The 110,341-nt window shown below is 66.7% G+C and carries 113 protein-coding genes (2 of these 113 running past the window's edge); 56 read left to right on the top strand and 57 right to left on the bottom strand.

What is annotated here, in order from left to right; translation table 11 throughout:
- Window positions 1–6 carry the end of a serine hydrolase domain-containing protein gene (locus ACP7AG_RS03685; protein WP_426029821.1) on the top strand. The gene continues 2,145 nt to the left of window position 1, outside the view, so only the last 6 of its 2,151 coding nucleotides appear in the window; the start codon falls outside the window, past its left edge; its stop codon occupies window positions 4–6.
- A 71-nt stretch (window positions 7–77) separates the two neighbouring features.
- Window positions 78–467: a hypothetical protein gene (locus tag ACP7AG_RS03680; protein ID WP_426013447.1), complete on the top strand. Its 390-nt coding sequence runs from the start codon at window positions 78–80 to the stop codon at window positions 465–467.
- Here ACP7AG_RS03680 and ACP7AG_RS03675 read toward each other — a convergent pair.
- The 4 genes from ACP7AG_RS03675 to ACP7AG_RS03660 all read right to left on the bottom strand — a co-directional run bounded on the left by ACP7AG_RS03675 (window position 429) and on the right by ACP7AG_RS03660 (window position 3,025).
- A complete protein-coding gene (locus tag ACP7AG_RS03675) occupies window positions 429–815 on the bottom strand; it encodes a RusA family crossover junction endodeoxyribonuclease (RefSeq protein WP_426029820.1) in 387 nt (128 codons plus the stop codon). The two genes, ACP7AG_RS03680 and ACP7AG_RS03675, sit on opposite strands and share 39 nt — an antisense overlap.
- Window positions 816–817: 2 nt before the next feature.
- Window positions 818–1,141, bottom strand: a complete 324-nt coding sequence (locus ACP7AG_RS03670; protein ID WP_426029819.1) for a YbjQ family protein — start codon at window positions 1,139–1,141, stop codon at window positions 818–820.
- Window positions 1,142–1,191: 50 nt separating this feature from the next.
- Window positions 1,192–2,379, bottom strand: a complete 1,188-nt coding sequence (locus ACP7AG_RS03665; protein WP_426029818.1) for an acyltransferase family protein — start codon at window positions 2,377–2,379, stop codon at window positions 1,192–1,194.
- 109 nt (window positions 2,380–2,488) lie between these two features.
- Window positions 2,489–3,025, bottom strand: a complete 537-nt coding sequence (locus ACP7AG_RS03660) for a DUF1697 domain-containing protein (protein ID WP_426013454.1) — start codon at window positions 3,023–3,025, stop codon at window positions 2,489–2,491.
- A 125-nt stretch (window positions 3,026–3,150) separates the two neighbouring features.
- On the opposite strand from ACP7AG_RS03660, the gene fumC reads away from it, so the two are divergent.
- The 5 genes from fumC to ACP7AG_RS03635 are packed head-to-tail and all read left to right on the top strand — an operon-like array spanning window position 3,151 to window position 6,317.
- Window positions 3,151–4,542 carry a class II fumarate hydratase gene (gene fumC, locus ACP7AG_RS03655; RefSeq protein WP_426029817.1) on the top strand — a complete coding sequence of 464 codons (1,392 nt, stop codon included), beginning with the start codon at window positions 3,151–3,153 and terminating at the stop codon, window positions 4,540–4,542.
- Window positions 4,542–4,955 (top strand): DoxX family protein, encoded by a 414-nt coding sequence (locus tag ACP7AG_RS03650; RefSeq protein WP_426029816.1) that lies wholly within the window; start codon window positions 4,542–4,544, stop codon window positions 4,953–4,955. The genes fumC and ACP7AG_RS03650 overlap by 1 nt, the downstream gene beginning before the upstream one ends.
- Window positions 4,952–5,734, top strand: coding sequence for an AAA family ATPase (locus ACP7AG_RS03645; RefSeq protein ID WP_426029815.1), 783 nt, complete (start codon window positions 4,952–4,954; stop codon window positions 5,732–5,734). Before ACP7AG_RS03650 ends, ACP7AG_RS03645 begins: the two co-directional genes overlap by 4 nt.
- Before the next feature lie 31 nt (window positions 5,735–5,765).
- A complete protein-coding gene (locus ACP7AG_RS03640; protein ID WP_426029814.1) occupies window positions 5,766–6,008 on the top strand; it encodes a type II toxin-antitoxin system CcdA family antitoxin in 243 nt (80 codons plus the stop codon).
- Window positions 6,009–6,317, top strand: coding sequence for a CcdB family protein (locus ACP7AG_RS03635; protein WP_426029813.1), 309 nt, complete (start codon window positions 6,009–6,011; stop codon window positions 6,315–6,317).
- On the opposite strand, the gene ACP7AG_RS03630 is transcribed toward ACP7AG_RS03635, so the two are convergent.
- Window positions 6,314–6,715, bottom strand: a complete 402-nt coding sequence (locus tag ACP7AG_RS03630) for a YccF domain-containing protein (protein WP_426013469.1) — start codon at window positions 6,713–6,715, stop codon at window positions 6,314–6,316. The genes ACP7AG_RS03635 and ACP7AG_RS03630 overlap by 4 nt on opposite strands.
- 168 nt (window positions 6,716–6,883) lie before the next feature.
- Between ACP7AG_RS03630 and ACP7AG_RS03625 the strand changes: the two genes are divergently transcribed.
- Window positions 6,884–7,738, top strand: a complete 855-nt coding sequence (locus ACP7AG_RS03625) for an FkbM family methyltransferase (RefSeq protein WP_426013470.1) — start codon at window positions 6,884–6,886, stop codon at window positions 7,736–7,738.
- A gap of 10 nt (window positions 7,739–7,748) precedes the next feature.
- Here the strand turns inward: ACP7AG_RS03625 and ACP7AG_RS03620 are convergent, their stop codons facing one another.
- On the bottom strand, window positions 7,749–8,318 hold the full coding sequence (locus ACP7AG_RS03620) for a hypothetical protein (protein WP_426029812.1): 570 nt from the start codon (window positions 8,316–8,318) through the stop codon (window positions 7,749–7,751).
- Window positions 8,319–8,350: 32 nt separating this feature from the next.
- Complete coding sequence (locus tag ACP7AG_RS03615; protein WP_426013473.1) at window positions 8,351–9,361, bottom strand: polyprenyl synthetase family protein; 1,011 nt, start codon at window positions 9,359–9,361, stop codon at window positions 8,351–8,353.
- A 240-nt stretch (window positions 9,362–9,601) separates the two neighbouring features.
- Here ACP7AG_RS03615 and ACP7AG_RS03610 point away from each other — a divergent pair, with 240 nt between their 5' ends.
- A complete protein-coding gene (locus ACP7AG_RS03610; protein ID WP_426029842.1) occupies window positions 9,602–10,264 on the top strand; it encodes a tRNA1(Val) (adenine(37)-N6)-methyltransferase in 663 nt (220 codons plus the stop codon).
- 139 nt (window positions 10,265–10,403) lie between these two features.
- Here the strand turns inward: ACP7AG_RS03610 and ACP7AG_RS03605 are convergent, their stop codons facing one another.
- Window positions 10,404–10,967, bottom strand: coding sequence for a nucleoside 2-deoxyribosyltransferase (locus ACP7AG_RS03605; RefSeq protein ID WP_426029811.1), 564 nt, complete (start codon window positions 10,965–10,967; stop codon window positions 10,404–10,406).
- Between the two features lie 26 nt (window positions 10,968–10,993).
- Between ACP7AG_RS03605 and ACP7AG_RS03600 the strand changes: the two genes are divergently transcribed.
- Complete coding sequence (locus tag ACP7AG_RS03600) at window positions 10,994–11,827, top strand: CAP domain-containing protein (protein WP_426029810.1); 834 nt, start codon at window positions 10,994–10,996, stop codon at window positions 11,825–11,827.
- A gap of 120 nt (window positions 11,828–11,947) precedes the next feature.
- Here the strand turns inward: ACP7AG_RS03600 and ilvC are convergent, their stop codons facing one another.
- Window positions 11,948–12,967, bottom strand: coding sequence for a ketol-acid reductoisomerase (gene ilvC, locus ACP7AG_RS03595; RefSeq protein ID WP_426029809.1), 1,020 nt, complete (start codon window positions 12,965–12,967; stop codon window positions 11,948–11,950).
- A gap of 304 nt (window positions 12,968–13,271) precedes the next feature.
- Complete coding sequence (locus ACP7AG_RS03590; protein WP_426029808.1) at window positions 13,272–14,147, bottom strand: RcnB family protein; 876 nt, start codon at window positions 14,145–14,147, stop codon at window positions 13,272–13,274.
- 107 nt (window positions 14,148–14,254) lie between these two features.
- Between ACP7AG_RS03590 and ACP7AG_RS03585 the strand changes: the two genes are divergently transcribed.
- The 6 genes from ACP7AG_RS03585 (at window position 14,255) to ACP7AG_RS03560 (ending at window position 18,914) form a co-directional block, all read left to right on the top strand.
- Window positions 14,255–14,809, top strand: a complete 555-nt coding sequence (locus tag ACP7AG_RS03585) for a DUF924 family protein (RefSeq protein WP_426013482.1) — start codon at window positions 14,255–14,257, stop codon at window positions 14,807–14,809.
- A 93-nt stretch (window positions 14,810–14,902) separates the two neighbouring features.
- Complete coding sequence (locus ACP7AG_RS03580) at window positions 14,903–15,760, top strand: thymidylate synthase (RefSeq protein WP_426029807.1); 858 nt, start codon at window positions 14,903–14,905, stop codon at window positions 15,758–15,760.
- Between the two features lie 101 nt (window positions 15,761–15,861).
- Complete coding sequence (locus tag ACP7AG_RS03575) at window positions 15,862–16,959, top strand: hypothetical protein (RefSeq protein ID WP_426029806.1); 1,098 nt, start codon at window positions 15,862–15,864, stop codon at window positions 16,957–16,959.
- A 52-nt stretch (window positions 16,960–17,011) separates the two neighbouring features.
- A complete protein-coding gene (locus ACP7AG_RS03570; protein ID WP_426029805.1) occupies window positions 17,012–17,527 on the top strand; it encodes a dihydrofolate reductase in 516 nt (171 codons plus the stop codon).
- On the top strand, window positions 17,524–17,925 hold the full coding sequence (locus ACP7AG_RS03565) for a hypothetical protein (RefSeq protein ID WP_426029804.1): 402 nt from the start codon (window positions 17,524–17,526) through the stop codon (window positions 17,923–17,925). The genes ACP7AG_RS03570 and ACP7AG_RS03565 overlap by 4 nt, the downstream gene beginning before the upstream one ends.
- A gap of 77 nt (window positions 17,926–18,002) precedes the next feature.
- On the top strand, window positions 18,003–18,914 hold the full coding sequence (locus ACP7AG_RS03560) for an SMP-30/gluconolactonase/LRE family protein (RefSeq protein ID WP_426029803.1): 912 nt from the start codon (window positions 18,003–18,005) through the stop codon (window positions 18,912–18,914).
- A 125-nt stretch (window positions 18,915–19,039) separates the two neighbouring features.
- On the opposite strand, the gene ACP7AG_RS03555 is transcribed toward ACP7AG_RS03560, so the two are convergent.
- The 3 genes from ACP7AG_RS03555 to ACP7AG_RS03545 all read right to left on the bottom strand — a co-directional run bounded on the left by ACP7AG_RS03555 (window position 19,040) and on the right by ACP7AG_RS03545 (window position 21,768).
- A complete protein-coding gene (locus ACP7AG_RS03555; protein WP_426013491.1) occupies window positions 19,040–20,131 on the bottom strand; it encodes an NADH:flavin oxidoreductase in 1,092 nt (363 codons plus the stop codon).
- Between the two features lie 129 nt (window positions 20,132–20,260).
- A complete protein-coding gene (locus ACP7AG_RS03550; RefSeq protein WP_426029802.1) occupies window positions 20,261–21,472 on the bottom strand; it encodes an acyl-CoA dehydrogenase family protein in 1,212 nt (403 codons plus the stop codon).
- Window positions 21,473–21,477: 5 nt separating this feature from the next.
- Window positions 21,478–21,768, bottom strand: a complete 291-nt coding sequence (locus tag ACP7AG_RS03545) for a putative quinol monooxygenase (protein ID WP_426013495.1) — start codon at window positions 21,766–21,768, stop codon at window positions 21,478–21,480.
- A 252-nt stretch (window positions 21,769–22,020) separates the two neighbouring features.
- On the opposite strand from ACP7AG_RS03545, the gene ACP7AG_RS03540 reads away from it, so the two are divergent.
- Complete coding sequence (locus tag ACP7AG_RS03540) at window positions 22,021–22,356, top strand: hypothetical protein (RefSeq protein WP_426029801.1); 336 nt, start codon at window positions 22,021–22,023, stop codon at window positions 22,354–22,356.
- A gap of 11 nt (window positions 22,357–22,367) precedes the next feature.
- Here the strand turns inward: ACP7AG_RS03540 and ACP7AG_RS03535 are convergent, their stop codons facing one another.
- Together ACP7AG_RS03535 and ACP7AG_RS03530 are read right to left on the bottom strand one after the other, a co-directional pair.
- Complete coding sequence (locus tag ACP7AG_RS03535) at window positions 22,368–22,655, bottom strand: hypothetical protein (RefSeq protein WP_426013498.1); 288 nt, start codon at window positions 22,653–22,655, stop codon at window positions 22,368–22,370.
- Between the two features lie 104 nt (window positions 22,656–22,759).
- Complete coding sequence (locus ACP7AG_RS03530) at window positions 22,760–23,455, bottom strand: TerB family tellurite resistance protein (protein WP_426013500.1); 696 nt, start codon at window positions 23,453–23,455, stop codon at window positions 22,760–22,762.
- A 349-nt stretch (window positions 23,456–23,804) separates the two neighbouring features.
- Here ACP7AG_RS03530 and ACP7AG_RS03525 point away from each other — a divergent pair, with 349 nt between their 5' ends.
- The gene (locus ACP7AG_RS03525) at window positions 23,805–24,695 is read left to right on the top strand and encodes a hypothetical protein (protein ID WP_426029800.1); all 891 of its coding nucleotides are present in this window, start codon (window positions 23,805–23,807) and stop codon (window positions 24,693–24,695) included.
- Between the two features lie 33 nt (window positions 24,696–24,728).
- Here the strand turns inward: ACP7AG_RS03525 and ACP7AG_RS03520 are convergent, their stop codons facing one another.
- Window positions 24,729–26,174: a GH1 family beta-glucosidase gene (locus ACP7AG_RS03520; protein WP_426029799.1), complete on the bottom strand. Its 1,446-nt coding sequence runs from the start codon at window positions 26,172–26,174 to the stop codon at window positions 24,729–24,731.
- Between the two features lie 48 nt (window positions 26,175–26,222).
- On the opposite strand from ACP7AG_RS03520, the gene ACP7AG_RS03515 reads away from it, so the two are divergent.
- Both ACP7AG_RS03515 and ACP7AG_RS03510 read left to right on the top strand, forming a co-directional pair.
- The gene (locus ACP7AG_RS03515) at window positions 26,223–26,522 is read left to right on the top strand and encodes a Uma2 family endonuclease (RefSeq protein ID WP_426013504.1); all 300 of its coding nucleotides are present in this window, start codon (window positions 26,223–26,225) and stop codon (window positions 26,520–26,522) included.
- A 42-nt stretch (window positions 26,523–26,564) separates the two neighbouring features.
- Window positions 26,565–26,912: a type II toxin-antitoxin system HicB family antitoxin gene (locus tag ACP7AG_RS03510; protein WP_426029798.1), complete on the top strand. Its 348-nt coding sequence runs from the start codon at window positions 26,565–26,567 to the stop codon at window positions 26,910–26,912.
- A 31-nt stretch (window positions 26,913–26,943) separates the two neighbouring features.
- Here ACP7AG_RS03510 and ACP7AG_RS03505 read toward each other — a convergent pair whose 3' ends face one another.
- From ACP7AG_RS03505 to ACP7AG_RS03450, 12 genes are all read right to left on the bottom strand, one after another.
- Window positions 26,944–27,270 (bottom strand): hypothetical protein, encoded by a 327-nt coding sequence (locus ACP7AG_RS03505; protein WP_426029797.1) that lies wholly within the window; start codon window positions 27,268–27,270, stop codon window positions 26,944–26,946.
- A 67-nt stretch (window positions 27,271–27,337) separates the two neighbouring features.
- The gene (locus ACP7AG_RS03500) at window positions 27,338–27,907 is read right to left on the bottom strand and encodes an SEL1-like repeat protein (protein WP_426029796.1); all 570 of its coding nucleotides are present in this window, start codon (window positions 27,905–27,907) and stop codon (window positions 27,338–27,340) included.
- Between the two features lie 74 nt (window positions 27,908–27,981).
- Entirely contained in the window at window positions 27,982–28,581 is a 600-nt protein-coding gene (locus ACP7AG_RS03495) for an HlyD family efflux transporter periplasmic adaptor subunit (protein WP_426029795.1), read from the bottom strand.
- Window positions 28,521–31,190, bottom strand: a complete 2,670-nt coding sequence (gene metH / locus ACP7AG_RS03490) for a methionine synthase (RefSeq protein WP_426029794.1) — start codon at window positions 31,188–31,190, stop codon at window positions 28,521–28,523. Before metH ends, ACP7AG_RS03495 begins: the two co-directional genes overlap by 61 nt.
- Complete coding sequence (locus ACP7AG_RS03485; RefSeq protein WP_426013515.1) at window positions 31,187–31,585, bottom strand: DUF4259 domain-containing protein; 399 nt, start codon at window positions 31,583–31,585, stop codon at window positions 31,187–31,189. Before ACP7AG_RS03485 ends, metH begins: the two co-directional genes overlap by 4 nt.
- Window positions 31,586–31,587: 2 nt before the next feature.
- On the bottom strand, window positions 31,588–32,586 hold the full coding sequence (locus tag ACP7AG_RS03480) for a D-alanine--D-alanine ligase family protein (protein WP_426029793.1): 999 nt from the start codon (window positions 32,584–32,586) through the stop codon (window positions 31,588–31,590).
- 108 nt (window positions 32,587–32,694) lie between these two features.
- Window positions 32,695–33,780, bottom strand: coding sequence for a homocysteine S-methyltransferase family protein (locus ACP7AG_RS03475; RefSeq protein ID WP_426029841.1), 1,086 nt, complete (start codon window positions 33,778–33,780; stop codon window positions 32,695–32,697).
- Between the two features lie 5 nt (window positions 33,781–33,785).
- Window positions 33,786–34,745: a methylenetetrahydrofolate reductase [NAD(P)H] gene (gene metF / locus ACP7AG_RS03470; protein WP_426013520.1), complete on the bottom strand. Its 960-nt coding sequence runs from the start codon at window positions 34,743–34,745 to the stop codon at window positions 33,786–33,788.
- Complete coding sequence (locus ACP7AG_RS03465; RefSeq protein WP_426029792.1) at window positions 34,742–35,719, bottom strand: ArsR/SmtB family transcription factor; 978 nt, start codon at window positions 35,717–35,719, stop codon at window positions 34,742–34,744. The genes metF and ACP7AG_RS03465 overlap by 4 nt, the downstream gene beginning before the upstream one ends.
- Window positions 35,720–35,781: 62 nt before the next feature.
- Window positions 35,782–36,147 carry a VOC family protein gene (locus tag ACP7AG_RS03460; RefSeq protein ID WP_426029791.1) on the bottom strand — a complete coding sequence of 122 codons (366 nt, stop codon included), beginning with the start codon at window positions 36,145–36,147 and terminating at the stop codon, window positions 35,782–35,784.
- A gap of 133 nt (window positions 36,148–36,280) precedes the next feature.
- The gene (locus ACP7AG_RS03455) at window positions 36,281–37,240 is read right to left on the bottom strand and encodes a 2-hydroxyacid dehydrogenase (RefSeq protein WP_426029790.1); all 960 of its coding nucleotides are present in this window, start codon (window positions 37,238–37,240) and stop codon (window positions 36,281–36,283) included.
- Window positions 37,241–37,347: 107 nt separating this feature from the next.
- Complete coding sequence (locus tag ACP7AG_RS03450) at window positions 37,348–37,923, bottom strand: type 1 glutamine amidotransferase domain-containing protein (RefSeq protein ID WP_426029789.1); 576 nt, start codon at window positions 37,921–37,923, stop codon at window positions 37,348–37,350.
- 161 nt (window positions 37,924–38,084) lie between these two features.
- Between ACP7AG_RS03450 and ACP7AG_RS03445 the strand changes: the two genes are divergently transcribed.
- Entirely contained in the window at window positions 38,085–38,510 is a 426-nt protein-coding gene (locus ACP7AG_RS03445; RefSeq protein ID WP_426029788.1) for a hypothetical protein, read from the top strand.
- A gap of 172 nt (window positions 38,511–38,682) precedes the next feature.
- On the opposite strand, the gene ettA is transcribed toward ACP7AG_RS03445, so the two are convergent.
- Window positions 38,683–40,350, bottom strand: a complete 1,668-nt coding sequence (ettA, locus tag ACP7AG_RS03440) for an energy-dependent translational throttle protein EttA (protein WP_426029787.1) — start codon at window positions 40,348–40,350, stop codon at window positions 38,683–38,685.
- 223 nt (window positions 40,351–40,573) lie between these two features.
- On the opposite strand from ettA, the gene ACP7AG_RS03435 reads away from it, so the two are divergent.
- The 4 genes from ACP7AG_RS03435 (at window position 40,574) to ACP7AG_RS03420 (ending at window position 47,976) form a co-directional block, all read left to right on the top strand.
- The gene (locus ACP7AG_RS03435; protein ID WP_426029786.1) at window positions 40,574–42,946 is read left to right on the top strand and encodes a TonB-dependent receptor; all 2,373 of its coding nucleotides are present in this window, start codon (window positions 40,574–40,576) and stop codon (window positions 42,944–42,946) included.
- A 143-nt stretch (window positions 42,947–43,089) separates the two neighbouring features.
- Window positions 43,090–45,318 (top strand): DPP IV N-terminal domain-containing protein, encoded by a 2,229-nt coding sequence (locus tag ACP7AG_RS03430; protein ID WP_426029785.1) that lies wholly within the window; start codon window positions 43,090–43,092, stop codon window positions 45,316–45,318.
- Between the two features lie 214 nt (window positions 45,319–45,532).
- Window positions 45,533–46,315 carry an acyl-CoA thioesterase gene (locus tag ACP7AG_RS03425; protein WP_426029784.1) on the top strand — a complete coding sequence of 261 codons (783 nt, stop codon included), beginning with the start codon at window positions 45,533–45,535 and terminating at the stop codon, window positions 46,313–46,315.
- Between the two features lie 113 nt (window positions 46,316–46,428).
- Complete coding sequence (locus ACP7AG_RS03420) at window positions 46,429–47,976, top strand: amidase (RefSeq protein WP_426029783.1); 1,548 nt, start codon at window positions 46,429–46,431, stop codon at window positions 47,974–47,976.
- A 126-nt stretch (window positions 47,977–48,102) separates the two neighbouring features.
- Here ACP7AG_RS03420 and ACP7AG_RS03415 read toward each other — a convergent pair whose 3' ends face one another.
- Genes ACP7AG_RS03415 through ACP7AG_RS03400 form a run of 4 tightly spaced genes read right to left on the bottom strand, consistent with a single transcriptional unit; the run spans window position 48,103 to window position 51,864 of the window.
- On the bottom strand, window positions 48,103–48,270 hold the full coding sequence (locus tag ACP7AG_RS03415; RefSeq protein ID WP_426013535.1) for a hypothetical protein: 168 nt from the start codon (window positions 48,268–48,270) through the stop codon (window positions 48,103–48,105).
- Window positions 48,264–48,836, bottom strand: a complete 573-nt coding sequence (locus tag ACP7AG_RS03410; RefSeq protein WP_426029782.1) for a hypothetical protein — start codon at window positions 48,834–48,836, stop codon at window positions 48,264–48,266. The genes ACP7AG_RS03415 and ACP7AG_RS03410 overlap by 7 nt, the downstream gene beginning before the upstream one ends.
- The gene (locus ACP7AG_RS03405; RefSeq protein ID WP_426029781.1) at window positions 48,833–50,344 is read right to left on the bottom strand and encodes a hypothetical protein; all 1,512 of its coding nucleotides are present in this window, start codon (window positions 50,342–50,344) and stop codon (window positions 48,833–48,835) included. The genes ACP7AG_RS03410 and ACP7AG_RS03405 overlap by 4 nt, the downstream gene beginning before the upstream one ends.
- Window positions 50,341–51,864 (bottom strand): tetratricopeptide repeat protein, encoded by a 1,524-nt coding sequence (locus ACP7AG_RS03400; protein ID WP_426029780.1) that lies wholly within the window; start codon window positions 51,862–51,864, stop codon window positions 50,341–50,343. The genes ACP7AG_RS03405 and ACP7AG_RS03400 overlap by 4 nt, the downstream gene beginning before the upstream one ends.
- Before the next feature lie 220 nt (window positions 51,865–52,084).
- Here ACP7AG_RS03400 and ACP7AG_RS03395 point away from each other — a divergent pair, with 220 nt between their 5' ends.
- Window positions 52,085–53,851 carry a vWA domain-containing protein gene (locus tag ACP7AG_RS03395; RefSeq protein WP_426029779.1) on the top strand — a complete coding sequence of 589 codons (1,767 nt, stop codon included), beginning with the start codon at window positions 52,085–52,087 and terminating at the stop codon, window positions 53,849–53,851.
- A gap of 114 nt (window positions 53,852–53,965) precedes the next feature.
- On the opposite strand, the gene ACP7AG_RS03390 is transcribed toward ACP7AG_RS03395, so the two are convergent.
- Together ACP7AG_RS03390 and ACP7AG_RS03385 are read right to left on the bottom strand one after the other, a co-directional pair.
- Window positions 53,966–55,201 (bottom strand): acyl-CoA dehydrogenase family protein, encoded by a 1,236-nt coding sequence (locus ACP7AG_RS03390; RefSeq protein ID WP_426013544.1) that lies wholly within the window; start codon window positions 55,199–55,201, stop codon window positions 53,966–53,968.
- 149 nt (window positions 55,202–55,350) lie between these two features.
- Window positions 55,351–56,466, bottom strand: coding sequence for an acyl-CoA dehydrogenase family protein (locus tag ACP7AG_RS03385; RefSeq protein ID WP_426029778.1), 1,116 nt, complete (start codon window positions 56,464–56,466; stop codon window positions 55,351–55,353).
- Window positions 56,467–56,601: 135 nt separating this feature from the next.
- Between ACP7AG_RS03385 and ACP7AG_RS03380 the strand changes: the two genes are divergently transcribed.
- Entirely contained in the window at window positions 56,602–57,168 is a 567-nt protein-coding gene (locus ACP7AG_RS03380) for a hypothetical protein (protein WP_426013547.1), read from the top strand.
- Here ACP7AG_RS03380 and ACP7AG_RS03375 read toward each other — a convergent pair.
- Together ACP7AG_RS03375 and ACP7AG_RS03370 are read right to left on the bottom strand one after the other, a co-directional pair.
- Window positions 57,165–58,091 (bottom strand): CPBP family intramembrane glutamic endopeptidase, encoded by a 927-nt coding sequence (locus ACP7AG_RS03375; protein ID WP_426013549.1) that lies wholly within the window; start codon window positions 58,089–58,091, stop codon window positions 57,165–57,167. The genes ACP7AG_RS03380 and ACP7AG_RS03375 overlap by 4 nt on opposite strands.
- Window positions 58,092–58,142: 51 nt before the next feature.
- Entirely contained in the window at window positions 58,143–58,673 is a 531-nt protein-coding gene (locus ACP7AG_RS03370) for a YkgJ family cysteine cluster protein (protein ID WP_426029777.1), read from the bottom strand.
- Window positions 58,674–58,782: 109 nt separating this feature from the next.
- On the opposite strand from ACP7AG_RS03370, the gene pepN reads away from it, so the two are divergent.
- The 5 genes from pepN to ACP7AG_RS03345 all read left to right on the top strand — a co-directional run bounded on the left by pepN (window position 58,783) and on the right by ACP7AG_RS03345 (window position 67,913).
- Window positions 58,783–61,386, top strand: a complete 2,604-nt coding sequence (gene pepN, locus ACP7AG_RS03365) for an aminopeptidase N (RefSeq protein ID WP_426029840.1) — start codon at window positions 58,783–58,785, stop codon at window positions 61,384–61,386.
- A gap of 174 nt (window positions 61,387–61,560) precedes the next feature.
- Window positions 61,561–64,095 carry an ATP-binding protein gene (locus ACP7AG_RS03360; RefSeq protein ID WP_426013554.1) on the top strand — a complete coding sequence of 845 codons (2,535 nt, stop codon included), beginning with the start codon at window positions 61,561–61,563 and terminating at the stop codon, window positions 64,093–64,095.
- 16 nt (window positions 64,096–64,111) lie between these two features.
- Entirely contained in the window at window positions 64,112–64,423 is a 312-nt protein-coding gene (locus ACP7AG_RS03355; RefSeq protein ID WP_426029839.1) for a low molecular weight protein tyrosine phosphatase family protein, read from the top strand.
- A gap of 242 nt (window positions 64,424–64,665) precedes the next feature.
- The gene (locus tag ACP7AG_RS03350) at window positions 64,666–67,083 is read left to right on the top strand and encodes a TonB-dependent receptor (RefSeq protein ID WP_426029776.1); all 2,418 of its coding nucleotides are present in this window, start codon (window positions 64,666–64,668) and stop codon (window positions 67,081–67,083) included.
- 182 nt (window positions 67,084–67,265) lie between these two features.
- Window positions 67,266–67,913 carry a glutathione S-transferase family protein gene (locus ACP7AG_RS03345; RefSeq protein ID WP_426029775.1) on the top strand — a complete coding sequence of 216 codons (648 nt, stop codon included), beginning with the start codon at window positions 67,266–67,268 and terminating at the stop codon, window positions 67,911–67,913.
- Here ACP7AG_RS03345 and ACP7AG_RS03340 read toward each other — a convergent pair.
- Window positions 67,910–69,313 (bottom strand): methyl-accepting chemotaxis protein, encoded by a 1,404-nt coding sequence (locus ACP7AG_RS03340; protein ID WP_426029774.1) that lies wholly within the window; start codon window positions 69,311–69,313, stop codon window positions 67,910–67,912. The two genes, ACP7AG_RS03345 and ACP7AG_RS03340, sit on opposite strands and share 4 nt — an antisense overlap.
- A gap of 244 nt (window positions 69,314–69,557) precedes the next feature.
- On the opposite strand from ACP7AG_RS03340, the gene ACP7AG_RS03335 reads away from it, so the two are divergent.
- Complete coding sequence (locus ACP7AG_RS03335) at window positions 69,558–69,968, top strand: PAS domain-containing protein (protein ID WP_426029838.1); 411 nt, start codon at window positions 69,558–69,560, stop codon at window positions 69,966–69,968.
- On the opposite strand, the gene ACP7AG_RS03330 is transcribed toward ACP7AG_RS03335, so the two are convergent.
- Window positions 69,965–70,588 (bottom strand): glutathione S-transferase family protein, encoded by a 624-nt coding sequence (locus ACP7AG_RS03330; protein ID WP_426029773.1) that lies wholly within the window; start codon window positions 70,586–70,588, stop codon window positions 69,965–69,967. The genes ACP7AG_RS03335 and ACP7AG_RS03330 overlap by 4 nt on opposite strands.
- Before the next feature lie 479 nt (window positions 70,589–71,067).
- On the opposite strand from ACP7AG_RS03330, the gene ACP7AG_RS03325 reads away from it, so the two are divergent.
- The gene (locus ACP7AG_RS03325; RefSeq protein ID WP_426029772.1) at window positions 71,068–72,576 is read left to right on the top strand and encodes an MFS transporter; all 1,509 of its coding nucleotides are present in this window, start codon (window positions 71,068–71,070) and stop codon (window positions 72,574–72,576) included.
- A 127-nt stretch (window positions 72,577–72,703) separates the two neighbouring features.
- Here ACP7AG_RS03325 and ACP7AG_RS03320 read toward each other — a convergent pair whose 3' ends face one another.
- The 3 genes from ACP7AG_RS03320 to ACP7AG_RS03310 form a co-directional block, all read right to left on the bottom strand.
- Window positions 72,704–73,444, bottom strand: a complete 741-nt coding sequence (locus ACP7AG_RS03320) for a GNAT family N-acetyltransferase (RefSeq protein WP_426029771.1) — start codon at window positions 73,442–73,444, stop codon at window positions 72,704–72,706.
- Between the two features lie 190 nt (window positions 73,445–73,634).
- Window positions 73,635–73,838, bottom strand: a complete 204-nt coding sequence (locus tag ACP7AG_RS03315; protein WP_426013564.1) for a cold-shock protein — start codon at window positions 73,836–73,838, stop codon at window positions 73,635–73,637.
- A 174-nt stretch (window positions 73,839–74,012) separates the two neighbouring features.
- Window positions 74,013–74,642 (bottom strand): TlpA family protein disulfide reductase, encoded by a 630-nt coding sequence (locus ACP7AG_RS03310; RefSeq protein WP_426029770.1) that lies wholly within the window; start codon window positions 74,640–74,642, stop codon window positions 74,013–74,015.
- Here ACP7AG_RS03310 and argH point away from each other — a divergent pair, their 5' ends adjacent.
- The 5 genes from argH (at window position 74,643) to ACP7AG_RS03285 (ending at window position 78,487) form a co-directional block, all read left to right on the top strand.
- Window positions 74,643–76,067, top strand: coding sequence for an argininosuccinate lyase (argH, locus tag ACP7AG_RS03305; protein WP_426029769.1), 1,425 nt, complete (start codon window positions 74,643–74,645; stop codon window positions 76,065–76,067).
- Window positions 76,064–76,369 carry a hypothetical protein gene (locus ACP7AG_RS03300; RefSeq protein WP_426013568.1) on the top strand — a complete coding sequence of 102 codons (306 nt, stop codon included), beginning with the start codon at window positions 76,064–76,066 and terminating at the stop codon, window positions 76,367–76,369. Before argH ends, ACP7AG_RS03300 begins: the two co-directional genes overlap by 4 nt.
- A 155-nt stretch (window positions 76,370–76,524) precedes the next feature.
- A complete protein-coding gene (gene lysA / locus ACP7AG_RS03295; RefSeq protein WP_426029768.1) occupies window positions 76,525–77,790 on the top strand; it encodes a diaminopimelate decarboxylase in 1,266 nt (421 codons plus the stop codon).
- 62 nt (window positions 77,791–77,852) lie between these two features.
- Complete coding sequence (locus ACP7AG_RS03290; RefSeq protein ID WP_426013571.1) at window positions 77,853–78,086, top strand: antitoxin; 234 nt, start codon at window positions 77,853–77,855, stop codon at window positions 78,084–78,086.
- A complete protein-coding gene (locus tag ACP7AG_RS03285) occupies window positions 78,083–78,487 on the top strand; it encodes a type II toxin-antitoxin system VapC family toxin (RefSeq protein WP_426013573.1) in 405 nt (134 codons plus the stop codon). Before ACP7AG_RS03290 ends, ACP7AG_RS03285 begins: the two co-directional genes overlap by 4 nt.
- Here the strand turns inward: ACP7AG_RS03285 and ACP7AG_RS03280 are convergent.
- Window positions 78,484–79,011, bottom strand: coding sequence for a phosphoribosyltransferase (locus ACP7AG_RS03280; RefSeq protein WP_426013575.1), 528 nt, complete (start codon window positions 79,009–79,011; stop codon window positions 78,484–78,486). The two genes, ACP7AG_RS03285 and ACP7AG_RS03280, sit on opposite strands and share 4 nt — an antisense overlap.
- A gap of 11 nt (window positions 79,012–79,022) precedes the next feature.
- Window positions 79,023–79,952 carry an MJ0042-type zinc finger domain-containing protein gene (locus ACP7AG_RS03275; RefSeq protein WP_426013577.1) on the bottom strand — a complete coding sequence of 310 codons (930 nt, stop codon included), beginning with the start codon at window positions 79,950–79,952 and terminating at the stop codon, window positions 79,023–79,025.
- A 57-nt stretch (window positions 79,953–80,009) separates the two neighbouring features.
- On the opposite strand from ACP7AG_RS03275, the gene ftsE reads away from it, so the two are divergent.
- The 5 genes from ftsE (at window position 80,010) to ACP7AG_RS03250 (ending at window position 83,642) form a co-directional block, all read left to right on the top strand.
- Window positions 80,010–80,798 carry a cell division ATP-binding protein FtsE gene (gene ftsE / locus ACP7AG_RS03270; protein WP_426013579.1) on the top strand — a complete coding sequence of 263 codons (789 nt, stop codon included), beginning with the start codon at window positions 80,010–80,012 and terminating at the stop codon, window positions 80,796–80,798.
- Entirely contained in the window at window positions 80,795–81,688 is an 894-nt protein-coding gene (locus ACP7AG_RS03265) for a cell division protein FtsX (protein WP_426013580.1), read from the top strand. The genes ftsE and ACP7AG_RS03265 overlap by 4 nt, the downstream gene beginning before the upstream one ends.
- Window positions 81,685–82,317: a YdcF family protein gene (locus ACP7AG_RS03260; protein WP_426029767.1), complete on the top strand. Its 633-nt coding sequence runs from the start codon at window positions 81,685–81,687 to the stop codon at window positions 82,315–82,317. The genes ACP7AG_RS03265 and ACP7AG_RS03260 overlap by 4 nt, the downstream gene beginning before the upstream one ends.
- The gene (locus ACP7AG_RS03255) at window positions 82,314–83,024 is read left to right on the top strand and encodes a lysophospholipid acyltransferase family protein (RefSeq protein WP_426013584.1); all 711 of its coding nucleotides are present in this window, start codon (window positions 82,314–82,316) and stop codon (window positions 83,022–83,024) included. The genes ACP7AG_RS03260 and ACP7AG_RS03255 overlap by 4 nt, the downstream gene beginning before the upstream one ends.
- 129 nt (window positions 83,025–83,153) lie before the next feature.
- The gene (locus ACP7AG_RS03250) at window positions 83,154–83,642 is read left to right on the top strand and encodes a hypothetical protein (RefSeq protein ID WP_426029766.1); all 489 of its coding nucleotides are present in this window, start codon (window positions 83,154–83,156) and stop codon (window positions 83,640–83,642) included.
- Window positions 83,643–83,648: 6 nt separating this feature from the next.
- Here the strand turns inward: ACP7AG_RS03250 and ACP7AG_RS03245 are convergent, their stop codons facing one another.
- A complete protein-coding gene (locus ACP7AG_RS03245; protein WP_426029765.1) occupies window positions 83,649–84,191 on the bottom strand; it encodes a gamma-glutamylcyclotransferase in 543 nt (180 codons plus the stop codon).
- Between the two features lie 29 nt (window positions 84,192–84,220).
- Here ACP7AG_RS03245 and ACP7AG_RS03240 point away from each other — a divergent pair, with 29 nt between their 5' ends.
- Window positions 84,221–85,231: a DUF2125 domain-containing protein gene (locus ACP7AG_RS03240; RefSeq protein ID WP_426013589.1), complete on the top strand. Its 1,011-nt coding sequence runs from the start codon at window positions 84,221–84,223 to the stop codon at window positions 85,229–85,231.
- 2 nt (window positions 85,232–85,233) lie between these two features.
- On the opposite strand, the gene ACP7AG_RS03235 is transcribed toward ACP7AG_RS03240, so the two are convergent.
- Together ACP7AG_RS03235 and ACP7AG_RS03230 are read right to left on the bottom strand one after the other, a co-directional pair.
- A complete protein-coding gene (locus ACP7AG_RS03235) occupies window positions 85,234–85,554 on the bottom strand; it encodes a HigA family addiction module antitoxin (protein ID WP_426013590.1) in 321 nt (106 codons plus the stop codon).
- Between the two features lie 32 nt (window positions 85,555–85,586).
- Window positions 85,587–85,868 (bottom strand): type II toxin-antitoxin system RelE/ParE family toxin, encoded by a 282-nt coding sequence (locus ACP7AG_RS03230; protein ID WP_426013801.1) that lies wholly within the window; start codon window positions 85,866–85,868, stop codon window positions 85,587–85,589.
- A gap of 204 nt (window positions 85,869–86,072) precedes the next feature.
- On the opposite strand from ACP7AG_RS03230, the gene ACP7AG_RS03225 reads away from it, so the two are divergent.
- From ACP7AG_RS03225 to ACP7AG_RS03205, 5 genes are all read left to right on the top strand, one after another.
- On the top strand, window positions 86,073–86,873 hold the full coding sequence (locus ACP7AG_RS03225) for a chorismate mutase (RefSeq protein WP_426029764.1): 801 nt from the start codon (window positions 86,073–86,075) through the stop codon (window positions 86,871–86,873).
- A 29-nt stretch (window positions 86,874–86,902) separates the two neighbouring features.
- Window positions 86,903–88,024, top strand: coding sequence for a histidinol-phosphate transaminase (hisC, locus tag ACP7AG_RS03220; RefSeq protein WP_426029763.1), 1,122 nt, complete (start codon window positions 86,903–86,905; stop codon window positions 88,022–88,024).
- Between the two features lie 13 nt (window positions 88,025–88,037).
- Window positions 88,038–88,976, top strand: a complete 939-nt coding sequence (locus ACP7AG_RS03215) for a prephenate/arogenate dehydrogenase family protein (RefSeq protein WP_426013595.1) — start codon at window positions 88,038–88,040, stop codon at window positions 88,974–88,976.
- 3 nt (window positions 88,977–88,979) lie between these two features.
- Entirely contained in the window at window positions 88,980–89,360 is a 381-nt protein-coding gene (locus ACP7AG_RS03210; RefSeq protein ID WP_426013596.1) for an ExbD/TolR family protein, read from the top strand.
- Between the two features lie 117 nt (window positions 89,361–89,477).
- Window positions 89,478–89,771, top strand: a complete 294-nt coding sequence (locus ACP7AG_RS03205) for an EF-hand domain-containing protein (protein WP_426029762.1) — start codon at window positions 89,478–89,480, stop codon at window positions 89,769–89,771.
- Window positions 89,772–89,947: 176 nt separating this feature from the next.
- On the opposite strand, the gene ACP7AG_RS03200 is transcribed toward ACP7AG_RS03205, so the two are convergent.
- From ACP7AG_RS03200 to ACP7AG_RS03185, 4 genes are all read right to left on the bottom strand, one after another.
- On the bottom strand, window positions 89,948–90,256 hold the full coding sequence (locus ACP7AG_RS03200; RefSeq protein ID WP_426013600.1) for a hypothetical protein: 309 nt from the start codon (window positions 90,254–90,256) through the stop codon (window positions 89,948–89,950).
- A gap of 97 nt (window positions 90,257–90,353) precedes the next feature.
- Window positions 90,354–90,944 (bottom strand): SRPBCC family protein, encoded by a 591-nt coding sequence (locus tag ACP7AG_RS03195; RefSeq protein WP_426029761.1) that lies wholly within the window; start codon window positions 90,942–90,944, stop codon window positions 90,354–90,356.
- Window positions 90,945–91,022: 78 nt separating this feature from the next.
- Window positions 91,023–91,385, bottom strand: coding sequence for a hypothetical protein (locus ACP7AG_RS03190; protein WP_426013604.1), 363 nt, complete (start codon window positions 91,383–91,385; stop codon window positions 91,023–91,025).
- Between the two features lie 166 nt (window positions 91,386–91,551).
- The gene (locus ACP7AG_RS03185) at window positions 91,552–94,389 is read right to left on the bottom strand and encodes an ATP-dependent DNA helicase (RefSeq protein ID WP_426029760.1); all 2,838 of its coding nucleotides are present in this window, start codon (window positions 94,387–94,389) and stop codon (window positions 91,552–91,554) included.
- A gap of 60 nt (window positions 94,390–94,449) precedes the next feature.
- On the opposite strand from ACP7AG_RS03185, the gene ACP7AG_RS03180 reads away from it, so the two are divergent.
- A complete protein-coding gene (locus ACP7AG_RS03180; protein WP_426029759.1) occupies window positions 94,450–97,020 on the top strand; it encodes a ligase-associated DNA damage response DEXH box helicase in 2,571 nt (856 codons plus the stop codon).
- 28 nt (window positions 97,021–97,048) lie between these two features.
- A complete protein-coding gene (gene pdeM, locus ACP7AG_RS03175) occupies window positions 97,049–97,762 on the top strand; it encodes a ligase-associated DNA damage response endonuclease PdeM (RefSeq protein ID WP_426013609.1) in 714 nt (237 codons plus the stop codon).
- Window positions 97,763–97,791: 29 nt separating this feature from the next.
- Here the strand turns inward: pdeM and ACP7AG_RS03170 are convergent, their stop codons facing one another.
- Together ACP7AG_RS03170 and ACP7AG_RS03165 are read right to left on the bottom strand one after the other, a co-directional pair.
- A complete protein-coding gene (locus ACP7AG_RS03170; RefSeq protein ID WP_426029758.1) occupies window positions 97,792–98,271 on the bottom strand; it encodes a DUF3429 domain-containing protein in 480 nt (159 codons plus the stop codon).
- 162 nt (window positions 98,272–98,433) lie between these two features.
- Window positions 98,434–101,304, bottom strand: coding sequence for a peptidoglycan-binding protein (locus ACP7AG_RS03165; protein WP_426029757.1), 2,871 nt, complete (start codon window positions 101,302–101,304; stop codon window positions 98,434–98,436).
- A gap of 326 nt (window positions 101,305–101,630) precedes the next feature.
- Here ACP7AG_RS03165 and ACP7AG_RS03160 point away from each other — a divergent pair, with 326 nt between their 5' ends.
- Window positions 101,631–101,843, top strand: a complete 213-nt coding sequence (locus ACP7AG_RS03160) for a hypothetical protein (protein ID WP_426029756.1) — start codon at window positions 101,631–101,633, stop codon at window positions 101,841–101,843.
- On the opposite strand, the gene ACP7AG_RS03155 is transcribed toward ACP7AG_RS03160, so the two are convergent.
- A complete protein-coding gene (locus ACP7AG_RS03155) occupies window positions 101,803–103,479 on the bottom strand; it encodes a phosphatidylglycerol lysyltransferase domain-containing protein (protein ID WP_426013616.1) in 1,677 nt (558 codons plus the stop codon). The two genes, ACP7AG_RS03160 and ACP7AG_RS03155, sit on opposite strands and share 41 nt — an antisense overlap.
- A gap of 198 nt (window positions 103,480–103,677) precedes the next feature.
- On the opposite strand from ACP7AG_RS03155, the gene ACP7AG_RS03150 reads away from it, so the two are divergent.
- The 3 genes from ACP7AG_RS03150 to ACP7AG_RS03140 are packed head-to-tail and all read left to right on the top strand — an operon-like array spanning window position 103,678 to window position 106,675.
- Window positions 103,678–104,898 (top strand): acyl-CoA dehydrogenase family protein, encoded by a 1,221-nt coding sequence (locus ACP7AG_RS03150; protein ID WP_426013618.1) that lies wholly within the window; start codon window positions 103,678–103,680, stop codon window positions 104,896–104,898.
- A 15-nt stretch (window positions 104,899–104,913) separates the two neighbouring features.
- Window positions 104,914–105,525, top strand: coding sequence for a 2-hydroxychromene-2-carboxylate isomerase (locus ACP7AG_RS03145; protein WP_426013620.1), 612 nt, complete (start codon window positions 104,914–104,916; stop codon window positions 105,523–105,525).
- Window position 105,526: 1 nt separating this feature from the next.
- A complete protein-coding gene (locus ACP7AG_RS03140; RefSeq protein WP_426013622.1) occupies window positions 105,527–106,675 on the top strand; it encodes an acyl-CoA dehydrogenase family protein in 1,149 nt (382 codons plus the stop codon).
- A 310-nt stretch (window positions 106,676–106,985) separates the two neighbouring features.
- Here ACP7AG_RS03140 and pyk read toward each other — a convergent pair whose 3' ends face one another.
- From pyk to glk, 3 genes are all read right to left on the bottom strand, one after another.
- Window positions 106,986–108,416 carry a pyruvate kinase gene (gene pyk / locus ACP7AG_RS03135; RefSeq protein ID WP_426029755.1) on the bottom strand — a complete coding sequence of 477 codons (1,431 nt, stop codon included), beginning with the start codon at window positions 108,414–108,416 and terminating at the stop codon, window positions 106,986–106,988.
- Window positions 108,417–108,621: 205 nt separating this feature from the next.
- The gene (locus tag ACP7AG_RS03130) at window positions 108,622–109,638 is read right to left on the bottom strand and encodes a LacI family DNA-binding transcriptional regulator (protein ID WP_426013626.1); all 1,017 of its coding nucleotides are present in this window, start codon (window positions 109,636–109,638) and stop codon (window positions 108,622–108,624) included.
- 125 nt (window positions 109,639–109,763) lie between these two features.
- On the bottom strand, window positions 109,764–110,341 hold the 3' portion of the coding sequence (glk, locus tag ACP7AG_RS03125; RefSeq protein ID WP_426013628.1) for a glucokinase. The gene runs 412 nt beyond the window's last position; the window shows 578 of its 990 coding nt (coding positions 413–990); its start codon lies off the right edge, out of view — the gene reads right to left on this strand; it ends in the stop codon at window positions 109,764–109,766.

Raw genomic sequence — 110,341 nt, 5'->3', positions numbered from 1 at the left:
ACGTAGGCTTCTTACCCAAAAAGACAGGCACGCGAACTGCAACCAGACCCCCGAAGAAACATCCGGGGGAGCGGATCGTGTCAAAGCAGGACGTCATCGTTTTCACAGGCGCCGGGTTCCTGGCCTGGCTGGCCGCGACGTTGTTCTACGCGGCCTATGGCGACGGCTTGCTGGAGAAGGCCTTCTGGTTCTACGCCCTGAACGCCTTCGGCGCGGCCGCCCTGGCGACGTTCGTGTTCCAGGTCACGGCCCGGCTGCGGCGAATTCCCTGCGGCCAGCGGCTGTTCCCGGCCCTGGCCTTCGGCCTGCCCATCCTGGTCGGGGGCGACCTGGTGGTCGTCAATTTCCAGCAGCTGATGTCGGACGATCCGGTCAGCCTGGGCCGCTACGGCGCCTTCGTGGTGGTGCTGCTCATCGGGATCGGCGCTTCAATCTTCGAGCGTGGCGCGCAGAAAGCGCGAGTCTAGCTTTCGCACCACGATGACGATCCGCTCGCGCTCGGCCGGGCGGCGTTCGACCAGCAGCCGGGCGACCTGGGCGTCGTCATGGAAGGCGTAGCCCTTGATGGCGTCCAGCAGGGCCTTGGCCAGATTGTCGAGATCCATCCACGGCGGCTCGCCGACGAACTCCATGCCGATCTCGACCGAGAACTCACCCCAGGCCGGCCGCGACCCGCGCCAGACCTTGCGGAAGAACTCGTAGATCAGGGGCTTGTAGTACTTGGCCTGGGTGGTCAGGCCATCGACCACCAAGGTCAGCTCGCCGCCGTCCTCGCGAGCCCGGACCTTGCCGTGATGGATCCAGCCATCATCCATGCTCAGGCGATCGGCTCGACCTTGACGGCGGTGCCATAGGCCAACACCTCGGTGATGCCTTCCATGATCTCGTTGGCGTCGTAGCGCATGGCCAGGATGGCGTTGGCCCCCGTTTCGGCGGCATGGGCCACCAACAGGTCATAGGCTTCCTTGCGGGCCGCCTCGGCCAGGTTGACATAGATCGACAGCTTGCCGCCGAAGATCGACTGAATCGAGCCGCCGATATTGCCGATCACGCTGCGCGAACGAACGGTGACGCCCCGCACCAGGCCCAGATGGGCGACGATGCGATAACCGGGCAGATCATTGGTGGTGGCGACGAGCATGGGTGTCTCCTGTGCGTTCGGCTGGTATAGCCGACCCTCCGTCGGCCTGCCTAGAGACGCAGGTGAATGCCCCGCCGGTGCAACGGCGCGACCAGGCAGATTATCAGCGTCAGCACGCCCAAGGCGCAGAGCAGGGACGCCAGCTTGAGATCGTGGGTTAGTCGCTGGGCCAAGGCGTAACCAAAGGCCTGGGGCGTGATGACCGCGCCGTCCGGGCCTTGACCCAGGGCGAGACTGGAATAGGCGCCCATGACCTGCGAAATGACGAAGACCAGGATGGCGTTGCCGCCCAGAACTTTCAGCGGCCAGGCGGCGATCCGCGCGACGCGAAAGGCCAGCAGCGCGTGCAGGACCGCAAGAGCCGTCAGCGCCACGCCGCTGCTGAACAGGGCGAAGCTGGGTGTCCAGATCCGCTTGTTGATAGGCAGCAGAGGGTCCAGCGCCAAGCCGGCCACGATCAGGGCCACGCCCAGCACCAGCGCCAGGCCCGCCGCCCGACCGGGACGTAGAGAATCCGTCGGCTGACGGAGGAGGAGCGCGGCGACGGCGCCGATCAGCACATTGACCGTCGCCGGCAGGGTGGAAAGCAGGCCCTCGGGGTCGTAGGTGACGCCGACGCCCTCGGTCAGGCCGAGCACCCACAGATGCGGCACGGTGAACACGGCGCGATCGACGAAGGCCGGCAGGGAGCCCTGGGTGTCCAGCCGCCCGACGCCAAAGCCAGGCACGGGCGTGAAGGCCAGCAGGGCCCAGTAGCCGATCAGCAGCGCCACGGCCGCCGAGAGCGTGACGCCGGCGTCGAGCCGCAGCATCCCGTCCGGACCCGTCCTCGCCGCCGGCAGACAGATCAGGCAGCCCAAGGCGTAGCAAAGCCCGATCCGCTGCAGGATCCCGGGAAAGCGCAGGTGAGCCAGGTCGAAGGTCGGCAGGGCGTTCAGGATCAGGCCCAGCAGAACCAGCAGCGCCGTGCGGCGCGCGAACTTGATCCAAACGGCGGGAGAGGCGCGATCCGTCGCGCTCAGCCCCGGCATCGACAGGCCGATCGCCAGGCCGACGCAGAACAGGAAGGTCGGAAACACCAGGTCGGCCGGGGTCCAGCCGTTCCAGGCCGCGTGCATCAGCGGCGCATAGCTATGCTCCCAGGCGCCGGGACTGGTGACGACGATCATGCCCGCCACGGCCAGGCCCCGCAAAGCGTCGAGCGCGACAATCCGCTGGCCGTCGGTATCCGAACTCATGACCCCTCCCCCGCACGCGTTGAAAGGATCATGCCACGCGGGACAGCGCTGTCAAATTGCCAGCGATTGAGGCGGCTAGGCCGCCGCGACCTTGCGGGGTCGGAAGACCTCAGCCGACCAGCGCGGCCAGCTTCAGCACCGTGTTCCAGTTGCGGCTGGTGCCGTTGGGCGAGCGCTTGGTTTTCTTCCAGTCGCGATCCAGCATCGAATGGCCGACGTCCTCGGGATAGTCGACATAGAGCTCGCGGCCGAGCGCCTCGAAGGTCTCGCGCCCGGTGATCGCCGCCCGCAAGATGAGCTCGTCGCCCTCCGGCAACGGGGCTTTCAAAAACTGGACCAGCAGGTGGTTGGGATGGCTGGCGGCCTGGGCGGGATAGGGGTTTCCGGCTATGATCGCCCGCAGTTGAGCCGGCGTGCGAACGAAGAACGCGGTGCGCACGCCCATGCGGGCTTCGAGCCCGTCCTCCAGACGTTTCTCCAGCGCGACGTCGGACGCCCCCTCGCCCCACAGCACCAGATTGCCGCTGGCCAGCAGGGTCTTGGCGTCGTCGAAGCCCAGGTCCTTGGCCAGGCCTAGCAGGTCGTCCTTGAGCACCTTGCGGCCGCCAACATTGACGCCGCGCAGCAGGGCGATGTGAGGGCTCATGGACACTCCTGTTCATCCAGAATTGGAGGCGTAAGGCCCATCGGACGGCTTCGCAAGCCGCGAGCGTTGCCCTTGGCCCGGCTTGGGTCTAGACCCCGCTCGACAGATTTTCGGAGACCCGCCGCATGACCAGCACGCGCAACGAGACCGACACCTTCGGCCCGATCGCCGTCGAGAGCGACAAGTACTGGGGCGCTCAGGCCCAGCGCTCGCTCGGCAACTTCAAGATCGGCTGGGAGAAGCAGCCGCTTCCCATCGTCCGTGCCCTCGGGATCGTCAAGCGCGCCGCCGCCGAGGCCAATCTGGCTCTCGGCAAGCTGGATCCAAAGATCGCCGAGACCATCGTCGCGGCCGCTAACGAGGTCATCGACGGCAAGCTGAACGCGCACTTCCCGCTGGTCGTCTGGCAGACCGGCTCGGGCACTCAGTCGAACATGAACGCCAATGAGGTGATCTCCAACCGCGCGATCGAGATGCTGGGCGGCGAGATGGGCTCCAAGAAGCCCGTCCACCCCAACGACCATGTCAATATGAGCCAGTCGTCGAACGACACCTATCCGACGGCCATGCACGTGGCCTGCGCCGAACAGATCGTCCACGACCTGCTGCCCGCCCTCAAGCACCTGCACGAGGCCCTCAAGGCCAAGTCCGACGCCTGGGCCAAGATCATCAAGATCGGCCGCACCCACACCCAGGACGCCACCCCCCTGACCCTGGGCCAAGAGTTCGGCGGCTACGCCCAGCAGGTCGCCAACGGCATCGCGCGCATCGAGCTGACCCTGCCCAAGCTGATGGAACTGGCGCAAGGCGGCACCGCTGTCGGCACCGGCCTCAACGCCCCGATCGGCTTCGCCGAGAAGGTGGCCGAGCAGATCGCGGCCATCACCGGCCTACCCTTCGTGACCGCTCCCAACAAGTTCGAGGCGCTGGCAGCCCACGACGCCATGGTCTTCAGCCACGGCGCGATCAACACCGTCGCCGCCAGCCTGTTCAAGATCGCCAACGACATCCGCTTCCTCGGCAGCGGCCCCCGCGCCGGCCTGGGCGAGCTGAGCCTGCCAGAAAACGAGCCCGGCTCGTCAATCATGCCGGGGAAGGTCAACCCGACCCAGTGCGAGGCCCTCACCCAGGTCTGCGTCCAGGTGTTCGGCAACCACGCCGCCGTCACCTTCGCCGGCAGCCAGGGTCATTTCGAGCTGAACGTCTTCAACCCGGTGATGGCCTACAACTTCCTGCAGTCGGTACGTCTGGTCTCTGACGCCGCCATCAGCTTCACCAACAACTGCGTGGTCGGCATCGAGCCGCGGATCGACAACATTCAGAAGGGCGTCGAGAACAGCCTGATGTTGGTCACCGCCCTGAATGGCAAGCTGGGCTACGACGCCTGCGCCAAGATCGCCAAGACCGCGCACAAGAACGGCACCACCCTTCGCGAGGAAGCCGTCGGCGGCGGCTACCTGACCAACGAAGAGTTCGACCAGTATGTCCGCCCCGAGAACATGATTTCGCCGGGCTGATGACGATGACGGCGCGCGGTTACAGACGTCTGGTGATCGCCGCCGTCTACGCGCCCTTCGGCCTGTTTCACATCCTGGGCAGCCACGGCTTCTTGGCGATCATGCCGCCGATGATCCCGTTTCCGCAGCAAATCGTGATCTTCACCGGGTTGTGCGAGATCGCGGGCGCCGTGGGGCTGTTGCTGCCCCGAACGCGTCGGCTAGCCGGGATCATGCTGGCCCTCTACGCCCTGTGTGTCTGGCCGGCCAATCTCTACCACGCCCTCAGCGGCGTCAGCATCCCGCCCCTGCCCAGCTCGTGGTGGTACCACGGACCTCGCCTGCTGCTGCAGCCGGTGCTCATCTGGGCGCCGCTGTGGGCGACGGGCGTCGTCGACTGGCCGTTTCGGCGGTCGGCGGGGTCCGCCCCATGACCGCCCTCGACCGCCCCTATTGGATTGAAGCCCAGGTCAACCGGCGCGAGGGCTGGGACAGCAACGTCTACCCGTTCAACCTGCCGGTGGTGCGCGACCTCGAGCGCATCGTCTTCCATCCGCGCGTCACCTTCATCGTCGGCGAGAACGGCTCGGGCAAATCGACCCTGATCGAGGCCCTGGCGGTGTCCGGGGGCTTCAACGCCGAGGGTGGGTCGCGCAATTTCAACTTTACTAGCCGGGCCTCGCACTCGTCGCTGCATCGGCATCTGTGGACCGTGCGCTCGACCATCCGGCCGCACGACGGCTATTTCCTACGGGCCGAGAGCTTCTTTAACGTCAAGACCGAGATCGAGCGGCTGGACAACGAGCCCGGCCCCGGCGGGCCGCCGATCCACCGCGCTTATGGCGACCGCCCCTTGCACGAACAGTCGCATGGCGAGGCCTTCTTCGCCCTGTTCGACAACCGCTTCCGGGGCGACGGCCTCTACATCCTCGACGAACCCGAGGCGGCTCTGTCGCCGCAGCGGCAACTGTCGTTCCTAGCGCGGCTACATGAGCTCGTTTTGGCCCGCTCGCAATTCATCATCGCCACCCATTCGCCCATCCTGCTGGGCTATCCCGACGCCTGGATCTACCAGGCCTCGGAGCGCGGCCTGGAGCGGGTGGAGTATGAGGACACCGAGCACTACCGGGTCACTCGGAACTTCCTCAACCGCCGACAGACCTTTCTTGACGTGCTTCTGGCCCCAGATCAGGACGACGACATCGAGGCCTGACGCTTGGCGGGAGCCGTGTTAGCCTCCGCCCATGGGTAAGGTCGAACTCGACATCGGCATCGATCTAGAACTGCTGGCTCAGGCCAAGCGGCTGGGAATTTCGGTCGCCGGCATGAGCGAGACGCAGCTGCGGCTGCACCTCCAGAAGGTCGATCCCGCGGGCGCCGAGGAGCGCGCGCGGCGGTGGGCGGAGGAGAACGCCGAAGCGATCGAGGAGCATAACGCTCATATCGAGAAGTACGGCCTGATCTCAGATCATTTCCGGAAATGGTGAGTGCGGCAGTTCGATCTCTACGAGAACCCGGTGGCTTTCATGCGGGACGGCGTACCGTTCGTCGTGGTGCTCTCGTCCCACCTGCTTGCCGATCTTACTGAAGTGGTGGTCGCGCCCGTGCTCGCTCGTCGTACGGCCAAGCTCACGGACTTCGAGATTCCATTCGCATGGGACGATCGATCGCTCCTGATCGGCGTCGCGGGCATTGCGGCGATCCGAGGCGCTGACCTTCGTCGCAGGGTAACCTCGCTCGCCGCCCTTGAAGACGACATCCGACGCGCCATCGATCGCCTGTTCACCGGCTTCTAGCGCTTGTCCACGACCACCCGCCCGATCGGCGCTAGGGCCACGACGGCCAACTGCAGGTCCTTGATCGCGAAGGGGATGCCGATGATCGTCACGGCCTCGGCGACGGCGATGACCAGATGGGACAGGGCGATGTACCATCCGCCGAGCACAAACCAGATGACATTGAGCACGCAGCCCAAGCCGCCGGTCCCCAGGTCGCCTTGGCCAGTCATCACGTCACGCGACACGATTTCCTTGCCGAACGGCCAGAAGGCGAAGCCGGCGATGCGCCAGGCCGCTGCGGTATAGGGCAGGCCTACGACGGTGAGGGCCAGCAGAGCGCCGCCCAGCAGCCACAGCAGGCCGCTGATCCAGCCACCCATCACGAACCACAGGATGTTGAGCAACAGTCGGATCATCGCGGTCTCCAATGTCTTACGACGCCTAGCCGTGCGACGAATCGCGGGCCTTGTCGAGCTTGGCGCGCCGCGACGCAGGTGACGCCGCGTTGCCGGCCGGCTATGTGACGCGCCAGACACAAGATTGCCGCGCCGCGATTCCGTGACGCCGCACGCGACGAGGACTCCATGGGCCTGTTCCGCAAGACGAAGCACCAAGCCATCTCGCTGCCGGTCGGCGCCGCCCCCATCCCTACTGCGGTGAAGTTCCGCGGCTGCACCTTCCGCATGCCCGACCACTGGGTGATTACCAAGCAATTGCTGGACGGCAAGGATTACGAGCCCTGGGTGTTGGACTACTTCCTGCAGACGCTGAAGCCCGGCATGACCGTGCTGGACGTCGGCGCTAGCTGGGGCGCCTTCGCCCTGCCAGCCGCCAGGAAGGTCGGAGCCAGCGGCCAGGTCATCGCCATCGAGATGAGCCCTGGCAACGGCCGGGTGATCCTGGAAAGCGCCAAGGCCAATGGCGTGGAGAACATCCGGCTGATCCTGGTCGGCGTGTCCGACACCCTGGGCACCGCCTTCTTGCGTCGCCAGACGATGCACAACAACCACCAGCTGGAACCGTCGGGTGAGGCCGCGCCGAGCGACTTGGGCGACTACGACTTGGCCCCCGTGGTGCCGATTGATCTGCTGCGCGGCGAGTTCGGCAAGGTCGATGTGATGAAGATCGACATCGAGGGCATGGAATATCGCGCCTTCATGGGGGCCAAGGCCTTCATGGCCGACCAGAAGCCCATCACCTTCCTGGAATATTCCCCGGCCTTCCAGGCCGAGACCTCGCGCGCGGAAGGTTCGGCCCTGCTGAGCTTCTTCCTCGACATGGGCTATGGCGTCGAAATCCTGCACCGCAAAAAGCGGCGCGAGGCCGTGAAGGCGGCCAGCCCTGCCGAAGTGATTGCGAAAGTCGATGAAGCCTGGAAGCGCCATGTCGAGGACGACAACGGCACCCACCTGGACCTGTGCTTGAAGGCAAGGGGCTAGCAGGCCCCGCCTACTTGATCAGTTGCCACTTCTTGGCCCAGCGGCCCTTGCCGAAGCGGGTGAGGATCAGCAGGTAGAGGCCTGAATAGATTACCGTGCCGACGCCGACCGCGACCATGGCCCAGGTTCCGGGCGTGCGCCACGGCGGCGGCAGAAGCCAGTTGTGCGGCGGTGATGTCAGTTCCCACCAAAGCCCGCCCACCCAGGCCAGCGAGAACAGCAGCACTGCGGGATAGCGCAGCAGCGGGCTCTTCTGGACCAGCAGCAGGAACTGGACGAAGGCCACGGCCAGAAAAGCCGCGATGGCTGCGCCAGCGGTCAGCCAGCCGTTATGAGCCAGAAGTTTGACCCGGATGGCGGCGGTAAAGGCGGCCCACAGCGGCGCCCAAAGCACCGGTCCGAACATCAGCAAGAAGATGCCGACGCCGACCACAAGGCCGATCCCGCCGCCGATCACCTTGCCTGCCGCTTCGCCCGCGTGATGGGCCTGGCCGTGGGGGTCGCCGCTGGGATTGTCGGACGAAGTCTCCAGCGTCGTGTTCAGCGGCGTGGGCGGGCCCTCGGGCTCGACCCACAGCATGTTCGACGTCTTTGGATCGTCCCGCCGCGCCATCAACTGCGCCGGCTGACCGCGAAGTCGGCCAGGCTTTCCAGGCTGGAGCGCCATTCGTTGGCCGGGAAGCCCGCCAGGGCGCCCTTGGCCTTGTCGGCATATTCCGAGGCCAGGTCGAGGGTGGCCTCCAGCGCGCCGGTGCCGATGATCAGTTCGCGGGCGCGGCGGAAGTCGGCGTCTGTCTGCTCGCGACGGCCGATGGCCCGCTCCCAGAACTCCGCCTCGCGGGGGCCGGACCGGGCGATGGCCAGCAGCAGCGGCAAGGTGGCCTTGCCTTCGCGGAAGTCGTCACCAGCGTTCTTGCCCAAGGCCTCGGTCGTGCCGCCATAATCCAAGGCGTCGTCGGCCAGCTGGAAGGCCAGGCCCAGGTTCATGCCATAGGCGCGCAGGGCGTCGGACTGCACGGCCGGCACTCCGGCCGAGACGCCGCCAGCCTCCGAGGCCGCGGCGAACAGCTCCGCGGTCTTGGCGCCAATGATTTCCAGATACAGCGACTGCGAAAGGTTCAGGTCGTGGCTGCGGGTGAGCTGTAGAACCTCGCCCTCGGCGATGACGCGGCTGGCCTTGGCCAGGATCTCCAGCGCCTTCATCGAATTCGTTTCGACCATCAGCTCGAAGGCCCGGGCGAAGAGGAAGTCGCCGACCAGCACGCTTTGCGCCGCGCCCCAAATCAGGTGCGCCGCCATCTTGCCGCGCCGCAGCTGGCTGCCATCGACCACGTCGTCGTGCAGCAGGGTGGCGGTGTGGATGAACTCGACGGCGGCGGCCAGCTTGAGGCAGGTGTCGTCGCCCGACCCGGCCAGGCGCGCAGCGGCCACGGTCAGCAGCGGGCGCAGGCGCTTGCCGCCGGCGGCGATCAGGTGCTCGGCCAAGGCCGGGATGACCGGCACTTCGCTCTGCATGCGCGCGGTGATCAGAGCATCGACCCCGGTCATGTCGGCGGCGGCCAGCCGCACGAGACGATCCACCGATCCCGGCTCCCGGGCGAGGGTCGCTGCAGCTGCGTCCAAGACAATACTCTCCCTGACTGACGCCCGCCGGGGGTCGGCGTGCGCCTTGCGTCTCGCGGGCTTGATCAGCCGTTGCGAGCGACAATGGTGGCGGGATAGGTCAGGGTCAAGGCGAGCACAAGGCTTGAAACGTTGCCGAACGAGATCCTCCCCCCTGGACCGCCCCTCGGGGTCACTGAAGATACCGTGCTGGGCGGCCGCGTCAGGCTGCGCCAGGCCGTGTCCGGATACCGGGCGGGCATGGACGCCGCCCTGCTGGCGGCGACCTGCGACGCCCGGCCCGGCGATCGCGTCATCGAGGCAGGATGCGGCGTTGGCGGCGCCCTGCTGGGCGCCGCAAGTCGCCGACCCGACACCCGATTCGTCGGACTGGAGCGCGATCCGGCCGCCGCCACATTGGCGCGCGGCAATGTCGCGCTCAACCGCCTGGAGGCTCGGGTCGAGATCATCGAGGGCGATGTCGAGGCCGGCTTTCGGGCGCTCGACCTGCCCCTGTTCGACGCGGCGATCAGCAATCCGCCGTTCTTTGACGACCCTGGCGCCCTGCGCGCCCCGGCCGCGGAAAAGTCCGGCGCCTGGATGGCGGATGGCGGCCTGGCGGCCTGGACGGTCTTTTGCCTGAAAGCGGTGCGCGAGGGCGGGACGGTCACCCTGATTCACCGCGCCGACCGGCTGGGCGACATCCTGACGCTACTGGCTCCCAAGGCGGGGTCGTTCAGGATCCGCCCCATCGCGCCGTTCGCCGACGCTCCGGCCAAGCGGGTGATCGTCCGGGCGATCAAGACCGGCAAGGCGCCGCTGGTGCTGTTGCCGCCCCTGGTGCTGCATGAACGGGAGGGCGCGGGACACACGGTGCGGGCGGAAGCGATCCTGAGGGGGGAAACGGGGCTGGGGTGGAGTTAGCCGTTACTTGACCCCTAGGGGTCGCTTCGCGATCGTCTTCCCCCATAGGGGGAAGAGCTCAGGCGCGCGGGGCTCCGCGCTCCATGGGGGGCGGACAGGCGGCGAAGCCGCCAGGTGGGGGCAAGTGGACGAATAGACCCTACTCAGCGTACAGCGCCAAGGCGTCCAGGCACATCTCCAGCCCCGTCAGGTCGTGCAGCGTGTCCTCGGTGATGATCACGAACAGGCGCCGGGCCTCGGCCCACAGCATCACCGTCTCCGGCAGGCCGAAGTCCTCGACCACGCAACCGTCGCCATCGCGCCAGACGCCGGCCTCGTCGCGCTGGGCGCCGACATGGGCCTCGACCCGGTCGACATATTCGGCCTCGATTTCGTCGGCGACGTTGAGATAGGCGAAGACCGGCTTGCCCAGTCCAGCCAACACCCCGGCCTCGAAGGCGGCGCTGGCGGCGCAGGACGGACCGCGCCAGGGCGTCAGGTTTATCACCCCGGCGTCGGCCTGACGCAGCTTCGCCATTCTTTCGGTGTAGAGTTCGCGGGCCCGGATCTCGGAATCGCTGGGATCGCTCTCGACGATGGCGGGCGCCGTCAGGCCGGTGAAGCCGAAGTTCAGGCACAAGGCGCGTTGCCGGGCGGCGTGCGGCCCGGCGTCGGGCAGCCAGGGTTCGGGGCCGGCCAGCCATAGGGAACGGACAGGTCTCATGAGACCTTAGAGCTTGCGCAAACGGGATGCTGTCAACCGCCTTGAAGATGTCGCCCCCCATCGGGACCACGGTCCACCGTCGCACCCTCCTCGCCGTCGTCGGCTCAAGCCTGCTGCCTGCCTGCGCGCGCGCCGCGCTGAGCGACCCCTGGCTCGCCTATGAGCGCCGCCTGCGGACTCAGTTGGCCCAGCGACGCGGCGACTTCGATCCAGATTTCGAACAGGACCTGGCCGATCTGGGCGACATCTTTCGGCGCGCTCGAGGCCTGCGAAACCTGACGCCCGATCCCGGCCTGACCCTGGCCGCCCGGGCCCATGCCGCTGACGTGGCCCGCACCGGCGTGTTCGACCACATGACCCCCGAGGGTTTCGGACCTGCGGCCCGCGTCGGCCTGCTGGCCCGCGACCTGATCGGCGCCCCGGCCGAGAACATCGCCGAGCGGCTCAACGCCATTGGGCCAGTGCGTCCCGACCAGATCATGGGCCAGTGGAAGACCAGCCCCGGCCACCGCGCCAACCTGCTGGCCACGGGCTTCACCCATGTGGGCTACGGCGTGCTTCGCCGGGGGGCCGAGGTGATCGCCGTGGGCGCCTATGCCGAGGTCTCGGCGCGGCTGGCTGGCCCTGCCCCGCTACGGGTGTCGTCCGTGGACGCCATCGGCGAGGCCCTGGCCCGCGCCACCCCGCGCATCGATCAGTTCTCGGTGTCGGAGCCGGGCGCCGAGCCCCTGATCGAGACCTATCTCGAAGGCCCTGGCCCCCAAACCCTGCCGCCGGGCGCCTGGCAACTGCGCCCACACCTTTCGACCGGGGAACACAAGTATCAGGTCGCCTGGGGGCCGGTGTTCTTGTTGGGGTGAGATTCCAAATGCCGCTCATCCCGGCCAATGCCAGGATGAGCGGTTGAATGGGTTTGGTGGACGAAAAACGGCGGGCCCTTTCGAGCCCGCCGTCTGACGTTTCAGCGATGGCGCAAAAGCCTAGTTCTTGGCGACGTCGACCAGCTTGTTCTTGGCGATCCAGGGCATCATGGCACGCAGGCGGCCGCCGACTTCCTCGATCTGGTGCTCGGACGCCCGGCGACGGGTGGCCTTGAACGAGGGTTGTCCGACCTGGTTTTCCAGCATGAAATCGCGGACGAACTTGCCCGACTGGATGTCTTCCAGAACGCGCTTCATCTCGGCCTTGGTCTCCGAGGTGACGATGCGCGGGCCGGTGACATATTCGCCGTACTCGGCGGTGTTGCTGATCGAGTAGTTCATGTTGGCGATGCCGCCTTCATAGATCAGGTCGACGATCAGCTTCAGCTCGTGCAGGCATTCGAAATAGGCCATTTCCGGCGCGTAACCGGCTTCGACCAGCACTTCGAAGCCGCAGCGGATCAGCTCGACCGTGCCGCCGCACAGGACGGCCTGTTCGCCGAACAGGTCGGTCTCGCACTCTTCGCGGAAGTTGGTCTCGATGATGCCCGAGCGGCCGCCGCCGATGGCCGACGCGTAGGCCAGGCCCAGGTCGTGGGCGTTGCCCGTGGCGTCGTGGTGGACAGCGATCAGGCAGGGCACGCCGCCGCCCTTCTGATATTCGCCGCGCACGGTGTGGCCGGGGCCCTTGGGCGCGACCATCAGGACGTCGATGGTGTCCTTGGGCTCGATCAGGCCGAAGTGGACGTTCAGGCCGTGAGCGAACAGCAGGGCCGCGCCGTCGCGGATATTGGGGGCGATCTCTTCGGCATAGATCGCCCGCTGATGCTCGTCGGGCGCCAGGATCATGATCAGGTCGGCCCAGGCGGCGGCCTCGGCCACGGTCATGACCTGCAGGCCCTCGGCCTGAGCCTTCTTGGCGGTGGCCGAACCGGCGCGCAGGGCGACGGCGACGTTGCTGGCGCCCGAGTCGCGGAGGTTGAGAGCGTGCGCGTGACCTTGCGAGCCGTAGCCTACGATCGCGATCTTCTTGTCCAGGATGCGGGCGAGGTCGGCGTCGCGATCATAATAGACGCGCATGTTTTTTCTCCAGGACTGGTCAAATCAGGCCGTCCCGCGCAACGGCGGAGCGACAAAGGCCGGGCGTTTGAGCGTTTTTTTGCCGTTTCGTCAAGGCGATGACGGCAGAACGTTGTGACCTTATAGCCTCTGCGGCCACGTTTTAGACCCTGGGGCGCTCCGCCGCCATCGTCGGCGTGGCAGGAGCCGGCCAGAACGGCAAGTCGCCGCCGTCCGCCGCTCCTGAAAGGCAGCGAAATCGACGACGAAGGTCGAGGATGCCGATGGGGACGCACGCATGCGTGCGTCCCCAAATTTCAGTCAATCACCAGAACAGGTCGTAGTTGACGCTGAGCACCTGGCCCGACCAGATATCGACGAGGACGGCGTCGTCGCCGACCCGCACCCACTCGCAGCCGGCCGGAGGATAGGGCAGGCCATAGGAACCGGCGTTCAGATAGTAGGACTGGCCGTACCAGCCGCCCGGCAGATAGTCGCCGAACGACCATTGGTTCACGTAGAAGCCACGTGGATAGCGATAGACGCCGACCCGGTAGCGCTGGCCGGCCTGATAGGAAGGACGGTAGCGACGCTGGTCATAGCGCTGACGGTTGTTGTCGCGGTCACGCCAGTGGCCGTTGTCGCCGGGGCGGCTCTGGCCGGGACGATCCCAACCGCCCGGACGTCCGCCCTGATCGGGACGACCGCCTTGGCCGGGACGGTCCCAGCCACCGGGACGCCCGCCTTGGTCGGGGCGGCCCTGATCTGGACGACCCTGTCCTTGACCCCAAACTCCGCCCTGACCACCACGACCGCCTTGGCCATTCTGGCCCTGCCAGCCGCCGCGGTCACGGCCTTGCTGCGGGTTTTGCGCCTGCGGGGGAGTTTGAGGCTGCTGAGGCTGTTGAGGCTGTTGAGGCTCCTGCGGCTGTGGCGCCGGACGGCCGCCGCTCCAACTGCCGCCGCCGTTGGAGCGGTCGCCACGATCGCCGCGATCGCTACTCGAAGGTTGCTGTTGAGGCTGGGCCTGTGGTTGAGGCTGCTGCTGACCGCCGCGATCGCCACCGTTATCCCCGCGTGGGCCGCGCTCGCCGCCCTCTTGGCGGCCCCCGCGCCGGTCAAGCTGTCCCGCGCCAGCGGCTTCGGCCGCGGCGCCGCCCAGCAGCGACAGGATCATCGCGGTCGTGATCAGACGTTTCATTTTGTGCTCCAGGGATCCCTTGTGGTGGGTCCGACGCTCATCCCTTGTATGTAGTGTCGGCCCAGCGCCATGAACCGCGTTTGAACGACGCCGCTGAGGAATGCTTTATGCTCGTCAACCCTCAGGACGTTCTCGGCTTCTGGGCCGCCGCCGGCCCGGCCAAGTGGTTCGTCAAGTCGGACGTCTTCGACGCGGCGATCCGGCTGAGGTTCGAACCCGTCCATCTCGTCGCCGCGCGCGGCCAGTACGACGGCTGGGCGGGCGACGCCGAAGGCGCGATGGCCCTGGTCATCCTGCTCGACCAGTTTCCCCGCAACCTCTACCGCGACAGCGGCCACGCGTTCGCCACCGACGGCAAGGCCCGGACGATCGCTGTCGCGGCCGTGGCCGCCGGTTACGATAAGACCGTGGACCCGCTGCTGCGGCCGTTCTTCTACCTGCCTTACGAACATTCGGAGTCCCTGGCCGAACAGGACGCCGGCATCGCCCTGTTCGAAGGCCTGCCGAAGGACAACGGCGACGCCGAGAGCCTGAACTGGGCCCTGCTGCACCGGGACATCATCGCCCGGTTCGGCCGGTTCCCGCACCGCAACGCGGCGCTAGGGCGGACAACCACGCAGGAAGAACAGGCGTTTCTGGACGAGGGCGGCTTCGCGGGGTGACAAAGCCCCTCCCTCCACCTTACTGACGGGACGAACGCCCAAACGCATTTGCCGCACTGGCGACGACGGCGATTCGCCTGCACTCTAGCGACCATGAACGCCATCGTCCCCATCCACGCCCAGCAGGCCCCCGCCGACCATCCGGAACGGCAGTACCTGAACCTGTTGCAGGACATCCTCGACAACGGCGTCCAGCGCGGCGATCGCACAGGCACCGGCACGTTGGGGGTCTTTGGCCGGCAGATTCGTTTCGATCTGTCCAAAGGCTTCCCGGTCCTGACCACCAAGAAACTGCACCTGCGCTCGATCATCGTCGAGCTGCTGTGGTTTCTGAAGGGCGACACCAATGTCCGCTATCTGCAGGAAAACGGCTGCAAGATCTGGGACGAATGGGCCGACGAGAACGGCGACCTGGGTCCGGTCTATGGCAAGCAATGGCGCTCGTGGGCGGCGCCGGCCAAAGACGGAAACGGAGTCGGCTCGATCGACCAGATGGCCAGGCTGGTCGAGGGCCTGAAGACCAATCCCAATGGTCGCCGTCACATCGTCAGCGCCTGGAATCCGGCCGATGTCGACGACATGGCCCTGCCGCCTTGCCACTGCCTGTTCCAATTCTTCGTCGCGGATGGGAAACTCAGCTGCCAGCTCTACCAGCGCAGCGCCGACGTCTTCCTGGGCGTGCCGTTCAACATCGCCTCCTACGCCCTGCTGACGATGATGGTCGCCCAGGTCGTCGGTCTGCAGCCGGGCGAGTTCGTCCACACCTTCGGCGACGCCCACCTCTATCTCAACCACCTGGACCAGGCCCGCGAACAACTGACCCGCGAACCCCTCCCCCTCCCCACCCTGAAGATGGCCGACAAGACCGACCTGTTCGGGTTTGAGTATGCGGACTTCCAGCTGGAAGGCTACGAAGCCCACCCGCACATCAAGGCGGCGGTGGCCGTTTGACCTGGGCGACCGTCTACAGCCAGCAATCGGATGCCAAGCCTCGCCATCATTGCACGTCATGAACCTGTGCTAAAGCTACAGCTCAAGTCAGGGGGATACTTATGCAAGTTCGGGTTATTCGCGCACTGGCCGGCGCTCTCGTCGCCGCCTTGGCGGTCACGAGCGCACAGGCCGCTTCACCGCCGCCCGCCAGCCTGCGCTCGACCCTCATCGTTCCGGTTATTCCCAAGGATTGGTTCATTGGGACCTATTCCATTGATGGGGTTTCGGAACTGGGAGAGATCACGCCCAAGGGTCAGGGTGGCGGGGCCTATATTGACCTGATCGGCTTCAGCGTCACGCCCGTGCCGGCGGGGGCAACCCTCGAGGACGCGGTCGAAGGCGCCCGCCGCGCGACAAACCCGCGCTGCGCGCAACAGAGCAAGCAGGTCATCGTCGACTCCGCCATGCCCGGTTGGGGCCGAATCCTTTTTTATTGCCTGTCGCAGACAAACAGCGACGCCGTGCTGGAAGTCAACGCCCAGGCCTTCCAAATCCGCGACGGCTACTTGTTCTCGACCTGGCGCGCGCGCCGCGAATCACCCGCCAAGATCGCCGCTTTCGTCAAGGCCCGCCAATCCGTCGGCACGCCCGTCGCCGTCCAGCGGGACGCGACGTGGAGCTTCGACGAAAAGGCGGTGGCCCTGGTGACGCCGGGCTTGTCCGCAAGTCTTTTCAGCGAGTTGGCCAAGACCGAGATCTGTAATCTGTCCGCCGGAGAGATCTGCGCCTCACTGCGCGCGCCGCCCGAAATCAGCGCGCCGACCATCGCCATGCTGCATATAACGGGCACTGGCGAGCGGACCATGCGGCAAACCATGACCGGCGCCGATGGCAAGCCTGTCAGCGACTTCGCCACCCGCACCCTCGCCGCGGCCAAGGACGGCGCGGCGGACAAGCCCTTCGAGACCCTGCAGAGCATCTCGCTGACCGACCACGACTGGTCAAGCTCGGAGGGCGTTGGCGCCGCTCTGCGCCAGCCGCTGGTCGGCGCTCAGTCAGGCGGCGGGACCCTGATCGCGGTCGATCACGAGACCAAGGCGGACCTTGCCACTCGCGGACGAATGCAGGCCTATGTCGTCATGCTTTCCCGACTGATCTGGCGCGGCGGCGTGACGCCAGACCGCGAGCAAGTCATCCTGACGACACCCACGCCCTGACGTCGACTGATCGACTCCTTCCTGCCCGCGCGCGCGTGGGGTAAGGTAAGAGATGAGCCCCATCCTCACCGTCGGCCCCGTAGCCCGTTCGCTCAATGGCGTCATTGGCCGTGATGGCGACCTGCCCTGGCGGCTGAAGTCCGACCTGGCGATCTTCAAGGCCTGCACGATGGGCAAGCCGGTGATCATGGGCCGCAAGACTTGGGACAGCCTGCCCCGCAAGCCCCTGCCCGGCCGGATGAACATCGTGCTGTCGCAGGACGGCTCGTTCGAGCCGCAGCAGGCCGTGGTCTGCGAGAGCTTTCTCGAGGCTCTGCAGATGGCCAAGGAACAGGCCGCCGACGACGGCGTCGACGAGGTCTGCGTGATCGGCGGCCGGGCGATCTTCGAGCTGGCTCTGCCCCGCGCCAAGCGGCTGTACCTCACCGAGGTGCAGGCCGAGGTGGAGGGCGACGTCTCGTTCCCGGCGTTCGACGAGACCGCCTGGATTGAGGTGCGCCGCGAGGAGCACCCCGCCGGTCCCGATGATGACCACGCCTTCGTGTTCCGTGTATTGGAGCGTCGATGATGCTTGTTCGCCCTCACCTGTTCGCCGCGCTTTGCGTCCTGACGCTGTGCAGCGCCGCCCCGGTCGATGCGCGCAACCTGGGCCAGGACGACAGCCTGGGGCGGGCGGCGGCGACCGACGTGGTGGTGTTCGACGTGCTCAAGGTTCGTCCGCTACAGCGCGGCGAAGTAGCGACCTGCCGGGTCTATGGTCGGGCGATCAAGGCCGAGCGTGGCGCCCGCTTCAAGCCGCGCCAGTCAGTGCGATTGACCGTCCCCTGCGCCGCCCAGGGCGCCGGATCGTCGGACTCGACGCCCAAATGGATCGACCGCGAGGCCCTGGTTCGCTCGGCCCACGGCCGCGCCTTCCTGGCCAGTGACGGCGCGTTGATCGCCTATGAGCTCTACGATCTGGACTGAGGCGTTGCGTGCGGGTTCAAACGCCCGTTTACTCCGCCCATGCGCCCGCTAGAGGTGTCGCAACGGGAGCAAGACGCATGGAACTGGAACTCGTCGCCGAGGGCCTGCAATTCCCCGAGGGGCCGATCGCCATGGCCGACGGCTCGGTGATCCTCACCGAGATCCAGCGCCAGACCCTTAGCCGCGTAACCGCCGACGGGCGCCGCGAGACGATCGCCGAGTTGCCGGGCGGCCCAAACGGCGCGGCCATCGGTCCGGACGGCGCGGTCTATGTCACCAACAACGGCGGCAGCTTCAACTTCATCGACATGGGCGGCCTCAACGTGCCCGGCCCGACACCGCCAGGCCACGAGGGCGGGTCGATCCAGCGCATAGACCTAACGACCGGCGCTGTGACCACGCTCTACACAGAGTGCGACGGCAAGCGGCTGATCGGGCCCAACGATCTGGTGTTCGACCGGCAAGGCGGCTTCTGGTTCACCGATCACGGCTGCACCACAGCCGAGGGTCGCAAGTTCGGCGCCCTCTACTACGCCCTGACCGACGGCAGCCAGATCGTTCGCTGGCGCGACCACTTCGTCTCGCCCAACGGCGTGGGCCTCTCGCCCGACGAGAAAACCGTCTACATGGCCGACACCACCCTGGGCCGGCTATGGTCGTTCGACATCGCCGCGCCCGGCGTCCTGGCCGACGCGCCGCCGTTGATGCCCGGAAACGTGGTGGTCACCCTGCCGGGGTATCAGTTGTTCGACAGCCTGGCGGTCGAGGCCGATGGCAGGGTCTGCGTGGCGACGATCATCAATGGCGGAATCACCGCGATCTCGCCGGGCGGCGCGACCGAGCACTTCGCCGTGCCCGACGTGATTGTCACCAACATCTGTTTCGGCGGCGCCGACATGAGAGACGCCTGGATCACGGCGTCGGGGACGGGGAAACTCTACAAGGCGCGGTGGCCCAGGGCGGGGTTGAGGTTGAATTTCAACGGATGAACCCATTCCTCCCCCTGTGGGGGAGGCGGCGCGAAGGCGCCGGTGGGGGGGGGCGGACCCACCGCGGCTAACTCCCCCCTCCGTCGGCTGCGCCGACACCTCCCCCGCAGGGGGAAGATTTGGTCTTAGTACAGCACCCCCAGCGCCTCGCGCTCGAAGGCCTTCAGTTCGTCGTTGCGGCCGTCGCGGATCTTCATGACCCACTCCGGGTCCTGCAAGAGCGCGCGCCCGACGCCGACCAGGTCGAACTCGCCGCGGTCCAGGCGCTCCAGCAGACCGTCGATCGAGGCCGGTTGGCTGCCCTCGCCGCCGAACGCCGCGATGAACTCGCCCGACAAGCCCACCGAGCCGACGGTGATCGTCGGGGCGCCGGTCAGCTTCTTGGCCCAGCCGGCGAAGTTGAGGTCTGAGCCCTCAAACTCCGGCTCCCAGAACCGGCGCTGTGAGCAGTGGAAGATGTCGGCCCCGGCGTCGGCCAGGGGCTGAAGCCAGGCTTCCAGCTCTTGAGGCGTGACGGCGTTCTTGACGGTGAAATCCTGCTGCTTCCACTGCGACAGACGGATGATCACCGGATAGTCCGGACCGACCGCAGCCCGCACGGCCTTGAGGATTTCGGCCGCGAAATTGGCGCGGGCGGCAATGGTGGCGCCGCCAAAACCGTCGTCGCGGACATTGGTGCCGTTCCAGAAGAACTGGTCGATCAGATAGCCGTGGGCGCCGTGCAGTTCGATGGCGTCGAAGCCAAGGCGCTTGGCGTCCGCGGCCGCCGTGGCGAAGGCGGCGATGGTGTCGGCGATCTCGGCGTCGGTCATCGGGGTGGTGAAGGGCTCGCCGCCAGCTTTGGAGAGACCCGAGGGGCTATCGATCTTGCCCAGCACGTCCTTCCCCTTGGCCGCGCCCACATGCCACAGCTGCGGCGCAATCAGGCCGCCGGCCGCGTGCACCTCATCGACCACGGTCTTCCAGGCCGCCAGTTCCTTCTCGCCATGGAAGCGCGGAATGTTGGCGTCGTTCAGCGAGGCGTCGCGGGCCACGCCCGTGCCCTCGGTGATGATCAATCCGACCTGGTTCTCGGCGCGGCGGCGGTAATAGGCGGCGACGTCGTCGGTGGCGACGCCGCCGGGCGAGAACGACCGGGTCATCGGGGCCATCACCACCCGGTTGGGCAGTTTCAGCGACTTGAATTCGAACGGCTTGAACAGGGCGTCGAGGGCCATGAGGCGGCTCCGCAAAGGGCTGGGTTAGCAGTGGTTATAAAGGCGGGTTTCGTTTGAGGACGATGGAGAAAAACTAACGCCTCCCCGTGCGGAGTGGGGACAGGCGCATGCGCCTGTCCCCACTCCGATCTAGAGCCCCAACACCAGCTTGGTGATGATGTTCTTCTGGATCTCGCTGGAGCCCGCATAGATCGTGGTCTTGCGGTAGCTGAAATAGGACGGCGCGACCGGGGCCGCGTAATCCGGTCCGGCCCGGCCCTCGTTGGTCGGCGCCCAGGTGTCGCGCACGAACGGCGCTGCATAGGTTCCGACTGCCTCCAGGGCCAATTCTGTGATCGCCTGCTGGGTCTCTGATCCCGCCAGCTTCAGCATCGACGAGGCCGGCCCCACCGCCTTGCCCGCAGAACGGCCGGAGAAGATTCGCAACTCGGTGGCGTTCAGCGACTCCACCGCGATCTCCAGCTCGGCGATCTTCAAGCGGAAGTCCGGGTCCTCGATCAGCGCCCCGCCGTCGTCGGCGCGCTCCAGGGCGGCGATCTTCTTCACCTTGCGCAACATGTGCATCAGGCCAGGCGCATAGGCGTTGCCGCGCTCAAACTCGAGCAGATATTTGGCGTAGGTCCAGCCCTTGTTCTCCTCGCCGATCCGGTTGCCCACGGGCACGCGAACATTGTCGAAGAACACCTGGTTGATCTCCTGCTCGCCCTCGGCCGGACCGTCCAGGGTGGGCAGGGCCTTCACCTGGATGCCGGGCAGGGTCATCGGCAGCAGCAGGAAGCTGATCCCCTCCTGCGGCTTGCCCTGCGTCGAGGTGCGCACCAGGCAGAACATCCAGTCGGCCCACTGAGCTTGGGTGGTCCAGATTTTTGAGCCGTTCAGGACATAGTCGTCGCCATCCCGGACGGCGCTCATCTTCAGCGAGGCGAGGTCCGACCCCGCGCCCGGCTCCGAATAGCCCTGGCACCACCAGATGTCGGACGACAGGATCGGCGGCAGGTGCTGGGCCTTCTGTTCTGGCGTGCCGAACGCCATGATCACCGGCGCGCACATCTTCAGCCCCATGGGCGAGGGGTTTGGTGTGCCAGCCAGCGACATCTCCATGTTGAAGATGTAGCGCTGCGAGGGCGTGAAGCCCGTCCCGCCCAGCTCAACCGGCCAATCCGGCGCGGCCCAGCCGCGCTCGAACAGCTTCTTCTGCCATTTCACCTGGCCGGCCTTGTCGAGATAGCCGTTCTTCGACTGGGCCATCTTGTGGCGCAGGCCGTCATCGAAAGCCTTGGCGATCCAGTCGCGGACGTCATTCTGGAAGGTCAGATCCTCGGCGGAGAAGGCGAGATCCACGGCCGCTACTCCACCGCATCCAGATATTCGATCTCGGGACGACCGGCCATGAACGGTCCCATCGCCGCGCCGGCGGCCTTGAAATAGTCGCTGCCGCCGTGGGCCTTAAGCGCGTCTTCCGAGGCATAGAGTTCCAGCACTTTGTAGACTGCAGGCTCCGTCCGGCTCTTGACGAGCTGGTAGGCCAGGCAACCGGGCTCGTTGGCCTTGACCTTGTTTTGGAGGTCGAGAAAGACTTTTTCGAAATCGGCGGCCTTGTCCGGCTGCACTTTGAGAATTGCTATGACGCCTATCATGTTCGTCTCCGAGGCCTTGGCGGCTAAACGCTTGTTTGAAGCCAGTGTCGGGCAGAGTGGCGTAGAGGGCAAGGGGGCACGCGCTTGAGAACCATGGCGAGCGCCGCGCCACATGCGGCGTCCAGGGGATCGCATGGAGCCGACGCGTCGAGACCACATCCGCGCCGCCTTGGCGCTCGCCGCTTCGCGGTTGCTCGCCCAGCTAACGCGGCTGACGTGCTGGCGGCTTTGGTCGGAGCCTAGTCAGGCACGGTGCTGGGACCGTCCGGCCTGGTCCACATCAACCTCGGTGGTCTGCTGACCTATCCGAAGGCCTATCGCGACCGCCCGACCGGCTTCCTGACCGAGGCGTCGTGGCGAACGCTGCAGACCCCCCCGTTCGGCGGCTATTCGGCGTTAGGCTGGGGCGTCGACACCGCCTGTAGCCTGGGTCATGTCGGTTCGAACGGTCTGTGGTGGACCCAGGCCTTCATAGACAGGCCGGCGGGAATGGCGTTCGCGGGCGTTCAGAACGCGGTGACGCCCGAGGCGGAGTCAGTCGTGCGGCAGCCGCAGGGCGCGGCGAAGCTCAGTCGAAATCCGGGGTAGCGGGAGAAAACTTACCGCCGCTCGTTCCAACCGTAGGCCACCCACGAATGGCCGCCCATGTGTCGGGCCTCGATCAGGCCAGGATCGCCGGCGGGCGCGGGCGCGGCGGTGGGACGACCGCGAAGGGCGAAGGCGGCCAAGCCCAGCAAGGCGGTGGCCATGAAGCCAATGACCACCAAGGTGGCGGCGAACACAACGGCGATGACGGCGGCGACGGCGACGGCGACCGAGGTCGCCACGGCTCCGGCGATGGTGGCCAGGCTGCGCCAGGCGATACCGTTGGCCTTGGATGTCTCCATCGTCTTCCTCGCCAGGCGTTGCCCCGCCCTCTTGCTAAGGTGGGGCGCCAGTACTGAACGTCAACTGAACACCCAGTCGATCGTTGCGTAAAATGAATTCGACGCTAGCCCGCCGCGAAACCCGCCAATTCGCGGCGTTCGCGCATCACCGTGCTGAAGGCGGCGTTGATCGCGGCCGACTTGGCCTCGGCCACTTCGATGAACTCCAGAGGCAGACCTCGGGCTCTCGCCCGGTCCGGGTGGACCTCCGACATCGCCGTGCGCCAGGCCGAGTGCACCACCGCGTCCTCGGCGTCGGCCGGCACGTCGAGGATGCGGTAAGGATCGTCAGGCTCGGCGCCGACGTGGGTGGCGGTCAGGCGGCGGAAGGCGAGCGGCGACATGCCAAACAGATCCGACACCCGCTCCAGATAGGCCAGCTCCTCGGGGGTCACCGCGCCGTCGGCCTTGGCGATGTGGAACAGGCCGTCCAGCACGTCCTCCAGCAGCTGCGGGCAGGTGCGATAGCGCTTGGCCAGGCGCTTGGCATAGCTCTCGAAGCCGTGCGTCGTCTGCCGCGCCAGGTCATACAGGCGGTGGATGTTGTTCTCGGACGCGGGGTCGGGGTGGAACACCTCGGCGAAGGCGGCGAACTCGTCGGTGTCGGCCGAGCCGTCGGCCTTGGCCAGCTTCGCGCCCAGGGCCGTCACGGCCGTCGAGAAGGCCGGATCCTGCCCCGGCAGGCCAGGCGGACATTCCTGGCATTCCGCCATGTCCAACCGCCGCGCGGCGAGGCTTGCAATGTTACGCCAGAAGGTCATGGCAGCGACGTGAGTCCAGAAGCGTGGCGGAGTAGTGGCAGTTGTATATACGCAAGACCGTCCCCCACGGATCACGCCTCCCACGCTTTCTAGCACAAAAAAGCCGTGGCCCCACCCGGCCATGCTGCATCGCACATTGAAAATTGGTAACAGTCTGTCCGACGCTCGCCGGAAATATTCGCGGGCCGGGGGAGCGTTTTGGCCGTCCACGTCGTTATGGTCACGCTTGAGCGTGGGCGGGTTGAAACGCCCCCGGCGCCATGCTCCGGTCCCATTGCGGCCGGAAAGGCTCTAACTCAACGCGCCCGACTTTGTAGATCGACGCCCTATCAAGAGGACTTCCGCCCGCATGGCGACCGCTTTCCTTCTCGCCCTGGCCCTGCTGGCCCAGGACGCTCCCGTGTCCACCGCGCCGGTCGCCTCCGCTCCCCCGGTCCGCACGACCGCCGCGCCCACGCCGCCGACCGACGACTATGGCTATGTCGGTTGGTGTTACGGCGCGCTGGGCGGCTATGTCGAGCTGTACGACAAGGTCCTGCCGGAAGTGACTCGCATCGAGAAGGCCTTCCCCGGCCCCGACGGATTTTCCGCTGCAATGAAGGAATATCCGGCCCTGCGCACTCAGGCCCAGAGCGACCTGAAGATCTATCGGTCGGCGATTGTGGCGGCCGAGAAGGCCAGCCCCCGTCCGATCTCCGAATATGGCGCGGCGGCGATCAAGAAGGGCCGTTCGGTCTGGGGCGGCTCCGAGCAGGTCGACAAGGCCCGCCTGGCTCAGGTGTGGATGAGTTGGTCGCCCCCAGGCGACTGCGAGTCCCGCGCCAAGACCCTGGAGACCAAGTCCAACCTGTTCGGCCAAGCCCTGAACTACAACGTCAAGAAGGACGAGGCTCCGGTTCTCGCGCCGACCGAATCCGCACCCGTCCCGGCTGCGACGGAGCCCTCGCCTCAGGAGGCTACAGCGGCTGAAACCCCGGTCGCCGACACGCCGAAGCCGGCTCCGATCGCCAAGTCTGTCGCGGCGAAGGCCAAGCCGGTTTCCGCCAAGGTCACGCCTGCGAAGACGGCGGCGAAGCCTGGGGCGAAGACGGCGGCGAAGCCTGGCGCCAAGCCGCCCGCACTGCCGCTGGCCGAGAAGGGAGAGATCATCATCGACCCCAACAATCCCCAGCCCTGCGCCGGCAGCCTCGCGCCCGGCAAGCGCGGCGGCAAGAACGTACTGGTCTGCAAGCCGGACTAAGGGCGGCGTTGAGACCCTCTCCAGATGAGAGGGTTATTTTACCGGCAGCGCCCCGCTCTCCGCCAGCGCCTTGAACCACGCATAGGACGCCTTGGGCGTTCGCACGCCCGTGGTTCGGTCCATCGCCACCAAGCCGAACTTGGACGTGAAGCCCAGGTCCCATTCCCAGTTGTCGATCAGAGTCCAGGTAAAATAGCCGCCGATCCGGGAGCCTGCCTCCATCGCCCCCTTCACCGCCTCGAGGTGGCGGCGCAGATACTGGCTGCGGAAGCCGTCGTCGAGCACCGCTGGACCCGGGCCGAAGGCGTCCGAGCAGCCGTTCTCGGTGATCATCACCGCCGGGTTGCCGTAGTCGTGGCGCAGCATGTCCAGCACCTGGGCCAGGCCCGAGGGGTCGATCTGGCGGCCAAAGGCGTCGAGCTCGGCCCCGGGCGGCGGGGCGGCGGGCGCGACGTGGCTGGGCGAGCCCAGGTCGATCTTCACATAGGCCGGCGAGTAGTAGTTCACCCCCAGGAAGTCTACCGGCTGGCGGATCTTGGCAAGGTCGCCGTCCTGCACATGCCCCTTCAGGAAATCATCCATCAAAGCCGGATAGACGCCCTTCAGCAGGGGACCCAGCCACGCCCGGTTCCACAGCGCATCCAGGCCGCCGGACGCCGGGCGGTTCCAGAAGGCCAGCGCTCCGCCGGCCGGGCGACATGGCTGCAGGGCCAGGGTCGTGCCGATCTTCAGATCGTCGTGCCCCTCGCGCAGGGCCTGGATCGCCAGGCCCTGCGCGAGGTTCATATGGTGGGTGGTTGGTCCCAGCAGGGCGATGTCCTTCAGGCCCGGCGCGTGCTCGCCCAGCACATGGCCGAAGACGGTGTGCACCGCCGGCTCGTTGAGGGTGATTATGTGCTTGAGCCGGTCGCCCATCCGCTGGCCGACGGCGACGGCGTAGTCGGCGAAGCTCTGGGCGGTGTCGCGCGCGCTCCAACCGCCCTTGTCCTGCAGGGCCTGGGGCAGGTCCCAGTGGAACAGGGTAGCGTAGGGCGTGACGCCCTTGGCCAGGCAGGCGTCGACCAGGCGCTCGTAATGGTCCAAGCCCGCGGCGTTGACCGTGCCTGACCCGGTGGGCAGCACCCGCGACCACGACATCGAGAAGCGGAAGGCCTTCAGCCCCGCCCCGGCGATCAGGTCGATATCCTCGGCGTAGCGACGGTAGCTGTCTGTGGCCAGATCGGCGGTCGAGCCGTCCTTGATCCGGCCCGGCTGCTTCTCGAAGGTATCCCAGATGCTGGGGCCGCGCCCGTCGGCGGTGGGCGAGCCCTCGGTCTGAAAGGCCGCCGTGGCCACGCCCCAGACGAAGTCGTCGGGGAATTGTCGAGACTTGATCGCGACCTCGGTCTTGCCGGCGCGGTCGCAGCCGCTGAGGCCAAGCCCGGCCGCACCACCGACCGCCAGGACGCCCAAGGCTCTGCGGTTGACACCCTTGTCCACGCCCACCCCTTGCTCCGTTGAAGATCGCGCGTCTTCGTTGCGGCGAAGATGATCGCAAAGCGCTGCCTCAAGCCGCAGGACTTGTCGGGCGGCGACGTCACCCTGATCGTCGAGGTCAGCGACGAAAGCCTGTCACGCGACCTGGGCTTGAAGACCGCGATCTATGCCGACCACGGCCTCCGCGCCTACTGGGTGGTCGATGTCGCGGCCCGGCGGATGATCGTCCATCGCGACCCGACGGACGAGCGTTATCGCTCGGTCAAGGCGTTCGGAGCCGACGCCGAGGTGGCCGCACTGTTGGCGCCGGAGTTGGCGATGCGGCTGGCGGAGTTGCTCGGCGACGCCTGACAAGTCGGCCGGAACGACCCTCGCGGCGATTGGAGTGACGCCATGAATGTCATGAAGCACAACGGCTACACGGCTCGGGCCGAATTCGACGACGAGGATGAGATCTTCATCGGCCGCCTCGCCGGGGTCAATGACATCGTCGGCTTCCACGCCGACAGCGTCAGCGACCTGAAGGCCGCCTTCCACGAGGCCGTCGCCGACTACATCGCCACCTGCGCCAAGGCCGGAAAGAAGCCGGAAAAGCCCTATTCCGGCCAGATCATGGTCCGTGTCGATCCGGTCGTTCACGCCCGCGCCGCCTTGGCGGCGGAACTGGCAGGCAAAACCTTGGCGGGCTGGACAGAGGAGAAGTTGCGAGACGCGGCGACGCGGGAGATCGAGGCCGCTTAAAGGGGGGTCGCTATGCTCGATGCCGCCGCGCCTAGGCTTCCACTCGAAGATCTATGGCGCCGAGAAAATAGAGTGTGTGTCTCCATTTCTCCTTGTTCCAGACGGCCGACGCCGCTCCCCCACGCGCACCATTCTTGCCGGTGGCGCCGAAATCGACCCGCACGTCCCATCCCTTGGTGGCGTAGTCCGTGAACTGTGTCACCGAGTCGATCGGGCTCGCGGTGTCCGAGTGCCAGTAGAGAGCCTCAAGGCCTTCCACGAAGGCCGACACGCTGGTGGTCGTGGTGCCCGGTCCCAGGACGATGCGCGGCAGAGTAATTCCGACGTTCGCCGCCGATCCGCTGACGAGAGTGATCAAGGTGTCTCCGCCCGGCAATGACTGGGCGACGAATTCAGGACGAACAGCCTTCGTGGGGTTTGGCATTTCAATCCTCAGATCGGCATAGGTTTTCGGACGGGATGTATCCTTGCCCTTTACTCAGGGTGCAGTATTTTAAGGATAGGGCGTCGTCTTGGCGGCAGCCAAGAAGTCCGTATTTGTAGCAAACGGCCAAGACGTATTGGGCTTCGGGGAGACCTTTGCTGCAACCAAGGAACTCCCGGATTTTCTTTTCGCTCGCCAGGATGCCGGCGCATGGCGACGGTTGTGCGGCGCGTTCATAGAACGGGAGTGATCGCGCCAGCGCGGCCTCGTCCTGCTGGCTGTTTATGGTCTGCGCGTTGAGCGAACCTCGGAGCTGCCCGGCGATGATGAAGTTCGCGATCAAGTCGCCGCGCTGGGCCCATGTGCGCAGTTGGGCGGCGGAATAGGCGCTGGCGGTCCTCGTGGGAACGACGCGACGCTGCCTTTCTTGCATGTTGTAGAGGTAGCCTTCCACCGTCTCGAACTGAAGCTGGTTGTGAGGGCGTTCGTTACGCCAGAAGTAGAGACTGGGAGGCTCCTGCTTGGTCCGCGACGTCTTGGGAGGCGCACTCCAGGCGAAGCCAAACGACATCGATGCGACCAAGCAGGCCGCTGCCAGGGAGGCCCCCGCACGGGTCGGGGGGGAAGGCCGTCGATATCCGTTCCTCACCGCTCTCTCCCCGCCTCTGAGACCGTCTTCGCCACCGGCGACCACACAAAATCAATCACCCGCCGTTTCCCCGTCACGATCTCGACCGAAGCGCTCATGCCAGCCGACAGCAAAGCTTGCCGGCCGTCAACCGTAAGACGCGCCCGTGACAGCTTCACCCTGACGGGAAACACCAAGCCCCTTTTTTCATCGACGATGGCGTCCGGCGAGACCTGGATCACTTGGCCGCTCAGCGTGCCGTAGCGGGTGAACGGATAGGCCTCCAGCTTGACGACGGCGGGGTCGCCGGTGTGGACGAAGCCGATGTCGCGGCCCAAAACGAGGGCCTCGACCACCAGGGCCTCGCCGTCGGCCACCAGGGTGACGACCGGCTTGCCGGTCTCGGCCACCTCGCCCAGCGTCGTCACCGAAACGGCCTGGACGATGCCGCCGACCGGGGCGGTCAGGGTCTGCAGGCCGCGCTTCTGCTGGGCCTTGCGCAGGGCGTCGCCCCGGGTGGCGGCCAGGCCTTCGGCCTCGGCCCGTTCCTGGGCGGCTAAGCCGCCTCCCCCCGCGCCTTGGCGCCGGGGGTGTAGTTGAGGATCGGCGACAGCCACTTCTCCGCATAGGCCAGGTCCCAGCCCTTGCGGCGGGCATAGTCCTCGACCTGATCGGGATCGACCTTGCCAACGCCGAAATAGTGCGACTTCGGATGGCTGAAATAGAAGCCCGACACCGCCGCGCCGGGGCTCATCGCGTAGCTCTCGGTCAGAATCATGCCGGTGGCCGCTTCCGCGTCGAGCAGCTTGAACAGCGTGCCCTTCTCGGTATGGTCGGGCTGGGCGGGATAGCCGGGGGCCGGGCGGATGCCCTGGTATTTTTCGGCGATCATCACGTCGGTGTCGCGGGCCTCATTGGCGGCGTAGCCCCACAGCTCGACGCGGGCCTGGTAGTGCAGCCACTCGGCGAAGGCCTCCGCCAGGCGGTCGGCCAGGGCGCTGGCCATGATGGCGCTGTAGTCGTCGCCGGCGTCCTTGAAGCGCTTGACGATCTCGTCCTCGCCATGGCCGGCGGTGACGGCGAAGCCGCCGACATAGTCTGGGCCGTGCCCGATCGGCGCGACGAAGTCAGCCAGGGCGGCGTTCATCTTGCCGGCGCCCTTGTCCATCTGCTGGCGCAGGGTGAACAGGCGCGACAGCTCGGTCTTGCGACTTTCGTCAGTGTACAGAACGATGTCGTCGCCGTCGGCCTGGGCCGGCCAGAAGCCGATCACGCCCTTGGCCCCGAACCACTTTTCGGCGACCACCTTGTCGAGCATTTCGCGGGCTTCGCGATAGAGGTCGGTGGCGGCCACGCCGACCACGTCGTCCTCCAGGATCTGTGGGAAGCGGCCGATCAGCTCCCAGCTGGCGAAGAACGGCGACCAGTCGATGAACGGGACCAGCTCGGCCAGCGACGGCTCGAAGGTCCGCACGCCGATAAAGCTGGGCTTGGGCGGCTGGTAGCCGGCCCACTCGATCTCGAACTTCTTCTTGCGGGCATCGGCGATGCTGGTGCGCGCCTTGTTGCTCTGCCCCCGCGCATACTGCTCGCGGATGCGGACATACTCAGTGCGCGTCTCGGCCTGCAGGCGGTCGCGCTCGCTGAGCGACAGCAGGCCCGAGACCACGCCCACCGCCCGGCTGGCGTCCAGCACATAGGTGGTCGAGCCCTTAGAATAGGCCGGCTCAATCTTGACCGCCGTGTGAGTGCGGCTGGTTGTGGCGCCGCCGATCAGCAGCGGCATGGTGAAGCCCTGGCGCTCCATCTCGGCGGCCACGAACACCATCTCGTCCAGCGACGGGGTGATCAGACCCGACAGCCCGATCATGTCGACGTTGTGCTTCTTGGCCTCTTCCAAGATGCGGTCGGCCGGGACCATCACGCCCAGGTCGATGACCTCGTAATTGTTACACTGCAGCACCACGCCAACGATGTTCTTGCCGATGTCGTGGACGTCGCCCTTTACCGTGGCCATCAGGATGCGGCCGGCCTGGACGCGCGGCTTGCCGGCCTTCTCGGCCTCCATGAACGGCTCCAGCCAGGCCACGGCCTGCTTCATGACGCGGGCCGACTTGACCACCTGCGGCAGGAACATCTTGCCCGAGCCGAACAGGTCGCCGACCACGTTCATGCCGTCCATCAGATGGCCTTCGATGACGTGTAGCGGTCGCTCGACCGACAGGCGCGCCTCCTCGGTGTCCGCCTCGATGAATTCGGTGATGCCGTTGACCAGGGCGTGGGTGATGCGTTCGTTGACCGTGCCCTTGCGCCATTCGAGATTGGCGGTCTGGACCTGGCTCTTGTCGCCCTTGTACTTGGGGGCCAGGTCGACCAGCCGCTCGGTGTTGGTGACGTTGGTGCGCTGCGGGCGGTTGAGGATCACGTCCTCGACGGCCTCGCGCAGTTCGGCGTCCAGCGCATCATAGACCGGCAGGTCGCCGGCGTTGACGATGCCCATGTCCATGCCCGCCGCGATGGCGTGGTACAGGAACACCGAGTGGATGGCCCGTCGCACCGGCTCGTTGCCACGGAAGCTGAACGAGACGTTCGACACCCCGCCGCTGATGCGGGCGTAGGGACAGCGCTTCTTGATCTCTCGCGTGCCCTCGATGAAGTCGACGGCGTAGTTGTCGTGCTCCTCGATGCCCGTCGCCACGGCGAAGATGTTGGGGTCGAAGATGATGTCTTCGGCCGGGAAGCCCACCTTGTCGACCAGGATGCGATAGGCCTTCTCGCAGATCTCGATCTTACGGGCGGCGGTGTCGGCCTGGCCCTGCTCGTCGAAGGCCATGACCACCACGGCCGCGCCGTAGCGCAGGCATAGCTTCGCCTGTTCGATGAACTTGGCTTCCCCCTCCTTCATCGAGATCGAATTGACGATCGCCTTGCCCTGGACGCACTTCAGGCCGGCCTCGATCACCTCCCACTTAGAGCTGTCGATCATCACCGGCACCCGCGCGATGTCGGGCTCGGCCGCCATCAGGTTCAGATAGGTGATCATCGCCTGCTTGGAGTCGAGCAGGCCCTCGTCCATGTTGACGTCGATGACCTGGGCCCCGGCCTCGACCTGCTGGCGGGCCACCGACAGGGCGGCCGGATAGTCGCCGTCGATGACCAGCTTCTTGAACTTGGCCGAGCCAGTAACGTTGGTGCGCTCACCGATATTGACGAAGACAGGTCTCATTTCGCGGCACTCAAGGTCGTTTGCAGGGCGGCGATCTGGGTGAGCCACGCGTCGTGATCCTCCCCCTCCTGCCACAGTTCGTCGAGTTCGGAGGCCGGGCCGACGACGCGCGCCAGGGCCGAGCGCGCCAGGGCGACCGCGCCGTCCGGAGCCGCGCCCAGCGCCGTCTTCAGGTCGCGGTGGCTGTCGGGCAGGATGGTGACGTCGCCGACCGATGCGGCGACGATCGCCGCAGCTGCCACGGCGATCTCGCCCTCGGGGGCTTCCAGATAGCCGGCCGTCTTCGTCACATGGTCCAGCATCTGGACGACCGTGCGCCAGTCCGGCGCCTCGGCCAGGTCGCCGACGAAATCCATCGCCTCGTCATTGTCGAACAGTCCGCTCGCCCAGGCCATGCTCAAACCGCCTCGGTCTTGGCGCGGGCCGTCGCCAAGGTGATCTGGCCGGCCAGGAAGTCGGTGAAGGCGATCCCCTGGGCTTTCAGCGACTTGGGATAGAGGGACGCTGCGGTCATGCCTGGCAGGGTGTTGATCTCCAGGAAGATCGGGCCGTTCGGCGTGACGATGAAGTCACTGCGCGAATAGCCGCCGGCCCCCACGGTTTCGTGGGCCTTGAGAGCGCAAGTCTGGATGGCGGCGATGATCTCCGAGGGGAAGGTGGCGGGGCAGATCTCACGGGTCGCCGCCGCTAGGTATTTGGCGGCGTAGTCGAAGGCTCCGTCGGCGGGATGGATCTCGACCGGCGGCAGAGCGATCAGCGAACCGTCGGCCTGTTCGAGCACGCCGCAGGTGGCCTCCAACCCAGCCACGAAGGGTTCGATGACATAGGCTGCCGAGCCGGCGGCCTCTTCGAGGGTTTCCAGATCGGCGGGACCGTTGACAAAGATCAGGCCGTAGCTGGAGCCATCGGCCACCGGCTTGGCGACCAGCTTGCCGTACTTGGCCAGCGCCGCTTCGGCGTCCGCCAGTTCGACCGTCGAAGGCGCATCGACGCCGGCCTGAGCCACGGCGACCTTGGTCGCGATCTTGTCGAAAGCCAGGCGGCTGGACTTGGAGTCCGAACCGGTAAACGCCACGCGCCGCGCCTCGCACAGGGCGGCCAGGTCGCCGTTCTCGGCCTCGCCGCCGTGCATGCCCAGCACCAGAACGCGGTCCTCGGCCTTGGCCTTGTCGAGCGCCGCCTCGATGCCGCCAATCGACGCCCCTTCGGTGGGCAGGTCCAGCTCGAACGGCCGCTGATGGGCCTGAAGCACCGCGTCGCTGGCGACATAGACCTTGTCGTCCGGGGCCCAGAACCACAGGTCGGCGCCTGGCAAGGCCGTGGCCAAGGCCTTGGCGCTGGCTACCGAGACGAGACGCTCGCGGCTCATGCCGCCGAAGAGAATGGTGGTGCGCATCGTGAAATCTCTAAAGCATTTCAAGCCAAGCGGCGTTCGGTTCGCGTGAAGAAAATGCGTGGAAACAATGATCGAGAGGCCTGATCCGATGCGATCGGATCGGAGCCCCTAGGCCAGCTCGAACGGCTCAAGCCCCGCCAGGCGCATGGCCTTCGGGCGCTCGGGGATCGCGCGGGGCTTCACGCCGCGCACCTCGTCGGCCACATGCTTGATGTGGTCCGGCGTGGTGCCGCAGCAGCCGCCCAGGATGTTGACGATGCCGTCCTTGGCCCACTCGTGCAGTTGGTGGCCGGTCTGGTGCGGCTCCTCGTCATATTCGCCCATGGCGTTGGGCAGGCCAGCATTGGGATAGGCCGCGACCAGGGTGTCGGCGATGCGAGCCATCTCGGCGATGTGCGGCCGCATCAGGTCGGCGCCCAGGGCGCAGTTGAAGCCCACGGCGAACGGCTTGCAGTGCTTGATCGAGTTCCAGAAGGCTTCCGCCGTCTGGCCTGACAGGGTTCGGCCCGAGCGGTCGGTAATGGTGCCGCTAATCCAGATCGGCAGTTCCTCATAGCCCTCGTCGACCAGGTCCATGATCGCCTTGATCGCGGCCTTGCAGTTCAGCGTGTCGGTGATGGTCTCGATCAGGAACAGGTCCACCCCGCCGTCGTGCAGCGCCGCCACCTGCTCGCGATAGGCCTGGTAGACCTGGTCGAATGTGACCTTGCGCGCGCCGGGATCGTTCACGTCCGACGACATCGACAGCATGACGTTGAGCGGCCCCATCGAGCCGGCCACGAAGCGCGGTTTTTCCGGCTCCCTGGCCAGCCACTCGTCGGCCACGGCGCGGGCGATGCGCGCGCCCTCGTAATTGATGTCGCGCACCACGTCGGCCCCGAGGCGATAGTCGGCCTGGGCGATGGTGGTGCCGGAAAACGTATTGGTCTCGGAGATGTCGGCGCCGGCCGCGAAATACTGGTGGTGCAGGTCGGCGACGATGTCGGGCCGGGTCAGGCAGAGGATGTCGTTATTGCCCTTCATCTGGCCGTCATAGTCGGCGAAGCGCTCGGCGCGGTAGTCGACCTCGCTCAGCTTGCGCTTCTGGAACATCACGCCCCACGAGCCGTCGAGGATCAAGATGCGTTCCTTGGCGGCGGCCCTCAGGGCCGCGACGCGGCCCCTTCTTGTCGAAAGATCTGGGCGGGTGGTCAGATCGGTCACGCGGCGGCCTCCGAAGGCGCCGGGACGGTCTCGCGGACGCCCAGCACGCGGCAGATGGCGTAGACGAGGTCGGCCCGGTTGAGGGTGTAGAAGTGGAAGTCCGAAAAGCCCTGCTCTTGCAGCTTGGCGCACATCTCGGCGGCCACCGAACAGGCCAGCAGGCGACGGGTGTCGGCGTCGTCGTCCAGGCCGTCGAAGAGATTGGCCAGCCAGCCAGGCACAGCCGTGCCGCAGGCCCTGGACATCTTCACCAGGCCCTTGAAGTTGGTCACCGGCATGATGCCCGGCACGATCGGGATGGTGATGCCGGCGGCGCGGACCTTGTCGACGAACCGCAGGAAGGCGTCGGTGTCAAAAAAGAACTGGCTGATGCCCAGCGTGGCCCCGGCGTCGATCTTGGCCTTCAGCACCTCGATGTCGTGCTCGATCGACGGACTTTCGGGATGCTTTTCCGGATAGACCCCGACCAGCACATTGAACGGCGCGACGGCCTTCAAGGCCGAGGTCAGCTCGGTGGCGTTCTTGTAGCCGTCTTCGCGGGGCACATAGACGCCGCCGATGCCGCCCTCGCCGGGGGGCGGGTCGCCGCGCAGCGACACCACGTGGCGTACGCCGGTCTCCCAATATTCGCGGATCACCTCATCGACCTCGGCGCGGCTGGCGCCGACGCAGGTCAGGTGGGCGGCGGGCTTGAGGCTGGTCTCTTCGAGGATCCGCTTGACCGTGCGGTGGGTGCGCTCGCGGGTCGAGCCGCCGGCCCCATAGGTCACCGAGACGAAGGCCGGATCCAGCGGAGCCAGCCGATTGATCGCCGCCCACAGGTTCTCCTCCATTTGCTCGGTCTTCGGCGGGAAGAACTCGAACGAGACGCGCGGGCGGTCGGTGCGTTCGCCGGCGCGGGCGACCGGGCCAAGGACGCGGGGGTCGAGCACACGGGGGTCGAGCGGGGTCGTCATGCGGCGCTTCTTTCGGCGGTCTTGATAGCGGGACGGCGAGCCGTCCAGATCTTGACGGTGAGCCCTTCGTTGCTGGTCGGCGGCAGGGCGATGTTGCTGTCGAGCACCAGGCCCGCAGCCTCGACCCAGGCGGTGATCTCGCCGTCGGCGAAGCCCAGGCGGCGATGCTGGTGCGCCTCACGCAGGAACTCGTGATCATGCGGCGCGAAATCGGCGATCAACAGCAGGCCGCCGTCGGCCACCAGTCGGGCGGCCTCAGCCACGGCCGCAGCCGGGTCGCCGAGATAGTGCAGCACTTGGTGAACGGTCACCAGATCGGCGCAACCGCCCGGCAGGCCGGTGGCGAAGATGTCGCCATGTCGCAATTCGCACTGGACCAGGCCTGCCTTGGCCACCTCGTCGCGGGCGATGTTGAGCATCTGTTGTGAAAGATCCAAACCCAAAGCCGTGCCCGCCCGACGGCCCAGCAGGGTCAGCATGCGACCCGCGCCGGCCCCCAGGTCGACCATCTCATCGAAGGGCCCCTCACCGGCCGCCTGCAGGATAGCGGCCTCGACCTCGGCTTCATCGACATAGAGCGAGCGAATCTCGTTCCAGCGCGCGGCGTTGCGGGCGAAATAGGCCTGGGCGCCGGCGGCGCGCTCGGTCCGCACCCGGGCCAGCTTCTCGCCGTCAGCGCGCGCGGCCGGATCTGCGGCGTCAATCAGGTCCAGCGCCTGGGCGATCAGGGCCCGGCCCGGCGATTTGGCGGCCAGACGGTAGAAGACCCAGGCGCCGTCGGGAAAGCGTTCGACGAGCCCGGCCTCGGCCAGCAGCTTCAGATGGCGTGATACGCGGGGTTGGCTCTGATCGAGGATTCGGCACAGCTCCAGCACCGACAGTTCCTCATGGGCCAGTAGCGCCAGCACGCGCAGACGGGTCGATTCCCCGGCCGCGCGCAGCAGATCCACAACCTTTTCGGATGACGCCTTCATGGGGATATAAAGATATCTTTATGTCCCTTTTTGCAAGTGGATTTTGTTGCGCCGCCTCGGCTTCAGGCCTCCTCAGGCGCCGGTTGCCAGAGTTCGATCTTCACCCCAGCAGGGTCGATCAACCAGGCAAAACGGCCCAGATCCTCGTCCTGTCGACCCGTCGGCTCAACCCCTTCGGCTGCGGCCCTCGCCAGCACGCCGTCCAGGTCATCGACGATGAAATTGATCATGAACGAAGCGCCCGACGGCTCGAAATAGCCAGTGTCGGCGGCGAATGGCGCCCAACTCACGGCGCCGGTTTTCGGGTGGTTGAAGGTGGCGCCCCAGTCGTGGACTTCGAAGCCCAGCACCCGGGCGTACCAGGCGCGAACCGCGGCCGGATCCTCCGCCTTGAAGAACAACCCACCCAGTCCCAACACCTTCGCCATGCTAGCCCTCTCGCGCCCGATCGGCGGCCCCGAGGTCTTGCGCCCCAAGATCCCGGGCCCAAGCTTCCGACCAAGTCAGCAAAGGCGCAAGAGCCTCGATCAGTTCGACGCCCTTTGCGGCGCCGTTCCCCGCCTAAACCTCGACCGGCGAGGCCAGACCTTCGCCTTTGAAGAACCGCCGCAGGTTCTCCAGAGTCAGCCCGACCATGGCGGGGATGCTGTCGAGGGTCGCGCCAGCCGTGTGGGGAGTCAGCACGGTGTGCGGCACGCCGGCCCAACGCGCGGCCGGGGTCGGTTCGTGATCAAACACGTCCAGCCCCGCCATGCCCAACCGGCCGTCCTTGAGCGCCGCGATCAGGGCGTCCTCGTCGACCAGCGAGCCCCGCGCCACATTGACCAGCAGGCCCTGGGGCCCGAGCGCCTCGATCACCGCCTGGTCGATCATGTGGCGGTTGCTGGCGTCGGGCCGGGCGCAGACCACCAGGATGTCACTGTCGCGGGCCAGGTCCAGCAGGCTCGCGGCGCGCGGCCGGTCGGTGTCCTTGGGCCGGGGCGCCCACCACGCGATCTTGAGCTCGAAGGCTTCCAGCCGGCGGGCGACCGCCTCGCCGATATGGCCCAGGCCGACGATCCCGGCCTTGCGGCCGCGCAGGCCATGGCGGGGGCTCATCCGCTCCATGTTGGTCCAGTGGCCGGTGCGAAGCCGCGTGTCGCCCTCGACGACGCCCCGCCAGGCGGCCAGCACCAGACCCACCGCGTGATCGGCGACATCACCAGCATTGAGGCCCGTCGAATGGCTGACCGCGATGCCATGCGACTTGCACCACGGCACGTCGATCCCGTCATAGCCGACGCTGACGCAAGCGATCAGACCTAGCTTGGGCATTTCCGACAGCAGGTCCTTGGTCAGCACCATCTCGCCCGCATGGACGATGGCCCTCACCTCTCGTCCCGGCCCCTCCAAGAACGCCAGCCGATCGGGATAGTCCCACAGGCGGTGCACCTCGTAGGCGCCCTCCAGCATCGACTGCAGCGGCGTCAGCATCTCGTGCGAGATCAGGATGTGGGGCTTGTCGGCGGGCGTTTGCGGCATGCGCTTCCTCCATCCCGGGATGGAGCCCGAGATAGAGCCGCCGGAACGCGACGCAAACTACTCCAGTTGCAACCGCGCGCCACCCAGAACCGCAGGGAGATAACTGCCTAGCTGTGTAGTCCCTTGGCGAATTCCTCAATCATCTTGGCGCAGAAGGCCGGCAGGTCGTCGGGCTTGCGCGAGGTCACCAGCCCCTGGTCGACCACCACGTCGCGATCCACCCAAAAGGCCCCGGCGTTGCGGAGGTCCATCTCCAGCGATGGCCAGGAGGTCATCTGCTTGCCCTCGACGCCGCCGGCGTTGATCAGCGTCCAAGGGCCATGGCAGATCGCCGCGATCGGCTTGCCGCTGGTCACGAAGTGCTTGATGAAGGCGATGGCCTCCGGCTCGATCCGCAACGCGTCGGGGTTGATCACACCGCCCGGCAGGACGAGGGCGTCGTATCCTGCGGGGTCGGCGCTGGCCAGGCCGCGATCGACCGGCACGACGTGACCCTTGTCCTGATGTTCCCAGCCCTGGATTTCGCCGGCCTTCGGCGAGACGATCTCGACGGTGGCGCCCGCCGCCTTCAAGGCCTCGACGGGCGTATCCAGCTCCGACTGCTCAAAACCGTCGGTGGCCAGGACGGCCACCTTGCGGCCGATGAGCGAGGGCGGACGACCGGTCAGGGGTGGGTTGGACATGGGCGACTCCTGCGAACAATGCGCCATCCAAACTCGACCAACGACGCGGGGGTTCCCGGCCCCCACCCAAGTCACGCAAGGTTAAGCTGTGAACTCCCTGTCTTGCCACGGGTTTTGTCCGTGGCGCCGCCCCGACGCCTGAAGATCCTGGAGGAATTCCCATGATGATCAGAACGCTCGCCGCCGGCGCCGCGCTGGCCATGGTCTTGTCTGGCGCCGCTTCGGCCGCGCCGCAGGCCAAGGCTTCGGCCGCAGCCGCCGCACCCAAGCAGCCGATCCCCTATTCGCAGTTGGACGCCTATCTCAAGGCCTCGCCCAAGGTCCGGGCCAGCAAGGACTGGTGGAGCGGCTCGGCCTCGACCGGCATGTCGAGCGACACCTCGGCGACCATGCCCGCAGCCCCGGCCATGACCGGCGCCTCGATGGGCTCGCCGGCCGGTAGCATGCCGACCACGACCATGCCTTCCGACAGCACGAGCAGCATGCCGGCTACACCGCCGACCATGCCAGAATCCACTGGCCCCGAGCCCGGCTCGAACCTTCCCGGCTCAAGCTCCACGCCGGGCACGATGACCGAACCAAAGTAGATCCAGAAACGATGACAGGGCGGCCCTGGCGGCCGCCCTGTCGCGGAGTCCGGAAAAAAGTCGGCGCGTTAGAGCATTTTTCGAGCGAAGTGGTTCCGGTTCTCGTGAAGAAAAATGCGTCAAAACAAAAGATTAGAGCTCACGGCCTGACGCAGTCAGGTCGGGAAATTCTCTAGCGCGCGAATTTCTGGAACTTAATGCGCTTGGGGATCAGGCTGTCGGCGCCCAAGCGGCGCTTCTTGTCTTCCTCATACATCTCGAAGTTACCCTCAAACCACTCGACGTGGCTGTCGCCCTCGAAGGCCAGGATATGGGTGGCCAGGCGGTCCAGGAACCAGCGATCGTGGGAGATGACCACGGCGCAGCCGGCGAACTCCTCCAGGGCCTCTTCCAGGGCCTGCAAGGTTTCGATGTCCAGGTCGTTGGTCGGTTCGTCGAGCAGCAGAAGATTGCCGCCGGTGGCCAGGGTCTTGGCCAGATGGACGCGGTTGCGCTCACCGCCCGACAGCAGGCCGACCTTCTTTTGTTGGTCCGCGCCCTTGAAGTTGAAGCTGCCCACGTAAGCGCGGCTGTTAATCTCGCGCTTTCCGACAATCATGATGTCGGTGCCGCCGCTGATCTCTTCCCAGATGGTCTTGTTGGCGTCGAGCGCATCGCGCGACTGGTCGACGTACGAAAGCTTGACGGTGTCGCCGACCTTGACCGTGCCGCCGTCCGGCTGTTCGCGGCCGGTGATCAGCTTGAACAGCGTCGACTTGCCGGCGCCGTTGGGGCCGATGACTCCGACGATGCCGTTCGGCGGCAGGCGGAACGACAGGTCCTTGAACAGCACCTTGTCGCCATACTCCTTTTCCAGATTCTCGACTTCCAGCACCAGATTGCCCAAGCGCGGGCCAGGCGGGATCTGGATGTGGGCGTGGGTCTGGGCCAGACGGGCGTTGTCCTGGGCGGCGACCATCTCATCATAGCTCGCCAGACGGGCCTTGGACTTGGCCTGACGGGCCTTGGGGCTGGAACGCACCCACTCAAGCTCGCGGGTCAGGGCGCGCTGGCGGCTGTCGGACTCCGACTGCTCCTGCACGACGCGCTTGGTCTTCTGCTCCAGCCAGCCGGAATAATTTCCCTCGTACGGCACGCCCTTGCCGCGATCGAGCTCCAGCGTCCACTTGGTGACCTGATCCAGGAAGTAGCGATCGTGGGTGACCAGGATCACACAGCCCGGGAAGTTTTCCAGGTGATGCTGCAGCCAGGCCACGGACTCGGCGTCCAGGTGGTTGGTGGGTTCGTCCAGCAGCATGATGTCGGGCTTGCTGAGCAGCAGGCGCGCCAGGGCGATGCGGCGCTTTTCACCGCCCGACAGGTCTTCGATGCTGGCGTCGTTGGGCGGGCAGCGCAGGGCGTTGATGGCCATCTCGACCTTGGAGTCGATGTCCCACAGGTCGCGGGCGTCGATGATCTCCTGGAGCTTGGTCATCTCCTCCATCAGCTCGTCGGAATAGTCCTCGCCGAGCCGGTTGGCGATCTCGTTGTACTTGTCAAAGGTCAGCTTGTCCTCGCAGTCGGCGATGACATTGCCCCAGACGTCCTTGGTCGGATCCAGCACCGGCTCCTGCGGCAGGTAGCCCCGCCGGATGCCCTCGGCGGCCTTGGCCTCGCCCGAAAACTGGTCGTCAAGGCCAGCCATGATCTTCAGCAGGGTCGACTTGCCCGAGCCGTTGACGCCCACGACGCCGATCTTGGCGTCGGAATAGAACGAAAGCCAGATGTTCTCGAAGATCTTCTTGCCACCGGGGAAGGCCTTGGTGAGGCCCTGCATCTGGAAAATATATTGCTGAGCCATGGGGGGCGTCGGCCTCTTGCGTATCGGATCGGGGGGTCGGGCGCTCAGATAGCCCCCGGGGCGGGATTGCGCAATGTCGGCGGTCGTGGCGGAGCGTCACGGCGGCGTCGCGCCGCCGTCGGAAACCCGACACGAAAGCGTCAAAGGACTGTCGCGCAGCGCTGTTACCCGAGGTTCCTAAGCCGGCGCCGCTCTCCCTGAGCGCCGGCGTGGGGATCCAATCATGAAACAACACCTGATGCTGGGCGCCGCCGCCTGCGCGCTGTTGCTGGCCGCGCCCGCCCTCGCCGCCGAGACCGTCTCCGCCGCCACGCCAGCGCCCGGCGCCGACGCTCCGGCCGACGCCAACGAAGTCGACGCCGTCGTCGTGTTGGGCCAAGGTCAGAGCCGGCAGGTCCAGACCCTCAAGACTGAGCAATTGCTGCTCGAAGCCGCCGGCAGCAGCCCCCTGAAGGCGATCGACAAGCTTCCGGGCGTGACCTTCCAGTCGGCCGACGCCTTCGGCGCCTATGAATGGTCGACCCGCATCTCGATCCGCGGCTTCAATCAGAACCAGCTGGGCTTCACCCTGGACGGCGTGCCGCTAGGCGACATGAGCTACGGCAACCACAACGGCCTACACATCAGCCGCGCCATCGCCAGCGAGGACATCGGGCGGGTTGAACTGGCGCAGGGCGCCGGCGCGCTGGGCACCGCCTCGACCTCGAACCTGGGCGGTACGCTGCAGTTCTTCTCGCGCGATCCCTCCGAAGCCTTCGGCGCCCAGATCAACGCTACAGCGGGTTCGGAAAGCATGTACCGGCTGTTCGGCCGCGTCGACAGTGGCGCCATCGCCGGTCTGGGCGGCCTGCGCGGCTATCTGTCGATCGCCGACCAGAACACCGACAAGTGGAAGGGCGGCGGCGAGCAGAAGCAGCGCCAATATGACCTCAAGGTCGTTTTGCCGGTCGGCGAGGGTGACTTGACCGCCTTCTACAATCGCTCGGAGCGCCGCGAGCAAGACTACCAAGACCTGTCGTTCGACATGATCAAGCGCTTGGGCCGCGACTGGGACAATTTCCAGCCCAACTGGGCGGCGGCGGTGTCCACGGCGGCTGCCTATCTGAACCCCGCGAACTACACCGCCGGCTCGGCCCGGCTGGACGGCAACGGCTGCTACACGGGCACGGGGACGAATCCCTATCCGGCGCCGGTCAAGTGCGTTGACGACTCCTATTACGCCGGGGCCGGCATCCGCGACGATGACCTCTACGGCCTGGGACTGAACCTGCCGATCACCGACAAGGTCCGCCTCACCGCCACCGCCTATGGTCACACCAACCAGGGTCAGGGCCTGTGGTACACGCCGTATGTGCCCAGCCCTGGCTTCGGAACTGCGGGTTCGACGGCCGCCCCCCTATCGATCCGCTCCACTGAGTACGATATCGACCGCAAGGGCCTGATCGCCGAACTAGCCGTCGATCTGGGCGCCCACATCGTCAGCGGCGGGTTCTGGACCGAGCAGAACGACTTCAACCAGGCACGCCGCTTCTACGCCGAGACCGCCGCGGCACCTTCGCGCGACGCGCTGGACTTCCAGTCCAACCCGTTCTTCACCCAGTGGCAGTACAGTTTCGACACCAAGACCACGACGGCCCATATCGAAGACACCTGGACCGCGACGGATGCTCTGAAGGTCAATTTCGGCTTCAAGGCCATCAAGGTCGAGAACGGCGTCAAGACCGTGGTCGGCTCTCCCCTGTCGGGCAAGATCGAGTCCAAGGACAGCTTCCTGCCGCAGTTCGGCGCGGTCTACGATCTGAAAAACGGCGGAGAGCTGTTTGCCGGCTATACGGAGAACATGGGCGCCTATGTCTCGGCGGCCACGTCCGGTCCGTTCGCCTCGCAAAGCCAGGCTCGGGTCGACTACATCGCCAAAACCTTGAACCCGGAAAGCTCCAAGACCATCGAACTGGGCGCCCGCTACCACAACGAGCGCTTTCAGGGCGTGGCGGCCTTCTATCACGTCGCCTTCGATGATCGCCTGCTGGCCCTGGCTCAAGGCGCGACGATCCAAGGCAACGCGCCGGTGCTGTCAAACGTCGGTTCGGTCGAGACCAAGGGCTTGGAACTGGCCGGAACCTATCGCCTGTCCGACGCCTGGTCGCTGTACGGCGCCTACTCCTATAACGACTCGAAGTACGAGGACGATGTCGTCGCCGCCGACGGCACGATCAAGGCCAAGACAAAGGACAAGACCGTCGTCAACACGCCCAAGAACATCTTCAAGGGCGAAGTGTCGTTCGAGCAAAGCGGCTTCTACGGCAAGCTAGGCGTCGCCTACACCGACAAGCGCTACTACACCTACGAAAACATCGGTGGTCAGGCGCCTTCGACCACCGTGGCGGACCTGACGGTCGGCTATCGGTTTCCTGATAACAATGTCTGGACCAAGGGTCTGGAAATCCAGGCCAACATCACCAACCTGACCGACAAGGACTATATCTCCACCATTGGTTCGGGCGGTTTCGCCAATAATGACGCCGCCGGCACGGCTCAGACGGTGCTGACGGCGCCGCCGCGCCAAGGGTTCGTGACGGTGAAGAAGGCCTTCTAGTCGTTCATCGCCCGAAATGAGCGAAGGGCCGGGAGCGATCCCGGCCCTTTTTCGTGCGGCGAACACTTGCCCTGCTAGGTGGGCGGACAGACGCTAACTTTCCCTGCTGACAACCGCCCCACGCACCTCTAGCGTCCCACGCCATGATCAGACCCTCGCTCCTGGCCATCACGGCCGCCCTCGCCCTCTCCTCGCCGGTCCTGGCGCAAAACCTCACCCCCGAACGCGTTTTCGCCGATCCGGCCCTGTCGGGCCCCACGGCCAAGGGCGTAGCCCTGTCGCCGGACGGCAAGCGCGTCACCTATCTGAAGGGCAAGGCCGACGCGGCCAATGTCCAGGACCTGTGGGCGGCCGACGTGGCGGGCGGCGAGCCCTATCGCCTGATCGACTCGGCGGCCCTGTCCTCGGGCGCCAAGGCGCTGTCGGAAGCCGAGCTGGCCCGCCGCGAACGGGCCCGCGTCTCGGCCCGCGGCATCGTCGAATATAGCTGGGACAGCCAGGGCCGCTTCATCCTCGTGCCGCTGGACGGCGACCTCTATCTGGACAGCGTCGCAAACGGCAAGGTCAGCCGGCTGACCGAGACCCCCGGCGACGAAGTCGACGCCAAGGTCTCGCCCAAGGGCGGTTTCGTCTCCTATGTCCGCGACCAGAACCTCTACATCAAGCCGATCACCGGCGGCGCCGAGAAGGCCTTGACCGCTGGCGGCAAGGACGCCCTGTCGTTCGGCGTGGCCGAGTTCGTCGCTCAGGAGGAAATGGACCGTTTCACCGGCTACTGGTGGAACCCCAACGAAACGAGCATCGCCTATACCCGCGTCGATGAGAGCGGCGTCGATATCGTGCCGCGCGCCGACATCGGTCCGGGCGGCGCCACGGTGGTCGAGCAGCGCTATCCGCGCGCCGGCCGTCCCAACGCCGTGGTCGACCTGTTCGTCCAGGACATGGCTTCGGGCAAGACCATCCAGATCGACCTGGGTTCGAACAAGGACATCTATCTGGCCCGCGTCGACTGGTCGGCCGACGGCAAGACTCTCTATGTCCAGCGCCAGGCCCGCGATCAGAAGACGCTCGAGCTGATCGCCTATGACCCCGCGACGGGCGTGGGCAAGACGATCCTGACCGAGACCGACGCCCACTGGCTGGAGCTGAACGACGATTTCAAGCCGTTGAAAGACGGCAGCTTCCTGTGGTCGTCGGAAAAGTCTGGCTACAAGCACCTCTATCACCACGCCGCCACCGGCAAGTTGATCGCCCAGATCACCAAGGGCGACTGGCCCATGGCCGACCTGGAAGGCGTCGACGAGACCCGCAAGGTGGCGATCTTCAGCGCCTCGATCGAGACGCCGCTGGAGCGCCGCATATACGAAGTCTCCTACGGGAAGCCCGCCAGCGGAAAGAATGGCGCGCCCAAGGCCCTGACCTCGGCCGGCGGCTGGTGGAGCGCCAAGGTCGCCCCCAACGGCGCCTTCGCCGGCAGCTATAGCGACATCAAGACCCCGCCCCAGACCGCGCTCTACGCGCCCGACGGCCAGCGCGTGCGCTGGATCGAGGAAAACAGGCTGGCCGAGGGCCATCCCTACTGGCCCTATGCCGCGACCCTGCCGGTTCCGGAATACGGCGTGCTGAAGGCCGCCGACGGCGAGGTGCTGCACTACGAAATCCTCAAGCCGATCGGCTTCGATCCGGCGAAGAAATACCCGGCCATCGTTTCGGTCTATGGCGGCCCACACGCCCAGACGGTGAACAAGGGTTGGCAGAGCGTGCGCGAGCGGCCCTATCTCGAAGACGGCTACGTCATCTTCAAGCTGGACAACCGCGGCAGCACCAACCGCTCCGCCAAGTTCAAGCGGGCGCTGGACCGCCGCATGGGGACGGTGGAGGTCGACGACCAGTTGGTGGGGGCCAAGTTCCTGCAGACCCTGGCCTATGTCGACGCCGGGAATCTGGGTGTCATGGGCTGGTCATACGGCGGGTTCATGACCCTGATGCTGATGACGGCGCCCGACACCCCGTTCAAGGCCGGCGCGGCTGGCGCCCCGCCCACGGCCTGGGGCCTGTACGACACCCACTATACCGAGCAGTTCATGGGCAAGCCGGACGAGAACAAGGACGGCTATGCCAGGTCCGACGCGCTCAATCGCCTGAAGAACCTCAAGCCCAACAGCTTGCTGCTGCTGCATGGCATGGCCGATGACAACGTGATCTTCGAGAACAGCACCCGCCTGATCGCGGCCCTGCAGAAGAACGCCACGCCGTTCGAGATGATGCTCTATCCCGGCGAGCGCCACAGCGCCCCCGGCAGCCGTACCAAGGGCCTGCACGTGCTGAAGACCCACCTGGACTTCTTCGATCGCCAGTTGAAGGGGCGGTAGGGCGGGAGCCCAAAATCCTCCCCCCGTGGGGGAGGTGTTGGCGAAGCCGACGGAGGGGGGAGTGATTAGGCGATGGCCAGACCTGCGATCTTCAATCCCAAACCTCCCCCCTCCGGTCGCTGCGCGACCACCTCCCGCACAGGGGGAGGACGGCCCATTTGACTTCCGTAGCGAAAGACGACGAACCTTCGCGTCCGAACTAAAAGGACGCGCCTTGACCCCCTATACCGACCTGATCGCCGCCCTCGCCCCGACCGACACCGGCTTCACCGCCCAGGTCACCCCCGACTGGCAGCAGGGCCGCACCACCTATGGCGGGCTGTCGGCGGCGCTGTGCCTAGAGGCGGCGTTGAAGGCCGCGCCGGACGCTCCGCCCCTGCGTTCGGGCCAGTTCGCCTTCGTCGGACCGGCGGCGGGCGAGTTGGCGATCAGCACGCAATTGCTGCGGCGCGGCAAGTCTACCCTGTTCATGGGCGTCGACCTGTTCGGCGAGCAGGGCCTGTCCACCCGCGCCATCCTGACCTTCGGCGCGGCGCGGGACTCGCGGCTGAGCCATGTGGATCTGCCCATGCCAGCCGCCGCGCCCCTGGCTGACGCCTCGGACTTCTTCCCCAGCGGGGCCGGCCCCAACTTCACCCAGCAGTTCGAGTTCAAGCTGGCCGGCGGCACGCGGCTCGGCGCGCCCGGCGCTCCGGATTTCCTGGTCTGGATCCGCCACAAGGACCCCGCCGCCCGGTCCTTGGCCGCCCTGATCGCTTTGGCCGACGCCCTGCCCCCGCCGGCCATCACGCTGTTTCCGGAGCGGGCGCCGATCTCGACCATGACCTGGTCGCTGGACGTGCTGGCCGAGCCCTCGGCGGACGACGACGGCTGGCGCCTGATGAAAAGCCGGGCGGACACGGTGCTGGACGGCTACTCCGCCCAGGACATGGCGGTCTGGGACGCGGCCGGAACGCCATTGATCGTTGCGCGTCAGTCCGTGGCGGTGTTCATCTGAATGTCCCTGGAGAATCCCCCAGAGCCCGTTTTCCCGGCGAAGGCCGGGACCCAGATTCATCCGGGGCGGCTCGTGGGTTTCACCTGGGCCCCGGCCCTCGCCGGGGAGACGGAATGGGGCGGTCGGCGATGACATTCGGGGGATCAAGCGTGATTAAGAAGACCTTGCTAGTCGGCGGCGCGATGGCAGCGCTGCTGGCGACCACGACCCACGCCGAGGACGCCAAGACCTCGGCCGCTACGGCAACCCAGGCCTCGCTTGCCGCCATCAAGGCCAAGAACAATCAACTCCACGCCGTGATCGCCCTGAACCCCCACGCCCTGGCCGACGCCCGGGCGCTGGACGCCGAGCGCAAGGCCGGCAAGGTCCGGGGGCCGCTGCACGGCGTGCCGATCCTGCTGAAGGACAACATCGAAACCGCCGACGAAATGCCTACCACCGCCGGTTCCTTGGCGCTGAAGGACAACGTCAACGGCCGCGACGCCCCGCTGGTCAAGCGCTTGCGTGACGCCGGCATGGTGATCCTGGGCAAGACCAACCTGTCGGAATGGGCCAATATCCGCTCCGACCACTCGATCAGCGGCTGGAGCGCGGTGGGCGGTACGGTGCGCAACCCCTATGTGCTGGACCGCAGCGCCTGCGGCTCGTCCAGCGGTTCAGGCGCCGCGGTGGCGGCCGGCCTGGCCCCGGCGGCGATCGGCACCGAGACCGACGGCTCGATCACCTGCCCCGCCGCTATCAACGGCCTGGTCGGCCTGAAACCCACCGTCGGCCTGGTGTCGCGCACCCACATCGTGCCGATCAGCCACAGCCAGGACACCGCCGGCCCGATGACCCGCACGGTCATGGACGCGGCCCTGATCCTCACCGCCATCGCCGGGTCCGACCGCGCCGACGTGGCGACAAAGGAGGCCGACGCCCACAAGACCGACTACGCCAAGGGCCTGGACAAGGACGCGCTAAAGGGCGTGACCCTGGCTGTCGCCCGGTTCTATACCGGCTCCTCGCCGGGCACCGACGCGGTATTCGAACAGGCCTTGAAGGACCTCAAGGCCCAGGGCGCGACCCTGGTCGAGGTCAAGGATTTCGACGAGGCCCCGATCGGCAAGGCCGAGGGCGTGGTGCTCTATACCGAGCTGAAGGTCGATCTGAACGCCTACCTGGCCTCGACCGATCCGACCAAGGTCAAGACCCGCACCCTGGCCGACCTGATCGCCTTCAACGCCGCCACCCCCAACGAGATGGAGTGGTTCGGCCAGGAAACCTTCGAGAAGGCTCAGGCCACCAAGGGCTATGACGATCCTGAATACAAGAAGGCCCTGGCAGACTCCAAGCGCCTGGCCGGTCCCGAGGGCATCGACAAGATCTTGAAGGACACAGGCGCCATCGCCATCGTCGCCCCGACCACCGGTCCGGCCTGGACCATCGACCCGCTGAACGGCGACCATTATGGCGGCTCGTCCACCACCCTGCCCGCCGTGGCCGGCTATCCGCACCTGACCGTGCCGATGGGCGCGGTCGGCGGCCTGCCGGTGGGGCTGAGCTTCATCGGCCCGGCCTGGAGCGAGGCGCGATTGCTGGGACTGGGCTACGCCTACGAACAGGCGACCCACCGCCGGATCGAACCGAAGTTCCTGCCGACCGTGGCGCCGGAGAAATAAGTCCTCCCTCTGTGGGAGAGGTGTCGGCGAAGCCGACGGAGGGGGGAGTGATCGGGCGTCAACCGAAAGCCTGATCTATCGATCTTAAACCTCCCCCCACCGATCCCACGGGGGGAGGACCGGCGCCTACACCTTCGGCCGGATGACATCGACCGGCGGTGGCGGCGGCGTTACCTGGTAGGCGTCCGGCGAGACCGGCGGCGGTGGGCCACCGGACGGGTAATAGGGATAGCGCGGCGCGCAGGCGGCCAGCGCCAGCAGCAGACCGCCGAGCAGGAGCGCCGTCCTCAGCATCCCGAACGCCCGCCGTCGCGGGGATCGGGACGCGGACCAGAGGCCAGGCTACCGTTCGGGCTGAGGCCCAGTCCGTCGCGGAAGCAGCGATTGTCGGCGCGAGGATCCCAGTACTGGGTCGAGCCGTCCGGCGCCCGGAACGACCAGCGTTCGCCCGTCCGGCCTTTGCGGCCGCTTACATTTATGTCGCCAGGGCCGTCGGAGCTGACGCGATAGGAGTCGCCCGACAGCTTGTCGACCGCGCAGGTCTCGGTTACGCCGGCCCGGCTGAGGTCGCCACGCATCGCCGCCGACGAGCCCGTCTCGCGGTTGAAGGCGCTGACCTCGGTCTGGCCTTTTCCCCCCACAAACACCTGGGTGCCCGTGGCGCGGTCATAGGTCATGACGTCGGGCGCCTCGCCGGTCAGCGGCGCGCCGCACGGCGTGGGGCGGCGGCTTGGCGGGCCATTGGAAGGTCCATAGCCGCCGGGAACGCCATAGGCTCCGGACTGTTGCTGGGCCCAGGCGCCGGTCGAGGCGGTGGACGCGATCAGGGCGGCCAACAGGCCGGTGGCAAGCTTGGTCATCGCGAGGCTCCTCCTCTAGGCGCCTTGGCCGGACACGCGACCTGGACAGCCAGACCGGACGGAGACGAAACATAGCAAGGCGGCGGATAGGGTTGGGGCGAACCAGGACCGGCGGGGCCGCCGGCGGCGGCCGAGGCGTCCTGCAAGTCAAGCGACCGGCCGGCCAAGTACGCGTCACCCGGCAGGGTCGGCATGGCGGCGGTGGCGGTCAGGGCGGCGACCGGCCAATAGTTGTTGAAATCGACCCGGGCCCGGTCGCGCGGGGTACGGAACAGCTCCGGCCCCTCGAACCAAGGCTCGCAGGTCAGCTTGCCGTCGAAATAGCCGGTGATCAGCGCCTCGCAGCCGCCCGGCTTTGCGTAGACGCGGTTGTCGCGAGCCCGTAACTGGGCGCCGTTGTCGGCGAACAGGCCGGCGCGCATGACGCCGGCGATGGCGTTGTCGGACGCGTAGACCGTGCCCGAACCGGCATAGATGCCGACATCGGTGGCCTCGAGCTTACCTTCCAACACCCGCAGGTCGGCGTTCTCCAGCACGATGGCCCAGTCGCTGTCGCGCACTACAGGACGCAGCAGGGTCGTCTCGTCGCCGCCGCCCACATAGACGCCGCGCGAGAAGCCGTCGACATACAGGCCCTCGATCTGCACCAGCTGCGAGCGGTTCATGCCAGCCAGCACGAAGCCGGCCGAACTTCGACTACGACTCGAGCCGGTCCAGTCGCCCAGGCGAATGACCCGGAAATCGCGGATGCGGCTGTCCTCGCTGGCCTCGAACGCCGCGCCGATGGCAGTGGCGGCGACCTCGACATTTTCGGCCATGATCGCGCCGGTGGCCTTGACCACTGCCTGGCGCGTGCGGCCGATGACCGTGACATTGGCCAGCTCCAGCCGGCTCTCGCCGAGGTCCAGCGCCGAGGCGTCGCCTTCATAGCGGATGACAACGTTCTTCAAGGCCAGTTCGGTGGCCCGGCCGCTGATGCAGGAGGACGAACCGGCGCGCAGCGCCTCGATGCTCAGTCCCTCGATGACGACATATTGCACGCCGGCGGCGATGCGGATGCAGGGTTGCCCAGGGGGCGTGACCAGAACCGGCCGGCCGCGCATCGGCGCCGGTCCGTCGAAGATGATGTTCACGGCCCGCGTGACGTTCAGTGAATCAACACAGGCCCGGCCGTTGCGTGACCGCAGGGTCAGGGTGTCGCCTTCATAGAGATGGTCGAGCACGTCGCTGACCTCGCCCGGATAGGCGCGGTCGCAATCCACCGAGGTACGATAGCGGCCCCGCGAGTGGCCGTAGCCGTAGCCCGTGCCATAGCGTGGTTTCTTCTTGCGATAGTGCTTGACCCGGCAGCCGTCCGACAGGTTGGGTTCGAGCAGCAGGCCAAAGCATGGACGGATCTGCTGGTCGATCTTGGCGTCGGGCGAGCCGGCCAGGGCGGGCTGCGGCGTCACGCCGACGATCAAACAGAGAACCGCCAGGGCCGCGATGAGCTGGCGAAAGCGGGTCATCGATAGTCCCTTTCGATATAGGGCCGTTGGCCGTCGGGCTGGCCGCGATCGCCGGCGGCGCGCGGCGGCCGTGAGACCTGCGACAGCAGTTGCTGCAGACGCCAGACCGAGGGCTTGAAGCCGGCCAAGGCGCCGTCCAGCTGATAGACCACGGCCTTGGCCCGGTCCTGGTCGGCCACGCCCTGCAGGCCTAGCGAGAAGAAGGTGGACATGGCGTACTTGGCCTCAGGGGATCCCTGGCGCTCGGCCTCCTCGTACCAGTGATAGGCCCGGGCATAGTCACGCGGCACGCCGACGCCCTCGGAGTACATCACCGCCAGCACCAGTTGGGCCTTGGACGAGCCATTGGTCGCCGCGTACTGCATCGCCCGCACCTTCTCGATCCCGGTCAGGCGGCCGGTGATCGGCCGGCCGATCATCGCCTGGAAGGTCTGGGCGGCGTTGAGGCTGAGCAGGCGCTCGTCGAGGATGGGCGCCGGGATGACCCGCAGATAGGCCAGAGCCTCGCCGATGTGCACGAAGGGCAGTTCGGGCAGCCGCGCCAGGGCCGCCTCCTTGGCGTCGCCCGAGGGGTCGCTTTCGTCGGAGTGTGGCACGCCGGAGTCCGGCGAATCGGGCGGGTAGAACTCGTAAGGCGGGATCCAGCGCTTGGCCTTGGTCTCGACGAAGCCGCCGTAGGACGCGCGCTGCGGCGAGGACCGTTCGAAATCCTTGAGCATCACATAGGCCGACACGTCACCGGTCTGGACGGCCAGATAGTTGTAGAGATAGGCGTCCACGTCGTTGCGTCGGAACAGATCCAGGGCTGCGGCCGCACCGCTGCGCTTGGGCGTTCCGTAGGCCTCGACGGCCTGGAGGTTGTCGGAGGGCTCGCCGAACGGTCCGAAGAAGCCGTCATGCATCCGCGCCAGCACCCGGTAGCCGTCGGCGCCCTGGGTGGAAAGAATGTAGATGACGCGGTTGCGGACCTTCTCGCGTTCCTCGGTCGACATCCGCGACAGCAGGCGATCGAGCGCGCCATAGGCGGCGTGGCGCTCGAAGGCCCTACAGTCGTCGAATCGCGACAGTGCGCCACCGCCGTTCTGGCCGCGGCGCTCGTAGGCGGCGATCGGCGAATAGCCGCCGGCGTTGGAGAGGGCCATGGCGTACCACACCGCCGCCTCGACCTGATCCTCGAGATTCTTGTCGACCGCGCGCTGTCCCTCATAGCGCCGGGCCAGTTCCAACTGGGCAAAGAAGTCGCCGTGGAAACCGCCCTGGCGCAGGGCGCGGATTTCCTGCTGTTGCTGATTGAACTGGCCAGAAACCCCTTGCGCCGCTTGTGGACGCGGGCAGGCGCTGGCGCGCTTGTGAAACCAGAAGGACGGGCCGGTGTCGCAGCCGACCAGCGGGATCACCACCGCCGCCACCACGGCCGTGACCGGCAGGCGGCGGATCAGGGTGACCCGGTTATCGACCACATAGGCCAACGCTCTTCGGAGCGCCACGAGATGAGAAACAGCATTGCTGGTCTCGCGCATCGCTCCCCCTCAGCACGTCGTTAACCATAAAATCCGAAATCACTCATGTGCCTGGGGGCAAACCCTGTCAAGCTCGCGGAACGCTGTTCTGAGCCTCATCACGAGACTGCTCACAGAAGGATTCTCGTCTCAGGTGAATCCCTAGGTTTTTAGTCAAGGCCCAGCTTTGGCCACAAGCCGGGAAGCACCATGGTTCGCAACCTCGGGAGGTTTTCAGATCATGGCGTCATGCACCTCTCGCCTCCTCGGCTCCACGGCGCTTTCGCTGCTAATCGCGGCGAGCGCCAGCGGCCCCAGCCTGGCCCGGCCTGACGTCGCCGATGGCGCGGTGACGCCCGAGGCCTGCGCGGCGCTGAGTTACGCTTCGCCGGCCAACGGTCACGAAAGCATCACTGTGACTGCGACACGCGCCCGCCCGACAGGAGCCGAGACGGCAGCGCCCCTGCGGCCGATCTCGCCGGCTCGTCGCGCCGAATCGAAGTTTCCGCCCCCTCCTCCGCCTCCCCCGGCCTCCTACAGCGTCGCGGCGCCATCCGTGACGCCGCCGTCCCCAGGCTACATAGCGCAGTATCGCGACACCGAGAAATACCCCGGCGCCGTCGCCAATCCGGTAAAGCGCACCGCCGAAGAGCCGGTCTCGACCTTCTCGATCGATGTCGACACCGCCGCCTACGCCAATGTGCGGCGGTTCCTCAACGAGGGCGCCGCTCCGCCCAACGACGCTGTGCGGGTCGAGGAACTGATCAACTATTTCAACTACGGCTATGCCCGGCCCTCCGCCAAGGACGCGCCGTTCAAGCCGACCGTCGTGGTCGTGCCCTCGCCCTGGTCGAAGGACCGCCAGCTGTTGCACATCGGCGTCCAGGGCTACACCACACCCCACGCCGACCAACCCCCATTGAACCTGGTGTTCCTGATTGACACCTCGGGTTCGATGTCGTCGCCCGACCGCCTGCCCCTGGCCAAGAAGGCGCTGAATGTCCTGATCGACCAGCTGCGGCCGCAGGACCGGGTTTCGATGGTGGCTTATGCCGGCTCTGCCGGCGCGGTGCTGTCGCCGACCGATGGCCGTTCGAAGCTGAAGATGCGCTGCGCCCTGAACGCCCTGAACTCCGGCGGCTCCACCGCCGGCGGCCAGGGGCTGGAACTGGCCTACGCCCTGGCCAAACAGAACATGGATCCAGAGGCGGTCAATCGGGTGATCCTGATGACCGACGGCGACTTCAATGTCGGCGTCAGTGATCCGTCGCGCCTGAAGGACCTCGTCGCCGACCAACGCAAGAGCGGCGTCTACCTGTCGGTCTACGGCTTTGGCCGCGGCAACTATAACGACACGATGATGCAGGCCCTGGCCCAGAACGGCAACGGAACCGCCGCCTATGTCGATGGCCTGCAGGAGGCGCGAAAGCTGCTGCGCGACGACTTCGACAGCGCCCTTTTCCCGATCGCCGACGACGTGAAAATCCAGGTCGAGTTTAATCCGGCCAAGGTCGCCGAATATCGACTGATCGGCTACGAGACCCGGCTGCTCAATCGCGAGGACTTCAACAATGACCAGGTCGACGCTGGCGAAGTCGGTTCAGGCGCGGCGGTGACGGCGATCTACGAGATCACACCCGTCGGCGCGCGGCCGTCGTCCGACCCGCTGCGCTATCGCGGCAAGGCGCCGGTCAAGAGCGGCGGCGACGAGCTGGCGTTCCTGAAGATTCGCTACAAGCCGCCGGGGGGCTCGACCTCGAAGCTGATCGAGCGGCCGATCGGAGCCGGCGACGTGCGCGCCAGCCTGGCCGCCGCGCCGGAGGCGACCCGCTTCGCCGTGGCGGTCGCCGCCTATGGACAGAAGCTGCGGGGTGATCCGTGGGTGGAGGACCGTTTCGGCTGGGATGACGTCACGGCCCTGGCCCAGGGCGCGCGGGGCGATGATCCCTACGGCCTGCGGGCGGAGTTCGTGCAGCTGACGCGGGCGGCGAAGGGCGTGAAGGGTTAGGCGCTCTGCGTCCTTCGAGGCCCGCTGCGCGGGCGCCTCAGGATGAGGAACTCTCTGCTGATTTCCTCATCCTGAGGTGCAAAGCAAAGCCGAAGCCTCGAAGGACGCACCTAGCTACCGCCCCGTCGGCATGTCCTTGAACGCCACGTCCTTGTCCACGCGCACGTCGCCCGGCAGGCCCAGCACCCGCTCGGCGATGATGTTCTTGAGAATCTCGTCGGTGCCGCCGGCGATGCGCAAGCCCGGCGCCCACATCAGGCTGGCCTGGAAGGCCGCCTCCATGGGGGCAAGGGACGGATCGGTGAGGATGCCGTATTCGCCCTGGGCCTCGACAGCGGTATTGGCCATTTCCTGCATCTGGTTGGCGGCGATGATCTTGCCGATCGAACTTTCCGGGCCCGGCGTCTGGCCGCGCGACAGGGCGGTCATGGTGCGAAAGCGAGTATATTTCAGGCCTTGCGAGTTGACATACCAATCGGCCAGCTTCTCCCGGAAGGCGTTGTCCTTCAGCGCCGGACCGCTGGGACCGGACAGGCCGCGGGCCAGTTCCATCACCTGGCGGTAGTCGGGACCGCTGGAGCCACCGACCGCCAGGCGCTCGTTCATCAGGGTGACCAGGGCGACCTTCCAGCCGTCGCCGACCGCGCCCAGCCGCTGGCTGTCCTTGACGCGCAGGTCGGTGAAATAGACCTCGTTGAATTCGCGGCCGCCCGACATCTGGTGGATCGGCCGGCACGCGACGGCGGCGTCGCGCATGTCGATCCAGAACATGGTCAGGCCCTTGTGCTTGGGCACGTCGGGATCGGTGCGGACCAAAACGATGCCGTAGTCGCAGTAGTGAGCGCCGGTGGTCCAGACCTTCTGGCCGTTGATCACCCAGTCGCCATCAGGATCTGGGCCGTCCTGGACGGCCCGTGTCCGCAGGGCCGCGACGTCGGAGCCGCCGGCCGGTTCGGAGAACAGCTGGCACCAGATCTCCTCGCCCTTCACGGCCGGGGAGACAAAGCGCTGCTTGGTCTCGTCATTGGCGAAGGCCATGACCGTGGGCACGCACATGCCCAGGCCTATGGTGAAATAGCCGTAGGAAACGCCCGCCTTGGCCTCTTCCTGGCCGAAGATCACCGACTGGATCGGCGTGCCGCCGCCCCCGCCGACCCCCGCAGGCCAGGTAATGCAGGCATAGCCGGCCGCGGCTTTACGGGCCTGCCAGGCCTTGCCGGCCGCCATGTGCTCGGGCGTGGTCGGCTTGGGCTCGCCGTGCTCGGCGCGATGCGCGGCGGCGGCCTCGACCAGCCAGGCGCGAGCCGTCTCGCGATAGGCGATTTCTTCGGGGGAGTCGTTGAAATCCATCTTAATTCTCCTTGCCTTCTCCCCTTGCGGGAGAAGGTGTCGGCCAGCGGCCGACGGATGAGGGGTCGAAAGGCCTGTCCGGAGAGGTCTGAGAGACCCCTAACCCGGCCCTGCGGGGCACCCTCTCCCGCAAGGGGAGAGGGATAGCGTCAGGCGGCGTTCTTCTTTTCCAATTCAGAAACCAGCCGCTCTTTCCAGAGCTTGGGCGAGCCGGCGACCAGCGCGAGTTGCCGCGAGCGGCGGTAATAGAGGTGGCAGTCGACATCCCAGGTGAAGCCCATGCCGCCGTGCACCTGCACGCTTTCCTTACTGGCGAACCAGAAGGCGTCGGAGGCGGCGATGCGGGCGGCGGCCGCGGCGGTCGGCAGTTCCGGCGCATCAACGTCCAGGGCCCAGGCCCCGTAATAGGCGTTGGAGCGGGCGACCTCGTTCTTGACGTACATGTCGGCCATCTTGTGCTTCATCGCCTGGTAGCCGGCGATCACCCGGCCGAAGGCGTAGCGGCCGAGGGCATATTCGCGGGCCATTTCTAGGCAGCGATCAGCGCCGCCCAGTTGCTCGAAGGCTAGCAGCACGGCGGCGCGGTCGAGGATGGCCTGGAGCAGTTCGAAGCCCCGTCCGGACTCTCCAAGACGGTCGGCGGTGGCGCCGTCGAAGGTCAGGCGAGCCACACCCCGTGTCGGATCCAGGCTCTCCAGGGTCTCGACCTTTACGCCGCCAGCCCGCAAGTCGACCAGGAACAGGCCGGGCCTGCCGCTCTCGGCCGCCAGCACGATGGCGATGTCGGCCGCGTCGCCGTCGGTAACCGGGATCTTGACGCCCGACAGCTTGCCGCCCTCGACCTTGGCCGACAGGCTGGACGGGGTGACCGCGCCCGGTCCTTCCGACACCGCCAGGCAGCCGATCAGTTCACCAACGGCAATGCGCGGCAAGATGGCGGCCTTCTGGGCGGCCGTGCCGTACGCCATCACGGCCTCAGCCAACACATAGACCGTCGAGGCGAAGGGAATGGGCGCGACGGCGCGGCCCAATTCCTCGGCGATGGCGCACAGCTCGACCCGCCCCAGGCCCAGGCCATTGTATTCTTCCGGAATGGCCGCACCGAGCCAGCCCTGCTCAGCCACGGCGGTCCATAGCCCCGCATCATAGCTCTTGGCCGGATCGTCCAACACGCCGCGCACCACCGAGGGCGCGCAACGGGCGGCGAGGAACTTGCGCGCCTCGTCCTTGAGGAACTTCTGGTCGTCGGAATAGTCGAAATCCACTTGGACTTCCTCCTTGGGTCGCTCTGGCGGCGGCGTCGAGACACGATGGACCGCCTTGGCCTCGAGGGAAAGATTGACCTCGCGTCAAGGATTTCACGTTCTTATGGCGGCCTCGAAACGAGTGAGAGCGCGTGCGTGGCCAAGACCGTCTTTCAGCGGAACCAGAAGGTGTGGGTCGAGAGCGTTGGCGCGTGGGCGACGATCGAGAAGATCGTTCCCATCTGGGCCAAGGGTTTCGACGAACCGGTGCGCGTCACCTACGACGTCGGACTGAACCGCGAGTTCCAGGCCCATGAGCTGAAACCCGAAGACCGCATCGGCGAGGACGGCGGCGTCGCGCTCGCCAACTGGCGCATCCTGCGGGCCCGCAACAAGTGGCAGCAGGAAAGCGACTGCCTGCACCACCCCTATCCCGGGACCTATCCCGTGGTGGTGACCGACGCCAATGACTGGGGCGGCTGGCGCACCCCCGGAGCCGAGTACGATCGCGATCCGCGTAAGATGGAGTTCCAGGCGCGACTGATCGCCGCCGCGCCCCAACTGCACGCCTTGGCCCGCCAGTTGATTGAACTGGCCGCCGATCATCCGGAGGACGCGCCGCCGGCCCTGGTGGCCATCGCCCAGCGCGCCGCCGCCATCGAACGGGCCCTGCACGAGGTGCCCGCCGCCGACGCGTCGGTGACCATCCTCGAGGCCAGTTAGCCGGCCTCGATCTGCGCCACCGAAGGCTCGTCCGGAGTCGCTTTGAAATTGCCCTTCTTCCAGGCCCAGTAGAGCACCAGGATCGCTACGCCGGTGCCCACGACCATGGCCGGGACGGACGCCTCGGGCCCGAAGCCGCCGCCGCTCAGCCATTCCGGCGCCCCGGCCTTGGGGGTGCTGAAATACAGGCTCTCCTTGACCTCGATGCCTGACACCCGCGCGCCCCAGATCCAGCCCTGGGCGAAGTTCCAGGCCGCATGGACGCCCACCGACATCCAGATTCGACCCGTCAGCATGTAGAAGGCCGCCAGCATCAGGCCCGCCTCGATGCTGATGGCGAAGGCGGCCGTCGGCGTGGCGTTGTCGTTGCCCAGGTGCATCAGCCCAAACAGGGCGGCTGAGATGGCCAAGGCCCACCAGGCGCCGAACGCGCGCATCAGCAGGCGCAGGATGATGGCGCGGAAGACCAGCTCTTCCATGGAGCCCGAGAAGATGGCGACAGTGATCATGCCCCAGGCCGACGCGGCGCGCGGTCCGGTGACGTCATAGAGTCCAAAGCCGACCAGCAACCCAACCACCACGGTCATCATCGCCGCGCCAAGCAGCAGGCCGATCGCCAGCTCCGACAAGGCGGGTCGCAGAGCCAACTCCGAGGGCCACCGCGCTTCGGCCAAGCGCATCACGCCAGCGTAGAGACCATAGCCCGCCGCGCAGATGGCGAGAGTCGCCAGGGCGATCAGCGGCTCGTGCCCGTTGAACCAGACGCCCGGCAGGATCGTGGCCGCCGCGTCGATCAACATGAACGCGACGAACAGCAACACCCCCCAACCCAGGCATCGCAGCCACCGCAGGGGCCCCGGATGCACGAACCGGCGCGAGCCCAGGTCAAGGCCGGCGCTTGGCGCCGTATCGATCAGCGACATTGAATCAGACCCCAGAACAAGCACCGACCTTTGGCGGGATCACGCTTGGCTTCAAGTGACGAACGGTTCAGGTCGCGTTGCGCCGGCCAGTGGCGGCCAGTCCATGCCCGAGCCCGGGCGACGCAGGCGGCTGTGCGAGCCGAATTCCACCGCCGGGCGCGTGACGCCCAGGTCGATCTCGCCGCCGTTCGGCCCAAGCCGCCAGCAACGGCGTCCGACCCAGATCAGCACTTTCAGCCCGTCCGCCGCCCCGGCGCTGGCCCAGCCGCGCAAGGTCGCCTCGAACGGTGCGCGCCGCCAAGCCGTGGGCTTGGTCGGGTCGAGCTCGACATGGATCGTGCGGCCGCCCTGGCCGGCGTGCAGGACAAAACCGCTACGGTCCGGCCGCCACGTCTCGTCCAGGCGCTGATCGAGCAGCCAGTCGCAGGCGAAGTCCGCGCAGCCTTGCGGGCGGCCCTCATAGACGCCGCAGCCCTTGCCACGCTTGTAATAGCGGCACCAGACTTGCGGCGCCTTCTCCAGCTCGCGCACGCCGATCAGCTTGCAGCACTGGCCGCACTCGCCGCATTCCCGCCCGGTCATCGACGCCCCCTGTGGACCCAGCGGGGTCATGGCGCGGAACTCGCGACAATTCTGCAATCGGGTCAAGTGCGCCCTCGCCCCGACACATCTCCTTGCCTACATTGGCCGGATGCGCACCGACACGCCCCAGCCCGTCCAGCTTTCGGACTATCGCCCCTTCCCGTTCACGATCGAGACCACCGATCTCGAGTTCCTGCTGGATCCCGAGGCGACGCGGATCAGGGCGACCCTGACGATCAAACGCAGCGGCGCGCCCGGCGAGCCCCTGTTCCTGAACGGCGAACGCCTGAAGCTGATCTCGGTGGCCATCGACGGCCAGGCCCTCGGCGCGAACGCATACGCCCTAGACGGCGAGGGCTTGACGATCCACGCCGTGCCAGACGCCTTCGTCCTGACCACCGAGGTCGAGATCAACCCGTCGGCCAACAAGGCGCTGATGGGCCTCTACATGTCCGGCGGCCGGTTCTGCACCCAGTGCGAGGCTGAAGGCTTCCGGACCATCACCTTCTTCCCCGACCGGCCCGACGTGCTGAGCCGCTACACGGTGCGGATCGAGGCGGACGTGGCGTTCCCCTACCTGCTCAGCAACGGCAATCTGTGGGAAGGCGGCGAACTGGACTCCACGGTGGAAGGCGGCCGCCACTACGCCGTCTGGAACGACCCCTTTCCCAAGCCGGCCTATCTGTTCGCCCTGGTGGCGGGCCAACTGGACGTGCTGGAAGATAGCTTCGTCACCATGACCGGCCGGACGGTGGCGCTGAAAGTATTTGTCGATCCTGGCATGGCGCCGCGCGCCGCCTATGCGATGGACAGCCTCAAGCGCTCGATGAAGTGGGACGAAGAGGCGTTCGGCCGCGAATACGACCTGGACCTGTTCATGATCGTCGCCGTGCGCGACTTCAATTTCGGGGCGATGGAGAACAAGGGGCTGAACATCTTCAACAGCTCCCTGCTGCTGGCTGCCCCCGAGACCGCCACCGACATGGATTACGAGCGCATCGAAAGCGTCGTGGCCCACGAATATTTCCATAACTGGACCGGCAACCGCATCACTTGCCGCGACTGGTTCCAGCTGTGCCTCAAGGAAGGCCTGACCGTCTTCCGCGACCAGAGCTTCAGCGCCGACATGCGCGGCGAGGCCGTGCAGCGGATCAAGGACGTCAAGGCCCTGCGCGCCCGGCAGTTCGCCGAGGACGCCGGTCCACTGGCCCACCCGGTCCGGCCGTCCAGCTACATGAAGATCGACAACTTCTACACCGCGACGATCTATGAAAAGGGCTCCGAACTCATCCGGATGCTCAAGACGATCCTGGGCGCCGAGACTTTCCGTAAAAGCCTGGACCTCTATTTCGACCGCCATGATGGCGAGGCCACCACGGTCGAGGCCTTCATCGCCTGTTTCGCCGACGCCTCGGGCCGCGACATGGGCGAGTTCTTCGCCTGGTACGAGCAGGCCGGCACCCCAGCGGTATCGCTGACCCACGTCTATGACGAGGCCGCCCAGGCGCTGGAGATCACCCTTACCCAGGTCACCGCCCCGACCAGCGGTCAGCCCACTAAGCAGGCTCTGCCGATCCCGGTGACCATCGGCCTGCTCGACAGCGAGGGCGAAAGTCTGCGCGATAGCGAGGTGGTGCTACTGGACACGCCGACCAAGACCGTGCGCTGGGAGGGCGTCGCCAGCACCCCGGTGATCTCGGCCCTGCGTGGCTTTTCGGCGCCGGTGAACCTGACCGTCGACACGCGCTCGGTCGATCGCTACGTGCAGTTTGCCGCCGATCCCGACCTGTTCAACCGCTGGGAGTCCGGTCAGACCCTGGCCCGCGAACTGATCCTCGGCCGCGCCGCCGGGGCCCCCGACGAGGTTGGCGAGGAACGCTATGCCGACGCCCTGGGCAAGGCTCTGATCGACGAGGCCTCCGATCCGGCCTTCAAGGCCCTACTGCTGACCCTGCCCAGCGAAGGCGACCTCAGCCTGGCCGTCGATCCGGTCGATCCCGCCGCGATCCACGCCGCGCGTGGTCACTTGAAGACGGTCATGGCCGTCCATCTAGGCGACCTGCTGCGACGTCTGCACGGTGATCTGCAGAGCGGCGGCGAGTTCTCGGCCGACGCCAAGGCGGCCGGAAAGCGCGCGCTGCGTAACGGCTGCTGCGACCTGCTGGCGGCCGATCCGCACGCGGTCAATGTCGAGCGCATCGTCGGTCATTTCGAAAGCGCCGCCAACATGACCGACACCATGGGCGCTATCTCAGCCCTGATGACGGTCGGCGGCGAGCCGGCCGAGAAGGCCCTGGCCGACTTCCACGCCCAATGGCGCGACGAGCCGCTGGTGCTTGACAAGTGGTTCTCGGTCCAAGCGCGCGACCCTGGCGACGGTGCGATCGGCCGCATCCTGGCTCTGACGGCGCACCCCGATTTCGACGCCGGCAATCCAAACCGCATGCGGGCCCTGGTCCAGGGATTTTCGAGCGGCAACCCAGCCCAGTTCCACGACGCCAGCGGCGCGGGCTATCGTTTCCTGGCCGACCAGATCCTGGGGGTTGATGGCTTCAACCCCACGACCGCCGCGCGGTTGGTCGAACCGCTGGGCGCTTGGCGACGCTACGTGCCGGCCCTGGGCTTGCTGATGCGGGAACAGCTAGAGCGCATCTGCGGTCATGTCGGCCTGTCAAAGAACGTGTTGGAACTGGTGTCCCGCGCTCTGAATTGACGGCTTGCGGTGCAGCTTGAGCCGAGCGTGGCGCGATTCTCAGCGCCACGGGTTGCGACTAAAAGGCTCATGCGACGCCAAAACCGCCGTTCGTCGGTGACGCATCGGTCGCGGGTGCGGTAGATTCACCATGTCGGCGAAGTGACTCGCCGGGGCTGGCGGGAGCATCGGGCGTTGGAGCGTGGTGGGGCGAGGACCGGGAGGTTGGCGGGAGCCAGTCTGTCGGCGGCGGGCGCGGCCCGTCAGCGCGCCGCGCAATCGCCTTCTCAGGCCTATGTGCGGGTGGCGATCCTTGCCGCCCTGTTGCTGCTGGCCGTCTACACCGCCTTTGGCGTCAACCGCCTCAAGCAGGAAGCCAGTATTCCACCCGGCGGCGCGCCGCTGGCCGCCCAGGCCAAGCTGGTGGCTGGCGCCGTCGAAACCAATCTCGCCGCTCAGCGCGCCGGCTTGTCGGCCGCCGCCGATTTGCTGCAGCGTGACCCTAGCGCTCCCATGGACGCGGCCGAGACCGCTCTGCGCGCCGCCGGCGGCGAGGCCATGGCAGTGGCGGTGGTCGGCTCCACCGCCCCCCTGGCGGTTGCCGGTCGCGACCCGTCAGCCGACTGGATGGTCGCCGCCCGCGCCGCCGCTGCATCGGGCCGTAATGTCTGGATCGGCGCGCCGACCTCCGGCAGGCTCTATGTGGCCGTCGCGACGCCCGTCGGGGGCGGGCGCGGCTTCGTAATCGCCTCCAGCGATCCTTCGCGCCTGATCGCCGCCCCCCCCAAGGGCGCGGCCAGCGCCCTGATGCTGGCCGACGGCCGGATCTTGGCCTCCTCCGGCCGACCCATCCAGGGCGCCGCCAACTTGCGCGAGGCCTTCTCCCTATCGGTCGAGGACGTCAGCGACAGCGCCTCCGCCCTGCGCGGCCAGTCCGCCGATGGCCAGGCGCTGGATGTCGCGGTGCAGCCTCTGGCCCAAGGCGCTCTGTTGGCCGCCGCCAGCGCTCAATCGCGCACCGTGGCCAATGTTGATCGCCAGGTGATGCAAGGCGCGTTCTCGCTGCTGGCCCCGCTGGCCGTTGGCATCGCTTTGGCCCTGATGTTGATGCTGCAGAGCCGCCGGGTCGAGACCGCGCAGAAGGAGTTTGTCGACAGCGAGCAGCGCTTCCGCCTCGCCGTGGAAGCCGCCCGCTGCGGCATTTGGGAATGGGAGCTGGGCGCCGACCAGGTGTTCATGTCCGACGTCACCGGCGCGATGTTCGGCTGGGGCGGCGGCGGCGTGGTGGGCGGACAGGAGCTGCTGGACCGCGTGTCGGTCGACCATCGCGACAAGCTTCGCCAGGCCCTCGCCAATGCCGCCATGTACGGCGCCTTCGACGTATCGTTCCGGGTGCCGGGTCGCGACGGAGGTCGCTCGATCTGGGTCGACGCCCGCGGCCAGGGCTTTGGCAAGCCCGGCGAGGACGGCTATTCGCGGATCATCGGCGTGGCGCTCGATGTCACCGAGGAGCGTCTGGCCCAGGCCCGTGCTCAAGCCGCCGAGAACCGCCTGCGCGACGCCATTGAGAGCGTGTCTGAAGCCTTCGTGCTGTGGGACCGCCAGGGCCGGCTGCTGATGTGCAACCGTAACTATCGCAACGTCTTCAACCTCGAGCCCAAGCTGCTCAAGCCTGGGGCCCCGCGCAGCGAGGTCAACCGCTTCGCCGCCCTGGCCATCAAGCACGACCAACCCGCCCCGGACGGCGCCAAGGGCGTGCGCGAGGCCGAGCTGAACGACGGCCGCTGGATACAGATCAGCGAGCGCCGCACGGCTGAAGGCGGCCTGGTGATGACCGCCGCCGACATCACCGCCATCAAGAACCAGGAAGAAGCCCGCCGCCTGAATGAGGAGCAGCTCCAATACGCCGTGACAGGCCTTGAGCGCAGCCAGGAGCAGCTGGCCGAGCTGGCCCGCAAGTACGAGATGGAGAAGGTCAAGGCCGAGGGCGCCAACAAGGCCAAGAGCGAGTTCCTGGCCAATATGAGCCACGAGTTGCGGACGCCGCTGAACGCCATCAACGGCTTCTCCGAGATCATGATGAACGAGATGTTCGGCAAGCTCGGCGACGCCCGTTACAAGGGCTACAGCCTTGATATCCACAATTCCGGCCAGCACCTGCTGGCCCTGATCAACGACATCCTCGACATGTCGAAGATCGAGGCCGGCAAGATGAACCTGAAATTTGAGCCGCTGAGCCTGGAGGACGTCACCGAGGACGCCGTGCGCCTGGTGCGCAATCGCGCCGAGGCCGCCGGCCTGCAGCTGGAGATCGACTTCCCGGCCCTCCCCGAGGTCGAGGCCGACTACCGCGCGGTCAAGCAGGTGCTGCTAAACCTGCTGTCCAACGCCATCAAGTTCACGCCCCGCGCCGGCCGTGTCACCGTACGGGCCGAGATGCGCCGTGATCCGCTGGGCGAGCGCGTCCGCGTCTCCGTTATCGACACCGGCATTGGTATCGCCGCCGAGGATCTGGCCCGCCTGGCCAAGCCGTTCGAGCAGGTCGAGAGCCAACACGCCAAGACCACCCAAGGTACTGGCCTGGGCCTGGCCCTGACCAAGTCGCTGGTCGAGATGCACGACGGCTCGCTGGAAATGACCAGCGCCCCGGGCGAGGGCACCACGGTCAGCTTCGTGCTGCCGATCAACCAGGGCGGTCTGTCGTCCCTGCGCGACTTCGCGGCGGCGTGATCCGGGCTTGAAGAAGGTGCTGTTCGTCTGCAGCCAGAACAAGCTGCGCAGCCCCACGGCCGAGCAGGTGTTCTCGACCTGGCCGGACCTGGAAGTCGATTCGGCCGGCACCAATAATGACGCCGAAAACCCGCTGACGGGTGAGCTGGTGGCCTGGGCGGACGTGATCTTCGTGATCGAGAAAGCCCATCGCAACAAGCTGGCCAAGCGCTTCAAGCGCCAGCTGAAGGCGCGGCTGGTTTGCCTGGATATTCCAGATGACTACGCCTTCATGGATCCCGCGCTGGTGAGCTTGCTGCGGGCCAGGGTCGTACCCTACCTGCGCTGAGCGTTATCGCATTCGTCGCCAGCGTCAATGAGCTAACTCTCGAGCGGCGCAATGGCTATTCCTGGTTCAATACCAGCCCGAAAAAGGCGCTTGAGGCCTATGCCACCTGGAAAAAGGCCCATTCTGCGGCGAGGTGAAGCTCCGTCACAAACCCTTGGCCAAATTCACGCCGAAGTGTCGCAACCTTCGCCTAACACCCCCTCCAACACGCGTCCGCAATCGGACGACTCTGGAGGGGTTCCATGTCCAAGATTTTCAATCGGAAAGCGCTGCTGGCCGCCTGCGCGTTGGGTACGTTAACGCTGGTTACCGCCGCCAACGCCGCCGAAACCGCAGCAACCGCGCCGGCCGCGGAGCCCAACGACATCAACGCCGTCGAGCAGGTGCTGGTCACCAGCCTATCGACCACCCGCTCGGCCGTGCAGCTATCTGGTTCGGAAATGCAGAAGATCCTGCCAGGCCTGTCGCCAATGAAAGCCATCCAGACCCTGCCGGGGGTGATGTATGTCACCGCCGATCCCTGGGGCAACAACGAGCAGAACACCTCGTTGTTCATCCATGGATTCAACGGTCAACAGTTGGGCTACACGCTCGACGGCGTGCCGCTGGGCGACCAGAGCTACGGCAACTACAACGGCCTGTCGCCGCAGCGCGCGGTGATTAGCGAAGTGGTCGGCAAGGTCATCCTGTCGTCAGGCGCCGGCGCGCTGGGCACCGCCTCGACCAGCAACCTGGGCGGCGCGATCGAGACCTTCAGCAACGACCCGCGCGCCGAATTCGGCGGACAGTTCAACCAGACGCTGGGCAGCTACGACACCAGCCGCACCTTCGTGCGCCTCGACACGGGCGCGTTCGCCGGGAACAACAGCCTCTATCTCGCCTACGCCCATCAGAAAGCTCGCGCCTGGGACTTCAACGGCAAGCAGGGCGGCGACCAGGCCAACCTGAAATACGTGAACGACGGCGAGCACGGCAAGCTGACCTTCTACCTGTCCTATTCGGACAAGATCGAACCGAACGAGGACGGCACCACCCGCTATTTCCCCAGTCGCGCAAATCGGCCGACGGACGCCTACCAGCCCTATACCCGCCCGTTCCTTTATCCGGACTTCGCCGCCGCCCTGGCTTATCTGGACGCAGCCGGCAACTATCCGGCTTCGCAGGGCGACAACTATCGCAACTATTTCAGCGCCGCCCAGCGCAAAGACTATCTGACCTACATCAAGTATGACGCCAAGCTGAGCGACAACGTCACCTGGTCGAACCAGGTCTACTATCATGACGACCACGGCCGCGGCATCGTCGCCGGCCCGATCCGGGTGGCGGGCCTGCCGAACCTGTTCAACTTCTACTTCCCGGGCCAAGACCTGAAGAAGGTGTTTGGTAATTCGGGTTTCGCCACCCGCACCACCGAGTACCAGATCGACCGCGTGGGCGGCATCTCGACCCTGAACGCCACGTTCGGCGAGCACCAGATCGAGGCCGGCTTCTGGTACGAGCACAACAAGTCGTCGGCCTATCGCCGCTGGTACCCGTTCGACGTCAACCATCCGACCTCGCCCTATGACGTGCCCACCGGCTGGCTGATCACCCAGTACGGCAGCGAGATCGACAACAAGGTCTACCAGTTCCACGTCCAGGATCAGTGGCGCATCCGCGAGAACCTGGTGTTGCAGGGCGGCTTCAAGAGCAGCGTGCAGGACGCGACCGGCGCGGTGGCGGTGCAGCCCATCGTCGGTTCGCTGGTCAACTCGATCGGCCTGCCGGTCGGCAACATCAAGACCAAGGAATGGTTCCTGCCCCAGATCGGCGCGGTGTGGACCGCTTCGACGGGCGACGAGTTGTTCGTCAACATCCAGAAGAACCTGCGCCACTTCCAGACCTATGGTGGTGGCGGCCTGTCGCCGTTCAGCCTGGGCAGCCAGGCGGCGTTCGACCAGTTCAAGAAGAGCGCCGACCCGGAGACCGCCTGGACCTACGAGGCCGGCCTACGGGGCAAGCGCGAGATCGCGTTCGGCCCGTTCACCGCGATCGACGGCCAAGCGAGCGTTTATCACACCGACTTCAGCAACCGCCTGCTGGGCGTGGCCCCTTCGGCGGCCGCGATTTCGATCATCGGCGGCGCGGCGATCGTCCAGAACGTGGGCAGCGTCAAGACCGACGGCGTCGACGTGGCCGCCACCCTGCACATCGGCGAACACTTCTCGTTCTACAACGCGCTTTCGTACAACCGCTCGGTCTATCAGGACGACTACACCAGCGGCTCGACCACGATTGGCGGCGTCATCACCCCGACCGTCGTGCACATCGCCGACAAGAAGGTGCCCGGCAGCCCCGAATGGCTGAACAAGTTCGTGGCCACCGGCAATTTCGGCAATTTTGAAATCCAGGTGATCGGCGACTTCGTCGGCGACCGCTTCGCCACTTACACCAACGACCTGAAGGTCAACAGCTACATGCTGTACAGCCTGCAGGTCAGCTATGACTTTGAGACCCCGGCCAGCTGGCCGGTGAAGGGCCTGAAGCTGAGCGGCAACGTCACCAACCTGACCGACGAGGAGGGCGACCTGAACGTCACCGTCTCGCAACCGGCTGGCAGCTACAGCACCTTCCCCATCCCGCCGATCCAGGGTTTCGTCACCCTGTCCACGCGGTTCTAGAGACGGGCGACTCGCCGCCTTTTCTTCTCCCCTTTCCGGGGCGAGTCACGCCTGCATCGAGCGCCCCGGACCTGGTCCGGGGCGCTTTTCGTTCGAAACGCAAAGCAGCAGATTTCGCCTTCCGCCGCTTTGTGCCGGGCTTGGCAAATGGTGAGGTCAAGGCCTCAGCAGAGAGACCTCCCATGTCCCTGACCCTGCACATGCAGCCGCTGGCCTCTTGCGGCTGGAAGGTTCTGATCGCGTTCTATGAGAACGACACGCCGTTCGAGGCAAAAATCGTTGATCTAAGTGACCCGGCCGAGACAGCGGCGTTCCAGGCGCTGTGGCCGACCAGCAAGATGCCTTTGCTGCGTGACGACGCGCGGGATCAGACTGTGCGGGAGACGCCGGTCATCATCGAATATCTACAGACCTGGTCTCCGGGTCCGGTCCGCTTCATCCCCGGCGGGGCAGAGGCCGCGCTGGACGTGCGCCTGATGGATCGCCTGTTCGACCTCTATGTCCAGGAGCCGATGCAGAAGATCGTCGGCGACCAGATCAGGCCGGCTGTCGCCAAGGATTCCTACTGCGTGGCCCAAGCTCCCGCTCAGTTGGCGATGGCCTATGACCTGATCGAGGCGCGCCTGGCGGATCGGCCCTGGGCGGCGGGCGAGGTTTTCGGACTAGCCGACTGCGCCGCCGCCTCGGCACTGTTCTATGCCGACAGGGTGGCGCCACTGGCTCCGGCCCATCCGAACACCAGCGGTTATCTCGACCGCTTGCTGGCCCGTCCTTCGCTCTCGCGGGTGATCGAGGAGGCCCAGCCCTATTTCGCGATGTTCCCGACCTAGGCGGCGCGCGCCCGCGTGTTCGAGAGACGCGATTGGACCTGTTCCTGGCCCGTCTCGAAGCGCGCTACCAGTCGCGCCAGTTCCGAGGCTTCGGAGCGCAGGTTCGAGGCCGCGGCCGTCGCCTCTTCGACCATGGCCGCGTTCTGCTGGGTCACCTGGTCCATTTGATTGATGGCGGCGTTTACCTGGTTCAGGCCCGTGGCCTGCTCTTGCGATGACTGGGCGATCTCGGAGATCAGGGTGTCAATCTGGGTGACCTTGCCCACGATGCCGTTCAAGGCCTCGCCCGTGTCGCCGACCAATTGCACGCCGCGCGCCACCTGGGCGGTGCTGCTGGCGATCAGAGTCTTGATCTCCTTGGCGGCCTCGGCTGAACGCTGGGCCAGGGCGCGCACTTCCTGAGCGACGACGGCAAAGCCACGACCCGCGTCACCGGCCCGAGCCGCCTCGACCCCGGCGTTCAGGGCCAGCAGGTTGGTCTGGAAAGCGATCTCGTCGATCACGCCGATGATCTGGGTGATCTGGCCGGAACTCTGCTCGATCTCGCCCATGGCGGCCACCGCGTCGCGCATGACTTCGCCTGAACGAGCCGCGTCCCGGCGGGCGCCGCTGGCCGCCGTCGAGGCCTCCTTGGCCCCCTCGGCGCTGCGGCGGACCGTGGCGGTCAGCTCATCCAAGGCGGCGGCGGTCTCTTCGAGCGATGCGGCCTGCTGCTCGGTACGGCGCGATAGGTCATCCGAAGCGCTGGCGATTTCGTCCGACCCGGCCTGGAGCCCGCCGGTCGCGGAGGCGATAGCACCCATGGCGACGCGCAGGCTGTCGATAGCGGCGTTGAAGTCATCCTTGATCTGCTGGTACCGCCCCTCGAACTGCACTCGGATGCCTGCGGTCAGGTCGCCGTCGGCCAGACGTCTGAGGCTGTCGGCGAGAGCCGAAACCACGGCGCCCTGTTCGTCGTCCACCTGACGGCGCGCGGTCTCGCCGCGCGTTCTTTCCAGCTCGATCTCGGTGACGTCAGTGGCGAACTTGATGACCTTGTAAGGCTTGCCGGATGTGTCGAGCACGGGATTGTAGGACGCCTGAATCCAGATTTCCTTGCCACCCTTGCCGATCCGCATGAACCTGGCGGCGATGAATTCGCCGCGATTAAGCTGCCGCCAGAAGTCCTGGTACTCGGCGCTCGCGGCCTCGCCTGGCGATACGAACAGGCTGTGGTGGCGGCCTTCGATCTCATTGGCGGCGTAGCCGATGGCGTGGAGGAAGTTGGCATTGGCCCGGATGATCGTGCCATCAAGCCGAAACTCGATCACCGCCTGCGAACGATCCATGGCCGCGACCTGTGCTTCGAGCTCCAACACGCGTTCAGCGGCGACCTTGGTTTGCTTGCGATTTGAAAACATCGTTCTGCGCTCCGGCCATTGCGGCCTTTCGGCTTCTAGCCATGAAGACCCCTAACGATCCCCTAATTAGAAAATCATCCGGGGTCACAACTCCAAGGTGAGCCACGGCGCCTATATTTAAGCTGTCAACTCGGCCTTTCGCGGTAACGAGGGGTGAATTTGGGATTCGGATACGAAAACGCTCCGTGCGCGCATAAATCGCTCCGAGCTAAACCCCCGGAATATAGTATGTCTTTAGCGTAACCTGATCGCGGTCTTCGGGGATGACCTGGATGCCGGTGTTGTGCTGACCGACGGGCTGCTCGGTCCGCCCGGGGCTCACATCCTCTACGTCAATACAACGTTCGAGCGCATGACCGGCTTTAACCGGGACGAAATCGTGGGAAAAGATCCGCGAATTTTTCAGGGTCGAGGCCCTAGTCTGGCGGCGCGAAAGCTAATGGCGCGCGCTTTGCGAGCCGGTGAGCGCCGCGCCACCACCCTGGTCAATTACCGAAAATCCGGCGAGGCCTATCTCTGTTCGATCGAGGTGTTCCCGATCCTCGACCCGGATGGCGTGCTGGTCAACGTCGTGGCCCTGGAGCGCGAGGTCGAGCGGCGACCGGGGCGGCATCCCGCCTATCGCCCGACCAGCATCGAGGATGAACGCTCCTAGGCCAGGGCGTCGGCTTTCCAGGCAAGGTATTCCGGAGTTTGCAGCAAGCGTTCGCAATAGGCCTCGGCGGCGCCTGTGTCGCCGTGGTTGGACAGCCTGATCCCATAGGTGCGGAAGCGCGTCGCCACCGGCGTGTAAAAGGCGTCGGCGATCGACCATTTGCCCAGCAGGAACGGTCCGCCCGAGCGCTCCAGCAGCTGGTTCCAGCGCAGGACGATCTTGCGGACGTCGGCCTGGGTGGCCGGAGAGATGTCCACGACCTTGCGGGTTTCCAGCTCCATCGGGCATTCGCCGCGCAGGGCCGAGAAGCCCGAATGCATTTCGGCCGCCGCCGCGCGGCCGATGGCCCGCAGGGCCGGATCGGCAGGCCACAGCAAGGCCTCCGGATAGGTCTCGTGCAGGTATTCGCAGATCGCCAGCGAGTCCCAGACCACCAGGTCGCCGTCCTTGACCACCGGCACCAGGCTGGTGGGTGAGTGCTTGGCGAGTTCGGCCTCGGAGGTCTCGGCATGGCGCAGCTCGACCAGGGTCTCGGTGAAGGTGGCGCCCGTGTGCTTGAGCGCCAGCCAGGGGCGCAGCGACCAGCTGGACCACCTCTTGGTGCCGATGACGATTTCCATGGCGGTCTCCTTGAGGTCAGACAGGCGAGCGTCTGGGCTTAGCGCGCCTGCCGCTGGCCGACAACGCCAGGATATCTAGGGTCTTTGACTTGTGGCCTGACAGGCTGGAGAAGCGGCTTGGGGCCGCGGAAAAGCATAGGCCCAGGGATAGGTCTCGTTCGGCGCACCGGGGTCGGCGGCCACGGTCCGTAGCGAACGGGCGCGGTTGAGCGCCTCGACGGAAACAATCTGGGCCGAGCGCCAAGGCGTCGACGGGCGTTGCGCGGAGGGATGCATGACGTGGCCTCGAAGACGACCGTCTGTCGCGGCCATGAGGTCCATTGAAAACCGCTGCGCCTGAACCGGCATCAGCGTCTTTGTTGTCGAGCGTTCATCTCCACGTCTGGAATGACCGCGATTTCCCCTCTGGCCTTGGCGCTTCCCTTACGTCTATGGTCGGCGCAACGATTAGAACAAGTGTTTGAAGGGAGAGGCCCAGAATGGCTCAGGCGAATGCGCCGAGCAGCGGCAAACCGCTGTACTCGAATGGCTACAAGGCCACGGTTCTGGGGCTGCTGCTGGCCACCTACACCTTCAACTTCATCGACCGCACGATTATCGCCACCATCGGCCAGGCCATCAAGGTCGATCTCAAGCTCACCGACACCCAACTCGGCCTACTTGGCGGCCTCTATTTCGCCCTGCTCTACACGCTGCTCGGCATCCCGATCGCCCGGCTGGCGGAGCGCTGGAACCGGGTCAGCATCATCTCGATCTCGCTGGTCGTCTGGTCGGGCTTCACCGCCCTCTGCGGTAGCGCCGGCAGTTTCGCCCAATTGGCTCTCTATAGATTCGGGGTCGGGGTCGGCGAGGCGGGTTGCTCGCCCCCAAGCCACTCGCTGATCAGCGACTATTATGCGCCCAAGCAGCGCGCCTCGGCGCTGTCGATCTACTCGTTCGGCATTCCCCTGGGCACGATGTTCGGGGCGATCATCGGCGGCTGGCTGGCCCAGGAGTTCAGCTGGCGCGTGGCCTTCGTCATCGTCGGCCTGCCCGGCATCATCCTGGCGGTCATCGTCAAGCTGGTGGTCAAGGAGCCGCCCCGCGGCCACTCCGAGGCCAAGGAGCATCCGCTCGAAGCCGAGGATGTGGTGGTCGAGCCGCCCAAGCCGGCCTTCTCGCTCGCCAATGAGTTTCACGAGATCTGGGCGGTGATGAAGACACTGTTCGGCAAATGGCCCGTGCTGAACATGATACTGGGCGTCACCATCGCCTCGTTCGGCTCCTACGGCTCAGGCGCCTTCGTGCCGTCTTATTTCGTCCGGGAGTTCCATCTCGGCTACGCCCAAGTCGGTCTGATCACCGGGGTGGTCGCGGGCTTCTCGGCCGGCATCGGCACCCTGGTCGGCGGCTTCTTGGGCGACTGGGCGGGACGGCGCAGCGCCAAGTGGTACGCCCTGGTCCCGGCCATAGGCTTGCTGATCGCCACCCCGATCTACATTACCGCCTATCTGCAGACCGACTGGCAGACGACCGCCCTGATCCTGCTGATCCCCGGCATCTTCCACTATGTGTATCTGGCCCCGACCTTCGGCGTCGTCCAGAACTCGGTCGAGCCGCGCCGCCGGGCCACCGCCACGGCCTTGCTGTTCTTCTTCCTCAACCTGATCGCCCTGGGTGGCGGGCCGGTGTTTACCGGCTGGCTGATCGACCATCTGGCGCAGCACAATTTCAATACGCCCGACGCTGGCGGCCTGATCGACACCGTGCTGGCCTCGTTCGGCCGCCATGCCGACGCCGCCAACTTCGCGGCGACCTGCCCAGGCGGCGTCGCCCCCAAGGGCTCGCCCGTCGAACTGGCCAAGCTATGCAACACCACCCTGGCCCATTCCAGCAAGCAGGGGATCATCGTCTCCCTGTGCTTCTACGCCTGGGCGTCGCTGCACTACGCCTTGGCCGCCATCGGCATGGTCAAGCACATGAAGGAGCGGTCGGTGGCTCAGGGTTAGGAACCCGCTAGAGTGGGTTTGCTTTAGACTGAACCGTTGCCTTTTGATCCTTTCATCCCGGCAAAAGCCGGATAAAAAGGAGTTTAGGGGTGACGCTTCAATGTGAAGCGAACGCGCTCTAGCCCGCTCACGCCCCCACCGCCCAATACCGATAACAATAGGCCGGAGCGAACCCCAGCCCGCTGTACAGCGCGATAGCCGGGGCATTATCGGCCTCGACCTGGAGGTAGGCCCGCCGGGCGCCCTGTCCCTCGGCCATGTCCAGCAGCGCGCCCAGAATCCGCCGCGCCAGGCCCTTGCGGCGGTGGCCAGGCAAGGTGCGCATGCCGAAGATTCCGGCCCAATCGCCCTCGACCGCCGCAGCGCCCAGGGCGGCGGTCTGGCCGTCGATGTCCATCCGGCCGAAGAAGGCCGGGGCGGGGATGCGGCCCAGGGCGTCCAGCCGTTCGCGGGCCTCGGCGGCGTTGCCGGCCGCGCTCGCCAGGAACACCGCCTCGAAGGCCGGATCTGGGGTGGCGGAGAGAGTCACGGCTTCGTCCGCATCGCCCGTCGTGGCGCCCGTCATCACCAGGGTCTCGTGGGCGGGCCGGTAGCCCCGGGCCGTCAGGTGCTCGGCGAGATTGGCGGGGACCGCCGCCCCGTCCGCCAGCTTGAAACAGGCCGGCGCGCCGCGCGCCGCGTAGAAGGCCTCGACCGCGTCGATCGCCTCGTCGGCGGGTCGGCCGGGCTCGTCCAATGGCCAGCAGGCGTTGATGCGCCGCGACCAGCCATCCGAAGCCTTCAGCCGCCACCCGCCCAAGGCGGCAGTTTCGCGGGCCGGCCAGGCGCGGTCGGCGATCGGTTCGAGCAGGCGCGGATCGATGATCATGCAGCCTTTGTAGCAGACGAGCGCCCCAAAGGTCCTCGCCGTGGGGCCCCGTGGGGGAAGCGGTCGCGAAGCGACCGGTGGGAGGAGTTTTAGGAGGGTTGATCCGGGCTGGGCGGCCTTCCGCACACTCCCCCTCCGTTGGCTTCGCCGACACCTCCCCCACAGGGCCCCACAGAGGAAGAAGCTGCGCCTAAAGCGGCTTCAGATTGTTGGCGGCGATCTTTCCGCGCTCCTCGGCGCTGTCGAAGCTTACCTTCTGGCCCTCATCAAGGCTGCGCAGCCCCGCGCGCTCGACGGCGCTGATGTGGACGAACACATCCTTGCCGCCGTCATCGGGTTGGATGAAGCCAAAGCCCTTGGTGCCGTTGAACCATTTCACAACGCCGGTCGCCATGCGGAAGTCTCCTCGAGAGCGCCAAACCAGTGCCCGGACAAGCGGGCGGGTAACAATCGCAGTTGTCCGGGTAGCGGTAGCAGGCCCAAATCCAGGATTGCGCGGCAGAGTGGACACGCCCCTGTAGAGGGGTCAATTCAAAAAACACCGGTATACTCAAGCGTGCGCGGGGGCCTAGTGCTCGGCCAGAAGGGCCTCGACCAGGCCATGGGCCTCGGGGCTGGACCAGTCGGCGTCGCCCGCCAACCTGGCGCGCTCGCGGCCCTGCTTGTCGTAGATCACCGTCGTCGGATAGCCCTCGGCGCGGGGATCCAGCGCGAACGACAGCTTGTAACCGGGGTCGCGATAGACCTGCAGTGGGCTGTTGGCGGTCATCTGAGCCTGGACCAGGTTGAGGTCGCTGTCGCGATCGACGCTGATCGGCAGCACCTTCAGCGGCTGGGTCGCGTAGCTGGCCTGCAGCTTGGCCAGGGTGGGCATCTCTTTCTTGCACGGCGCGCACCAGGTGGCCCACAGGTTCATCACCACCACCTGGCCCTTGAAATCGGCGAGGGTCAGGGATTTTCCGGCGCCATCGGTAAACACCGTGGTCGGCTGGCCGCGCGGCGCGGCCGGCACATCCAGCTTCGCCAGGGACGCTTTCTTGAATTCGTTGAGGTCGGTGACACCTGCGGGTTTGAACGAAGCTGCGCCGATGACGTATAGAACCGCCGCGACGCCGATGATCACCGCGGCGGCGATGACCCACTTCAGCGGGCCGGGCTTGCGCGCGGCTTGTTCCCTGTCTGACTGGAATTCGCTCATATGACCGACAACGCCTCCGATAAGCCTCAGACCGCGACGGGCGGACAGGGCCAAGCCATGTGGGGCGGCAGGTTCTCGGCCAAGCCGGCGGAGCTGATGCAGGCGATCAATGTCAGCATCGGCTTCGACAAGCGCCTGTGGAGCCAGGACCTGGCGGGCTCCCGCGCCCATGCGCGGATGTTGATCAGTCAAGGCGTGATTGCAAGCGAAGACGGCGAGGAAATCCTCAAGGGTCTCGACGCCATCGAGGGCGAGATCACGGCGGGAGCCTTTCCGTTTCGCGACGAATACGAAGACATCCACATGAACATCGAGGCCCGGCTGCGCGAGTTGATCGGCCCGGTGGCCGGCCGCCTGCACACCGCCCGCTCGCGCAACGACCAGGTGGCCGTCGATTTCCGGCTGTGGGTGCGCGAGGCCTGCGAGAGGTCTGCAGCCCAACTGGCGTCTTTGCAAAAAGCGCTGGTCGCCCAGGCCGAGGCCTATGCCGACGCCCTGATGCCGGGCTTCACCCACCTGCAACCGGCCCAGCCGGTGACCTTCGGCCACCACCTGATGGCCTATGTCGAGATGTTCGGCCGCGACGCTTCGCGGTTCCGCGACGCCCGAACCCGGATGAACGAGTGCCCGCTGGGCGCTGCGGCCCTGGCCGGTTCGCCCTTCCCGATCGACCGCCACGCCACGGCCGCCGAACTCGGTTTTGACCGCCCGACCGCCAATTCGCTGGACAGTGTCTCGGCGCGTGACTTCGCGCTGGAAGCCCTGTCGGCCGCCACGATCGCCGCCACGCACCTGTCGCGCCTGGCCGAGGAGATCGTGCTGTGGACGACGCCAATGTTTGGCTTCATCAAGCTGACCGACGCCTTCACGACCGGCAGCTCGATCATGCCGCAAAAGAAGAACCCCGACGCCGCCGAGCTGATCCGAGCCAAGGTCGGGCGGATCCTGGGAAGCCTCACCACCCTGACCGTGGTGATGAAGGGCCTGCCGCTGGCCTATTCCAAGGACATGCAGGAGGACAAGGTCCCGACCTTCGAGGCCTTCGACGCCTTGGAGCTGTCCCTGCTGGCCACGGCCGGCATGGTCGCCGACCTGACGCCCAACACCGAGAAGATGGCCGCCGCCGCCGGCGCGGGTTTCTCGACCGCGACGGACCTGGCCGATTGGCTGGTCCGCGAACTGAACATGCCTTTCCGCGACGCGCACCACGTGACAGGCTCGGCGGTGAAGGCGGCCGAAACCAAGGGCGTTGATCTGGCGGAACTGGCGCTCGCCGACTTGCAGGCAATCGAGCCGCGCATCACCTCTGAAGTTTATACCGTGCTCACGCCCGCCGCCTCGGCGGCGAGCCGCATCAGCTATGGTGGGACCGCTCCCACCCAGGTTCGCGCCCAGATCGCGCGTTGGAAGGAACTGCTCGGATGATCCGTCCTATCGCCCTCATCACCCTGGCCGCCCTGGCCCTGTCGGCCACCGCCTGTGGCAAGCAGGCCGAGTTGGAGCGCCCCGCTCCGCTGTGGAACGCCCAGAAGAAGGCCGTCTACGAGGCCCAGCGCCGGCAGTCCTCGGCCCAGGTCAACAAGCCGGCGCGCGCCAATGGCACGCAGGAAAACATTGACCCGGCGTCCAGCAACCGCACCACCCGCGCCGCGCCCCTGGCCGGCACGGCCCCCGACCCCTTCGGTGGCCCCTCGGGCGCCGGCTTCCCGAGCGCGCAACCGAACTAGCGCGTCCCTTCACCAACGCCGCATCGTTTTCCCCGTCTCCCCGGCGAAGGCCGGGGCCCAGGTGAAACCCTGCCGTGGCTCCTGATGAATCTGGGTCCCGGCCTTCGCCGGGAAGACGGAGGTTGGGGGCTTGACCTTAGAGAGCTGCTAGACTCGTGAACCATTTCGAATACGGCCCCGAGGGGTTGGCCTGTGAAGGCGTCCCGCTGGCTCGCATCGCGGCCCAGGTCGGCACGCCGGTCTATGTCTATTCCCGCGCCACGCTGGAGCGGCACTTCACGGTGTTTCGCGACGCCCTGACGGCCGCCTGTGTGGTTGATCCGCTGATCGCCTATGCGGTGAAGGCCAATTCCAATGTGGCCGTGTTGAAGGTGCTGGGCGACCTGGGGGCCGGCGCCGACACGGTATCCGAGGGCGAGGTCCGACGGGCCCTGGCGGCCGGCATCCCCGGCGATCGCATCGTGTTCTCGGGCGTCGGCAAGAAGCGCGGCGAGATCGCGTTTGCCCTGCAAGCTGGCGTCGCCGAGATCAACGTCGAGTCAGAGCCCGAGCTGAACCTGGTCGCAGCGGTGGCCGCCGAGCTAGGCGTCAAGGCCAAGGTGGCGTTTCGGGTCAATCCAGACGTCGCGGCCGGCGGTCATGCCAAGATCGCCACCGGCAAGTCCGAGAACAAGTTCGGCGTGTCGTTCGCCGAGGCCGCGCGGCTCTACGCCAACGCCAGCAACCACGCAAACCTCGAACCGATCGGCGTGGCCTGCCATATCGGCAGCCAGATCACCGACCTTTCGCCCATGCGCCAGGCCTTCACCAAAATGCGCGGCCTGGTCGAGCAGCTGCTGGGCGAGGGCTTGCATGTCGAGCGCCTGGACCTGGGCGGCGGCCTGGGCGTGCCCTATTTCGACATGCCCGCCCCGCCCTCGCCCGCCGACTTCGCGGCCATGGTCAGCGAGGTGACCCAGGGCCTGCCCGTCAAGCTGGCCTTCGAGCCGGGCCGGGTGATCGCCGCCAACGCCGGGGTGCTGGTCAGCGAGGTGATCCATGTCCACGAACGGCCGGAGGGCAAGCGCTTCCTGGTCATCGACGCGGCCATGAACGACTTGATCCGCCCGGCCATGTACGACGCCTTCCACGACATCCGCCCGCTGATCCCGCGCGCCGGCGAGATGACCTATGACGTGGTGGGACCCATCTGCGAAACGGGCGACACCTTCACCCGCGATCGCGCCCTGCCGCCGCTGGCGTCGGGAGATCTCGTGGCCTTCATGTCGGCCGGCGCCTATGGCGCGGCCATGGCCAGCGAATACAACACACGCCCGCTGGCGCCCGAGGTGCTGGTGGACGCCGATAAGTTCGCGGTCATTCGCGAGCGGCCGACGTATGAGGAGATGCTGAGCCGGGACGTGGTGCCGGACTGGGTCTAAGGGCGTCGTTGTCAAATCGACCAAGGCGGCCTATGTTCAGGCCTATGCCAGAGGCTTCGACCGTGGGTTACGAGAAACACGTCAGACTATTCCGTAACGGCCGAAACCAAGCCGTGCGAATTCCGCGCGGGCTGGAGTTTCCCGGCGATGAAGCAATCCTGCGCAGAGATGGTGACAAGCTGATCCTCGAACCAGCCCCGCCTCGGTCGTTGTTGGCCGTACTGGCGTCGTTGCAGCCAATCGAAGAGGATTTCGATCCAATCGACGATCCGGCGCCGGAGCCTGTCGAGCTTTGAGTCAGGGTTGGCTGCTAGACACCAACATCCTGTCGGACTTGGTGCGCAATCCAGCGGGTCGGGTGGCCGAACACATCAGGCAACGTGGCGAAGCCAATGTCCGCACCAGCGTCATTGTAGCCGCGGAACTGCGATTTGGCGCTGCCAAGAAGGGCTCCGCGCGCTTAGCTACGCAATTGGAAGCGATCTTGGCGGTGATCCAAATCCTACCGCTCACGCCTCCTGCTGACCGCCTCTACGGCGAAATTCGCGCTAAACTGGAAAGCGTCGGCACGCCGATAGGCGGCAACGACATGTTGATCGCTGCCCACGCCCTAGCCGGTGACGACATTTTGGTAACCAACAACGATCGTGAATTCTCGCGTGTCGAAGGCCTGTCGATCGAGAACTGGCTCCGTTAGTCCAGCGCCCCGATATAGGGCAGCCCCCGGCTCTTGCCTTCGTCGTCCAGCCCATACCCGACCAGATACCGGGCAGGGGCTTCCCAGGCCACGAAGTCGGGTTCGATGCGGGGCTTGTCCCAGGGCTTGCGGGCGAAGACGGCGGTCATGACTTCGCTGGCGCCGGCGTCCTTGACCAGGCGGGCGGCTTCGCCCAGCGACAGGCCGGTGTCGAGCACGTCGTCCAAGACCAGGGCGCGGCGGCCGATCAGCGGGCGTTGCAAGTCGGCGCGGACCTCGCAGCGGCCAGAGCTCTTGCGTTCGTCATGGTAGGAGGCCAGCCACAGGGCGTCGAAGCGCACGTCGCGGCCGGCGCGCCACAGGGCCCGGGTCAGGTCGGCGGCGAACCACAGGCCGCCGGTCAGCAGGCAGACGGCGACGGTATCGTTGTCGATGCGCGGCGCGATGGCCTGGGCCAGGGCTTCCACCCGCTCGGCGATCTCCTCTTGCGAGATCAGGACTTCGGGGGCGACGCGGTCGGTCATGTGCGGATTCTTCAGTGGTGGGGAGCCGGCTCGGCCGCTCCGGTCTCATGAGCGGGGCCCTCATGTCCAGCCCCTTGCGCGCTCTGGAACGGGGAAGCGTCGCCCGCGGCGATGTGGGCCGGCTGGTCTTGCGCGCCGCGCAGGGTGGGCGCCTCGTGGTCGGAAACCTTCTCCACATGCGGCGCCGCGCCGGCCGACCTGGCGGCCCCAGGCTCCAGGGCGAAGCCGATCTCCAGGGTGTTGGCGGTGCGCGGCGGATCCAGCAGGGTGACCGAGAAGTGGCGGGTCTGACTGGGTGGGATCATCGGATCGGCCGCGGCGGCCAGCTTGCCGGCAACGCGCTTCTGGTGCTCGTTCAGCAGCGCGACCCGCAGCGGCGGGGTGGCGACGGTGTGGTCGGTGATGTTGCGGATGACGCCGGTGATGGTGATGGCGGCGTGGCCCTCGTGCATCGTCGGCTCGGCCTTCAGGCCCTCGACCACCAGGCCGACATTGTTCACCGGCATGCGGGCGAAGGCGTAGGCGCCGGCCGTGGTCGGCCACAGGTGGGCGACGTTCAGGCGGAAGACGCCGGCTCCGACCAGGATGACGACCATCACCGCGACCATGCCGCCCCAGATGACGCCGGTGGTCTTGGCTTCCTTCAGCCGCCGCTCGGCGTCGGCGCGGGCCCGGAACACCTTGGGCAGTTCCTCGCCGGGAAGAGCGCTGACGGGGGCGTCGGGATCATCGACCGGGTTGGTCGGGCCATCCAGCGCGGCCATGGCGGGATCAGCCGCCAGGTCAGCCGCCGAGGGTTCGTCGAACAGGTCGAGGGCGTCTTCGTTGCGGGCCGTCCAACGGGCGCCGCAGGACGCGCAACGCACGACACGGCCAGCCGCGCCAACCTTTGAGTCATCGACGAAATAGCGGCTGGCGCACTCTGGACAGGTCAGTATCATGGCCGCGAATCGGACGCTCCCCGCTCCTACCTCACGAGGTCGCCGATTTTGCCAGCCATGTCCACAAGCCCCAGCGACACACCCTTGCGCATCGACGAAGATCTGGACGATGGCTCCGTCCCCGTCGTTCGCTTCGAGGGCGTCTCGATGCGGTATGGACGAGGGCCTGAAACCCTGAGCGACCTCGCTTTTTCCTTATACCCAGGGTCTTTCCATTTCCTCACCGGCCCGTCTGGCTCGGGCAAGAGTTCGTTGCTCAAGCTGATCTATCTGGCTCACCGTGCGTCACGGGGTCGCGTGCAGTTGTTCGGCCGCGACGTGAGCCTGGTGAAGGGCGAGGACCTGCCGTTCCTGCGCCGGCGCATCGGCGTGGTGTTTCAAGAATTCCGGCTGCTGGAGCACCTGTCAGTGTTCGACAACGCGGCCTTGCCGCTGCGCATTTCGGGCCGCAAGCCGGCCACCTATCGCGACGACGTGGCCGAGCTGCTGCATTGGGTGGGGCTGGGCGAACGCATGCACGCTCTTCCCGCCACTCTGTCGGGCGGCGAGAAGCAGCGGCTGGCCATCGCCCGCGCCGTGGTCGACCGGCCCGACGTGCTTCTGGCCGACGAGCCGACCGGCAATGTTGATCCGGCCATGTCGCTGCGCCTGCTGCGGCTGTTCGTGGAGCTGAACCGCCTGGGCACCACGGTGCTGATCGCCACCCACGACGAGGATCTGGTCGCCCGTGCCAACCGCCCTACCCTGCATCTGGAAAACGGCAGGCTGGTCGATTTCGGCGAGGCCGAGGCCGACGGCGAAGACGACTATGGTGACGAGCCCTACGACGAGGAGGACGAGGCATGAGCCAGGCCTTCACCGTCGCCCGCTGGAAGCCGGGTCCGCTACTGCCACCGCGCGACGCCCGTGACGGCTCGCTGGTGTTCGTGGTCGCGGTGCTGTGCTTTCTCGCCTGCCTGACCGCCCTGGCCGCCCTGGCCTCGACCCGAGCCGCCACCGGCTGGACCTCGCAACTGACCGGCTCGGCCACCGTCGTGGTCCGGCCCCGGTCCAACGAGACGCCCGACAGCGCCGCCGCGCGCGCGGCCGAGACCCTGTCGGGCGTCAAAGGCGTGACCGAGGCCCGCGCCTTGACCAAGGACAAGGCCGAGGCCCTGCTCGAACCGTGGATCGGCCGCGAGGCGCTGATCGCCGACCTGCCCGTGCCGCGTCTGGTTACCCTGGATCTCGATCCCAAGGGACCGGCCACGGCCGAAACCCTGGCTGCGGCGCTCAAGGAAGCCAATGTCGACGCCGTGGTCGATGACCATAGCCGCTGGATCGCCGACATCGAGCGCGCCGCGCGCCTGGCCGGCTGGGCGGCGATCGGCGTCTTCGCCCTCATCGCCTCGGCGGCGGCGGCGGTGATCATCTTCGCCACCCGCGCCGCCTTGGCCGCGCGGCACGATGTGATCGAGATCCTGCACTTCTCCGGCGCCGAGGACGGCTTCATCGCCGCCCTGTTCCAGAACCGGTTCGCGGGCATGGCCTTCATCGCCGGCTTGCTGGGCGGCGCGGCTGCGGCCATGATCGGGGCGGCGGCGCGGCTCGTGGGGGGCGGCCAGGGACTGACGCCAGTCCTGCCGCTGGCCTGGATCGATCTGCTGGCGCCCTTGCCCTGCCCGTTGGTGGCGGCGCTGGTGGCCGGGATCGCGGCCCGCGCCGCCTCCCTACGCCTGTTGAGAGCCATGCCATGAAGAGCATCGCAGCCATACTGATCCTGGTGATGATCTGGTTCGTGGGCCTGCTGGCCTTCACCAGTCGCGTGGATCAATCGACGCCGGCCCAGGAGCCGCCGGTCTCGGACGGGGTGGTGGTGCTGACCGGCGCCTCGAACGTTCGGCTTGAAGAGGCGACCAAGCTACTGGAAGCCGGCAAGGGCAAGCGCCTGCTGATCTCCGGCGTCAACCGCGAAGCGTCCCGCGAAGACGTGCTGGGCGTCACCAAAGCGGTGCGGCCGATCTACGAGTGCTGCGTCGACCTGGGCTACGCCGCCGCCGACACCATCGGCAACGCCAGCGAAACCGCCGAATGGGCCAAGGCCAAGGACTATCGCAGCCTGATCGTCGTCACCGCCGACTATCACATGCCGCGCTCGATGCTGGAACTGCGCGCCGCCATGCCCGGCGTGTCCCTGCATCCCTATCCAGTCGTCACCGAGAGCCTCAACGCCCACCGCTGGTGGAAGGGCGGCACGAGCGCTCGGCGGATGACCGTGGAATATTGCAAGTACCTGGCGATTCTGGGCCGCGAGGCGTTCCTGAAGCTGGGTCCCAGGGAGAAGGCGAGCCAGAACACCGGCAAGCCCTCGAAGGAAGCGTCTTGATCTATCTACGGTCTTTCCTGTTCCAGCTGTTCTTCTGGCTGTGGTCGGTGGCCACGGCCATCGCCATGATCGTGACCTTCCCCCTGCCCCGCCGGTTCAACACCTGGTCACTGTCGATCTGGGCCAAGGGCCTGATCTGGGGGCTGCGCTGGCTGGCCGGCGTCAAGGTCGAGGTGCGCGGCGAGCAGTTCCGGCCGACCGGACCGGCCCTGGTCGCGGCCAAGCACCAGTCGATGTTCGACGTCTTCAGCCAGTTCGCCCTGCTGCCCGACGCCTGTTTCGTCATGAAGAAGGAGCTGCTGATGGTGCCGCTGTTCGGCTGGCATGGTCAGAAGGCTGGCATGATCGTCATCGACCGCGCCGGCCACTCCACGGCGCTGAAGAAGCTGGTGCGCGACGCTGTCGAGCGCATGAAGGAAACCCGCCAAGTGGTGATCTTCCCGGAAGGTACGCGCGGCGATGTCGGGGTCGCGGGCGACTACAAGCCCGGCATCGCGGCCCTCTATCGCGAGCTCGATATGCCGGTCACGCCCCTGGCCCTGAACTGCGGCGTCCACTGGCCCAAGGGCATGCTGCGGCCGCCCGGCACGATCGTCTTCGAATACCTGCCGCCAATCCCCGCCGGCCTGAAGCGCGGCGAGTTCATGCGCGAGCTCCAGACCCGCATCGACACCGCCACCAAGGCCCTGGAAGACGAAGGGCTGTAAGCTGGCACGCGAAGATTGCGGGAAACCTCGCCTAGTATAGGCTCCTCCAAAGAGGGAGTGATCAAAATGGGCGAACTGCGGCTTGCGGCACAGACTGCTTTAACAGGCGCCGCGACTCTGCTCGTCTAGATGAGTCTTGGCCTGTCCAACGCCGTGGCGAGCGAAAAGGCCGTTCGGGCGACCGCCGGCGACTGCGCAGTGCTATCGGCGATGTTCAGAGAACCCGAAAGTCTCGTGAGCCTGCGCGACCTGCTAGCCGGACATTTCAGCTACGGCCCGGCCGACGCGGCTGGCTTTCAGAATGCCTTTCCCCAACTGACTGACACTGAGGCGACTGACCTTGCCCTGGGCGCTCCAAAGTCCGAAGGCCGGCATTTCGTCCCGGCTTGCGATTGGCGCAAACTCGGCTTCGGCTGGAGTGAAAGATCCCTACACGTCGCCGACTATCCTTGGAACGAAGTCGGCCGACCGGTCATCTCCGCCTCTGGCACGATCGCCTTCGTCTCCACCTATGCACAGTGGGCGTCGCTAGCCGGCGAAGGCCGCAACTGTCTACTGCGCAAACGCAACGGCACCTGGCGGACGGAGAGCTGCGTAAGCAACGGGATTGTGTCGTAGAATCCGTTAGGCGGCCTCTCGCGCCTCCACCATCGCCAGCAAGGTCTCCATCGCCCGGTCGCGCAACCCGTCCTCGCGCAGGTGCAGTACGAGGTCGCGCAGGTAGTCGATATTGCGCCCCGACAGGCCCGTCGCCCCGGCGATCAGCGCGCATTGCTGGTCCAGGGTGAGGGCGCCCGCCCACTGGCTGTGCTTCATGTCCGACAGGAAGACGAGCGCGGAAGTCTTTCCGTCTCCGTCGATCTTCACCTCTGACCAGGCCTCGAAATAGGTCTCGGTCGGCTGCTCGCGTTCGCGCAGATAGGCATAGACTTCAGGCCATTGCGCCGCCGCGACGCGGTAGACCACGCCACGCGTCGCGCCGCCGGGCGCCAAGCCTAAAACCAGCCCCGGGCGCTCATAGGTCCCCCGGTGATGGACCGAATAGATGCAGAACGCCCGCCGTCGCCCATGGAGCACGGCCGTTCTTCGCTCTATGAACGGGAACCCAGGCCGCCACATGAGCGATCCATACCCAAATACCCAGCGGTCTTCGCTGTCAGACGCCATCACTCTTCCCGACCGGAGCCGCTCTTTTCATGACCAATAACGCCGCCGCACCGTCCCGCAAGCCCCGGCGTCGTGGTCTGCTGGCGCCTTTCGTGGTGCTGTTGATAGTTGCTCTGGCCTGGAGCCTCGGCTGGTTCTGGCTGCGCGGCCAGGTCGAGCAGCGGATGGACGCTACGGCCTTGTCGATGAAGTCGCGCGGCTACGACCTGTCGTGGGAAACCCGAACCTTCAGCGGCTTTCCCTTCCGCATGGATATCACCCTGACCGACGCCCGGGTCGCCGAACCGTCGGGTTGGGCCTTGCGAGCGCCGCGGCTAAAGGGCGAGGCCAACGCCTACAGCCTGGGCCATTGGGTGGTGGTCGCCCCGGCTGGCGTGGTGATGACGCGGCCGATCAATGGCGACGTGACGATTACGGGCCAGGCCTTGCGGGCCAGCTTCGCGGGCTTCGACAAATATCCGCCGCGCATCTCGGTCGAGGGCGCCAACCTGCTCTTCACCCCCGCCGCCGGCGCCGCGCCGTTCCCGCTGCTGTCAACGGCCGGCCTGGTGCTGCACATCGTGCCGGGTCCCGATGATCAGGCCGCCATCCTGTTCAAGGCCGACGGCGCCAAGGCCCAGTTCACCGGCCTGCTGGGCCGCATCGCCCAGGACCGCACCGCCGCCCTGATGTGGGACATCCGCCTGAGCAAGGTCAGCGCCCTGCGCGGAACAAGCTGGGCCGACGCCGTGCGCGACTGGTCCCAGGCGGGCGGCGCTCTCAGCGTCCAGCAAGGCAAGGTCAAGGCGGGCGAGGCCTTGCTCGACGCCAAGACCGGCGCCCTGACCGTTGGCGAGAATGGCCGCCTCCAGGGCGCGCTGGACGTCACCGTCCGCGAGACCCCCACGCCCGGCCAGGCGTTGCAGAGCCCCGAAGCCGCCGCCGCTGCGGTCGCCCAAGCCCTGGGCCGCGATCCAGAGATTTCGGCCACTCTGAAGTTCGAGAACGGCCGCACACGGCTGGGACTGTTCGACACCGGGCCGTCGCCGCGCGTTTATTGAGCTCAGGCAGCGGCGTCGATCGGCTCGATCAACGCGATGTCGCCCGCCAGCGCGCGCTTGGCCGTCTCCAAATCATAACGGGTCTGGAGGTTGAGCCAGAACTGCGCGGTGGCCCCGAACAGCTTTTCCAGACGCAAGGCCGTATCGACGGTCACCGGCGTCTGGCCACGAACCAGCTTCTCGATGCGCGGTCGCGCGATATGCAGGCGCTTGGCGGTTTTTCCCGGCGAAAGGCCGAAAGGCCTGATGAATTCCTCCAGCAGAATCTCGCCCGGATGAACCGGGGCGAGAGGGTCTGCGGGGCTGGCGATGTGGGCGGGCATCGCGGTTTCCTCGATTGGTTAGGCTGCCGAGCCTAGTGGTAGTCAACGAACTCAACGTCGGCCGGACCGGCGTCCGTCCACTTGAACACCAGTTGAAACGGGTCGTTCACGCGGATCGAATGCTGTCCCGCTCGAACGCCCAAAAGCGCCTCCAACCGATTGCCCGGCGGGAAGCGGAGATCCTCAAGCAAGGTCGCCGCTTGCAGCATTTCCAGCTTTCGCTTCGCAGGTCTCAGCAGGTCGGCAGGGAAACCCTTGCCAGGCTTGATCCCGTCAAAGATCGCCTTGGCCCGCGCGTCCCTGAAGCTCTGGATCGCCGTTCACGTCGTCCGCCCTCGACAGAGATCGGATCGCAAGGTGATCCATAATACATGGAGACGTATCGTGACGCGACACACGCCCCACCTATGCGCAGACCATGCGAGCGTTCTGTCACGCAACTTTCTTCCCGTGACCTCGCCCTATTGCGCCTTCGGCGGCAAAGTCTATGGTCCGGCCTCCAATTTCGGGGATAGATCATGGGGAACGAGGCGGACGAGGCGACGCCTTCGCTGGACGAGGTCCGATGGCGGATCGACGCCATCGACGGTGAGCTGCTGGCCCTGCTCGACGAGCGGGCCGGCCTGGCGCGCGCCGTGGCGGCGGCCAAACAGGCGTCCGGTGACACCGGCTTTGGCCTGCGCCCCGCCCGCGAGGCTTTGATTGTCCGCAAGCTCCTGTCGGCGCCCCGCACCGCCGCCAGCGACGCCCTGGTCATTCGCATTTGGCGCGAGCTGATGTCCGACAGCCTGACCCGCCAGGGCCCCTATCACCTGACCGTCTGGGGAGGGAAGGATCCCGCCCGCGCCGTGGAACTGGCCCGCCTGCGCTTCGGCGTCGCCCCGCCGATGAAGGTGGTCGCCACCGACAAGGACGCCCTGGCCGCCGCCAAGACCCCCTGGGGGGTATCCGTCCTGGCCCTGACACAAGACAGCGCTTGGTGGGGCCGCTTGCTGGCCGAACCGAAGCTGAAGATCTTCGCCGCCCTGCCCTGCCTGGAGCGCTGGGGGCCGCAGGCCGCCTTCGCGGTGGCCGAGGTCGAGGTCGAACCGACCGGCGGCGACCAGACCTTCTGGGTCACCGACAGCGCCAAGGGCGCCCACGCCATAGTCGAGGCCCTCGCGGTCGATGGCGTCGCCGCAGAACTGGTCGCCGAGGCCGGCGGGCTGAAGCTGTTCTCGCTGCTGGGCTTCTACCAGGTCGGCGACGAGCGCCTGGCCCGCGCGCCGGGGTATCTGACGGGCGTCATCGGGGCTGCGCCCACCCCCTTCGACGTGTAGAACAGCCTCTCCGCCGACCGAGTTTCCGAATGACCGCTCCGACCACCGACCGCTTCGCCGCGCCGCGCCCCACGCCCAAGCCGGGCCTGCTCGACATCGCCGCCTATGTGGGCGGCAAGTCGAAGGTGGAGGGCATCGCCCATCCGGTGAAGCTGTCGAGCAACGAGAACATCCTGGGCTGCAGCGACCTGGCCAAGACGGCCTATCGTGACGCCGTCGATCGCCTGCACATCTATCCCGACGGCAAGGCCAGCGCCCTGCGCGCCGCCGTCGCCGCGCACTTCCGCCTGGAGCCCGAGCGCCTGACCTTCGGCGATGGCAGCGACGAGATCTTCGCCCTGCTGAACCAGGTCTATCTCGAGCCCGGCGACAACATCGTCCAGGGCGAGCACGGCTTTGCGGCCTACGCGATCGGGGCCCGCGCCTGCCAGGGTGAGGTCCGCTTCGCCAAGGAGCCGAACCAACGGATCGACATCGACGAGGTCGTGGCCTGCGTCGATGAGCGCACCCGGCTGGTGTTCATCGCCAACCCCGCCAACCCCACCGGGACCTGGCTGACGGGCGAGGAGATCCGCGCCTTGCACGCCGCCCTGCCGCCGTCTGTGGTGCTCGTTTTGGACGGCGCCTATGCCGAGTTCTGCACCGATCCGCGCTTCGAGGACGGGCTGGACCTGGCCCGCGACAGCGAGAACGTCATCGTCACCCGCACTTTCTCCAAGCTGCACGGCCTGGCCGCCCTGCGGGTGGGCTGGGCCTATGGGCCGGCCGGGATCATAGACCCGATCGAGCGCATCCGTCCGCCCTTCAACACCTCGATCCCGGCTCAGGACGCGGCCATCGCCGCCCTGGCCGACGAGGACTTCCAGAAGCGCTCGGTCGCCCTGGTCGACCAATGGCGGCCCTGGCTGACCCAGCAGATCGGCGGGCTGGGCCTGGAGGTCACGCCCTCGGCGGCGAATTTCGTGCTGGTCAATTTTCCGGACGTGGCCGGCAAGACGGCGCGGGAGGCCGAGGCGTTCATGGCCTCGAAGGGCTATCTGGTACGCGCGGTGGCCAATTATGGCCTGCCGAACGCGATTCGGATTTCCATTGGGTTGGAGGAGCACAACCGGGCCGTGGTGGACCTACTGGCCGAGTTCATCAGGCGATGAGCGGAGCGTCCGAATGATCCCGCCCGGCGTCCTCTATCCCAAGATGACCGTCATCGGCTTTGGCCTGATCGGCGGGTCGATCGTCCGCGCGGCGCGTGAGCAGAAGCTGGTCGGCGAAGTGGTCGTGGTCGACGCCAGCCCCGCCCACCGGGCGCGCGTCGAGGCCCTGGGCCTGGCCGACCTGGTCACCGGCGACGTGGCCGAGGGCGTGGCGGGCGCCGACCTGGTAGTGATCGCCACCCCCGTCCTGGCCACCGCCGAGGTCGCCGCCCTGGCCGCCGCCGTCATGAAGCCCGGCGCCACCCTGACCGATGTCGGCTCGGTCAAGGCCGGACCCGCTGAGGCCATGTACGCCGCCGCTCCGGTGGGCGTTCACGTCATTCCGGGCCATCCGATCGCCGGCACCGAGCACTCGGGCCCCGACGCCGGCTTCGCCGAGCTGTTCGAGAACCGCTGGACGATCCTGACGCCGAAGATCACCGACGACGAGGCCTACGCCCTGGCCGTGGCCCGGCTGTCGAGCTTCTGGCGCGCCATCGGGGCCAATGTGGAGCTGATGGACGAGAAGCACCACGACCTGGTGCTGGCCGTCACCAGCCACCTGCCCCACCTGATCGCCTACACCATCGTCGGCAGCGCGGCCGACCTGGAGAACGTCACCGAGAGCGAGGTGATGAAATATTCCGCCGGCGGCTTCCGCGACTTCACCCGCATCGCCGCCAGCGACCCGACCATGTGGCGCGACATCTTCGTGGCCAACAAGGACGCGGTGCTGGAGATGCTGGGCCGCTTCACCGAGGATCTTCAGGCCATGAGCCGCGCCATCCGCTGGGGAGACGCCGACACCCTGCACGACCACTTCACCCGCACCCGCGCCATCCGGCGAGGAATCGTCGCGGCGGGCCAGGAAAGCGCCGAACCGAACTTCGGGCGGGATCGCGGGAAGCATTAGGCTGTGAGCTGGAAACGCGTCCTTGGCCTGGCCCTCTGCGCCGTCGCCCTGGCGCTGGTGGTCTGGGGACTGTTCTTCGCGAAGCTGGATCGGATGGTGTCGATCAAGATCGACTTGCCGCCGGCCGCCACACCGAAGTCGCCGCCCGCGCCCAAGCCGGTCGATATCTTCATCGACGCGAAGGACGAAATCCGCGTCGATGGTCGGCCGTCGAGCCTGGAGACCTTGGCGAGCGACGTCGCCGCTGCCTCTACCGCTTCCGACAAAAGCCAGCAGCCGGTGAGAATTCGCGCCACGGACGCGGTGGAGTACGAAACCTACACGGCAGTGCTGAAACGGCTCGGCGACAACGGTTGGTATAAGGTCGGGCTGATCAACGACTAGATCGTCCAGGCCGATCTGTCCTCAGCCGCCGGATCAGTCTCAATCGCGCCGTGCCGAAATATAGCCGCAACACCCCGCGCAAATGGTCCCAAGGGACCTGCCCAGAAGGAAACACCCATGTGCCGCAAACTGATCGCCGCCGCCTTCGCCACGCTGACCACCCTCGCCGCCGGCTCGGCCCTGGCCCAGATGCCGTCCCCCGAGAAGATCCATAAGGCCTGGGATAAGAACGCTGATGGCGTCGTCGACAAGGCCGAATGGGTCGTCGCAGGCCGCAAGGAAGAGCGTTTCGCCTTGGTTGACGCCGACAGCGACGGCAAGGTCACCGTGGACGAACTGAAGACCGCCATGTCGAAGATGAGGGCGCGCCGTCAGGGCGACGCGCCGCAGACCCCGCCCGCCGACCACTAGAGCATTTCCTGACCTGACTGCGTCAGGCCGTGAGCTCTAATCTTCTGTTTTGACGCATTTTTCTTCACGCGAACCGGAACCACTTCGCTCGAAAAATGCTCGAGATCCTCGGCGCGAGCACCGCTCAAAGAAAAACGCCGCCCGGTCTTAAGACCGGGCGGCGTTTGGGGTGGGGATCAGGTGATGTGCTTGGCGCTGGGCGGATCGGACGCCGGGAAGCTTTCTTCCAGGCTCTCGTCGATCAGGGCTTCCTGGCGATCTTCGGCGATCTCCAGATGCTCGGCCAGTTGGTCGTGCTTCTCGCCCTCGGGCGGGGGCTCGACCGCGCGGGTGGTCGGGGTATTTTCGTTCTGGAAGGCTTCCTTAACGTCGGTCTCGGAGACCCGGTCCTCGGGGTGGCCGGGCTGGCCGAGGTCCTGGGCTTGCGAAAAGTCACCCAACACGCCGGGTTGCGAGCCGTCCTGCGGCACGATTTGGTCAGCCATGGTGATGTCCTCGAAATGGACCTTAACAACGGCTGTGGGCGTGGCCCGTTCCATGGCTGACAGCCGATGGGGACATGCTCATAGCCATGTCCCCAACCTATGCCGCCGCCAGACAAGCCTTCCGCAGATTGAGCAGCACCTTGGGCGTGTCCTTGCGCAGGCCTTCGCGCAGCAGGGCCCGAGGGATGGGCAAATCCACAGCCAGGCGGTTTTCATAGAACACCCGGGTGGCCGCGCCACCCCGCAAGGCCAGCAGCCGCCACTCGCCTTGCTCCACCTTTAGATCACCGCCCACCCGCTCGAAGCGGATGCGGGTGAAGGGCTCATAGACCGAGCGGAAGACAATGCGCATGGCCGGCAGGAACAGACTCCGGTGGGTGACGTGTTCACGCACGTCGGACCCCCGCTTGATGTCGCCCGAGACGATGGTGCAGCGGGCGAGGTTGGTGACCATCTTGCCGGCTGTGACGCAGTCGGTCATCACGCTCCAGACCTTGGCCGGCGAGGCCTCGATGTCGATCACCGCCGAGACCTTGCCCGAGATCCCGTCTGGATCGGGGGTGACCTCGGCATAGGCCTCGCCGCGCGCCAAGGCCGCCTGGGCCTTGGGCGACAGGGCGGCGGCGTGGGCGGAGGTGGCCAGGGCGATCGCCGCGGTGAGGATCGCCACGAGGTTTCGTAAATGCATGCCGTGTCTCCTTTCGCAGGAGGTACGGGGTTGGGGGCGCGGCGGACGCCTCCCCGTTTCACGGGTGAGGACGGATCGCTACCGTGCGGCGGTCAGGACCCGAGCCTTGGCCTCGACGGCCTCGACGCCCTTCAACGGATCCCCGGCCTCATCGAGCATGGCGTTGAAGGTCTTGAGATCCTTGGTGCTGATCTTCTGCACACCCTTGTCCTTGGCCCATTCCAGCCCGATCAGTTGACCCAAGCGACAGGCCCTTGGCAGCAATGCGGGCTGTTCGGTCGGACCGCCCTTGACCAGCAACTTGCCGACGATGTCGTTCCAGTTGGGCGAACCGCCGAAACAGAACGGCAGGTGATCGCAGGTTCCGGTCCAGAACCGCTTGTACCAGCGCCGGTGCTCGTCGGTATCGAAACGGATGGCGTCGGTCGGCTTGACCATCATGCGACAATCGGCGCGCACGAAATCCGCCGCCTGGACACTCGAGGCCGTTCCAACGCAGATCACGGCCGCGACGGCCGCCAAAATCCTACCCAACGCCAACGCAATTCCCCCAACACACGCCCAACCGCTCACCCTTCGACGCCCGCGCACTTATGCGGAACACGGACTAAGACTGATCTTTCGACAAAAATGCGGCGGTGGCTTCAATAGCCTCGACGAGACCGACGCGTTCGATTGTCACGCCCTCGGGCAGGCTGGAAAACAGGCGGGTGGGCGCGGCGGCGTCCAGCATCACGAACACCCCCTTGTCGTCCGCCCGCCGGATCAGGCGACCAAAGGCCTGACTGATACGGGCGCGGGCGGTGGAGTCGTCATAGCCCTTGCCGCCGAACCGCGCGCGTCGGGCCTTGTGCAGCACGTCGGGACGCGGCCAGGGCACGCGGTCGAAGACCAGCAGGCGCAGGCTGCGGCCCGGCACGTCGATGCCGTCGCGGATAGCGTCGGTGCCCAGCAGGCAGGCGTCCTCCTCGGCCCGGAAGATATCAACCAACGCCCCGGCTTCCAGAGGATCGACGTGCTGGGCGTACAGCGCCAGGCCGGCGTCCGCCAAGGGGGCCGCGATACGCTCGTGCACGGCCTTCAACCGACGGATGGCAGTGAACAGGCCCAGGCCCCCGCCGCCGGCCGCCAGGAACAGCTCGCGCATCGCCGCCGACACCTGGCGAGGATCGTCCTTGCCCACGTCGGTGACCACCAAGGCCCGGGCGTGGTTGGCGTAGTCGAAGGGCGAAGCCAGCTTCAGCACCTTGGGCGACTGCGGCAGCCGCGCGGCGCCGGTGCGCATCTCGGCCAGGGCGAAGGGGTCCTCCAACGCCGGATCCGTCAGGGTCGCGCTGGTCACCAGCACACCGTGGGCAGGGCTGAGCACCGCCGCCCGCAGCGGCTCGGTCGGATCGACCCAGTGCCGACGGCACGCGGCGTCGACCACCCGCCCGTAAAGGAACGTCGCCTCGAACCAATCCACGAACTCCGGATCGTCCTCGGCGTCCTCGTCGATGGCTTTCAGGATCGAGCGCCAGGCCGGCAGGGTCATGCGGCACCGGCGGTCCAGGCCGCGCAGGGCGCCCTCGATGCGCGCCCGCTCGGAGGTGGGCAGGGTGTCTGCTTCCTCGTCGAGCACGTCCTCGAGGTGGCGGGCCAGGGCCAGCAGCGGAGCCTCGACGGCGGCCAGGGCCTGCGCGGCCTCGCCGGCCCGCTCGCGCACCAGCTCGATGGCCGGACGAGCGGCGCACTGCAGCCCCTGCTCTGCCGCACCCGGACGATCGGTGACGCGGGCGCGCAATTGTTCGATCACCGCGACCAGGAAGCTCTCGATGGGGCCGATCGGATTGACCTGGCCGTCAGGCGGCGCGATGCGACCAGACCACCCCTCACCCGGCAGGACAGCGGCGGCGTGCAAGGCGGCGTTCAGCGCGGCGCGCGCGCCCTCGCGGTCACCAATGATGTCGAGCAGCCGGGTCTCCAGCCCCCGCCCCCGCCGGCCGCGTCCCTCGGGACCTCGCAGCCAGCGCCGCATCTCCGCGGCCTCGGCGCCGGACAGGGCGGCCGAGAAGGCGCTGTCGGCGGCGTCGAACAGGTGGTGGCCTTCGTCGAAGACGATGCGCTTGAGCGAGGTGGTCTCGTTGTCGCCTTTCAGGCCGCGCGCCGCCCGCGCGCCATCGAAGGCCGCCTGGCTCAGCACCAGGGCGTGGTTGGCGATGACGATGTCGGCGCGCTTGGAGGCCCGAACGGCTTTTTCGATGAAGCAGACGCGGTAATGCTGGCAGCCGGCGTGGATGCATTCGCCGCGCCGGTCGACCAGATTGGCCGGACCGGCCTGGGCGGAGGGCGGGATGGCGAACAGGGTCGGCAGCCAGGCGGGGAAGTCGCCGCCGGTCATGTCGCCGTCACGGCTGACCCGCGCCCATCGCGCCGCCAGGGCCAGGCCGATCAGGTCGCCATTGCCCAGTTGGGCGGTGTTGACCTGCTCCTGGAAGTTCAACAGGCAGATGTAGTTCTCGCGGCCCTTGCGGACCACGGCCTTGCGCGCCCGCACCAGCGGGTCGGGATAGATCGAGTGGCTCTCGCGCTCGATCTGGCGCTGCAAGGCGCGGGTATAGGTGCTGATCCACACCGCCGGGCCGTTGGCCTCCGCCCACAGCGAGGCGGGGGCGAGGTAGCCGAGCGTTTTGCCAACCCCGGTTCCAGCCTCGGCCAGCATCATGCGCGGCTCACCCTCGCGCTCGCGGGGCGCGAAGGCGAAAGCGGCTTCGCGGGCGAAGGTGTCCTGAGCCTCACGCACCTCGTCCAGGCCCGAGCGCTGCAGCAGCTCCTTCAGCCGCTCGCTGGCCCGCTCGGGATCGACCGGACGGCTGCCGGGTTCGCCGGGCGGGGCCTGGTCTTCCCATTCGGTGGCGCGCGCCCAGACGTCGAGGCCAGAACTGCGAAACTGGTTGCCGACCGGAACCGAGCGCAGGGCGCCGACCACCGCCGGACCCCAGGCCCAACCCGCGCGGGCCAGGGTCTCGGCGACCGCAAGCGCCTCCTCGCGGGAAGGACGCGGGGTCAGGGCCAGTTCGCGCAGCAGGGCGTCGGCGGCGTCACGCAGGGTCTGGGCCTGGGCCGGCGCCCCCTTGGGCTCGGGCAGACCCAAGGCCGTGGCCAGTCCCACGGCCGACGGCGCGCAGAAGGTAGCGGGCCGCGTGAAGACATAGAGCTCCAGCACGTCGAACACGCCTCGCCCCCGCGACGGCGCGTGCAGATTAAGCCGTTTGGCGGTCATAGCCGCGTGAGCGACCAGGACGGGGCCATGCTCGAACAGGTCGCGCGCGTCAGGCGTGCGCAAAGGCCGTCCGCCGCCGTCTTCGCCTGGACGGCCCGGGCTCCCGTCGGCATAGCCCGCCCGCGGCCCGGGCAAAACGACCAGGGCGGGGGCCAGTTCAAGGGTGGGAATCTGCGCGCTCACAGGGATTTAATTAGCGCGGTTCGCATGGAAACGGAACGGGAACATGCTATACGCATCACAATGCTCGCGGCTGACGCCCTTCCCCCCCGCTTTTTAGAGTGGTTCGCCGCGCGTGGTTGGGCGCCGCGACCCCATCAGCTCGCCATGATCGAGAAGGGGCGGCAGGGGCGTGACGTCCTGCTAATCGCCCCCACCGGTGGCGGCAAGACGCTGGCGGGCTTCCTGCCCAGCTTGATCGAGCTGACCGAGCGCGCGCCGCGCAATACGCCGGCCGGGGTCCACACCCTCTACATCTCGCCGCTCAAGGCCCTGGCGGTGGATATCGAGCGCAATCTGGCCACGCCGATCCGCGAGATGGGCCTGAAGATCACCGCCGAGAGCCGCACCGGCGACACCGGCGAATCCCGCAAGGCTCGCCAGCGCCTGAAACCACCGGACATTCTGCTGACAACGCCAGAGCAGTTGGCGCTGTTCTGCGCCTGGGAAGGCGCGCGCGACTATTTCGCCGACCTCTCGTGCGTGATCATCGACGAGGCCCACGCCATGTGGCCCAACAAGCGCGGCGACCTGCTGGCGCTGGATCTGGCGCGGCTGCAACGGTTCGCGCCGAAGATGCGGCGCGTAGGCTTGTCTGCGACGGTGAATGATCCGGACCTAGTGAGACGGTGGCTGGGCTTCCACCGCGAAACGCCTCCCCCCGTGGGGGAGGCGACGCGAAGCGTCGGTGGGGGGAGTCTGACGACGCAGCCCACTCCCCCCTCCGTCGATCTGCAGTCGACACCTCCCCCACAGGGGGAGGACCTAATGGACCACACGGTCGATCTCGTCCTCGGCGCGGGCGGCGCGCAGCCGATCGTCGAGGTGCTGATCTCCGGCGGCAAGGTGCCCTGGGCCGGCCACACGGCCGAGCACGCCATGGCCGAGGTCTATCAAATCATCAAGTCGTCGAAGACCGCCCTGGTCTTCGTCAACACGCGCTTCCAGGCGGAGTTCGCGTTCCAGGAGCTTTGGAAGCTCAACGACGACGGCCTGGCCATCGCCCTGCACCACGGCAGCCTGGCGGCCGAGCAACGGCGCAAGGTCGAGGCGGCGATGGCGCGGGGCGAGATCCGGGCCGTGGTCTGCACCTCCACCCTGGACATGGGCATCGACTGGGGCGACGTCGACCTGGTGATCCAGCTGGCCGCGCCCAAGGGCGCTTCGCGGATGGTCCAGCGCATCGGCCGCGCCAACCACCGGCTGGACGAGCCGTCGCGGGCCCTGCTGGTGCCGGCCAGCCGCTTCGAGATGCTGGAATGCCGCGCCGCCGCCGACGCAATCCTCGGCGGCCACTTGGACGGTGAACCGGCCCGCACGGGCGCGCTGGACGTGCTGGCCCAGCACGTCATGGGCTGCGCCTGTTCCGAGCCGTTCGCCCTGACCGCCCTCTATGACGAGATCCGCACCGCCGGGCCGTATGCCGAAATGGAGTGGGAGGACTTCGAGACCGTTGTCGATTTCGTCTCGACCGGCGGCTATGCCCTGAAGAGCTACGACAAGTTCCGCCGCATCGTGCCTGGTCCCGACGGCCTCTGGCGTGCCCGCAACGCCCAGACCATCCAGCGCCACCGGATGAATGTCGGCACCATCGTCACGGCCGCCGTGGTCAATGTGCGCGTCGGTGGCAAGCGCTCCATGGGCGGGCTCAAGGTCGGCGAGGCCGAGGAAGGCTTCTTCGAGCAGATGAAGCCGGGCGACACCTTCGTGTTTGCCGGCCAGGTCTGGCGGTTCAACAGCCTGGTCGGCACCGACGCCTTCGTCAGCCCCGCTGCGGATAAGGATCCGATGATGCCTGCCTGGGGTGGGTCGAAGTTCCCTCTATCGACCTATCTGGCCAGTCGGGTGCGGGCGATGATGCACGACGAGCGCGAATGGGCCGCCCTGCCCGCCGACGTTCAGGAATGGCTTGGCTACCAGAAGCTGCGCTCAATCATGCCCGGCGAGGACGAGCTGCTGCTGGAGACCTTTCCGCGTGGCAAGCGCTTCCACCTGGTATTCTACAGCTTCGAGGGCCGCCTGGCCCACACCACCCTGGCCATGCTGCTGACCCGGCGGCTGGACCGCATGGGGGTGGGGCCGCTGGGTTTCGTGGCCAACGACTACGCGGTCAACATCTGGTCGCTGAAGTCGATGGAAGAGCTCGATCTCGACGAGTTGTTCGCCCAGGACATGCTGGGCGACGACCTGGAGGCCTGGCTGAACGAGAGCTTCCTGATGAAGCGCGCCTTCAAGGCCTGCGCCCTGATCAGCGGCCTGATCGAGCGGCGGCACCCGGGCGAGGAAAAGTCGGGCCGCCAGGTGACCTTCTCGACCGACCTGATCTATGACGTGCTGCGCCGCCACCAGCCCGATCACCTGCTCCTGCGTTGCGCCCGCGCCGACGCGGCGGCCGGCTCGCTTGACGTCGGGCGGCTAGGCGACATGCTGGAACGCATCCAGGGCAAGATCCGCCACGCGGCGCTGGATCGCGTTTCACCCTTCGCCGTGCCGATCATGCTGGAGATCGGTCGCGAACGGGCGCCCGGCGACGCGGCCGGCGAAATGATCCTGGCGGAGGCCGAGGACGACCTGATCGCCGAGGCGATGTCGTGAGCGATTCCATCAGAAACGAGTGTTTGGCGTGAGTACCCTGAGCTTCAACATCAGTGATTGCGGCGGTCTGAAGATCGAAATCTTCGGCACGCGCGCCACCCTTCGCCATTCCGGCGCTTTGTGGCTGGAGGGCCATCGCACCCTGGTGGTCGCCGACCTGCACTTCGAGAAGGGCAGTAGCTACGCCGCCCGCTTTGGCCAGATGCTGCCGCCCTACGACACCCGCGAGACGCTGGACCGGCTGGAGCGGGAGCTCGCGGCGCTGTCGCCCGCCACCCTGGTGTTCCTGGGCGACAGTTTCCACGATGGGGCGGGCGAGGAACGGCTGCCGCCCGAGGACCGGACGCGGATCGCCGCCCTGGCCCTGGGTCGCGAACTGGTTTGGGCCGTAGGCAATCACGATGAGGACGGGCCGCGCACCCTGCCCGGCGCGGTGGTCGATGAGGCGGTGATCGCTGGCCTGACCTTCCGCCACGAGCCCCTCCACGGCGATCAGCCTGGCGAGGTGGCCGGTCACCTGCACCCGGCGGCGCGTGTCACCAGCGGCCGGGCCAGCGTGCGGCGGCGCTGTTTCGTGACCGACGGCGCGCGGCTGGTGCTGCCGGCCTTTGGAGCCTTCACGGGCGGGCTGAACATCCTGGACGCCGCCTTCGCCCCGCTGTTTGGGACACCCCCCCTGGCGGCGGCGCTGGGCCGGGGGCGGGTGCATGCGGTCGGCTGGAAGTCGCTAAGGCCGGACTGACGCGCCCTGCCGATCCCGTTTGCGCCTGGTTAGAGGTGGAGGGCCTGTTCGAGCGCGAAGGCCAGCGAAATGGCGGCGCCCGAGGTCAGCAGAGTACGCAGGCGAGGGCGCCAGGCGGGGCCCTCGTGATTGGTCACGTCCCACAGCCACTGCAGGATATAGACGAGCAGGAAGCCCGAGATCTGCCAGGCAGGCTCGAATTTCAGCCCGCCCAGTAGCAGGCCGAAACCAGCAAGCGGAAACAACAGCGACAGCCCCAACGTGATCCAGCGCGGACTCGACCGCTCGATCTCGAGACCACAGCGGATACCGCCGAGGTAGGACAGCATGGCGGTGGAATAGGCCAGCAAGCTGATCAGCGCGACCTGACGCTGGCCGATCGGACCGTAGCAGAACAGGGCCGAGCAGACGACGAACGGCACGAGCGTTGCGAGGCCACACACCCAGACGGCCAGTGGCACTGGCACGCGATCTTCATGTGCGTGGTGAGCCGCTGCTTCAAACGCCATTACAACTCCTTCAGGAGACGGTCTTCGACCGCGGCTCCCGTTCCCCCCGGAAAGGACGACTATTGCCGACCCGGCCTCATAGGTCCACGGAGGATATTTAGCCGCTTCTGACGGCCTTGTGGAGAAAAATGACGCGGCCTCACCTTCGCCAGGCCGAAATGCCTAGCGCGAGAAGACCGATAGGCGGCCGAGGGTGTCGCCGTCGAGGACGCCGGTGGCCGCCAGGTTCTGGTCCCGCTGGTAGGCGGCGATCGCCATCTGCAGGGCTGGCGATGACGCGCCGTCCTGCGGACCCTGGTAGTAGCCCAGTTTCGAGAGCGCGCGTTGAGCGGTCGCCAGGCCGGCGCTGGGCGCGGCCAGGGCGGTCTGGACCGGTGCGACGGTGGCCTGGGAGCGGTAGCCGCTGGCTGAACGCTCGGCAATCCGCTGACCCTCGGCCGTCAGTTGACCACGCAAGGCCATGGCGCGAGTGCGCGAGGCGTTATCACCGGCCTTGGCGGCGATCAGGTACCACTTGTAGGCTTCAGACGGGTTCTGACTAACGCCCCAACCGCCTTCATAAAGCTGAGCCAGATTGAACTGGCTATCGACGAGACCCAGGTCGGCGGCCTTGCGGAACCAGTTGGCGGCCTTGGTCGAGTTCCGTTCGCCGCCTTCGCCCTTATAGTAATAGAGGGCCAGATTATGCATGGCGCGGGCTTCGCCGGCGGTGGCGGCGCGTTCGGTCCAGCGGCGGGCCTCGGGAAGATCCTTCTTCACCCCGCCCTCCCCGACTTCATACATCTTGGCCAGGTAGAACTGGGCGCGCGGCAGACCAAGATTGGCGGCCTTGCGCAGGATATCCAAACCCGTGCGGTCCTTGGATTCAAGGCGACGGACGCCGTCCTCGTAGAGGGCCTGGGCGTTCTCGGCCGCCGGCGGGGCGACGACGAGCTGGGATGAAGCGTCAGCCATCGGCGCCTGCGGAGTCAGGGCGATGGCAGCGCGGGGAGCGTCGGGACTGGTGTCGGCTTCGGAAGACCGGATCTCACCGGCCGAGGCCTTGGTTTTGCCCTCGGCCACGCGCTCGGGCACGGCGCCGTTGCCCTGGGCCACGCTCATGATCACGCCAGCGGCGGCGACACCCATGCAAGCGGCGGTGGCCGAGACCATTAGGGCGGTCTTCATGATTGACTTGGACTTGGCCTTCTTCGCCGAATTCTTGGCGCCGAAGCTTGCAAACAATGAGACGCCGGGGGTCTTGGCCTTCTTGGGCCTGTCCTTGCCCTTGACGTCACCCGCGGCGGCGGCCTGGCGAGCGGCCGCGCGGGCCTGCTCGATCACTTCGCGAGTCGATAGCGGTCGCGACGGCTCGACCGGCGGTTCTGATGCGGCGAATTCGAGGTCGGGGAAATCGGCGTCGTATTCGGCCGCCGATTCGAAGGCCGGCTCTGGTTCGACCGGCGCGGCGAGACCGAAGCCATCGGCGGCCGCGAAATCCTCCTCGCCGAACTTGGGTTCCAGCGGCTCACTGGCCGGGAAGGCCGGCGCTTCGAACACCGGGGCGTCAAAGGCCTCCGGCGCGGCCGTGCGCGCGGGTGTCGAGGCGAAGCTCGGCGCGAGAGCCGGAATAAATGCGTCGGCCTGGTGGAAGACGTCTTCGGGAACGGCCTCACCACCGAACGAGTAGCGCTCGCCGTCGAAGGGCGACGGGGCGGGTTGCGACACGGGCGGGGCCGGTTCGGCGCGACGCTGAGCCTCAGCTAGCTTGGTGTCGATCTTCTCGCGCGCCTCTTCGAGCATGCGCGCGGTGCGCTCCTCGCTCAGGCGGATGCGATCGACCAGTTCCTGCGACGTGCGCTCATGGCGCTGGCTCAGGCGGTCGGTGACGCGGGTGACCTGATCGCCGACATCGTCGATGGCCAGGGCGTTGCGGCGCTCAGCATTGCTGATGCGCTCGGCCAGCTTTTCGGTGATCCGGGCGATTTCCGTGCCCAGCTTTTCCAGGGCCTGGGCCTGGACGCTGTCGGCGCGGTGCAGTTTCTGCTCGACGGCGGTGGCGATGCGGGCGACCTCACCGCCGACCTGCTCGATGGCGGCGGTGTTGCGGGCTTCCGACGTCTGCACGCGGCGGTTCAGGGCGTCGGCCATGCCGACAACCTCACGGCCCATGCGTTCGATGGCTTGGGCCGAGCGCTGCTCGGCAGCCTGCACGTGGGCGGTCATTTCGCCCAGCTTGCGCTCCATGCGGTCGAAGCGGCCGTCGGCGCTTTCGCGCAGTTTGGCGGCCATCTCCATGCGGGCGGCCTCCATGTGCTGGGTCAGGCCGTTGGACAGATCGTCCAGGCGCTTCTGGACGCCTGCGCCGACATCGCTGGTCTCGACGGTCTGCAGACGGCCATCGAGGGCCGTGAAGGAGGCGCCAAGGGCCTGGAGGGCCTCGGTGGTGCGGGTTTCGGCGGCTTCCAGGCGCTGGCCCAGACGAGCCACCACCTCATCGACCAGGGCGGTCGGATCGACCGCGCTGGCCCCGGCGCCAGCCTGGTTGTCCAGGCGGTTTTCCAGGTGAGCGATGGTCTCGCGGGTGCGGGTCTCGCTTTCGTAGAGGTGGCCAGCGACCTTGCCGAGCGCGCCCTCAAGGGCGCGCAGGGCCTCGGCGGAGCGAGGACCGACGGCTTCGGCCTCCATGCGGCGCAGGCGTTCGGCGTTGCGGACCGTGTCGGTCCTAATGTTATCGACCGCGCCTTCGAAGCGAGCGGCCACGGCCACCTGCTCGCGCTCGGCCTGGGCCAGGCGCTGCAGGGCGCCGCGCACGGAATCATCGATGCCGGAGATGGCCTGGGCCGACCGGGTCTCGGCGGCTTCGATGCGGTTGGTCAGGCGATCCAGGGCGATCGCCACGCGACCAACCTCGTCGCCCGGATGCTCGGGCGCCTCGATACGGGCCGGAGCGTCGCGGCGGCTCGTCTCATAATAGGGACTGTTGGCGGGGATCGGACGATCGACCAAGGCGTCCAGGGTCACCCCATCGACGCCCTCGCCATCGATGATCATGCGATTCAGCCATTCGCCCAGGGTCATCCCGGAGCGACGCGCGAGGTCCTTAGCGACCTCCCGTGCCTTGGGGTCTATCCCCTTTACGCTCCATGGCGCTGCGGCCGTCATTTCGAATCGATCTCCCAAACGCTCTGGGGACCAACGCTAGACACCGATTCCTAGCGTGTAAACGCAACCAAAAACGCTACATATAGCGTTGATCGTTCTTTGCTGTGGATGGTTAACAGGCACAGGTCCGAATCTATGTACCTAAGATTCGGCCCAACGTGGTTAACGGACGTTAACCATTTACACGGCCGATTGTCGCAGGCCATGAGGGGCCGATGGACCTGACCACGACAATCGCGGCCGCACTGGCCGCCCTCGCCCTGACCGTGTTTTGCGGCTGGCGCGGGGGGCTTCCGCTCAATGTTTTAAAGGGTCCGCGCATGATGCCGTGGCGGCCGCTGATGGTCGCCGGCGCCGTGCTGGTGCTGTTGCTAACAGCTCACGCCCTCAACCTGCTGGGGCTGAAGACGGGCGACCCGCGCTACTAGGTCGCGGCCGTTTCGTCAGGCCGGAGACGCCGCCCGACGACAGCAAACCGATATCGGCGAGCAGAAAAGGGATCGCCCACTTGTGAGGCGCGGCAATGTAGCGCGGCTGCCAGACCGGATCGTACTTGTCCTTGTACCGCCGTACGCCCTGGAAATTATAGATTTCCTCGCCGCGCTCGTAGAGCAGACGCCCCACGCGCGACATGATCGGGGCTAGCGGCCGGTCATCCAGGCCGGCCAGGGGCGCGACGCCGAACTCGAACGCCTGGTAGCCCTGTTCCTTGCCCCAACCCAGCAACTCGACGAACAGGTAGTCCATGACATTCTTGGGCGCTTCCTCGGAATAGCGCATCAGGTCCATCGAGAACGACACCTTGCCCGCCGTGGTCCAAAGGGTGGCGAAGGCGACGATCTGGTTTTCGACCCGCACCAGGGCGACGGGGAACTCGGCGACATAGCGTGGCTCAAAGCCCCCCATCGAAAAGGCTTTCTCGCCCCCGGCGTGGTGGCCCAGCCAGACGTCGGAAATGGCTTTGAGGTCGTCCATCACCGCACGGACCTGATCGGCGGGTATGACCTCGAAGGCCGCCCCGCCTTCCCCGGCCTTGCGCCAGTTACGGCGCAGCACCTCGCGGCGGCGGCCGGCCATGGAGAAGGCCTCCAGCGGCACGGCGGCGCTCTCGCCGGTTTTTTGGATGGCCAGGCCTAGGTCGACGCTGTCGGGCAGGTCGCCTGGGCCTAGGGCGTAGAAGCCGGCGCGGGCGGCGTGGGCGTCGGCCAGTTCGCGGAACCGCCAGAAGAGCTCCATGCGCTCGTCCTCTCGGCCCACGGGAGGTCCCATGGCGATCCACGAGCGGCCGCGGACGCCAAACATCAGGAAGCTCTCCCCCGAGGCCGAGAACAGAAAGCGCTTGTCGCCCAGCAGCGCCAGGTTCGATGGCGGCTCGGCGGCCTCGGCCTTGGCCAGGATGGCGCGGACCCGGTCGAAGTCCGGATCGGTGTCGTCGACCACTGGCGGGGTCGCCGGGGTGGAGATCAGCCGCCAGACGCCTATGCCCATCAGGGTGATGGCGGCGGCGGCAGAGGAGCGGATGGCGCGGGCCACGTCCTTGTCGCCGATCATCTTCATCACCGACTGGTCGGCATATTCGGTGTGGCGGAAGGTCCACCAGCCGCATAGCGCCACCCCGCCCAGGGCGGCGGCGGCCGACAGCAGCCAGCCGGGCGTGATCTCCATCCGAAACAGCGCCGCCTTGCGTGGGAAGGCCTCATGAAACGGCAGGATCGCCAGCAGGATAGCGGTCAGAATGACCGTCTCTTCCCAGTTCAGCCCCTTGAACAGCGCCAGGATCGCGCCCCCGGCCAGGCAGACCAGCGCCGCCCACCAGGCCGCGTCGAGGCGCGAGCGCAGGCCGAAAGCCAGCAGGATGAGGACGAGGCCGAGGATCGACGAGATGAAGTGGCTGACCTCGATCAGCGGGCCAGGCGCGATGGCCACCCAGATCGCGAAGCGGGTCGGCTCCGAGGGCGTCGCGCCGGAGGCCAGCAGCAGGATTCCCGCGCTCGCAGCCAGGATGGCCGCCAGGGTCGGCGCAACGGCCAGGGCCGCCGGTCTCAGTTCAGGCGCGGACGGCATCTAGACCCCTGGGAGGCGAATCCCGAGCGGGACACGTCATCGGTCCCCTGTATAGCCCGGCTTGCCGACCAGGGTCGCCCGCCACGTGATAAACGGCCGTTTGAATCTTGGCTTGCCCCAGCCGTTTCCTGGCGTAGTCTGCGCTCCGACGGCGCGGATAAGCGTCGCGGCGACGCGCGAGCATTCGGGAGAACAGCCATGGCGGATTTTGGCGGCAGCGAACTGGATGCTTTCCGCGCCGAGACGCGGGCCTGGCTGGAGACCAATTATCCGACGTCGCTGCACGCCCCAATGGGCGAGGACGATGCGCCTTGGGGCGGCCGCAGGTTCCAGTGGAAGAACCCCGACGCCAAGCTTTGGCTGGACCGCATGGCCGAACGTGGCTGGACGGCGCCCATGTGGCCGGCGGAATATGGCGGCGGCGGGCTGTCCAAGGCCCAGAACAAGGTGCTCGAGCAGGAGTTGCGCCGCCTCAAGGCCCGCCCGGCCCTGATGAGTTTCGGCGTCTGGATGCTGGGGCCGGTGCTACTGGAATACGCCACCGAAGAACAAAAGAAGCGCTTCCTGCCGCAGATCGTCCGGGGCGAGTCCCGTTGGTGCCAGGGCTATAGCGAGCCGGGCGCGGGCTCGGACCTCGCGGCCCTGCAGACAAAATGCGAAGCCATTATCGACAAGGATGGGGGCGACCACTGGCTGATCAACGGCCAGAAGGTGTGGACCAGCTACGCCGACCAGGCGGACTGGATCTTTTGTTTGGTGCGCACCGACACCAGCAAGAAGCACGAGGGCATCTCGTTCGTGCTGTTCGACATGACCTCGCCCGGCGTCGAGGCGCGGCCGATCAAGCTGATCAGCGGCAGCTCGCCGTTTTGCGAGACCTTCTTCGACAATGTGAAGGTTCCCAAGGACCAGCTGGTCGGCAAGGTCAATGGCGGCTGGGACATTGCCAAGCGGCTGCTACAGTACGAACGGCAGAACATCAGCGCCTCGGGCTTCGGCGGCGGCGGCGGGCTGGATCTGGTCGAGGCGGCCAAGAAGGAGATCGGCGTCGACGCCCTGGGCCGCCTGGCCGACGGTGACCTGCGGGCCCGCATCGCCCAGCACCGCATGGAGGCCCATGCCTTTATGCTGACGGTGCGCCGCGCCGAGACGGAGTCCAAGACCGGTTCCGGCCCGAGCGCCGCCGTCTCGATCATCAAGTACGCGGCCGCCAAGATGAACCAGGAGCGCACCGAGCTGCTGGTCGAAGCGCTCGGCCTTCAAGGCCTGGGCTGGGAGGGCGAAGGCTTCGAGCGCGACGAGCTCAACGCCCTGCGGGCCATGCTGCGCGCCAAGGGCAACTCGATCGAGGGCGGCACCAGCGAGGTCAATTTGAATGTCGTCGCCAAGCGGGTGCTAGGCTTGCTGGATCACCAGTAGCAACGGCGAAGACCCATGATCGAGTTTTGGTACGAGTTCGGCTCCACCTACAGCTATCCCGCTGCCATGCGGGTCGAGCGCCTGGCCGAACAGGCGGGCGTGACCGTGGAATGGCGGCCGTTCCTGTTGGGGCCGCTTTTCCACGAGCAGCAGGGCCTGACGGACAGTCCGTTCAACACCTTCCCCGTGAAGGGCGACTACATGTGGCGCGACCTGCAGCGGGTCTGCGACATGGAAGGCCTGCCGCTGGTCCGTCCCAGCCAGTTTCCGCGCAACGGGCTGCTGGCCGCGCGGGTGGCGATCTGCGGGCTTGAGGAGGGCTGGACCCCGGCCTTCAGCCGCGCCGTCTACCAGGCCAATTTCGTCGATGACCAGGACATCTCGCAGGCCGAGGTGCTGGCGCCGCTGATCGCCTCGGTCGGCGCGGGTCCTGACGCCGTGCTGGCCGCCGCCAACACAGACCCGATCAAGGCCCGCCTGAAGGACCATGTCCGCCAGGCCCAGGAGCGCGGCCTGTTCGGCGCGCCCAGCTTCGTCACCGCCGACGGCGAGCTCTTCTGGGGCAATGACCGTCTCGAGACCGCCCTCGAATGGGCTGTCCGCCATCAAACCTTGGAGCAAGCCTGACATGGCCGTCCTGACCGAAGAACAGACCATGCTGCGCGACGCCGCCAAAGGCTGGACGCAGGACAGCGCCCCGGTCGGCGCCCTGCGCAAGCTGCGCGACGGCGGCTCCAAGGCCAGCTTCGACCCGGCGACCTGGGCCGAGATGGGCGCCATGGGTTGGGCCGGGGTGATCGTGCCCGAAGAGCATGGCGGCTCGGGCTTCGGCTATCTGGGGCTGGGGCTGATCCTGGAGGAAACCGGCCGAAGTCTGGTGGCCTCGCCTTTGCTCTCCACCGCCATGATCGCCGCCTCGGCCCTGACCCTGGGCGGCTCAGACGCCCAGAAGGCCGCCTGGCTTCCGAAGATCGCTACAGGCGAAGTCATCGCGACCTTGGCCATCGACGAGGGCGCTCACCACGCGCCGCTGAACCTCGGCCTGTCAGGCACGGCCTCCGGCGGCGGCTTCGTCCTCAACGGGATCAAGACCTTCGTGCTGGACGGCGACGCGGCCGACCTGCTGATCGTCGTCGCCCGCACGGCCGGCGCGGCGGGCGACAGCGACGGGATCACCCTTTTCCTTGTCCCGGCCGATGCAGCAGGCGTTACACGAACGCATCTGGCCCTGGTCGATAGCCGCGGCGCGGCGCGGATCACCTTCGACGGGGTGCAGGTCGGCGCGGACGCGGTGCTGGGCGAGGTCGGCGCCGGCTGGGCGATCCTCGAACCAGTCCTCGACCGCGCCTATGCGGGCCTGGCCGCCGAGATGCTGGGCACGGCCACCGCAGCCTTCGAGATCACCCTCGACTACATCAAGACCCGCACCCAGTTCGGCCAGGTCATCGGCGCCTTCCAGGCGCTGCAGCACCGCGCCGCAAAGCTGTTCACCGATCTGGAGACCACGCGCTCCTGCGTCGAGGCCGCCCTGGAAGCCGCCGACGCCCATTCGTTGACAGGGGGGGGTGACACCCGCCTGCTGTCGTCGCTCGCCAAGGCCAAGGCCAGCGAAGTGTTGCACCTGGCGTCCAATGAGATGATCCAGATGCATGGCGGCATCGGCATGACCGACGCCCATGACGCCGGCCTCTACATGAAGCGCGCGCGGGTGGCCGAGGCCCTTTTCGGCGGCCCGTCGTTCCATCGGGATCGTTACGCACGGCTTTCAGGGTTCTAGCCGCAGCCCGCTCGCCCAGGCTAGAGCATTTCCCGACCTGACTGCGTCAGGCCGTGAGCTCTAATCTTTTGTTTTGACGCATTTTTCTTCACGCGAACCGGAAACACTTCGCTCGAAAAATGCTCTAGCCTCGAAGACTACCTCCAGGTCATCGAGGAAGCAGCAAAGTCCATGCGTTGACACGTGAGGCGACAGGGCCAAGCAGGTCGATATCCTCGACCGGCCGGGCCTGGTCGCCCTGACCTGCGAGTGCTACGGGGCGGTGCGGCGGGGATACCAGCGACTGCTGCCGGTGTCTTTCACCTGACCGCTACCGCTTGCGCGTCGGGAACGGCGCATGGGCCAGACGCAACAGATTAGCGGCCCCAGGCGCGCCGAAAGGGGTGCCAGCCACGATCAGCAGGCGTTCGCCCGGACCGACAAGACCCAGATCCACGGCCTTGGCGATGGCGTCGGTGGTGACCACCTCGAGGCTATCGGGCTGGGCGGAGACGCGGGCTTCAACGCCCCAGACCAGGCACATGCGACGCACGGCGTCGATCTGCGGCGACAGGGCCAGCACCGGCTGCAACGGCCGCTCGCGCGCCAGGCGACGGGCCGTGGCTCCGGTGGTGGTGAAAGCCACAAGGCACTTGGTCGAGCCGGACTTGGCGGCTTGGGCGGCGGCGACCACCAGCACGTCGGCGTCCTCGTCGTCATGCGGTTGCTCGGCCTGCATCAGTTCAGGCCAGCGCGGGTCGCGCTCCACCCGCTCGATGATGCGGCTCATCATCGCCACGGACTCTTCTGGATAGTCGCCGGCCGCGCTTTCGGCCGACAGCATCACCGCGTCCGCGCCCTCATAGACGGCGTTGGCGACGTCGGAGGCCTCGGCTCGAGTCGGGGTGGGCGAGCTGGTCATGGATTCCAGCATCTGGGTCGCGACGATCACCGGGATGCCCCGTTCACGCGCCGCGCGCAGGATGATCTTCTGGGCTACCGGCACTTCTTCGGGGGCCATCTCCACGCCGAGGTCGCCACGCGCGACCATCACGCCGTCGCAGAGGTCCATGATCGCGCCGAGGCATTCCAGGGCCTGGGGCTTCTCGATCTTGGCCAGCACGGCGGCGCGGCCTTCGACGATGCGGCGCAACTCGGCCATGTCCTCGGGGGCCTGGACGAATGACAGAGCGATCCAGTCGACGCCAAGACGGAGGGCGAAAGCCAGGTCCTCGCGGTCCTTCGGCGTCAGCGGCGACATCGGTATCACGACGTCCGGCACGGCGACGCCCTTGCGCTCCGACAGCTTGCCGCCGTTGACCACCTTGGTGTTGGCGTAGCCGGGACCAGCGTCGGTGACGGTCATCCGCAACTTGCCGTCATCCAGCAGCAGGGTCGCGCCGGGACGCATGGCCACCAGGATCTCTGGATGCGGCAGGCAGACGCGAGTTTCGTCTCCGGGCGCCGCGTCGCTGTCGAAGCGAAACGCCTGGCCCGCCTTCAGCGAGACCGGGCCCTTGGCGAACTTACCGACACGGAGCTTGGGACCCTGCAGGTCCGCCAATATGCCCAGCGGCCGCCCGACCACCGCTTCGGCCGCGCGGATGGCGTTGTAGGCCGCAGCGTGGTTTTCGTGGCTGCCGTGGCTGAAGTTCAGGCGGAAAACGTCGGCGCCGGCCTTGGCCAGTCTCACAATCATCTCGTGCGAACTACTGGCCGGACCGATGGTGGCGACAATGCGGGAGCGGCGCGCGCGGATCATGAACCTGCTCCGGTGAGGCTGAACAATGCTGCAACGCGGCAACAAATGACGCATTGCGGGAAGTTTTTGCGTCGGGCGAACATCATTCTCGAATTTCGCACCTGACAACGTTGTCTAACGATCCCGTTCCGGATTCGCCATTGCTGACTTAGCGTCAACGTCTCGGGGATTCCATCCATATTACCGGATGGGCGATTTGGACCGCTTAGCGGACGGGACCGGTCGACTCGCGGACCACCAGCTGGAAGTCGAGCAAACGCGAGGGCGGAGCCTCGCCTTCGCCGCGCTTGGATCCCCCCAGCAGCAGGTCGGCGGCGGCCGCAGCCATGGCCTGGATCGGCTGGCGCACGGTGGTGAGTTGCGGCCAGACCACCTTAGCGCCAGGCGTGTCGTCGAAGCCGGCTACGGACAGGGTTTGAGGCACCTCCAGACGTAGGCGATTGGCCACCGCCATGACGCCCAGGGCCATGTCGTCATTGGAGGCGAAGATGGCGGTGGGGCGGTCATCGCCGGCGAGCAGTCGTTCGGCCGCCTCGAAACCGGAGCGGAACGAGAAATAGCCCTGCTCCACATGGTCCCCGCGCACGGCGTGGCCGTGCTCCTTCATCGCCTGGAGGTAGCCCTCGTAGCGCAAATGCGAGGCGCCGTGGTCGGGGTGGCCCTTGATAAAGCCAATGTCGGTGTGGCCGAGAGCGATCAGATGGCCGGTCATCTCATAGGCCGCGCGCACGTCGTCCATGCGCACATGGGCCGAGCGACCCAGGTCCTGGTCGGGTGACAGCCGCACATAGGGCACACCCTCGGCTTCCAGCACATCGAGCACGGCGGTGTTATCGCAGACGGGCGGGGTGAGGATCACGCCGTCCATGCGCAGGGTGTGCAGCATGGGCTCCACCTGGGCGGCGACGTCGCCCTGGGAGTCCAGGGGCTCGACGATCAGGTGGTAGCCCTCCTCCCGGCAGCGGGCGATCGCGCCCAGTTGCACGTCGGTGACATAGGCGGGGCTGGGGTTGTCGAAGAACACGCCGATCAGATAGGCCTTGGACCCTGCCAGGCTCCGTGCCGAGATATTGGGCCGATAATTCAAGGCGGCCACAGCCTCCTGCACCCGCGTGCGGGTGTCGGTCTTGACGTTCGGCTCGCGGTTCAGCACCCGCGACACGGTCTTGATCGAAACGCCCGACAGACGGGCGACCTCGTGGATCGTAACCTTGGAACTCAAGACTGGGCCTCGCGAAGCGTCGGGAAAGCGACAAGCCACGCAATAAGCCATGACAGCCTTGTCAAGGCGAGCCCCCTTTCGCGTGGAAAGCGAGCCGCCGTGCGTTGTTCTAGGTTGGACCCCCTTTAGGAGATCGCCGCCCGGCCATCCGGAGTCATGGCCACGGCTGCGCCGATCAGAGCGGTGTGCGGGTTCATAATCACGTGGGTGGGGATGTCGCGGGTGAAGTGGCTGAGCCGGCCTTTGGCCTCGAACCGTTCGCGGAACTGGCTCTTTTCCAGCAGATCGACGATGCGCGGCGCGATGCCGCCGGCGATGAACACCCCGCCCCGCGCGCCCAGCGCCAGGGCCAGGTCGCCCGCCGAGGAGCCGAGAATGGCGCAGAAGCGATCGATCGTCACCTTGCAGCAGTCGTGGCCGGCGACGCCCTCCTCGGTGATCTGCTTGGCGGTCAACTCATCGACCTTGCGGCCGTCGATCTCGCCTAGGATGACGTGGAGGTCTTCCATGCCGGGACCCGATAGCAGGCGCTCGATCGAGCAGCGGCCAAAGCGCTTGAGCAGTACGCGAAGGACTTCGATCTCGACCTCGTCGGTCGGGGCGAAGGCTATGTGGCCGCCCTCGGTGGTGAGGGGCGTCTCGACGCCGTGCCGGCGCACCATGCCCGCCGCGCCGAATCCGGTGCCGGGGCCTAGGATGGCCA

It is taken from the genome of Caulobacter sp. DWP3-1-3b2 (assembly GCF_049896325.1).
Lineage (GTDB): Bacteria > Pseudomonadota > Alphaproteobacteria > Caulobacterales > Caulobacteraceae > Caulobacter.
Note: the sequence above shows the minus strand (reverse complement) of the source record. Positions and strands in the feature narration are given on the sequence as shown.

Coding starts and splice junctions, on each gene's coding strand:
- ACP7AG_RS03160 (WP_426029756.1), top strand. CDS start 101,631: ATGGACCTGACCACGACAATCGCGGCCGCACTGGCCGCCCTCGCCCTG.
- ACP7AG_RS03575 (WP_426029806.1), top strand. CDS start 15,862: ATGCAAGTTCGGGTTATTCGCGCACTGGCCGGCGCTCTCGTCGCCGCC.
- ACP7AG_RS03375 (WP_426013549.1), bottom strand. CDS start 58,091: ATGTCGCTGATCGATACGGCGCCAAGCGCCGGCCTTGACCTGGGCTCG.
- argH (WP_426029769.1), top strand. CDS start 74,643: ATGACCGACAACGCCTCCGATAAGCCTCAGACCGCGACGGGCGGACAG.
- ACP7AG_RS03215 (WP_426013595.1), top strand. CDS start 88,038: ATGATCCCGCCCGGCGTCCTCTATCCCAAGATGACCGTCATCGGCTTT.
- ACP7AG_RS03390 (WP_426013544.1), bottom strand. CDS start 55,201: ATGGATTTCAACGACTCCCCCGAAGAAATCGCCTATCGCGAGACGGCT.
- ACP7AG_RS03240 (WP_426013589.1), top strand. CDS start 84,221: ATGACCAATAACGCCGCCGCACCGTCCCGCAAGCCCCGGCGTCGTGGT.
- ftsE (WP_426013579.1), top strand. CDS start 80,010: ATGTCCACAAGCCCCAGCGACACACCCTTGCGCATCGACGAAGATCTG.
- ACP7AG_RS03245 (WP_426029765.1), bottom strand. CDS start 84,191: ATGGCGTCTGACAGCGAAGACCGCTGGGTATTTGGGTATGGATCGCTC.
- ACP7AG_RS03325 (WP_426029772.1), top strand. CDS start 71,068: ATGGCTCAGGCGAATGCGCCGAGCAGCGGCAAACCGCTGTACTCGAAT.
- ACP7AG_RS03640 (WP_426029814.1), top strand. CDS start 5,766: ATGGGTAAGGTCGAACTCGACATCGGCATCGATCTAGAACTGCTGGCT.
- metH (WP_426029794.1), bottom strand. CDS start 31,190: ATGAGACCTGTCTTCGTCAATATCGGTGAGCGCACCAACGTTACTGGC.
- ACP7AG_RS03530 (WP_426013500.1), bottom strand. CDS start 23,455: ATGACCTTCTGGCGTAACATTGCAAGCCTCGCCGCGCGGCGGTTGGAC.
- ACP7AG_RS03315 (WP_426013564.1), bottom strand. CDS start 73,838: ATGGCGACCGGCGTTGTGAAATGGTTCAACGGCACCAAGGGCTTTGGC.
- ACP7AG_RS03275 (WP_426013577.1), bottom strand. CDS start 79,952: ATGATACTGACCTGTCCAGAGTGCGCCAGCCGCTATTTCGTCGATGAC.
- ACP7AG_RS03370 (WP_426029777.1), bottom strand. CDS start 58,673: ATGACCGGGCGGGAATGCGGCGAGTGCGGCCAGTGCTGCAAGCTGATC.
- ACP7AG_RS03570 (WP_426029805.1), top strand. CDS start 17,012: ATGAGCCCCATCCTCACCGTCGGCCCCGTAGCCCGTTCGCTCAATGGC.
- ACP7AG_RS03280 (WP_426013575.1), bottom strand. CDS start 79,011: ATGACCGACCGCGTCGCCCCCGAAGTCCTGATCTCGCAAGAGGAGATC.
- ACP7AG_RS03555 (WP_426013491.1), bottom strand. CDS start 20,131: ATGGCCCTCGACGCCCTGTTCAAGCCGTTCGAATTCAAGTCGCTGAAA.
- ACP7AG_RS03630 (WP_426013469.1), bottom strand. CDS start 6,715: ATGATCCGACTGTTGCTCAACATCCTGTGGTTCGTGATGGGTGGCTGG.
- ettA (WP_426029787.1), bottom strand. CDS start 40,350: ATGGCTCAGCAATATATTTTCCAGATGCAGGGCCTCACCAAGGCCTTC.
- ACP7AG_RS03320 (WP_426029771.1), bottom strand. CDS start 73,444: ATGATCATCGATCCGCGCCTGCTCGAACCGATCGCCGACCGCGCCTGG.
- ACP7AG_RS03620 (WP_426029812.1), bottom strand. CDS start 8,318: ATGCTGTGGGTCGAGCCCGAGGGCCCGCCCACGCCGCTGAACACGACG.
- fumC (WP_426029817.1), top strand. CDS start 3,151: ATGACCAGCACGCGCAACGAGACCGACACCTTCGGCCCGATCGCCGTC.
- ACP7AG_RS03150 (WP_426013618.1), top strand. CDS start 103,678: ATGGCGGATTTTGGCGGCAGCGAACTGGATGCTTTCCGCGCCGAGACG.
- ACP7AG_RS03535 (WP_426013498.1), bottom strand. CDS start 22,655: ATGGAGACATCCAAGGCCAACGGTATCGCCTGGCGCAGCCTGGCCACC.
- metF (WP_426013520.1), bottom strand. CDS start 34,745: ATGACGACCCCGCTCGACCCCCGTGTGCTCGACCCCCGCGTCCTTGGC.
- ACP7AG_RS03340 (WP_426029774.1), bottom strand. CDS start 69,313: ATGTTTTCAAATCGCAAGCAAACCAAGGTCGCCGCTGAACGCGTGTTG.
- ACP7AG_RS03200 (WP_426013600.1), bottom strand. CDS start 90,256: ATGGCTGACCAAATCGTGCCGCAGGACGGCTCGCAACCCGGCGTGTTG.
- ACP7AG_RS03645 (WP_426029815.1), top strand. CDS start 4,952: ATGACCGCCCTCGACCGCCCCTATTGGATTGAAGCCCAGGTCAACCGG.
- ACP7AG_RS03670 (WP_426029819.1), bottom strand. CDS start 1,141: ATGCTCGTCGCCACCACCAATGATCTGCCCGGTTATCGCATCGTCGCC.
- ACP7AG_RS03665 (WP_426029818.1), bottom strand. CDS start 2,379: ATGAGTTCGGATACCGACGGCCAGCGGATTGTCGCGCTCGACGCTTTG.
- ACP7AG_RS03205 (WP_426029762.1), top strand. CDS start 89,478: ATGTGCCGCAAACTGATCGCCGCCGCCTTCGCCACGCTGACCACCCTC.
- ACP7AG_RS03565 (WP_426029804.1), top strand. CDS start 17,524: ATGATGCTTGTTCGCCCTCACCTGTTCGCCGCGCTTTGCGTCCTGACG.
- ACP7AG_RS03585 (WP_426013482.1), top strand. CDS start 14,255: ATGCTCGTCAACCCTCAGGACGTTCTCGGCTTCTGGGCCGCCGCCGGC.
- ACP7AG_RS03145 (WP_426013620.1), top strand. CDS start 104,914: ATGATCGAGTTTTGGTACGAGTTCGGCTCCACCTACAGCTATCCCGCT.
- ACP7AG_RS03350 (WP_426029776.1), top strand. CDS start 64,666: ATGTCCAAGATTTTCAATCGGAAAGCGCTGCTGGCCGCCTGCGCGTTG.
- ACP7AG_RS03515 (WP_426013504.1), top strand. CDS start 26,223: ATGATCGCAAAGCGCTGCCTCAAGCCGCAGGACTTGTCGGGCGGCGAC.
- ACP7AG_RS03525 (WP_426029800.1), top strand. CDS start 23,805: ATGGCGACCGCTTTCCTTCTCGCCCTGGCCCTGCTGGCCCAGGACGCT.
- ACP7AG_RS03345 (WP_426029775.1), top strand. CDS start 67,266: ATGTCCCTGACCCTGCACATGCAGCCGCTGGCCTCTTGCGGCTGGAAG.
- ACP7AG_RS03455 (WP_426029790.1), bottom strand. CDS start 37,240: ATGCCGCAAACGCCCGCCGACAAGCCCCACATCCTGATCTCGCACGAG.
- ACP7AG_RS03605 (WP_426029811.1), bottom strand. CDS start 10,967: ATGAGACCTGTCCGTTCCCTATGGCTGGCCGGCCCCGAACCCTGGCTG.
- ACP7AG_RS03405 (WP_426029781.1), bottom strand. CDS start 50,344: ATGACCCGCTTTCGCCAGCTCATCGCGGCCCTGGCGGTTCTCTGTTTG.
- ACP7AG_RS03560 (WP_426029803.1), top strand. CDS start 18,003: ATGGAACTGGAACTCGTCGCCGAGGGCCTGCAATTCCCCGAGGGGCCG.
- ACP7AG_RS03415 (WP_426013535.1), bottom strand. CDS start 48,270: ATGCTGAGGACGGCGCTCCTGCTCGGCGGTCTGCTGCTGGCGCTGGCC.
- ACP7AG_RS03300 (WP_426013568.1), top strand. CDS start 76,064: ATGATCCGTCCTATCGCCCTCATCACCCTGGCCGCCCTGGCCCTGTCG.
- ACP7AG_RS03660 (WP_426013454.1), bottom strand. CDS start 3,025: ATGAGCCCTCACATCGCCCTGCTGCGCGGCGTCAATGTTGGCGGCCGC.
- ACP7AG_RS03480 (WP_426029793.1), bottom strand. CDS start 32,586: ATGCGCACCACCATTCTCTTCGGCGGCATGAGCCGCGAGCGTCTCGTC.
- ilvC (WP_426029809.1), bottom strand. CDS start 12,967: ATGCGCGTCTATTATGATCGCGACGCCGACCTCGCCCGCATCCTGGAC.
- hisC (WP_426029763.1), top strand. CDS start 86,903: ATGACCGCTCCGACCACCGACCGCTTCGCCGCGCCGCGCCCCACGCCC.
- ACP7AG_RS03625 (WP_426013470.1), top strand. CDS start 6,884: ATGGGCCTGTTCCGCAAGACGAAGCACCAAGCCATCTCGCTGCCGGTC.
- ACP7AG_RS03675 (WP_426029820.1), bottom strand. CDS start 815: ATGGATGATGGCTGGATCCATCACGGCAAGGTCCGGGCTCGCGAGGAC.
- ACP7AG_RS03580 (WP_426029807.1), top strand. CDS start 14,903: ATGAACGCCATCGTCCCCATCCACGCCCAGCAGGCCCCCGCCGACCAT.
- ACP7AG_RS03590 (WP_426029808.1), bottom strand. CDS start 14,147: ATGAAACGTCTGATCACGACCGCGATGATCCTGTCGCTGCTGGGCGGC.
- pepN (WP_426029840.1), top strand. CDS start 58,783: ATGCGCACCGACACGCCCCAGCCCGTCCAGCTTTCGGACTATCGCCCC.
- ACP7AG_RS03510 (WP_426029798.1), top strand. CDS start 26,565: ATGAATGTCATGAAGCACAACGGCTACACGGCTCGGGCCGAATTCGAC.
- ACP7AG_RS03225 (WP_426029764.1), top strand. CDS start 86,073: ATGGGGAACGAGGCGGACGAGGCGACGCCTTCGCTGGACGAGGTCCGA.
- pyk (WP_426029755.1), bottom strand. CDS start 108,416: ATGATCCGCGCGCGCCGCTCCCGCATTGTCGCCACCATCGGTCCGGCC.
- ACP7AG_RS03500 (WP_426029796.1), bottom strand. CDS start 27,907: ATGTCGTTTGGCTTCGCCTGGAGTGCGCCTCCCAAGACGTCGCGGACC.
- ACP7AG_RS03190 (WP_426013604.1), bottom strand. CDS start 91,385: ATGATGGTCAAGCCGACCGACGCCATCCGTTTCGATACCGACGAGCAC.
- ACP7AG_RS03250 (WP_426029766.1), top strand. CDS start 83,154: ATGAGTCTTGGCCTGTCCAACGCCGTGGCGAGCGAAAAGGCCGTTCGG.
- ACP7AG_RS03465 (WP_426029792.1), bottom strand. CDS start 35,719: ATGAAGGCGTCATCCGAAAAGGTTGTGGATCTGCTGCGCGCGGCCGGG.
- ACP7AG_RS03450 (WP_426029789.1), bottom strand. CDS start 37,923: ATGTCCAACCCACCCCTGACCGGTCGTCCGCCCTCGCTCATCGGCCGC.
- ACP7AG_RS03180 (WP_426029759.1), top strand. CDS start 94,450: ATGCTCGCGGCTGACGCCCTTCCCCCCCGCTTTTTAGAGTGGTTCGCC.
- ACP7AG_RS03170 (WP_426029758.1), bottom strand. CDS start 98,271: ATGGCGTTTGAAGCAGCGGCTCACCACGCACATGAAGATCGCGTGCCA.
- ACP7AG_RS03610 (WP_426029842.1), top strand. CDS start 9,602: ATGGACGCCGCCCTGCTGGCGGCGACCTGCGACGCCCGGCCCGGCGAT.
- ACP7AG_RS03235 (WP_426013590.1), bottom strand. CDS start 85,554: ATGCCCGCCCACATCGCCAGCCCCGCAGACCCTCTCGCCCCGGTTCAT.
- ACP7AG_RS03265 (WP_426013580.1), top strand. CDS start 80,795: ATGAGCCAGGCCTTCACCGTCGCCCGCTGGAAGCCGGGTCCGCTACTG.
- ACP7AG_RS03165 (WP_426029757.1), bottom strand. CDS start 101,304: ATGATCATCGATGGCGAGGGCGTCGATGGGGTGACCCTGGACGCCTTG.
- ACP7AG_RS03430 (WP_426029785.1), top strand. CDS start 43,090: ATGATCAGACCCTCGCTCCTGGCCATCACGGCCGCCCTCGCCCTCTCC.
- ACP7AG_RS03330 (WP_426029773.1), bottom strand. CDS start 70,588: ATGGAAATCGTCATCGGCACCAAGAGGTGGTCCAGCTGGTCGCTGCGC.
- ACP7AG_RS03155 (WP_426013616.1), bottom strand. CDS start 103,479: ATGCCGTCCGCGCCTGAACTGAGACCGGCGGCCCTGGCCGTTGCGCCG.
- ACP7AG_RS03260 (WP_426029767.1), top strand. CDS start 81,685: ATGAAGAGCATCGCAGCCATACTGATCCTGGTGATGATCTGGTTCGTG.
- ACP7AG_RS03485 (WP_426013515.1), bottom strand. CDS start 31,585: ATGGCCTGGGCGAGCGGACTGTTCGACAATGACGAGGCGATGGATTTC.
- ACP7AG_RS03420 (WP_426029783.1), top strand. CDS start 46,429: ATGGGGCGGTCGGCGATGACATTCGGGGGATCAAGCGTGATTAAGAAG.
- ACP7AG_RS03195 (WP_426029761.1), bottom strand. CDS start 90,944: ATGCATTTACGAAACCTCGTGGCGATCCTCACCGCGGCGATCGCCCTG.
- ACP7AG_RS03435 (WP_426029786.1), top strand. CDS start 40,574: ATGAAACAACACCTGATGCTGGGCGCCGCCGCCTGCGCGCTGTTGCTG.
- ACP7AG_RS03600 (WP_426029810.1), top strand. CDS start 10,994: ATGCTGTCAACCGCCTTGAAGATGTCGCCCCCCATCGGGACCACGGTC.
- ACP7AG_RS03310 (WP_426029770.1), bottom strand. CDS start 74,642: ATGAGCGAATTCCAGTCAGACAGGGAACAAGCCGCGCGCAAGCCCGGC.
- ACP7AG_RS03445 (WP_426029788.1), top strand. CDS start 38,085: ATGATGATCAGAACGCTCGCCGCCGGCGCCGCGCTGGCCATGGTCTTG.
- ACP7AG_RS03410 (WP_426029782.1), bottom strand. CDS start 48,836: ATGACCAAGCTTGCCACCGGCCTGTTGGCCGCCCTGATCGCGTCCACC.
- ACP7AG_RS03140 (WP_426013622.1), top strand. CDS start 105,527: ATGGCCGTCCTGACCGAAGAACAGACCATGCTGCGCGACGCCGCCAAA.
- ACP7AG_RS03460 (WP_426029791.1), bottom strand. CDS start 36,147: ATGGCGAAGGTGTTGGGACTGGGTGGGTTGTTCTTCAAGGCGGAGGAT.
- ACP7AG_RS03400 (WP_426029780.1), bottom strand. CDS start 51,864: ATGCGCGAGACCAGCAATGCTGTTTCTCATCTCGTGGCGCTCCGAAGA.
- ACP7AG_RS03395 (WP_426029779.1), top strand. CDS start 52,085: ATGGCGTCATGCACCTCTCGCCTCCTCGGCTCCACGGCGCTTTCGCTG.
- ACP7AG_RS03545 (WP_426013495.1), bottom strand. CDS start 21,768: ATGATAGGCGTCATAGCAATTCTCAAAGTGCAGCCGGACAAGGCCGCC.
- ACP7AG_RS03650 (WP_426029816.1), top strand. CDS start 4,542: ATGACGATGACGGCGCGCGGTTACAGACGTCTGGTGATCGCCGCCGTC.